This is a genomic window from Streptomyces sp. CA-249302, assembly GCF_050936785.1.
Taxonomy (GTDB): domain Bacteria; phylum Actinomycetota; class Actinomycetes; order Streptomycetales; family Streptomycetaceae; genus Streptomyces.
Genome location: NZ_JBNJMG010000001.1, coordinates 4,668,166 through 4,782,782, shown reverse-complemented (window position 1 = coordinate 4,782,782; position 114,617 = coordinate 4,668,166). Strand labels below are relative to the sequence as shown.

The window sequence follows — 114,617 nt, the reverse complement described above, 5'->3', positions numbered from 1 at the left end:
TGCCGCGCAGTACCGTCAGGGCGCTCTCCGCGTTGGCCGCGGCCTGTGCCGGGCGTCCGTCGGCCAGGTCGACCTCGGCCAGGCGGAACAGGGACATGCCCTCCCAGAGGCGTTGGCGGCTGTCCCGGAACACGGTCAGCGCCTCCTGGAGGCGGGCGGCGGCCTCCGGCAGCTCGCCGTGCTCGGTGAGCGCGAGGCCCAGCGCGTAACGGCCGTTGGCGCCCTTCAGCGCGTGGCCCATGGCGTCGTACATCTCCATGCCCTGCCGGGCCAGTGACACCGCGCTGTCGGTGCGCCCGGTGGCCAGGTGGATCCGGGAGAGGTTGCACAGCACGGCCGCCTCGCCCGCCCGGTCGTCGCAGGCGCGGAAGCCCTCGATGGCCCGGACGATGTGGGTCTCGCCGTCCTCGTTGCGGCTCTGGTAGAGCGCGATCACACCGAGGATGTTGGACGCCCAGCAGCCGGCCAGCGGATCCGGCGCGGCGCCGATCAGCTCGTGGGCCAGGGCTGCCTCCTCGTCCGCCAGGTCGAAGCGGCCCGTCACGCTGTGCGCGTACCCCAGCGTGATCAGCGCCCGCGCCTCCGCCCGGGCGTCCCCGGCCTCCCGCGCGGCCTCGCGCAGGGCCGAGGCGACCCCTTCGTACGCCTTGGAGTTGGTGCCCGACTCGGCGAGGTCCACGGCGGCCCACAGCAGGTCCACCGCGCGCCGCAGCGAGCCGGAGCCGGCGGACTGGCGGACGCAGGCCAGCAGGCAGACCGCCTCCGAGTACAGCCAGTCCTGCGCCTGGTGCCGGTCGGCGAAGACCAGCCCCGGGTGCTCCGGGGCGGCCAGGTGGTCGACCAGCCGGTCGCCGGGGCGCTCGATGAGGTAGACCCCGGCCGCCGTGGCCAGATAGAAGTCCAGCAGCCGGGACATCGCGGCGTCGCGGTCGCTCGGCGGCCACTCGTCCCGCTCCGCACACGCACGCGCGTAGAGCCGTACGAGATCGTGGTACCGGTAGCGCCCGGGTGCCGCCGATTCCAGCAGCGAGGTGTCGACGAGGGCCTCCAGCAGGTCCTCCGTCTCCTCCACGGTCAGATCGAGTACGGCCGCCGCCGCGGCCAGCGAGATGTCCGGGCCGTCCGCCAGCCCCAGCAGCCGGAACGCCCGTGCCTGCGCGGGCTCCAGCGCGCCGTAGCCCAGCTCGAAGGTGGCCTTGACCGCGAGGTCGCCCGCCTGGAGCTCGTCCAGGCGCCGCCGCTCGTCGGCCAGCTTGGCCGCGAGCACGGAGACCGTCCAGGTACGGCGGGCCGCCAGCCGGGAGGCCGCGATCCTGATCGCCAGCGGCAGGAAACCGCAGGCCGCGACCACGTCGAGGGCCGCCTCCCGCTCGGCCGCCACCCGCTCCTCGCCCACGATCCTGGTGAACAGCGCCAGTGCCTCGTCGGGGGACATCACGTCCAGGTCCACGAGGTGGGCCCCGGCGAGATCGACCATCCGCACCCGGGAGGTCACCAGGGCCGCGCAGCCCTCCGTGCCGGGCAGCAGCGGACGTATCTGCGCCGCGTCCCGGGCGTTGTCCAGCAGCACCAGGACCCGGCGGCCGTCGAGGACGGAGCGGTAAAGCGCGGCGCGCTCCTCCAGGGAGTCGGGGATGGCCGAGTCGGCCGTGCCGAGGGCGCGCAGGAAGGAGCCCAGGACCGTCTCCGGCTCGGCCGACCTGACGCCGGCGCCCTGGAGGTCGACGTACAACTGGCCGTCCGGGAAGGCGGCGCGGGCCTGGTGGGCGACGTGCACGGCGAGGGTGGTCTTGCCGACGCCGCCGATGCCCGCGACCGCCGAGACCGCCATCACCCGGCCCTCGGCGGTGGACAGCACCTCGCCGAGCTCCTTGACGAAGGCCTTGCGGCCGGTGAAGTCGGGGACGGTGGCCGGGAGTTGGGCCGGGCGGACGGGGGCCGGGGGCGGGGCGGTCTGCGGGGCGGAGGGCTCGGCGAGGCCCGGGTCGGCCCGCAGGATGCGCTGCTGCAGCTCGCGCAGGCCGGGGCGGGGGTCGACGCCGAGTTCGTCGGCGAGCAGGCGCCGGGTGTCCGCGTACACCGCGAGCGCCTCTGCCTGCCGGCCGCTGCGGTACAGCGCCAGCATCAGCAGCTCGCGCAGCCGCTCGCGCAGCGGATGGGCCGCCGTCAGCGCGGTCAGCTCGGAGACCGACTCTGCGTGGCAGCCCTGCTCCAGGTCCATGTCCAGGCGGGACTCGAGGAGTTGGAGCCGCCACTCCTCCAGGCGGACGCGCTGCGCCTCCGCGTACGGGCCCGGTACGCCGGCCAGCGTCTCGCCGTCCCACAGGTGCAGCGCGCGGTCCAGCACCTCGCGGGCGTGGCACAGGTCCCCGGCGCCGCGCGCCTTCTCCGCCTCGGCCGCCAGGTCCTGCGCCACCGCCAGGTCGAAGGCGCCCTCGGCAAGCCCGCGCACCGCGTACCCACCCGACTCGCTCACCAGGACCCCGGGGTCCAGCACCTTGCGCAGCCGGGAGGCGTACGTACGCACCGCGGCCAGCGCCTGCAAGGGCGGCTCCTCGCCCCACAGCGCGTCGATCAGCTCACCGGCGGTCGCCGTACGGCCCTCGCGCAGCAGCAGGGCGGCCAGCAGGGCGCGTTGCTGCGGGGAGCCGGTGTTGAGCTGCTCCTCGCCGCGCCGGGCACGCACGGGCCCGAGCACGGCGAAGCGCACGGCGTCCGGCTCCGCCCCCGCGGAGGATCCGGCCCGCCGCTGCTCCGGCACACGCGGCACACGGTCGACCATCGCCGTCCCCCTAGACACATCGAGCAACCCCGTCAGTCTGCCTTGTCCACGGCGGATGCGTCAGCTGTGGAGGGCACGGTCACAGCCAGACGCGCTGGATATCACAAACCCCTCACGCGCCCTCCGCACGGATGCGAAACGGATGCGAAACGGATGAGAAGCGGATCCGAACACGCTCGACCACGATCCGTTCCCGTCGCCTTCGTCCCGTCGCCTTCGTCCCCATCGTCTCCGTCCGCATAGCTGACGGACCGTCAGATCGGCGCTACCGTGGCCGCCATGGACACCGAAGCGACGTTTCCGCTGATCATCTCCGTCGACGACCACACCGTGGAGCCCGCCGATGTCTGGCAGAACCGGCTCCCGAAGAAGTACCTGGACGTCGGCCCCCGAATAGTCCGCGCCCCGCTGAAGGAGATGACCTTCCTCGGCGGCCGCTTCCGCCCCGTCATGGGTGAGCCGGGCGACGACGGCCCGCTCGGCGACTGGTGGGTCTACGAGGAGCTCAAGCGCCCCCTGACCCGCCTCGACACCGCTGTCGGCTACAGCAGGGACGAGATCAAGCTCGAGGTCATCACCTACGAGCAGATGCGACCGGGTTCCTTCGACGTCCCGCAGCGCCTCGCCGACATGGACGTCAACCACGTCCAGTCCGCCGTCTGCTTCCCGACCTTCCCGCGCTTCTGCGGCCAGACCTTCACCGAGGCCAAGGACCACGACCTGGGCCTGCTCTGCGTCCAGGCCTACAACGACTGGATGGTGGAGGAGTGGTGCGGCCCGGCCGCCCAGGGCCGCCTGATCCCCCTCACCCTCATCCCCCTCTGGGACGCCGAGCTCGCCGCCGCCGAGGTCCGCCGCAACGCCGCCCGCGGTGTCCGCGCCGTCGCCTTCTCCGAGATACCCCCCTACCTGGGCCTCCCGTCCGTCCACGGCGACGACTGGGACCCGCTGTTCCAGGCCTGCGACGAGACGGGCACGGTCATCGCGATGCACATCGGCTCCAGCAGCCGTATGCCCTCGACCTCCAAGGACGCACCCCCGGCCGTCGGTTCGACGATCACCTTCGCCAACTGCTGCTTCTCGATGGTCGACTGGCTGATGAGCGGCAAGTTCGAGCGCTTCCCCGACCTCAAGGTCATGTACGCGGAGGGCCAGATCGGCTGGATCCCGTACATCCTCGAACGCGCGGACGTGGTCTGGGAGGAGAACCGCGGCTGGGGCGGAGTGGCGGACAAGGTCCACCGGCCGCCGTCCGAACTCTTCGCCGAGCACGTCTACGGCTGCTTCTTCGACGACGCGTTCGGGCTCCGCAACCTCGACGCGATCGGTGTCGGCAACGTCCTCTACGAGACCGACTACCCGCACTCCGACTCCACTTGGCCGAAGTCGAGGGAGGTCGGGGAGGCGCAGATGGGGCATCTGGACGCCGAGATCGTGGAGCGGATCGTCCGGGGCAACGCCATCGAGCTGCTCGGGCTCACCCCCGAGGGGCTGTGGAGCCGTACATGAGGTACGGCATCCAACTCCCCGTCCAGTCCCAGAGCACCATCTACGCCGAGCCCTGGGAGGCCGACGCGGGCCCCGAGGACCTGGTGGCCGTCGCCCGCACCGCCGAGTCCGCCGGCTTCGAATACATCGCCGGCTGCGACCACGTGGCCATCCCGCGCCGCCTGGCGTCCGCGATGAGCACGGTCTGGTACGACCCCGTGGCCACCCTCGCCTTCCTGGCGGGCGTGACGGAGCGGATACGGCTGCTGAGCCATGTGGCGGTGGTGGGCCTGCGCCACCCCCTCCTCGCCGCCAAGCAGTACGCCACCCTCGACCACCTCAGCGCCGGCCGCCTGATCCTCGGGGTCGGGGCAGGTCACGTACAGGAGGAATTCGAAGCGCTGGGCGTCGACTTCGAGCACCGGGGCGCCGTACTCGACGAGTCGATCGACGCGCTGCGGGCCGCTCTCGGCCCGGACGAGTTCCCCGAACACCACGGCAAGCTCTACGACTTCGAGGGTCTGGGCCAGCGCCCGAGGCCCGCGCAGGAGCGGGTCCCGGTCTGGGTGGGCGGCTCCTCACCGGCCGCCGTGCGCCGGGCCGCGCTCAAGGCGGACGGCTGGCTGCCGCAGGGCGATCCGCGGGACCGGCTGCCGGCCCAGCTGGATCGGATACGGCGACTGCGTGAAGAGGCCGCCGTCCAGGGGCCGTTCACGATCGGGGCGATCACCGAGCCGCTGTACGTCGGCACCCCCGCCTGGGAGGTCGGCCGCCGCACGCTCACCGGCTCCCCGGACTCCCTCGCCGAGTCCCTCCGCGCCTACCCGGCGATGGGCGTGGACCAGATCCAGGTGCGGTTCCGCTGCCGGAGCCGCGGCGAACTCACCGACCAGATATCGGCCTTCGGCGCCGAAGTGGCCCCCCACCTCTAAGGAGTTACGGCATGGGCAAGCTGGACGGACGCGTCGTGATCGTCACCGGGGCGGCGCGCGGACAGGGGGAGCAGGAGGCCCGGCTGTTCAGAGCGGAGGGGGCCGAGGTCGTGGTCGCCGACGTCCTGGACGAGCAGGGCGAGGCCCTCGCGCGGGAGATCGGCGGCCGGTACGTCCACCTGGACGTGCGCGAGGAGGACGCCTGGCGGTCGGCCGTGAGCACCGTGAAGAACGCGTACGGCCGGATAGACGGCCTGGTCAACAATGCGGGCATCCTGCGCTTCAACGCCCTGGTGGACACGCCCCTCGACGAGTTCATGCAGGTCGTACGGGTCAACCAGGTCGGCTGCTTCCTGGGCATCAGGACGGTCGCGCCGGTGATGGAGGACGGCGGCACGATCGTCAACACCGCGTCCTACACGGCGGTCACGGGCATGGCGGCCGTGGGCACCTACGCCGCCACCAAGCACGCCATCCTCGGCCTCACCCGCGTCGCCGCCCTGGAGCTGGCCGACCGCCGTATCCGCGTCAACGCCATGTGCCCCGGCGCCATCGACACCGCGATGTCCAACCCGGCCCAGCTGGACCCGGAGGCGGACGCGGAGGAGACCGGGCGGGCCCTGGACGAGCTGTACCGCAAGCTCGTGCCGCTGGGGCGGATCGGCAGGCCGGACGAGGTGGCGCGGCTCGCGCTGTTCCTGACGTCGGACGACTCCTCGTACATCACGGGGCAGCCGTTCGTGATCGACGGCGGGTGGCTGGCGGGGGTCAGCATCATCTGACGGGCTGTCAGCTATTGACCTTTCTGACGGTACGTCAGAAAGTCGTAGGGCTCAGAAGTCGTAGGACTCACTTGGGACGGTGAACCGCCTTGGAATTCGGGCTCTTTGTACAGGGATACGTGGGTAAGCGCGCCGAGACCGACCCGCTGGCCGAGCACAAGGCGCTGATGGAGGAGACCGAGTACGTCATCCAGGCGGACAAGTCCGGCTTCAAGTACGCCTGGGCCTCCGAGCACCACTTCCTGGAGGAGTACTCGCACCTCTCCGCGAACGACGTGTTCCTCGGCTACCTGGCGCACGCGACCGACCGCATCCACCTCGGCTCCGGGATCTTCAACCCGCTCGCCCAGGTCAACCACCCGGTGAAGGTGGCCGAGAAGGTCGCCATGATGGACCACCTCAGCGAGGGACGCTTCGAGTTCGGGTCCGGCCGGGGCGCCGGCTCGCACGAGATCCTCGGCTTCCTCCCCGGGATCACCGACATGAACTACACGAAGGAGATCTGGGAGGAGACGATCGCCGAGTTCCCGAAGATGTGGATGCAGGACGAGTACGTCGGCTTCCAGGGCAAGCACTGGCAGCTGCCGCCGCGGAAGGTCCTGCCGAAGCCGTACGGGAAGTCGCATCCGGCGATGTGGTACGCGGCCGGCTCGCCGCCGTCGTACGCGATGGCCGCGCGCAAGGGGCTGGGCGTGCTCGGCTTCAGCATCCAGAAGGTCTCCGACATGGAGTGGGTGCTCGAGCAGTACAAGACGGCGATCGTGAACGCGGAGCCGGTCGGGGAGTTCGTCAACGACAACGTGATGGTGACGACGACGGCGATCTGCGCGCCGACGCACGACGAGGCGATACGGATCGCCACCAACGGCGGTCTGCACTACCTGCCGTCGCTGGTGTTCCGGTACCACGACACGTTCCCGCGGCCGGAGGGCTTCCCGGTGTGGCCGGAGACGCTGCCGGAGTACACGCCGGAGTTCGTCGAACTGCTCGTCGAGGAGGAGCTGTTGATCTGCGGCGACCCGGACGAGGTGCTCACGCAGTGCAAGCGGTGGGAGCAGGCGGGGGCGGACCAGCTGAGCTTCGGGCTGCCGGTGGGGGTGCCGAAGGAGGAGACGCTCCAGACGATCCGGCTGATCGGCGAGCACGTGATTCCGAAGATCGACACGGATCCTGTGCATCGGACTTCGCGGTTCCGGGCAGCCACGTGATCGCCGTCGGCGGGTGCGGGTGTGTGGGGGCCGGTCGCGCAGTTCCCCGCGCCCCTGGGTGGGCATGGCCGACGCGGTTCAAGGAGGCACCGCATGCTTGATCACGTCATCAAGGGCGCCACCGTCGTCGATGGGACCGGTGCGCCCGCCTTCACCGCCGACGTCGGTGTCCGTGACGGTCGTATCGCCGTCATCGGGACCGTCACCGAGTTGGCCCGGACCTCCGAGGACGCCTCCGGGCTCGTTCTCGCGCCCGGGTTCGTCGACCCGCACACCCACTACGACGCCCAGCTGTTCTGGGACCCGTACGCGACCCCGTCCCTGAACCACGGCGTCACCACCGTCGCCGCCGGCAACTGCGGTTTCACCCTCGCGCCGCTCAACCCCGCCCGCCCCGAGGACGCCGACTACACCCGCCGCATGATGTCCAAGGTCGAGGGCATGTCGCTGGTGGCCCTGGAGGAAGGGGCGCCGTGGAGTTGGAGTTCGTTCGGGGAGTATCTCGACGCGCTCGACGGGCGGATCGCGGTCAACGCCGGGTTCATGGTGGGGCATTGCGCCCTGCGGCGGTACGTGATGGGCCCGGACGCGGTCGGCGGGCAGCCCAGTGAGGAGCAACTGGCGGAGATCGTGCGGCTGTTGCACGAGGCCATGGACGCCGGGGCCTGGGGGTTCTCGACCACCCAGTCCCGTACCCACTCCGACGGCGACGGGCAGCCGGTCGCGTCCCGGCACGCCAAGCCCGCCGAGCTGCTCGCGCTGTCGCGGGCCGTCGGCGAGCACGAGGGCACCCAGATCGAGGCCATCGTCGCGGGGTGTCTGGACCAGTTCAGCGATGCCGAGATCGAGCTGTTCGTCGAGATGAGCGCGGCGGCCGGGCGGCCCCTGAACTGGAACGTGCTCACCGTCGACGCGTCCGTGCCCGAGCGGGTGCCCCGGCAGCTGCTGGCGAGCGAGCAGGCGCGGAAGGCGGGCGGCCGGATCGTCGCGCTGACGATGCCGATCCTCACGCCGATGAACATGTCCCTCGGCACCTTCTGCGCGCTGAACCTGATCCCGGGATGGGGGCCGGTCCTCGGCCTCCCGGTCCCCGAGCGCATCGCCCGGCTGCGGGACCCGGACGTACGGGCGGAGATGCTGGAGCGCGCCAACTCCAAGGAGGCCGGAGTCTTCCGGCGGCTCGCCAACTTCGGCCGTTACGTCATCGGTGACACCTACAGCGAGGCGAACGCCGGGCTGAGCGGGCGGGTCGTCCAGGACATCGCGGCGGAGCGCGGCCAGGACGCCTTCCACACGCTGGTCGAGATCTGCGCGGCCGACGAGCTGCGTACGGTCCTGTGGCCCATGCCGACCGACAACGACCCCGCCTCCTGGGCGCTGCGCGCCGAGACCTGGCAGCACGAGGACGTGCTGCTCGGCGGGTCGGACGCCGGGGCGCATCTGGACCGGATGTGCGGAGCCCCGTACACCACCCGCTTCCTCGGCGACTGTCTGCGCCGTCGCAGACTGGTCGGTCTCGAGCAGGCCGTGAAGATGCTGACCGACGACCCGGCTCGGCTCTTCGGCCTGCGCGAGCGCGGCCGGATCGAGGAGGGCTTCCATGCGGACCTCGTGCTCTTCGACCCGGAGCGGATCGACGCGGGCACGGCCACCCTGGTGCACGACCTGCCGGGTGACAGCCCGCGGCTGGACGCGAAGGCGATCGGCGTACGGGCCGTGTGGGTCAACGGCGTCGAGGCGATCCGGGACGACGTGGTGAGCGGTGCCGTACCCGGGAAGGTGCTGCGGTCCGGGCGGGACACGAGGACGGTGAGCACGCGTTGAACGCCGGGGACGCGTCGGACGCGGGGCGCGGATCGGGCGCCGAGCAGCGGCTGTTCGTCGGGGGCGAGTGGGTCGAGCCGGACGGCGGCCGCTACGCCGTCGTCGATCCGGCCACCGAGGAGACCATCGAGTGGGCTCCGGAGGCCTCGCGGGATCAGGTGCACGCGGCTTGTGCCGCGGCCCGCGAGGCCTTCGGGCCGTGGTCGGGTACGGCGCCGGAGGAGCGGGCCGCGATCCTCGCCCGGGCCTCCGACATCATCCGCTCCCGGCTCGTGCCGTACGCCGAACTCGCCCAGGCGGAGACCGGGGCGACCACGGGGACGGCCCGCGCCATGCAGGTCGGCGTCGCGGCCGCCCGCTTCCGGCGGTACGCGCAGGTCGAGCCCGCCGAGTGGGCGGTCCCGCCGCAGATCAACGAGGCCGGACCGATGGGGAAGGCCGCGGTGATGGGCGCGCTGGCGGTCCGGCAGCCCGTCGGGGTCGTCACCTGCGTCACCTCGTACAACAACCCCTGGGCGAACCCGGCCGGCAAGATCGCCCCGGCGCTGGCGATGGGCAACACGGTGGTCGTGAAGCCCGCCCCGCAGGACCCGCTGTCGGTCTACCGGATGGCGGAGGCGCTGGAGGCGGCGGGTGCGCCGGCGGGTGTCGTCAACGTGGTCACCGGGCAGTCGACCGCCGTCGGCGAGGCGGCGGTCGAGTCGGGTGACGTCGACATGGTCAGCTTCACGGGCTCCACGGCCGTCGGACAGCGCATCGGCGAGGTGTGCGGGCGGCACATGAAACGGCAGTTGATGGAACTGGGCGGCAAGGGGGCCGCGGTCGTCTTCGACGACGCGGACATCGGCTCGGCGGTGGCCGGCATCGGCACCACCTTCTCCTTCTACAGCGGCCAGATCTGCACGGCGCCGACGCGGGTGCTGGCCCAGCGGGGGGTGTACGACCGTCTCGTCGAGCAACTGGCGGGTTACGCGGGTCGGTTGAAGGTCGGGGACCCGCGGGAGCCGGACACGGTCGTCGGACCCGTCATCTCCGCGGCGCACCGGGATCGCGTGGAGTCGTACGTCGAACTGGGCCGCAAGGAGGGCGCGGTGGTGGTCACGGGCGGTGAACGGCCTTCGTACGACCGCGGGTTTTACGTCACCCCGACCCTCCTCGCCGACTGCACCAACGACATGCGGGTGGCCCGGGAGGAGATCTTCGGGCCGGTGGTCGTGGTCGTCCCCTTCGACGAGGAGGACGAGGGTGTCGAGCTGGCGAACGACAGCGACTACGGGCTCATCGACTACGTCTGGTCGGGGGACGTGGCGCGGGCCTTCCGGGTGGCGCGGCGGCTGCGGGCCGGGGGCGTGGGCGTGAACACGGTGGGCCGGAACATGGAGGCGCCGTTCGGGGGCTTCAAGAAGAGCGGGGTCGGGCGGGACTGCGGCGCGTACGCACTGCACGCCTACAGCGAGGTCCAGTCGATCGTCTGGCCGGGCTGAGGGGGGCTTCCGGACACGCCCGATCCCTCAACTTCCCCTGAATCCAAGGGAGATGCCCTAGAGTCCCGGAGCGGTGGGCGCCGACATCGATGTCGGCGTCCTGAAAAGCAGTCAAAAACCGTTCCGGAGAAGTGACTTGAAGCTCACCAAGCGTCTCGCCCTGACCACCGCGGCCGTCGCCGCAGCGACCGCCTGCCTGGGTACGGCCGCGGGCTACGCCGCCCCCTCGGACGCCGCCCCCAAGCCCGTGAAGGCCCCCGCCGCGCTCAAGGTGCCCGACGGCAACAAGCTGACCGCCGTCTACGCCGCCCGGGGCGTGCAGACCTACACCTGCACCGACGGCGCCTGGAAGCTCCTGGAGCCGGCCGCCACCCTGTCGGACAAGAGAGGCCGCACGGTCGCCCTGCACTCCCGCGGCCCCGTCTGGGTCTCCACGGTGGACGGCAGCGCGGTGAACGGCGCGGCGATCGCCACCTCCCCCAAGACCGGCACCATCCCCGAGCTCCTGCTCCAGGCCACCGCCACCCGGGGCGAGGGCACCTTCGCGGGCGTCTCCTACATACAGCGCCTCAACACCACGGGCGGCGTCGCTCCGGCCACCGCCTGCACCGGCACGGACCAGGTGAGCGTGGCGTACACCGCGACGTACGCCTTCTACAAGCCGGCGAAGTGACGCGTGTGACGCCTTGAGCGGTACGGCGGTGTCGCCGTCCGGCGCGAGCCGGGCGGCGCCCGTGCGGCCGGGGTGGGACCCTCGGTGCATGGAGACCATGGTGCACGTCGACGGCGGTGAGGTCTGGGCGGACGACACGGGCGGGGAAGGGATCCCGGTGGTGCTGCTGCACCCCGGCGTCGCCGACTCCAGGATCTGGGATCCGATCGCCCCGGCACTCGTCGACCGGCACCGGGTGATCCGCTACGACGCCCGCGGCTACGGCCGCTCACCCGCCCCCACCACCAGCTACTCCCTCGCCGCCGACCTGCGCACCGTCCTGGACCACTTCGGCGTCCGGCGCGCCGTCCTGGTCGGCACCAGCATGGGCGGGGGTACGGCGGTCAACTTCGCGCTGGACGAGCCGGACCGCGTCGCCGGACTCGCCCTCCTGGTCCCCGGCATCACCGGCTACCCGGACCTGGAGTCCCCCGAACTGACGGCCCGTATCGGCGAGTTGGCGCGAGCGGGGGACATGGACGGCCTGGTCACCCTCTCCCTGTCGTCCTGGGGCACGGCGGGCACCGCCCCCGACACCGAGGCCGCCGAACTGGTACGGGCGGCCGTTCCGGCCTGGTTCACGACGTACGGCCACCAGACCGAGGACCCGCCCGCCTTCCCCCGCCTCGGCGAACTGACCATGCCCTGCACGCTGTTGCTGGGCGAACAGGACATGCCGCGGACCGTCCGCTGCAACGAGGCGATGGCCGCGGCGATCCCCGGCTGCGTCCTCGTACGCCGCCCCGACTGCGACCATCTGCCGACGCTGCGGGCCCCGGAAGCGGCACGGGAGTTGGTGCTTGACCTGTATGCGAGGGCGACCGGCTGAAACCGCCGAGGCCGCTCCCGGCGGCGCTTGCGGTCGAGCGCACTCCAGGTCCTAGAGTGACGACTCTTCCCGAGCCCGCCACGGAGTACGGAGTACCGGTATGCGCTATCGAGCCCTCGGCAGGACCGGCATCGAGGTCAGCACCCACTGCCTCGGCACGATGATGTTCGGCGCCGCCGGAAACCCCGACCACGAGGACGGCGCGCGCGTCATCCACGCCGCGCTCGACGCCGGGATCAACTTCGTGGACACCGCCGACATGTACTCGAAGGGGGAGTCCGAGGAGATCGTCGGCAAGGCGCTCAAGGGCCGGCGTGACGACGTCGTACTCGCCACGAAGGTGCACTTCCCGATGGGCGAGGGCCGCAACCGCAGCGGGAACTCGCGGCGTTGGATCGTGCGGGCCGTCGAGGACAGCCTGCGACGCCTGGACACCGACTGGATCGACCTCTACCAGGTGCACCGCCCCGACCACACCACGGACATCGAGGAGACGCTGTCCGTCCTCACCGACCTGGTACGGGCGGGCAAGATCCGGACGTTCGGCTGCTCCACGTTCCCGGCGGAGGACCTGGTCGAGGCCCACCATGTGGCGGAGCGGCGGGGCCTGATGCGGATGCGTACGGAACAGCCGCCGTACTCCCTCCTCGCCCGCGGCATCGAACGCGCCGTACTGCCCACCGCCGAGCGCCTGGGCATGGGCGTGCTGACCTGGTCCCCGCTGGCCTCGGGCTTCCTCTCCGGTGCCTACCGCGAGGGCCGCCCGGTCGACCTCACCACCGGCCGCGCCAAGCTCACCCCGCACCGCTTCGACCCGGAGGCCCCGGGGAACCCGGCGAAGTACGCGGCCGTGGAACAACTCATCGCCCTCGCCGATGACTTGGGCTGCACCCTCCCCGAACTGGCCGTCGCCTTCCCCCTGGTGCACCCGGCGGTCACCTCGGTGATCATCGGCCCGCGCACCATGGACCAGCTGACCTCCCTGCTGGCCGGCGCGGACCTGGTGCTCGACGACGCGGCACTCGACCGCATCGACGAGATCGTGCCGCCGGGGACCGACCTCTACCGGGCCGACGGGGTCTGGCAGCCGCGGCCCCTCACCGAGCCGGCGCTGCGCAGGCGGCCGGCGGGGGAGCGGGCGGCGGCCGACGCCTGACGGGACCTCTCAGGCGTCCGGATCGCCCGACGGGTCCCCTCAGCCGTCCAGATCCACCCGCACGGTCAGCAGGGCCGCGCCTATCGCCCGCACGGCCACGCTGTTCAGTGACCGCAGGGTGCGCAGGCGGGCGATCGGGTCGTCGTCCGGGAGGAGGCGGGCGGTTCCGGCGTACCAGCGGCCGCGGATCCGGACCCGTACCCGGGGGTCGGCCTTGATGTTGCGGACGTACTGCGACCGCTCCCCGAACTCGGACACCAGCCAGAACGCGTCGCCGACCCGGCGCCCGCCGACCGGCGTGCGCCTCGGCAGCCCGGAGGCACGGCCCGTGGTCTCCAGCAGCGTCTGGGTCGGCAGCCGGCGCATCACGGCGTTGAGGCGCCGCTGGAAGGCGGTGACGGTCAGGTACTTGTCCTCGGCGCTGCGGGGCATGATTTCCGGTTCTCCTGTCTCGTGGCGGTGCTGATGCTCTTCAATGTCCCCCACGGGGGCTCGAACGAGCGATGGAACCTCGAACGGATTCTCCGTGACGGTTCCCCGGTGAGGGACGGTGGGCCCCATGCGAGTCGTGACCTGGAACCTGTGGTGGCGCTTCGGCCCGTGGGCGGAGCGCCAGAAGGCGATCCTCGCGGTCCTGCGGGAGCTGCGCCCGGACGTCGTGGGCCTGCAGGAGGTGTGGGCGACGGGCGGCGGCAACCTCGCGGGCTGGCTGGCCGGCGAACTGGGCCTGCACTGGACCTGGGCCGCCTCCGACGCCTCGGACCGCTGGCAGCGGCGGATCGGCGAACCGGGCGTCGAGATCGGCAACGCGGTACTGAGCCGGTGGCCGGTGGTGGATCGTTCCGTGCTACGACTCCCGGCCCCGGCGGAGATGAACGACGGCCGCCTGGCCCTGTACGCGCGCCTGGACGCCCCGGGAGCCCAGGTCCCGTTCTTCACGGCCCACTTGACGTCCCAGCTACACGCCTCCGCGATCCGCCGCGACCAGGTCACGGCCCTCGCCCACTTCGTCGCGACCCACCGCACGGGCACCGACTTCCCCCCGGTGGTCGTCGGCGACTTCAACGCCCCGCCGGACTCCGACGAGATCCGCCTGTTCGGCGGCACCCGGACGGCACCGGTGGTCCCGGGCCAGTCCTTCTTCGACGCCTGGGACTACGCGGACCCCACCGCCCCCGCCGCCACCTGGGACCACACCAACCCGTACGTCCACCCGGGCCTGGGCCCCGTCGCCCGCATCGACTACATCCACGTGGGCGCCCCGGCGGGCCCGGACGGACTCGGGACGGTACGGGCGGTACGGCGGGCCGGGGACGGGCCGGTGGGCGGGGTGTGGGCTTCGGATCACGCGGCGGTGGTGGCTGAGTTGGCGGGAGCCGGCGCCGACGGATGAGATCGGTTTCGACCACCGGGCCGAGACAGCCCTGTCATCCGGGGATGCGGGCGCGCAGGGCCTGGATGGACCAGTCGAGTACGGGGGCCAGGTTCTCCGGTCCCGGCCAGCCGTTGATCACCGCGAGCAGCTCCGAGTACCGCTGCCTGCGGGGGTCGTGCGCGGTCTCCAGCCGGGTCAGCAGACGGCGGCGGAGTCCGACGTCGTCGGGGAGGCCGACGATGCGCGAGTAGTGAGCGGTCAGCGCCGCGACCGTCGGATCGGCCGAGGGCGAGGCCGGTTCGATGCCGACGGCGAGGGCTGGACCGACCTGGTCGCGGACGGCGGCGACAGGGCCGCGGCGCGGGACCCCGGTGTCGCCTTCGGCGAGCTCGGCCGCATGGCTCTCGACCGTCCGCCGCACACCAGCACGGAAGTCCGGGTCCTGGGACAGTTCGGCCAACTCGATCCAGGCCCGGACCTGTTCGGCCTCGGGGTTGTCGGGCAGTTCGGGGGTCATCGAGCGCCTGGCCCCGGCGAAGCGGGCGTCGGCGCCCGGACCGCCGAAGACGGCGTCCAGGAAGTCGTCGACCAGACGTCGGCGTTCGTCCTCGGAGAGCTTGGCCAGTCCGTGCATGAGATCCGTCTCCTCAGGGGTGGCCCCGCGCTCGGCCACCGCGGTCAGCACCGCACGCCGCAGCCGCAGGGTGCGGATCTGCACGGCCAGCGCTTCGGCGTGCGCTGCCGCGACCTCGGCGAGCGAGAGCTCCTGGTCCACGACCTTCCGGATCGTGGGGAGGCCCAGTCCCAGGTCGCGCAACGTGCGCACGAAATCCAGCCGTACGACCGCCTCGATGCCGTAGCGGCGGTAGCCGGTCGGGGTGCGATCGGTCGGCGCCACGATTCCGCGATCGGAGTAGAACCGAATGGTCTTGACACTCAGCCCGGTCCGCCGAGCCAGTTCACCGATCGAGTAGAGCGCGTCACCGTCCATGCCCCCACCCTTACGTCTCCCCCTACTGGAGACTCAAGCTCCCTCGCTCGCCAGTCCTCGATCAGCGGATCTCCGCATGATCAGTGTCCTCACGGGTGAGTAACCGTACGCTGCGGGAATGGAGTTGGGGACTCTCGCAGTTGCGGTCGTCGGGGCGGTTTTCGGCGTCGCCACGACGCTCGTCACGGACCTCGTGCGGTCGCGCAGGGAGCAGGACCGGTACTGGAACGAGACGAAGCGGGTTGTGTATGCGCGTTTCCTGACGTCCCTGGCGCAGACGCACAGCCGCATGATCCGCGCCGCGTTCGGTGGGCAGCCAGACGATGCCCGGCGGGACGGGGTGCACGACGCCTTCCACAACGACCCCCAGGACAGCAACGCCAAAGCCCTGCTGCGGGAGTTGGGCATTGTTTCACCGGATCACGTCTATCAGGCCGCTCTGCCGGTCTACGGGCAGCTCCAGGTCATGCGGGATCTCCTCGCCGCGCACTCCCTCCGTCCGGAATCGACGGAGTACGACGAGGTGAGAGGGCCGTTCTTCCGAGACTTGGAGACTCTGCAGAAGGTCATGCGCGATGACCTGCAACCGAAGACCTCCCGTCGATCCAGGCTGGTTCGATCGCTCGACTGAGGCTCGGTCACCGACCTCTGGTCGTCAAGGTCACCTGAGCCAACGCGCGGCGGCGGATCAGGTTGATCACCTGTTCCAGGAGCTCGGCCTGGTCGTCCGAGTGCCGGCTCGGGATCCCACGGCCCGGGCACCCGGTACGGATCAAGCCCGATGACGAGGACACGGGGCGAAGCGGTGGCGTCCATGGCTGGACGATACGCGGCGGACACTCGTGGGTCAGCGACCCAGGAAGATCGGGTTGGTGAAGCCCGCCATCGCTCCCGGCAGGGGCCCCGCCGCCGTCTCGTGGCGCAGCTCAGCCCGTACGTACGCCGCGTAAGCCGGAGTCGTCCGCCACTCCACCACCCCCGCCCCCGACACCGGCAGCACCTCGCTCGTGAGCTGCACGCCCTGGTCCGTGACGATGCGGGCCGTGCAGCGCGGGGCGCCCGACACCTCCAGGCGGACCGTCACCCGGCTGTCCTCGGGCACCTCCAACCGCCCCCCGATCCCGGCGTGTTCGCCGCGCGCCCCCGTAGCCGTGAAAGTCATGGTCACGTTCTTCGACTCCGCGATGTACGAGCGCCCGGCCCGGATGCCGGCCCGGATCGCCTCCCGGGTCAGGTCGTCGGCCAGGACCACCGTCTGGGGCAGGCCGACCACGTCCGGGTCCCGGTGCGCGTCGCTGTTGCCCATCGCCGGGAGCCACCCGCGGTTGTCCCGGACCGCCGCCACCAGGGTGTTCTCCCACTCCGCCAGCGTCACCTCGTCGTCGGGCGTCCAGGGCCCGTTCCACACCTCCACCGCGTCCGCCTCGCCGAAGCCGAACTTCCAGCCGCAGCCGATGCAGGTGGCGTGCGGATGGGCGGGTACGACGAGACCGCCGGCGCGGTGGATCCGGCGGGCGTACTCGGTGAAGCGGTTGTCCCGGGCCCGGTAGCGCCAGTCGACGAAGGTCCCCGGGTCCGTGCCCAGGGCCACTACGTGGCCGTTCCTCGTCGTGACCTCCTCGCCCAGCAGGATCAGCAGGTCGTCGCCCGCCTCCGTGGCCCAATGGGGGTGCGAGGTGTGCGTGTTGTGGTCCGACGTGTTGATGAAGTCGAGGCCGGCCGCGCGGGCCAGGGCCGCGATCTCGGCCGGTGTGCGGTGGCCGTCCGAGTACCAGGAGTGGAGGTGGCAGTCGCCCCGGTACCAGGCGCGGCCCCTGCCCTTCGCGCGGGCCGGCGGATACACCGGCCTCGGCGTCTCGCCGGGCTCCCCGTACGTCAGCGTGATCGTGAGTTCGTACGACAGACCCTGCGGCGCCACCGTGTACGGGCCCAGCGCGACCGACCACGTGCCCTCCCGGACCGGTCCCGGCACATACCCCGGCGTCGCCTCGTCCGCGCGGACGAAGAACTCCGTGCGGGCGCCGCCCGACCAGCCCCGGAAGCCGCGGCCGCCCAGGTTGGTGCCGCGTTCGTCGAAGATGCCGATGTCGAGGGCGTTGCCCTGGGTGCCGGCCGGGACGGCCGGCCGGTCGTAGGTGTACGCGACCTTGATCTCGCGTACGCCCGAGGGGACTTCGACCGGTACGTACACGAAGTCCGGGGATCCCGCGGGCAGGGTGCCGCGTACCGTCCGCGTCTCCTGCTCCCGCTCCCGCTCCGGCTCATGGCCGTCCGCCGCCGCGAAGCTCACGCTTCCCAACGTAAGCGCCCCACCCCCGATGTGAAGCCTCCGGTGTGAATGTGATGCCGACCGGTCGGTATCGACATATGTATCCGCGACCGGTACAGATGGGGCATGCGAATCGCCGTCACGATCTTCCTCACCGACGAGACCATCGCCCCCGTCCGGCTCGCCCGCGAACTGGAGCAGCGGGGATTCGCCGGGCTGTACCTGCCCGAGCACACCCACATCCCGACGGAGCGCACCACCCCGTACCCGGCAGGTGGTGAGCTGCCGCCGGAATACGGCCGTACCCTCGACCCCTTCGTCGCGCTCGGCCAGGCCGCGGCCGTCACCGAGCGGCTCGGGCTCGGCACCGGCATCACGCTGGTCGCCCAGCACGACCCGATCGACCTCGCCAAGCAGATCGCGACCCTGGATCATCTCTCCGGCGGCCGTTTCACCCTCGGGCTCGGCTTCGGCTGGAATGTCGAAGAGGCCGCCGATCACGGCGTCGAGTGGCGGTCGAGGCGCGAGCTGGTGCGGGACCGGATGGCTCTCATGCGCGCGCTGTGGAGCGAGGAACCGACGGCCTACGAGGGGGAGTTCGGGAGTGTCCGGGCCTCCTCCGCCTATCCCAAGCCCGTACAGAAGCCGCGGGGACCGGTGGTCGGCCCGCGCACCCTCCTCGGCGGGGCCGCCGGGCCCAAGCTCTTCGCCCACATCAGCGAGTACGCCGACGGCTGGATGCCGATCGGCGGGCGCGGGCTCACGGAGTCGCTGCCGGTACTGCGCACCGCATGGGCCGACGCGGGCCGCGACCCCTCGGCCCTCCAGATCGTCCCGTACGCAGTCTTCCCCAGCCCCGGCAAGCTCGCGCACTACGCCGACCTCGGCATCGAGGAGGTCGTGGTCCAGCTGCCGCCGGCGGGGGAGGCGGAGGTCCTGCGGGTACTCGACGAGTACGGCCAGTTCCAGTGACACCGTGTAACGAGCGCCGTCCCGGTGGATGAGGCGGCACCTCTTTGGCCTGATCAAGCCGAACGTATGCTCAAAGAATGACGACTTCCGCGACCTCCGGAACCGGCTCCTCCGACGGCCCTCGTGGCACCGGCCCCACCGAGAACTCCATGCGTCGCGCCCTCAAACGCGCCCGTGACGGCGTCGCCCTCGACGTCTCCGAGGCCGCCGTCCTCCTCCAGGCCCGCGGCGAGGCCCTGACCGACCTCGCCGCGAGCGCCGCCCGGGTGCGTGACGCCGGCCTCGAGCAGTCGGGCCGCCCCGGCGTCATCACGTACTCGAAGAGCGTCTTCATACCCCTCACCCGGCTGTGCCGGGACAAGTGCCACTACTGCACCTTCGTCACCGTCCCCGGCAAGCTCCGCCGCGCCGGGCACGGGATGTTCATGTCGCCGGACGAGGTCCTGGACATCGCTCGCAAGGGTGCCGCCCTCGGTTGCAAGGAAGCCCTCATCACCCTCGGCGACAAGCCGGAGGAGCGCTGGCCGGAGGCGCGGGAGTGGCTCGACGCGCATGGTTACGACGACACGATCGCGTATGTCCGGGCCGTCTCCATCCGGATCCTGGAGGAGACGGGCCTGCTGCCCCACCTCAACCCGGGTGTGATGTCCTGGACGGACTTCCAGCGGCTGAAGCCCGTCGCCCCGAGCATGGGCATGATGCTGGAGACCACGGCGACGCGGCTGTGGTCCGAGCCGGGTGGTCCGCACTACGGCTCTCCCGACAAGGAGCCCGCCGTCCGCCTCCGCGTCCTCGAGGACGCCGGCCGCTCCTCCGTCCCCTTCACCTCCGGCCTTCTCATAGGCATCGGCGAGACCTACGAGGAGCGCGCCGAGTCGCTGTTCGCGCTCCGGAAGATCTCCCGGGCGTACCACGGCATCCAGGAACTGATCATCCAGAACTTCCGCGCCAAGCCGGACACCGCGATGCGCGGCATGCCCGACGCGGAACTGGACGAGCTGGTGGCCGCGGTGGCCGTGGCCCGGCTCATCATGGGGCCCGCCGCAAACATCCAGGCGCCGCCCAACCTCGTCGCCGGCGAGTACGAGCGGCTGATCGGCGCCGGTATCGACGACTGGGGCGGGGTCTCCCCGCTGACCATCGACCACGTCAACCCCGAACGCCCCTGGCCGCAGATCGAGGAGCTCACCGAGCGCTCCGCGGCGGCCGGGTTCGAGCTGCGGGAACGTCTCTGCGTGTACCCGGAGTTCGTGCGGCGCGGCGAGCCGTGGCTGGACCCGCGGCTGCTTCCGCACGTACGGGCGCTGGTGGATCCGGAGACCGGGCTCGCGCGTCCCGACGCGCCGGTCGAGGGGCACGCGTGGCAGGAGCCCGACGAGGTCTTCGTCGCCTCCGGGCGGACGGACCTGCACTCCGCCATCGACACCGAGGGGCGTACGTCCGACCGCCGCGACGACTTCGACGAGGTGTACGGCGACTGGGCCGAGCTGCGGGAGGCCGCCGCGCCCGGCATGGTCCCGGAGCGGATCGACACCGACGTGAGAGCGGCGCTCGCGACCGCGGCCGACGACCCGACGAAGCTCACGGACGCCGAGGCGCTGGCGCTGCTGCACGCCGACGGGCCCGCGCTGGACGCGCTGACGCGCATCGCCGACGACGTGCGCAGGGCGGCGGTCGGCGACGAGGTGACGTACATCGTCACCCGGAACATCAACTTCACCAACGTCTGCTACACCGGCTGCCGCTTCTGCGCCTTCGCGCAGCGGAGGACGGACGCAGACGCCTACACCCTCTCCCTGGACCAGGTCGCGGACCGGGCCCAGCAGGCCTGGGACGTCGGCGCGGTGGAGGTCTGCATGCAGGGCGGGATCCACCCCGATCTGCCGGGCACCGCCTACTTCGACATCGCGAAGGCGGTGAAGGAACGCGTCCCCGGGATGCACGTGCACGCCTTCTCGCCCATGGAGGTCGTCAACGGCGCGACCCGCACCGGCCTGTCGATCCGGGAGTGGCTGATCGCCGCCAAGGAGGCCGGCCTGGACTCCATCCCCGGCACCGCCGCCGAGATCCTCGACGACGAGGTCCGCTGGGTCCTCACCAAGGGCAAGCTGCCGACGGCGACCTGGATCGAGGTGATCACGACGGCGCACGAGGTCGGAATCCCGTCGACCTCGACGATGATGTACGGCCATGTCGACCAGCCCCGGCACTGGCTCGGCCATCTGCGCACCCTGGCCCGTATCCAGCGGCAGACCGGTGGCATCACCGAGTTCGTGACACTCCCCTTCATCCACACCAACGCACCGGTCTACCTCGCGGGCATCTCACGCCCCGGTCCCACGATGCGGGACAACCGCGCGGTCACCGCCATGGCCCGCCTCCTGCTCCACCCGCACATCCCCAACATCCAGACCAGCTGGGTCAAGCTCGGCACGGAGGGCGCGGCCGAGATGCTCCGCTCCGGCGCCAACGACCTCGGCGGCACGCTCATGGAGGAGACGATCTCCCGTATGGCGGGCTCCTCCTACGGCTCGTACAAGTCGGTCAAGGACCTGATCGCGGTCGCCGAGGCGGCCGGACGGCCCGCCAAGCCCCGCACCACTCTGTACGGAGAGGTCCCGGAGGAGCGGCAGCGCTCGGCCCGGGCCTCGGACGGGCATCTGCCCGAACTTCTGCCCGTGCTGGAGTGAGTACGATGATCGGACCCCCGTTCCGACGGGTGCCGGGGGTCCTGTAACCGAGGAGTTGCGAGCCGTGCCAGCCCCGAAGGTCTGGGTGACCGGTCTCACGGTGGGAGCGATCGCCGCTGTCGCCGTCCTGGCCGTGCAGGCCGACAAGGGAACCAAGCCGCACGTGGTCGCCGCCCGGGCGAGCGCCTCGGCGTCCGCGCAGCCGACGCCGACGAAGACGAAGGCGCCCGCCGCGGTGCCGGGAAACACCGGCAGCGGCCGCCGTATCGTCTACTCGGTCCCGCAGAAGACGGTGTGGCTGGTCGACGCGAGTGGCGCGGCCCGCCGCACCTTCGCCGTGTGGCCCGGGACGGTGAACCCGGTCCCCGGCTCCTACACGATCGGCGCGCGCACGCAGGGTCCGATCACCGGCTCGGACGGGGTGAAGGTCGAGCACATTGCGTACTTCGCCGTCCGGTCCGGCGTCAACATCGCCTTCTCCAACGCGGTCGACGGCTCCTCGCCGCCGCCCGCCTCCGGGACGTCCACCGGCGGTATCCGGATGAAGTCGGCGGACGGCTCGGCCCTGTGGACCTTCGGGTCGCAGGGCACGACGGTCGTGGTGGTCGGCTGATGGACCGCGAACTGGCCCTCGCCGTCGAGCTGGCCGACTGGGCCGCGGAGCGGATCCGCCGCCCGCGCGCCACGGAGGACACCAGCGACGTCCGGGAGAAGGCCGGCCCGGCCGACATCGTGACGGCCACGGACGAGGCGGTGGAGTCGTATGTCCGGGACGTGCTGCGGCGCGAGTTCCCGGAGTACGGAATCGAGGGCGAGGAGTACGGCGTTCACGAGGGCGCGGCCGGCGCCCCGCACTGGGTGATCGACCCGGTGGACGGTACGACGAACTACGCGCACGGCATCGGTTGGTGCTCGTTCTCGCTGGGCCTGGCGACCCCGGAGGGCAGGCCGCTGCTGGGTGTGGTGGCCGACCCGTGGCGCGGGGAGATCTTCAGCGCGGTCAAGGGCGGCGGCGCGCGTCTCGACGGCCGCCCGATCCGCGCGGCGGCCCACGACACGCTCACCGGCCACGCCTTCCTCACCGAGTGGGCCGCCCACGCCCACTGGCCCGGCCTGGACGACCTGCTGCGCGAACTCGCCGCCCGCCACTGCACGGTACGGGTCATGGGCTCCACGGCCCTGTCCCTTGTCCAGGTCGCGGCCGGCCGGGCGACGGCCGCGGCGATCGGCGAGTTCCACCCGGTGGACGCGCTCCCGCCGCTCCTGATCGCGACGGAGGCGGGAGCGGTGGCGATCCCCGAACTCCCGCCGTACGACACGCCGTTGCTGCTCGTCGCCCCCGGGGCCGCCGAAGAAGCGACGGCCCTCTGGAAGCGGACGGTCCTGCGCTAGTCGTCCGCGGGCTCGGTGCTGCGCCCGAAAGGCAGTTGGACCACCAGCAGCGAGACCCCGGCGAACACGAACACCCTGAGCGCGGCGTCCAGCCCGTTCCAGGTCTTCGACTGCCACATCGAGAACCACTCCCCGCCGATCGCGATGAACCCGGCGCCGAAGAGCAGCAGAAGCATGAGCAGGCCGTACGTGGAGACACTGCGCGCACGGGCGAGATCACGCCGGATCCAGAGCCAGGTGCCGTAGATCAGGACGAGGGCGGCGAGGGTCTCCCAGACGATGATGAGGACGTAAGCGGCGTTCTGCACACCGGTGTTGGTGATGGCCCGCCACATCAGGTCGTCGTCCTTGAACGTGGTGTCCATGGCCAGGACGTGCTGCACGAACGCCTGGTTGGTCCCGAAGTCGGTGATGTTGCCGAAGGCTACGAGGGCGATGTAGAGGGCCACGCTCGCGGTGAGGAGGGTGGCGGTGACATGGACGGCACGGGCATTGGGGGGTGTGTTGGTGGACATGACAGCAATCTTGCCCGGCTGATCAGCGTGGCTGGGCCGATTGAGCCAGATCGCAGACGGCCGGTCTCCTCTGCCAGACTTGAAAGACACCGGCTTACGGGGGTGGGCGGATGAGGCCGACGCGGCCCTCGATGCAGGAGCTGATCGGACGGCGGAAGCGTGCGGGCTTTGTCGGCCGACGCGCCGAGATCGACCGGTTCAGGGGGAACTTCGACGTTCCGCCGGAGGACGAGCGGCACAGTTTCGTCTTCCACGTCCACGGCACCGCTGGGGTCGGAAAGTCGTCTCTGCTAAGGGAGTTGGAGGCGATCGCGGCCGGGCGCGGGGCGATCACCGCGACGACGGACGAGGCCGTGAGCAGCGTGCCGGAGGCGATGGAGGCCATCAGCGCGCAGTTCGCTCGTCAGGGAGTGGAACTCAAGGCCCTGGACAAGCTGTTGGCCACGTATCGTCAGCGGCGCCATGAGGCGGAGACGGCGTCCGCCGCACCTGGGTCCGCGCCGGATACTCCCACCCCGACACCTGCCAGCCTGGTGATAACGCAGGCCGGCCTCGTCGGTCTCGGCATGGTGCCAGGGGTGGGGGCCTTCACGGGAGCGATGGATCCGGCCCAAGTGGCCCTCGGAGCAGACAAGATGCGGGCAGCGCTCACCGCGCGCTTCCGCAGTCACGAAGACGTGCAGCTGGTTCTCGAGCCGCTACGGGTCCTGACACCCGCGTTCGTCGAGGAGCTGAACCGGGTCGCCGAGCAGCGGCCGTGGATCACCCTGTTCTTCGACACTTACGAGCGCACGTCACCGTTCCTGGACGCCTGGCTGCTGGACGTGATCACGTCCGACCGGTACGGCACCCTCCCGGGGAACGTGGTCGTCGGCCTGGCCGGCCAGTACGGCCCCGACCCGGCCCGGTGGGGGGACTACGCGGGCTTCGTGAGGGAGTTCGCGCTCGAACCCTTCACCGAGTCCGAGGCCCGCCAACTCCTGGCCGCCAGAGGCGTGGTGGACGAGCGGCTGGTGCGCGATGTGCTGCGGCTGTCGGACTGCCTGCCGGTACTGGTCTCCACCCTCGCGGAGCACCCGGGTGACGAACCCGGCGCGATGGAGGACCCCGCTGCCACGGCCGTCGACCGCTTCCTGCGGTGGGAGCGGGATCCCGGGCGCCGCGAGGCGGCCATGGCGTGCTCGTTTCCGCGCCATCTCGACGAGGACGTGTTCCGCGCGGTGGTCGATGGTGATGTGCGGGACTCGTACGCGTGGCTGCGCGGGCTGCCGTTCGTCAGTGAACGGGCGGGGCGGGTCCGCTATCACGACGTGGTGCGGACCGCGATGCTCCGGCTGCAACGGAAGCGGTCGCCGCGGACGTGGGCGGAACGGCACGCGCGGCTCGCGGAAGCCTATGGGCGGTGGCGGGCGGAGGCGGAGCACGGACTGGTGCCGGACTCACTCTGGTACGACCAGACATGGCGGGAGCTGCGGGCGGAGGAGTCGTACCACGTGCTGTGTGCCGGGCCACGGGCCGGCCTGAAGCAGGTGCTCGGGGACGTCGTTGAGGCATGCCGGGCCGGCACGGTGGCGGCGCGGGCCTGTGCGCAGGCGCTGCACGACGCGGGGGAACACACGGATGCGGAGGAGGTGCGTACGTGGGGACGGGACCTTCTCGCGGTGCTCTCGGACGAGTCGGACACCGTTCTTCCGGCGCTCGGGCTGTTGCTCGACAAGGCGGGACTCGAGGCGCCCGCACGGGCTGAGGCGCACAGTGTGCGGGGTCGGGAGTTGAGGCAGGCGGGGGAGTTCGACCGTGCGTTGGTCGAATGCGAGCGGGCCGTCGCGCTGGACCCGACATCGGCGCGGGCGCACTACGGACGTGGGGTCACGCACGCCAAGTTGAGGGATCACGTGGCCGCCCTGGCTGATCTGGAACGTGCCGATGAACTGAGGCCCGACACCGTGTGGATCATCGCGGAGCGAGGTGAGGCGTTGCAGATGCTGGGACGGAACGAAGAAGCCCTTGCGCTTTTTGATCACGCCCTCTCCCTTGATCCGACGGACCGGACGGCATGGGCGAACCGGGCCTACAGCAGGCACGCCCTGGGGGATGAGAACGGAGCACTCGCCGACTTCGACCGGGCGCTGGAGATCGACGGCGGGTACCTGTGGGCGCTCGTCCACCGCGCTGAGGTGTACAGGAGCCTGGACAGGGGTGATGACTCCTTCGCCGACCTGGACCGGGCTGTGGAGCTCGCGCCGGACGTCGCCTGGGTCGCCTCCGAGCGAGGGGACGCGTACCGACTGGTGCGCCGCTACGAGGAGGCGGTCGAGGAACTCGGACGTGCCTGCACACTCGCCCCCGACTATGCGTCCGCGCATGCCGGCCGAGGGATGGCCCTGGTGCAGCTCAACCGTCTCGACGAAGCCGGTGCGGCCTTCGACCGGGCGATCGAGTTGGCGCCCGAATACACCTGGGCCCTGTTGCAGCGGGCTTCTCTGCGCGGTGAACTGGGCGACGAGGAGGGAATGTTCGCTGATCTGGACCGGGCGGTGGGGGGCGACGAAACAGGTTGGGGCGCCTTGGCGCAGCGGGGCATCGCCTATGCGGAAGCGGGCCGTGACGAAGAGGCACTGCTTGACTTCGACCGCGTCCTGGAACGCAGGCCCGGCTTCCGGGAGATCGTCATGTCCAAGATCCCGATCCTGCACTCACTCGGCAGGGCCGACGAGTTGCTCGCCCTGCTCGATCAGTTCCTGGACCCCGACTCCGAGGACACGCAACTTCTGGAGCTCAGGGGCCTCTCCCGGCTGGGTTCGGGCCGGTACCTCGACGCACTTCACGACTTCGACCGACTTCTGATCCTGGGGCCGGACGCAACTCCTTTCTTCTTGTCCAGAGCGGTGGCAGCCATTGCTCTGGGACGGCTCTCCCCAGCGCTCCAGGATCTGAGAGAGTGCGTCGAACGGGACGAGGAAGCAGCCCAGGCGACCGGGCTCATCGTGCAGATCCATCTCTGGCGCGGGCAGCTGGACGAGGCACGGCAGCTGTCGGAGGAACTGCGCGCGGAAGCGGAAGCCGACGCCGAATCCGGCTCTCTGCCCCTGTGCTGGCTCGTGGATGCTATGACCGGCCACTGGGAGCGAGCCGGTGAAATCGCCGATCGGGTGTATCGGAGCGATCCCGAACAGGGGGGACTGGCCCTGGCCTTGACCGTCGGGGTGACTGGGCGCCTGGACGAAGCCGAGCGGTTCTGGCGCGAGGTGCGGCAGGCAAGGACGGATGCGGATGCGGATGCGGAAAACAGGTTCGACCTCGTGCTGACCTACTGCGCGCTGGCCGACTGGTCCACGGCGGACGCGATGCTCGCCGAAGGTCTCGCGCTGGACCACCGCTGGGACGAGCTGGCCGATCTGGCAATGCTGCTCACACTCCTGGCCCGCTGCCCCGGCATCGACCAGAGCAGCCTCGCTCCGCGACTGGCCCGTGTCGTCGAGGCCCGGGACGCGATGCAGGCGCGCTACGCGGAATAGGCCCCCCTACGAAGGCCGCCCACGAAAGGTTCGTGAAGGCCAGTTGGGCGCCGTCCTTGTCCTTGGAGTCGCGGACGTGGACGGTGGGGGTCCGGTCGGCGGGGGATATGGCGACCTCGACGCATTCGGGGCCGTCATTGCTGCTGTAGCTGCTCTTGAACCACTCCAGGGCGGCGCTCATGTCTCTTCTTCTCCCAGGACTTTCTCGATGAAGGCCAGCGACTCGCGTGGCGTCAGGGCCTGCGACCGGATCATTCCATAGCGCATCTCCAGGATCTGAACTTCCCGGGGATCACTGATCACACGGCTGTGGAGTTGTCCCTCCGAGTGCCCTAGCGTCTTGCCGTCCCGGAGTTTCAACAGCTGCAGTGACCCGCCCATACCCGCGTGGTCCTCACAACTCGTAGGCATCACCTGGATCCTGACGTGCCTCAACGTGCCGATCTCCAACAGGTGTTCGAGCTGGTGTCGCAGCACCATTCTGCCCCCGAGGGGCCGCCGTAGCGTCACCTCTTCCTGGACGAAGGTGAGCAGCGGGGCGGGCAGCCGATCGAAGACGCGCTGTCGTGCCATGCGCGCGGAGACCTGGCGGTCGATCTCCTCCTCGGTGTAGGCGGGCTGCCGGATCGCGAACAGCGCTCGTGCGTACTCCGGGGTCTGGAGCAGGCCGTGCATGTTGTGGTTGGCGTAGGCCCCGAGCTCGACGGCCTCGTCCTCCAGCTTCGCCAGATCCCGCACCTTCTTGGGGTAACGGGCCTCCTCCAGGTCCTTCTTCATCGCGGAGATCTTCCCGCCCGCGCCGAGCGTCTCATCCGCCTTGTCGAGGAAGTCCGGCTTGGGACTCCGCCGCCCCCGCTCCACGGACGACACCATCTCCCCGCCGTACCCGATCGCCTCCCCCAGCTCGGGCTGGGTCATCCCGGCGGCCTCGCGCCACATCTTGATCTGCCGCCCGACCGTCTTGAGTACCGCCGCCGCTTCCTCGTCCTCCACCCTCTCCACCCTCCTCACGGACGAGCCGTACGGCTCCGCCCCGCACCCGGACAGTCCCGCTCCGTACCGGAGTCACTGCTGTTCAGGGTAGATACGAACGACCACGCTGGGTGACGTGAATCAGGAAACCGTCCCCCAGATCACCGCCCCCGCGCACTACTTCACGGTTCTGCTGGCCGCCGATCGAAGAGGTGCTCGACGGGCGCGCCAGCACACCGAGCGCCAACTCGCGGCCTGGGGCGTGCCCTTCGAAGCCGCCGCACAGATCGTCGCCGAGCTGGCGTCCAACGCCGTGCTCCACGGACGTGTCCCCGGCCGCGACTTCCGGCTGAGGCTCAAGGTCTACGCCGATCCCGGCACCCTCCGTATCGAGGTGACCGACGCCAGGGGCGACCGGATCCCGCAGGTCCACGCCCCAGTGAGCGACGAGGCCGAATCGGGACGCGGACTGCGCATCGTCGCGGCGTACGCGGACCGTTGGGGCGTGGAGGAGGCCCCGGCGGGCGGGAAGACGGTCTGGGCGGAGGTGGCACCGGATCGGGTGCCCCGGTGACCCGGCCGCGCCCGACGCCAAAGACAAAGAACCGGGGGAAAGAACCAAACCCGCCCCACCCGGCCCGTCACTCACCGCACCACTGATCACGCGCATCACTCGGTCGGGTGATCGCGATCGATCGCGCTGGCGCGTCGGTGAGTTGATCGGGCAGCGTTGGTTCCGACAGCGAACCGCAGACACGAAACGGCCCCCGCCGGGACTGCCATCCCGTACGAGGGCCTGATCACCCAGGAAGAAAAGGCCTTCCCGATGACTGAGCAGCACCTTAGCGCGCCCACGCACCCCCGACCCGACCGTTCCGGCCTGGGAGTTGCCCACGTGGACGAACACCACGATCAAGAGTTCACCGTCGTCGGAAACCATCTGGCGCAGCATGCCGAGCTGTCCCTGACGGCCATCGGCCTCGCCGTGCACATCCAGTCGCTCCCGACCGGAAGCCTCGTCGGCATCAAGGTCCTCGCCGCGAAGTTCCCCGAGGGCGAGACGCGTATCGCCTCCGCTCTGCGGGAGTTGGAGGCGTACGGCTATCTGTCCCGCACCAAGGAGCGCCTGCCTTCGGGACGGATCGTGACGCGCACGACGTCGTACAACAAGCCGCGGACGCGCATGGCCGGTGCGTCCGTCCATATGCTTCGCCGCGAACCGGCTCCGGACCCCAAGGAGCCGGAACAACCCGCCCCGGCGCCATCCGTACCGCTGCCCGCCCATCCCACCGCTCGCAACGTCCTGGCAGGTCTCCGGACCCGAGATCCGCGCCTACACCTGGCCGAACGCGACGTACACCGCCTGGCGCCCGCCGTGGTCGCATGGCTGGAGCGCGGAGTGGCGCCCGAGGACATTCAGCGAACTCACGGCCCTTTTGCCGCCACGCTTCGAGCCGGACCCCGAGCCCAGCCGCCCCGACCCGCTCCAGAACTGCGACGGCTGCGACCGGGCCTTCCGCTCGTCGCTGCCTGGCAGGTGCCGTGAATGCCGTCCATCCTGGCTGCCCGGTGCGGCGGCTTAGCGAACCCGGAAGTGAGCTCAGTGACAAGTGCTGCCAGGGCGCCGCGCCACCGACTGCGCCGATACCGTACGAGGACCGAGCCACCCGCACCGGAGGTCCCTGTGAGCGCCCAGACCGACGGCCCGTACGGACCGCTGATCCCCATGCCCGAAGCAACCCCGGACGCGCTACGGGCGGCCGTCATGCGGATCGCTCCCAGCCGGATCCCAGCCCTCACCCAGCACCTCTTCGAGGCCACCACGAACGCCCAGCAGACGCAGAGCCTCGCCCCCTTGCGAGCTTTCGTTCACTCGTGGGCCGTCTTCGTGTCGATCGAGCGGCATCCGGAACGCGCCGCCCGACTACGGGAGTTGGAGCGCATCGTGGACGCGGGGAAGCAGGATCCCGTGGAGGCCATCGCCGAGATCCGCGCCATCCGGGAGGCGGCCGAGGCAGAGGCGGGACTGTGACCGACTGGGCTTGGGACTACAACCCCAGCGCCGAGTACGTCACGGACGGCCTGCCCGTCGGAGTCGTGGCGGAGATGGAGCGACTCGCCACCGAGTCGGCCGCGTTGGGCCACGACTCCGTGAAGGTCGGCAGGCCCCTGGACAGAGAGGGTGGCCTGCGTGAATTCGACCTCCTCGGCGGACGGGGTTTCATCAGCTTTCCGGCCGTACCACGCCATGAATGCGTCTACGTCTGCAATGTCACCTGGTATGGCTCATAACCGGCTCTCGGGACCACTCCCCCCACACCCCGCATATCAGATCACCCCCTAAACCGACCGTTCCCGTTCGATTACAGTGCTGAGCTGTCGTGCGTCGCTCGGTGCCACTGGGGAGGTCTAGGTGAGTGTGACGACCGGGGCCGTCTGGGGCCGGGTGGAGCAGCAGGATTTTCGTAGTCGGGTGCGCGGGACCCTGCTCGGGGCGGCCGTCGGGGACGCGTTCGGGGCGCCCGTCGACGGGATGGACCTGGACGGGATCCGGGAGGCCTACGGCGCCGAGGGGATCGTCGATCTCGGGGTCGGGTACGGGCGCCGCGGGGCCGTCACGCATCTCACGCAGCTGACCCTGTTCACCGTCGACGGGCTGATACGGGCCCAGGTACGGCGGGACACCGGCGCCTGGCATCCGCCCACCGATCTGCACCGGGCCTATCTGCGCTGGGCGGCCACCCAGCGGGACTGGGGGCCCGACGAGCGGCGCAAGGACGACGGCTGGCTGGCCCGCGAGGAGTGGCTGTACGCCCGCCGGGATCCGGCGCGTGCGCTGCTGCTCGGGCTCGGCGACGAGACCATGGGGACGCTGGACCTGCCCAAGAACACCGGTGAGGTCGGTCCCGAGGCGGCCGCCCGTTCCGCGCCCTTCGGGCTGCTGGTGGGGTGGGAGCCGCAGCTGGTCGTACAGCTGGCGGTGGAATGCGCCGCGCAGACCCACGGGCATCCGATGGCCTACCTCTCGGCGGGCGCGTACGCCGTGATCGTGCACGGCCTTGCGCGCGGCGAGACCCTCGACGGCGCGGTGCAGCGGGCGCTGGGGCTGCTCGCCGCGCGGCCGGGGCACCAGTCGGTGTCGGACGCGCTCCAGCACGCGCTGGGCGCCGTACGGCAGGGGATGCCCACGCCGCTGCGGGTCGCCGAGCTGGCCGGTGACGGTACGGCGGAGGGTGTGCTGGCGGCGGCCGTGTACTGCGCGCTGGTGGGGGAGGACGTACGGCACGGCCTGTGTCTGGCCGTGAACCAGGACGGGCCCTCGGGGGCGACGGCCGCGCTGACCGGCGGGCTGCTCGGGGCGCTGCACGGGGAGACCGCCCTGCCGCCGGCCTGGCTCGCCGAGCTGGAGGGGCGGCCGACGGTGCTGGAACTGGCCGACGACTTCGCCATGGAGATGACACAGGGGCCGGCCCTGCACGGACCGGCGGGTTCGGCGCCCGGGTGGCTGGCCCGGTATCCGCGGGGATGACCGAAGCGCGTACGGGACAGGGGCGGCCCCGGCTGATGCCGGTGGCCGCCCCTGTCCCGTACGCGCTGCTGTGTCAGTCCTTCACCGGCGTCCTGCCCACGACGTCCTCCACGTCGCCCGCCGGGGTCGGCAGGGCGACCGCCGCGCTGTCGTCGTCGTCCGTGTTGATCCGCTCGATGACCGCGAGCCGCTCCGGGGTGTCCTCCGGCTTCAGGTAGCCGATGAGGATGTACAGGACGAGGGAGACGGCCAGCGGGATCGAGACCTGGTACTGGAGCGGGACGCCGCCGTCGACGCTCCAGTTGATCGGGTAGTTCACCAGCCAGAAGGCCAGCAGACCCATCGACCAGCTGGTCAGCGCCGCCGTCGGGCCGGAGCGGCGGAACGGGCGCAGCAGGCCCAGCATCATCGGGATGGCGATCGGGCCCATGAGGCCGGCGACCCACTTGATGACGACGGTGATGATGTCCTTGAAGGCGGGGGAGTTGACCTGGGTCGCCACCGCCATGGACAGGCCGAGGAAGACGACCGTGGTGACACGGGCCGCGATCAGGCCGGAGCGCTGGTTCCACTCCCGGGCCCGCCTGGAGAAGACCGGCGCCGCGTCGCGGGTGAAGACCGCCGCGATGGCGTTGGCGTCGGAGGAGCACATGGCCATCGTGTGCGAGAAGAAGCCGACGATGACCAGGCCCAACAGGCCGTGCGGCAGCAGCTGTTCGGTCATCAGGCCGTAGGAGTCGGAGCCGTCCGGCTTCTGCGCGTGCACCAGCAGCGGCGACATCCACATGGGGAAGAAGAGGATCACCGGCCAGACGAGCCACAGCGCCGCCGACAGGCGTGCCGAGCGCTCGGCGGCCCGCGGGCTGGTGGTGGCCATGTAGCGCTGGGCCTGGTTGAGCATGCCGCCGTTGTACTCGAAGAGCTTGATGAAGAGGAAGGCGAGCAGGAAGACCGTCCCGTACGGGCCGACCAGCGGTTTGCCGTGACCGTGCAGGGCGGGCTCGTCCCAGGCGCCGAAGAAGCCGATGCCCTTGTCGTTCAGCTTGAGTACGACCGCCACGAACATGGAGATGCCGGCCAGCAACTGGATGACGAACTGGCCGAGTTCGGTCAGCGCGTCCGCCCACAGGCCGCCGATCGTGCAGTAGACGGCCGTGATGGCGCCGGTGATGAGGATGCCCTGGTTGAGCGTGACGCCGGTGAAGACGGACAACAGGGTCGCGATCGCGGCCCACTTGGCGCCCACGTCGACGATCTTCAGCAGCATGCCGGACCAGGCCAGCGCCTGCTGGGTCTTCAGGTCGTACCGGTTCTTCAGGTACTCGAGCGGCGAGGCCACATGGAGCCGGGAGCGCAGCCGGTTGATGCGCGGCGCGAACAGCTTCGAGCCGATGGCGATGCCCAGGGCGATCGGGAAGGACCAGGTGACGAAGGACGTCACGCCGTACGTGTAGGCGATGCCCGCGTAACCCGTGAACATCACCGCGCTGTAGCCCGACATGTGGTGCGAGATGCCGGACAGCCACCAGGGCATCTTGCCGCCGGCGGTGAAGAAGTCGCTGACGTCGTCCACGCGTTTGTGCGACCACACGCCGATCGCGACCATGACGCCGAAATAGCCGATGAGCACGGCCCAGTCGAGACCGTTCATGTACGCCTCCCAGGGGTCGACCCGGCGCTCATCGTGTGCGTTGCTGCGTGAGCACGACAAGTGAGCGTAAGGTCAAGGGGAGGTAAAAGTATTCGAGTTGATGTATCCGGTTCATCTATATGAACTCATCGCATCAGCTCCCCAGCGTTGACCAGCAAGGACTGTCCCGTGATCGCCCGCGCCCGGTCCGAGGCCAGGAACACGGCGGCGTCGGCCACGTCCGCGTCCGTGGCGAGCTCCGGCAGCGCCATCCGATCCGTCAGCCGCTTCAGCACCTCCGGCTCCGGCACCCCCTCGGTGTGCGCCGTGAACTGCACGTACGCCTCCACCGGCGGCCCCCACATCCAGCCCGGCAGCACGGTGTTCACCCGGATCCGGTACGGCCCGAGCTCCCGCGCCAGCGAGTACATCGCGCTGGTCAGCGCCCCCTTCGAGGCCGCGTACGCCGCCTGTCGCACCTGCGAGGGCGCGGCCACCGCGGACTGCGTGCCGATGAAAACCACCGAACCGCCGCACTCCTTCAGCGCCGGCAGACAGGCCCGGGTCATCCGCAGCGAACCCAGCAGGTTCACGTCGATCACCGACTGCCAGGTCGCGAAGTCCGCGTCCTCCAGACCGCCGAAGTAGCTGTCCCAGGCGGCCACATGGACCACGGCGTCGATCCGGCCGAAACGCTCCCGGCCCGACTCCGCGAGTGCCACGCACTGTTGCTCGTCGGTGATGTCGGTCGCCCGGTACGCCGTGTGCGCCCCGTCCGGATCGATCTCGGCCGCGCTCTTGGCGAGGTTCGCCTCGGTGCGCGCCCCGAGCACCGCGTTCCCGCCGTCGCGCACGACCGCCGCCGCGACCTGGTGACCGAGCCCGGCGCCGACTCCCGAGACGACCACGGTCTTGCCCGTGAGCAGTGACATCCGAGCCTCCAGGGGTATGGCCAATTATCTGACGGGGCGTCAGAGTATGGGCCGTCGGAGGAGGAAGGAAGAGGCGGAGAGGAAGGGGAGCGCCCATGTCCGAGGAGACCCGCAGCGAGGTGTACGCCGAGCTGGCCGCCGTGGGACCGTACGGAGTCCGTCCCGGCCACGCGCTGATCACCATGGTGGAACCCCACCCCGGCCACGAGTACGCGTACAACCGCTGGTACGAGGACGACCACTACTACGCCGGCGCGATGGCCATGCCCTGGATGTACGCCGGGCGCCGCTGGGTCGCCACCCGCGATCTCCAACTCCTGCGCTACCCGGAGAAGTCGGCGATCGCCCAGCCCGTCACCGCCGGGTGCTACATCTCGACGTACTGGATCACCGACGGCCGCTACGACGACCACATGAGGTGGACCGTCGGTATCAACAAGCGGCTCAACCGGGACGCGCGGGTCTACCAGGATCGTACGCACGTCTTCACGGCTTTCCAGGACCACGAGGTGACCGTGTACCGGGACGGCGCGGCCGGGCCGCGCGACTTCCACGCCCTCGACCACCCCTACGCGGGGCTGGTGGTGGAGGTGATCGACGCCGAATCGGCCGGGCAGCGGGCGGAGTTGCTGGAGTGGCTGCGGGGGCGGCATCTGCCGAAGCGGGTCGCCGGGTCGCCCGCGGCCATGGTGACCGTGTTCCGGCCGACGCCGCTGCCCGGGGACCGGATGACCTATGTGAAGCAGGTGGAGGGCGTGGACACGCGGCTGACGCTGCTGTGGTTCCTGGAGGCGGACCCGCGGGAGTGCTGGGAGGCGTATTTCGCGGACCTGGCGGCGCCGGTGGCGGAGGCGGGGCTGGGGAGGGTGGAGCTGGTGGCGCCGTTCGTCCCGACCGTGCCGGGGACCGACCGGTACGTCGACCGGTTGCGGTAGGGCGCTTCATGGCGGATCCCGGCATCCTCCGCCTCCGGCGCCGGGCACGGCCGAGCCCCCTCGGCAAGGACGGCGGGCTGGTCGAGAGGGCTCTTCCTGTGCTGCTTGTGAAGTTGTGTTTGTTGTCGGTCAATTGGGCCGAGGATCAGGAAGATCCTCCCCCTTACGCCTTGATCGAGGCGACGAAGGTGTTCCACGCGTCGGCGGGGAAGGCGAGTACCGGGCCGTCGGTGACCTTGGAGTCCTTGACCGACAGATCCTCACCGGCCGGCGACTTGACCTCGACGCAGGCTCCGTTGCCGGTGGAGTACGAGGACTTGGTCCAGGTGTCCGTGGCGCCCTGACGAATTGCCATTTTTGCTCCGTAGTGCGAGAAGACGAGTTGCTGATTTGCGCCAACCTCTGGTGTGTGGTGGCGTGATCGACGCTACTCGCCAACCTCCGCGTACGAAGCGACTATTCACTCGACTGGATGGCATATTCCAGGTGGGTCTTCCACTCCGGCCCCGGGAAGGTGTACCTTACGGCGCTTCAGCGGGCGTACTCCTTCGCGATGTCCGCGATGAACTGCCGTGACTGGTCCGGATTGAGGGCCTGGGCCCGCAGGTGCTCGTACATCACGCTGTACTTCTGCACGTCGTTGGCCTTCTCCAGATACAGGTCACTGGTGACGCCCTCGATGTACACGACGCTGGAGTCGGCCGCGTCCGGGAACTCCAGGATCGCGTACTGGCCGTTGAGCCCCGGATGGGCGCCCATGTCGAAGGGGATGACCTGCACGGTGACGTGCGGCAGCTGGGACTGCTCGACGAGCTGCTCCAACTGGTCCCGCATCAGCGAGCGGTTGCCCACCACCCGCCGCAGGGCCGCCTCGTCCATCACGGTCCACAGCCGGAGCGGGTTCTCCGGGGCGGTGATTCGTTCCTGCCGACGCAGCCGCACCTGCACGCGCTTCTCGACATCGGCGGTGGCCGTCTCCGGCAACGCGCCCGCGATCAGCGCCTCCGCGTACTGCCGGGTCTGCAACAGGCCCGGCACGACCTGGGGATCGTAGACCCGCAGGCTCGCGGCGTCCGTCTCCAGCCCGATGTAGACGCTGTAGGGGATGTCCCCGAAGGAGTGCCACCACCCCTGCTGCCGCGAGTCCTTGGCCATCTGCATCAGAGAGTCGACGATCCGGTGGTCCTCCACCTCGTAGACCCCGCACAGGTCGCGGACGTCACGCTGGCTGATGCTGCGCCGCCCGTTCTCCAGGCGGCTGATCTTCGACTGCGAGACCAGCAGCCGCTCGGCGACCTCTTCGGCCGTCATGCCCTTGAGCTCGCGGAGCCGGCGCAGCTCCTGGCCCAGCCGGCGTCGCCGGACGGTGGGATTGACATTGGACGCCACGGGACGTGCACCTCCGGCTGCGGACCACTGGTTACCACTTTGCGTATCTGCTGTTGAGCAGACTGCCACCAAGGTGCTTACTACCGCTGGGAAACGGTGGATATGCGCTGGATACACGCCAGTTCGCGATCCGGGCGTGATCTGCGGGGCGGTCGCAGGGGTGACTCCGGGGCGGAGTCGGCGACGGCCGGCCCCGGAAAAAGGCCGCGCGGAGCAGCGGGACCGTTTCGCCATCCGCGACTGCGGACGACGTACGGACTCACTGCCCCGCGCGGCCGGCGGCTCCCGTACCGGGTCTCGGGACTGCTGTCGTCGTGGAACTGCGGCTCAGTGGGCCACGACGCGTGCCATGGAACCTCGACGCGGCTGCATCGGAACACCACGAGCCGGTTCCGGTGCTGGCCGGGTCGGCCCGGCGGGGGCCGGACGGCCGGCCGGTGCCGGGCTGCGGCGCGGCTGGGCCGCCACGCCGTTCTGGACGTCCATCACCGCGTGCGCGACGAGACCGCCCATGGGGTCGTGCCTGATCAGATCCCGCAACCGGGAGCGGGACGAACGTCCCTCGTTACCCGGATACAGGTGCTTGCCGAGGCCGACCGCGTGTGCCAGTGCGGCGAGCGCCGCGGTCCGCGGGTCCGGCGGAACGCCGGTGCGGATCGCGGAGTCCAGCCGGGCCCTGATCTCCCGGCTGATCTCGGTGTCCGTCGCCTGGTAGCGAGTCGTCGGCAGCACCCCGCACATCTGACCGGCCACGGCATGCACCATGCCGCACCGCTCCAGATGCGAGAGGTAGGTCTGGCGCAGCCCCAGTCGGGGTCCGCCAATCCAGTTCACCGCACGTACGGGAGCGCCACGCCTTCGCAGCAACTCCAACGCGCAGTCCAAAGTTGGATCTCCAGTCGGCCGTGGGGCTACCACGGCGATACGATCCCCGTCTGGGGCTATCCGTCCGGCCAGCGCCAGCTCCACTAGCTGCGCTCCGGCCAGACCGAGGTCGAGCGACTGCGGCTGTGCAGTGGTACCCGTGGCCGGGTCCAGTGCCAGCAGCAGAAGCTCCTCCGGAAGTGTTCTGCGGCTCCTGCCCATCCATGCCTCCCCGCGTGGATGAAAGACAGGGTGACCCCTCTCACATTGGTCTGTCGAGGGTGCGTGACCTGTTTGTGAGGGAACCGGTAGGTATGTCGTTCTCGTCTACCGCAGGGGTTAAGCCCGCACACAGGACACTGGTACATGGTTCGGACAGCGTGTCCTGCGGTGTCCCGGGCGGCGATTCACGGTTCGTTTGACGGTTCGGCAGTCGCGTGCGGGGCATGCGGCGGCACATGGAGGAGGCATCGGTGGCGGGCGAGTCCCCCGACAGGTCGAAGAAGCGCGAGTCGTCGGCAGAACCGACGTCGGGGAGCGCGGGTCCGGTTCCGGAGGCCAGGACGGAGAATTCCGCGGCCCGAGATCCCCGACTGGCGGTGGCCCGGGACGGAGAGGCGTCTTCGGGCACTTCGTCGTCGAGGTCGACCGCGTCGCGTGGCGGTGTGGATACGGCGACCCGGGTCTTCTCGGTACGGGACCTGACCCCCGGCGACTCGGACGCGGCGGGGCGCGCTGCGGATGCCGGGGAGTCCGGCGAGTCCGGGGGCGACGGCTCCGAGGGGGCCGCGGCTTCCGAGTCCGGGGAGTCCCGGAACGGCGGGTCGAGGGCCGGGGGCGCGAAGGACGCCGAGGCTTCGGCTCCGGGTGGCGGGGACTCGGAGGGTGGTTCGCGGGTCGGGGCCGGAGACTCGGAGGGTGGTTCGCAGGTCGGGGCCGGGGACTCGGACGCTGACGAGGATTCCGAGGGCGGCGCCGCGGACAGCGGTGACGTTTCCGCGGAGGGGGCGAACGCGTCCGATGGCGACGAGGTGACTGGCGGTGACCCGGGGGCTGTCCAGGGTGACGGCCTGGGCGACGCGCGGCTGCGGGCCGCTGTGGCGGCCTGGGTGCGGTCGGGCGACGGCACGGACTCCTCCGGGGACTCCGGGGACTCCGACGACTCCGAGGGTGCCACGGACGCCGGGGATGCCGCGGAGACGGCCGAGGAGGCCGCTGGGGCGGCTGTGACGGCCGTGGGGACGACGGAGGCCGCTGGCGCCGACGGGGCTGCGGGAGAGCCGGAGGCGGAGATTCCGGCGGCTGTGGAGGGCCGCGCGGAGGAGGCCGGGGGTCGTACCGAGGCCGAGTCGGGGACTGACGGGGCTGTCGACGGGGGCGACGCCGAGGGGGCGGATGCCTCCCAGGGTGCGGCTGATGCCGAGAGCGGCGGGACGGGGACTGCGGCGGAGGCCGGCAGGGTTGTCGACGAGGACGCCGTCGCTGGGGCTGACGGCCCTGAGGACGCGGCTGACGCGGCGACGGCCGACAGCGCCACGGAAGACACCACCGACACCACGACGGACGACACCACGGACGGCGAAGCCGAGGGTGCCGCGGACGAATCCGTGCCCGTCGACGGCGAAGCCGCAGATGCCGCAGATGCCGCAGATGCCGTTGATCGCGCCGCGCCCGCGGATGACGAACCCTCGGACGCCGCGCCCGCCGGCGGTGACGAACCGGCTGACGGCAAGCCCGCAGCCGCCGGCGGCGACTCCGCTCACGTCTCCGAAGAGCCCACCGCCGCTCCCGACGAGCCCGCAGCCGCCGACGGCGAGGACCCCCCGCAGGGGCCACCCGCACCCGGCGACGAAAGTGGCACGGGTGGGCGGGGTGGGCGTGGCGGGGTTGATCAGCCGACCGCCGTGTTCAAGCGGCCCAAGCCTCAGGTCGATCAGCCGACGACCATGCTGAAGCTCGGGGACGTGAAGGCCGATCCCGAGCGCACCAGTAAGTTCGTCGCGCTGAAGCCCCTCGACGAACCGGCGACCAAGAAGCCCAGGCCCGCCCCGGCGGAGGCGACCGCCGCCGTCCCCCAGGTCGGCCCGGAACGGACCACGCAGCAGCCGCTCCCGCCGAAGCCCCCGCTCGACCTCCTGGCCGAGCTCACGAACACCCCGCGCCCGCCTGAGACCCCGGTCCGCACGATCGTCCGCCGGGTCAAGATCTGGACGCCGCTCGTCCTGCTCCTCGCCGTCGTGTTTGCGATCGTGCAGGCCGTCCGCCCCCTGCCCACCCCCACCCTCGCCCTCACCGCCGAGGACTCGTACACCTTCGAGGGGAGCAGCACCGCGCTCCCGTGGCCGAGCGAGGGACAAGGCCGTCTCGACGTCAACGGCATCGGCACGATGGGTACTTTCGGGAAGCAGACCCCCGTCGCCATCGGCTCCGTGGCGAAAGCCATGACCGCTTACATCGTGCTCAAGGACCACCCCCTCAAGTCCGGCCAGGACGGCCCGAAGATCACGGTCGACGCCCTCGCCGAGAAGGAGGCCGGGTACTACAAGGACGGCGAGTCGACGCTGACGACCGTCAAGGAGGGCGACGTACTCACCGAGAAGGAGGCCCTCTCGGCGATCATGATCCCGTCCGCCAACAACATCGCCCGCCTGCTGGCGCGTTGGGACGCCGGTTCCGAGGCCGCGTTCATCAAGAAGATGAACGACACCGCCAAGGAACTCGGGATGACGGGGACGACGTACACCGATGCCTCGGGCCTGAAGGAGACCACCGTCTCCACCGCCTCCGACCAGGTGAAACTCGGCAACGAGCTGGTGAAGATCCCGGCGCTGATCGACATCACCAAACTGCCCAGCTGGGTCGACCCGTCCGGCAAGAAGTGGGACAACTACAACCGCCTCGTCCCGTACAACGGCGCCATCGGCATCAAGACGGGCACGACGACCAAGGCCGGCGGCAATCTCCTGTTCGCCGCCACCAAGGAGGTCGGCGGAGAGACCGTCACCGTCGTCGGCGCGATCCTCGGCCAGCACACCGCGCCGATCATCGACACCGTCAACGCGGTCAGCAAGACGGCGATGCTGGCGGCCCAGGACGCCCTGAAGTCGGCGAAGATCCTGAAGAAGGGCGAGGTCGTCGGATACGTGGACGACAAGCTCGGCGGCCACACCCCGATCGTCGTCACCAAGGACGTCGCCGCGGTCGGCTGGTCCGGCCTCAAGGTGAAGCTGTCCTTCGACGCCGACGACGTGCCGCACACCGCGAAGGCCGGCACCCAGGTGGGCACGCTCACCGTCGGCGACGGCAGCAGCGGCGCGGTCAAGGTCCCGGTGGCCCTGGAGAAGGACCTCACCGAGCCGGGCTTCACGGCCAAGCTGAAGCGCCTCGGCTGACCCGCTGTAACACCCCATCCATCGCACCCCGTCGGCGGGCCCACCTGGGAGCCTTCCGGCGGGGTGCGTGCTAGCGTCACGAAACGGGGTAGGCGCCGTTCGCGGGACACGGCCGGAGAACCCGACGGGACGCGGTCGTCAACGGACGGCCAACGGGACGCGTCCTAGAAGAGAAGACAGGACACCCACGGGGAGTGCCTTCAGGTGGCCACTGCGGAGCCGACACGCGCCGACGACGCCGATCCGGGCCCGGGAACCGGCCCGCGAATACGTGTGCCCGCACCGCGCGAGCAGCGGCGCGAGCCGGCCCCCGTCGCCGTGGACCGGCCGTCCCGGGCGACGCGCGCCTTCCATGCCCTGCGTGAGCGCCTCCTGCGCCACCCGGTGCTCTCCCTCACCGCCCTGTCCGGCGTCCTCCACATCGTCTGGTTCTTCACGTTCGCGAACAGTGGCGGCGACCTCGCGGCACAGGACGCCTGGGCCGAGTTCGTCGGCCGGCACCCCGACTCGGCGTACAACCTCGCCTGGTACGGCGGGATGCACCCGGTGTCGTACAGCATCGTGTCGCCGTATCTGATGTCCGTCCTCGGCGTCCGTACGACGATGATGCTCGCGGGCACCGTCTCGGCCGGGCTGCTGACGATGATCCTGCTGCGCAGCAGGTCCGTGAAGAACCCGCTGTGGGCCTCGCTCGCCGGCGTCTTCGCCTTCCTCTGCAACGCGGCCTCCGGGCGCGTGACCTTCGGGCTCGGCACGGTGTTCGCGCTGGGCGCGGTGGCCGTGGTGTTCTGCTGGCCGCACCGGTTGCGGTACAAGCGCTGGGCGAAGGCCCTGTGCGCGGCCCCGCTCGCCGCCCTCGCCACCATGGCGTCACCGGTCGCGGGCCTCTTCGTGGGGCTGGTCGCCGTGGCCCTGTTCCTGCAGAAGCGCCGCCCCGGCGCCTGGGCGCTCGGCATCGCCCCGGCCGTCGTCGTCGCGCTCTCGGCCTGGCTGTTCCCCTTCGCGGGCACCCAGCCGATGCGGTTCGCCTCGGTGATCCTGCCCTTCCTGTCCGCGGTCCTGGTCTTCGCCCTCGTCCCCAAGGAGTGGACGACGGTCCGCCTGACCTCCGCGGTCTACGGTCTCGGCGTGCTCGGCGTCTGGATCGTCAGCTCGCAGATCGGCTCGAACATCTCGCGCCTGGCGATGCTGTTCGCCGGGGTGGCGCTGGTCGCGGCGCTGCCGTTCCAGGTCCGGCGCTCGCGGCAGTGGTGGCTGGCCGTGGTGGCGATCGCCGGGTTCACCTTCTGGATCGGCTTCAAGTCGGTCGACGACGTCGTCCATACGACGCCCACCGCGTCCTGGGCGCGCGAGCTCGCACCGCTGGTCAACCAGCTCCAGCAGGTCGGCGCCGCCAAGGGCCGCGTCGAGGTCGTGCCCGCCGCCTCCCACCGCGAGGCCTCCGCCCTCGCCCCCTACGTCAACCTGGCCCGCGGCTGGAACCGCCAGGCCGACATGGAACGCAACCCCCTCTTCTACGACGACACCCTCAACTCGGCCAACTACCACGAGTGGCTCCAGCGCTGGGCCGTGCACTTCGTGGTGCTGCCCAAGGACGAGCCGGACGGCGACGGCGGCGAGCGGGAGCGGGAACTCGTCCAGCGCGGGATGCCGTATCTGAAGCAGATCTGGGGCGACGCCAACTGGCAGCTGTTCCAGGTCACCGACCCGGCCCCGCTCGCCGAGCCGAACGCCTCCGTCGACCGCGCCGAGCAGGGCGAGATGACCATGGAGGTCAAGAAGGCCGGGCGGATCCTCATCCGGATCCCGTACTCGCCGTGGCTGAGCATCGTCGACGCCGAGGGCAAGAAGCTCAAGCCGCCCCAGGAGACGAACGCCTCCAAGCACCGGGCCGACGGGGAGCCGAAGTCGTACGACAACGTCAACGGCTGCCTGATGGAGACGGAGAAGGACGCCGACGGGGACAAGTGGACGATGCTGATCGCTCCGCGGGCCGGCACGTATCGGCTGGCGGCGCCCTACACGCTGCCGCGGGGCACTCCGTGTCCGGACGAGCTCAAGAAGTGATCAGCTCGGGGAGGGCGGTCACCTGACCGGGAAGGCCACGTCGCAGACGTCGTCCTCCGGGCCCGCCGTGTCCCAGTCCGCGAAGTAGATCTCCCGGCAGGGGCCCGCCATCTCCAGGCCCTCCCGGGCCATCCAGTGCTCGACCGCCTCGAAGGCGGCGATGATCTGGGGGTGGGCCACCTGGGCCTTGGTGATGCGGGTGTAGGCGAGCCGCTGGGCCGCTTCGGTGCGGACCTTCGTCTCCCGGGGCCGCCCGTGCGCCTCGGCCCACGCCCGCGCCGCCGCCTCGTCCGCCACCGGCACGCAGGACTCCGCGGGGCCGTCGCTCTCCATCGACACCTCGGCGTGGTAAACGACGTACGGAGCCGCCGTCACGCCCCCGCACTCCTCGGCCGCCTTCTCCAGCCGGCCCAGCGAACCGCCGATCCACGCCGGCAGCTCGTCCGCCAGCGTGTGCCGGGTCTCGGTGATCACCACGCGTTCCGGCACGTCCACCGTCTCGACCACGAACTTCCCGTACATCTCGGAGCTCCTCCCCGACAGTCGTCCACGGAGGTACTCGGCGAGCGTCCGCTGCGCGGCGAACCGCGTCTCGACGTCCGTCCAGTACGCGGACAGCCGGTCGGCGGCCAGGGGGCCTTCCGCCTCGACCACCTCGGCGATCCTGGCGAGCGGCATGTCCAGCTGCCGCAGCAGCGCCACCAGCCGCGCCCGCTCGACCTGGGCCGCGCGGTAGTAGCGGTAGCCACTGGCCTCGTCGACATGGTCCGGTGCCAGCAGGCCGAGGCGGTCGTACAGCCGCAGCGCCTTGGCCGAGAGCCGCGCCCGGGCCGCGAACGCGCCGATGGTGAGCAGTTCGTCGTCCACGAGAGCCATCCTCCGTCACCGGACGGGTCCTTTCCGCCCGGTGACGAGGAGGCTCGGCCCTGCCCCAGGGGCAAGGTCAAACGGCCAGCTGAGCTTCCACGGCCGTCACGATCTCCGTCGCCTCCGGCTCGGTCTGCGGGGAGAAGCGGGCGGCGACCTTGCCGTCGCGGCCGATCAGGAACTTCTCGAAGTTCCAGCGGATGTCGCCGGTGTGGCCCTCGCCGTCGGCGAAGCCGACCAGGCCGTCGTAGAGGGCGTGCCGGTCGTCACCGTTCACGTCGACCTTCTCGGTCAGCGGGAAGGTCACGCCGTAGGTCGCCGAGCAGAACTCGGCGATCTCCTCGGCGCTGCCCGGCTCCTGCCCCATGAACTGGTTGCAGGGCACGCCGAGGACGGTGAAGCCCTGCTCGGCGTAGCGCTCGTGGAGCTTCTCCAGCCCGTTGTACTGCGGGGTCAGGCCGCACTTGGAAGCCACGTTCACGATGAGCACGACCTTGCCCGCGAACTGCGGGAGGTCGGCGGAGCCGCCGGTGAGGGCACCGATCTCGACGTCGAGGGGAGAGGAACTGGCATCTGTAGTCATAAGCGGATGCTAACTCCCCTTAGTGGACCGCCGGTTTCCGCTCCCGCTCACCGGCACGGATCCCGTCACCGGCACGGATCCCGACGCCTTTACGAGCACGTCCCCCGAGGACGTCCGCGTGTACAGCACCGAGCGGCCCGCCCGTCTCCGCTCCGCCAGGCCCGCGTCCAGCAGGACCTTCAGATGGCGGCCCACGGAGCCGAGGCCCTGGCCGGTCACCGCCGTCAGGTGGCTCGTGCTCATGGGGGAGGCGAGGAGGACCAGGACCGCGGCCCGGGCGGGGCCGAGCAGGGCGGCCAGGCTCGCGGGGGCGGGGCGGGCGGTGGGGTCGGCGAGGGCGCCCGCGCAGGCGTAGACGATGGCGTACCGCTCGGGCTCCTCCCACGCCACCCAGCCCGCCTTCGGCGTCACCGGCACGAAGACCAGCTCGGCGCCGGAGATCTCACGGGGCGGGTACTCGTGCAGGTTCACCTGGAGCCGGTTCTCGCCGAGCCACCTGGTCCGCCCCGGCCGCAGCTCGTCCAGTACGGCCGCCCAGCCGCCCTGGCTGACCTGCGCGGTGCGGGCGACGACATCGGCCTCCAGGACCCGTCGGCGGCGGTGCCAGGTCGGTCGTACCGTCTCCGTCCAGATGTGTTCCAGGAGCGCTGCCGCCCGCTCGGGGACGTCGTCGCCGTGCAGCTCGGCGGGGAGCCGGGCGCCGCGGCGGTGGTCGGTGGCCAGGGTGACGGCCAGCTGGGCGCGGGCGTCGGCCGCGGAGACCGCCCGGACGCGGGTGACGCCCTCTTCGAAGGTCTCGCCGTCGCGGGGGGTGGGCGTGAGGAAGTCGGCGTTCCAGCTCCGGCCCAGCCCGGTCCGGACGAGGGCCGCGGTGACCGGGTCGGCGGCCAGGAACGCCCGGTAGCCGGGCAGGTGCTGGTGCAGCCAGGCCCGCTCGCCGGGGTGTGTGCCCGTGCCCGTGTGCAGCAGCTTGAGGCAGGCGACGGTCTCGGCGACCGGGGAGATGACGAAACGGCTGCTCGCGAGGGTGTCCGCGTTCAGCTGCCACCAACCCATCGTTCCTGCCTTTCGCCGTCACGCGAAACATTACTGGCCGTCGGCGGGCCGCCCGAGACTCCACCGCATGCGCAGTTACCAGGATCTCTTCCGCACCCCGGAGTTCACGCCCCTCTTCCTCTCCTCGGCCCTGCAGAGCGCCGGGCAGACCGTCGGCGGCCTCGCGACCGGCACGCTCGTGTACGCGGCGACCGACTCGCCGCTGCTGTCCGCGGTCAGCATGTTCACCCCGCAGCTGGCGCAGGTGCTGGGCGCGACGACGCTGCTCTCGGCCGCCGACCGCGTGCCGCCGCGCGCCGCGCTGGCCGGCATCGCGCTCGCCTACGGGCTGGGCACGGCCGTGCTGGCGGTGCCCGGGCTCCCCGTCCGGGCGGTCTTCCCGGTGATCCTCCTGCTCGGTCTGATCGCCTCGCTGGGCGGCGGGGTGCGGTGGGGGCTGCTCAACGAGATCCTGGCCAACGACGGCTATCTGCTGGGGCGTTCGGTGTTCAACATGATGAGCGGGCTCATGCAGGTCACCGGGTTCGCGACGGGCGGTGTGCTGGTGGCCGTGCTGTCGCCGCGCGCCGCGCTGCTGCTCGCCGCGCTGCTGTACCTCCTCTCGGCCCTGGGCACGCGCCTCGGCCTCGCCGCCCGTCCGCCGCGCGCGAGCGGCCGGCCGTCGGTCGCGGTGACCTGGCGCACGAACGCCCTGCTGTGGTCCGACCGGGCCCGCCGCCTCACCTACCTCGGGCTGTGGCTTCCCAACGGTCTCGTCGTCGGCTGCGAATCCCTCTTCGTGGCGTACGACCCCGGGTCCGCGGGGACGCTGTTCGCGGCGGCGGCGTCGGGCATGCTCGTGGGGGACGTGACGGTCGGGCGACTGGTGTCGGTGGGGGTACGGCAGCGGCTGGCGACCCCGCTGCTTCTGCTGCTCGCCGGGCCCTATCTGCTCTTCGCCCTGAATCCGTCGACCCCGGTCGCCGCGGTCGCCGCAGCCCTCGCCTCCGTGGGGTTCGGGGCGAGCCTGGTTCAGCAGGAACGGCTGATGGCTCTCACGCCCGATGAGTTGTCCGGGCACGCTCTGGGGCTGCACTCCGCCGGGATGCTGACGATGCAGGGTGTGGCCGCGACGCTGGCGGGGTCGGTTGCTCAACTCACCTCGCCCGCAACGGCGATGGCGGTCATGGCGGGTGCGTCCGCGGCGCTGACCCTGACCCTGGCCGCGACCGCCCGACGACCGGTTCCCGAGCCGCAGCCGGCCCAGGCCGTGTCCGCGGCCCGTTCCCGGGAAGGATGGCGGCGAAGGGTTCGCACACCGGACTGAGCCGGACGGAGTCGGTGGATGCGTGTCGTCGTCGTGGGCGCCGGTTTTGGTGGGATCGCCGTCGCCGCCGAGCTGCTGCGGAACGGGATGGACGACGTCACCCTGCTGGAGGCCGCCCCGGAACCCGGCGGCACCTGGTTCCACAACCGCTACCCGGGCGCCGCCTGCGACGTCCCGAGCCACCTCTACTCGTACTCCTTCGCCCAACGTGCCTCCTGGACCCGCCTGTTCTCGCACCGCGACGAGATCCTGCGGTACGCCCGGGAGACCGCGGACGCGCTCGGCATCACCCCGCGGATCGTGACGGACACGACGGTGACCGCCTGTGTCTGGGACGACGCGACTCGGACCTGGACGGTGCGGAGCACGCGTGAGGGAGTGGCGGAGGAGCGGGTCGCGGATGCCGTGGTACTGGCCACGGGGCAGCTGGACAAGCCGGCGTTTCCGGAGGTGGCGGGGCTGGCCGAGTTCCGCGGGCGCAGTTTCCACTCCGCGCGCTGGGATCACGGCTACGACCTGCGGGGGAAGCGGGTCGCGGTCATCGGGACGGGGGCCAGCGCGGCCCAGCTGGTGCCGGAGATCGCGCCGACGGCCGGGCACTTGACGGTGTTCCAGCGGACCGGGAACTGGTTCCTGCCGCGCCGAGACCGGCCCGTGCCGGCCGCCCTGGACCGTGCCCTGCGGTGGCCGTGGGCGCGTCGGCTGTGGCGGCAACTGATCTACCACACCCTTGAGTTGATCACTCTGTGTGTACGTCACCCGCGTACCGTCGGCCGTGTCGGCGCCCTGCTCTCCGCCGCGCACATGCGCCGTCAGCTGCCCGACCCCGAGCTGCGTCGCAAGGCCTGGCCCGACTACCCCTTCGGGTGCAAGCGGGTGCTGCTCAGTTCCGACTTCCTGCCCGCGCTGCGGCGGCCGGACGTGGAGCTGGTGACGGAGCGGATCGTCCGTATGACGCCTGAGGGGCCGTTGACCGAGGACGGGCGGGTGCACGAGGTCGACTGTGTGATCCACGCGACCGGGTTCCGTACCAACACCTTCATGCTGCCGATGGAGGTGCGCGGCGCGCGGGGGCGGTCCATCGCGGACGTGTGGGCGGACGGGGCCCGGGCGCACCTCGGGATCATGGTGTCCGGGTTTCCGTCGCTGTTCCTGATGTACGGGCCGAACACGAACACCTCCGGCGGCTCGATCCTGTTCTTCCTGGAGGCCCAGGCCGCCTACGTCCGCCGGGCGCTGCAACTGGCGCGCCGCTCCGGAGCCGCGGCCCTGGACGTCCGGCCGGAGGTGGAGGAGGCGGGGCTCGACGCGGTGCGGGCGCGGTTCGAGGGCACGGCCTGGCAGTCCTGCTCGTCCTGGTACCGGGCGCGGGACGGCCGTAACGTCGCCAACTGGCCGGGATACATGGGGGAGTACGCGACACGTACGCGTCGCGTGGCGGCGGCCGACTTCAGGTTTCTTCGGGCACGGTGATCCTTGGGCGCCGTGCCGTGTTGAGGGGAGCCGGGTGGTGGCGGAGACTTGGAGGGACTGTACGCGGCACGGCAGGGAGGCCGGGACCATGGGTGAGTACGTGAAGCTTCCCGGCGTCGAGACCTGGTACGAGACCGACGGGAGCGAGGGCGCCGAACCGCTGCTCCTGCTGCACGGCGGCATGTGCACGAACGAGACCTGGGGCGCACAGCGGCCCGACCTCGCGGCGGCGTACCGGCTGTTCCTCCCGGAGCGCCGCGGGCACGGCCACACCCATGACGTCGAGGGTCCGCTCAGCTACCACGACATGGCCGACGACACCGTCGACTTCATCGAGACGGTCGTGGGCGGCCCCGCCCACCTCGTCGGCTGGAGCGACGGCGGGATCGTCGCGCTGCTGGTCGCCCTGGCCCGGCCCGATCTCGTGCGCAAGATCGTCGCCATCGGCGCCAACTTCCGGCCCGCGCCGGAGATCTCGGCGGGGCCGAACATGCTCGACGAACTGACGGCGGACGACCCGGGGTTGGCGCCCCTGCGGGACATGTACCAGGCCGTCACGCCGGACGGCGCCGACCACTGGGCGGTCGTCGTGGCCAAGCTGAAGGACATGTTCGCCCGCGAGCCGGACCTCACGCCCGAGGACCTGGCCCGGATCACCGCGCCCACGCTCGTCCTCACCGGGGACGACGACGTGATGACCCTGGAGCACACGGCCGCGCTGTACCGGGCGATCCCGGACGCCCAGCTCTCGGTGATCCCGGGCGCCTCCCACGCGGTCCCGCTGGAGAAGCCCGCCGAGGTCAACCGGATCGTTCTGGACTTCCTCACGAACGAACCGACCCCGACGATGCTCCCCGTCCGGCGGGCGCCCTCGCCGGCCGGTTGACCGGAATTTCATCGCGCGTGCAGCGCCTCCCGCGACGGTTGCCGAAGCAACCGAGAGCGGGAGGACGAGTGACGCGAGCAGAGCTGGTGGCGGCCGCGCTGGGCGCGGGGGCGCCGGACGGGCTGACGGACACCCGGCAGGGTCTCGTACGGGACCTGTACGTCGCCCTGCGCGAGTCCGTGCGGTGGCGGCTGACGGGGGACGGGGGATACGGCCGGCGCGTGCTGGACGCGCACGAGACGGATCCGGACGTGTGGCGGGGGCGGCTGGTCGAGGTGCTGGCCGGGTCCGGCGTGGAGAAGGACGAGGAGATCCTGGCGGCGGCACGGATTCTGCTGGGGGCGGGGCGGCGGGCCTGTCGGCTTGCGCTGGATGCGCGGGGGGTGGGGCAGTAGGTACGGGTCGGCGCGGTGGTCAGGCCTTGTGGCCGCGGCGGCTGCGGGCGTCGCGGGCGTCCTGGACAGCCTGGAACTGGTCGGCGGCCTCGCGGACGAAGCCGGCGGCCAGACAGGCCTGGCCGAGGCGGCCGCGGATGTCCATCTCCAGCCAGTCGTAGGTCGGGAAGGTCAGCGGGGAGAGCATCCCGAGCTGGAGGAGCGCCTGGTGGTGGAAGGCGATGGCCGCGCTCGGGTCTCCTCCGTCGCCGAGTTCCGCCGTGCCCAGTCGGGTCAGACTGCGCGCGCAGAGGAAGATGTCCCCGCCCTCCTCGACCAGCCCGACCGCCTGCCGCAGCAGGCGCTTGGCCTCGCCGTACTGGTCCAGGCGCAGATGGATGTCCGCCGCGCAGCTCAGAGCCCGGCCGAGCATGCGTGGCCGGCCGTCCTGCTCGGCGTGCGCCCGGGCCCCGGCGAAGCAGTTCAGCGCCTCCGCGTTCCGCCCCACGTACTGGTGGGCGAGACCCGCGATGACGAGTGCGATCCCGGCGAGCCAGTCGTCGCCCAGCCGCCGGGCCGTGTCCGTCGCCACCGTGACATGGCCGAGCGCCTCGTCGCTCTCGCCCATGCTCAGGGTGACGGATCCCAGCCCGGCGAGCGCCCGGGCCTCCTCGTGCGGGTCGCCGGCGCGTCGGCTGATCTCCAGTGCCTCGGCCAACAAGGCGCGTGACTGCGCGTACCGACGCTGGTGTACGGCGGTGTAGCCCAGGCACGTCCGCACCGCGGAGTCCATCCGCCGGTCCCCGGCCTCGGCCACGTGCGCGAGCGCGATCTCCAGAGCCGTCTGCGACTCGTGGTAGCGACCCTGCCGTACGAAGTAGTCGCACAGCGCCTCCGCGAGCCGGCACGCGTAGTCGAACTCCCCATGGGCCGCGGCGTTCCCGACCACGTCGACGAGCTCCCCGCCGGCCGCGTCCAGCCACGCCTCCGCGTCCCGCCAGTCCGTGAACGCCTCGCCGGACGGCCAGGGGCCGGTCGGGAACCCGGCGGGTCCCCAGTCGCTGGCCGTGCGCGCCGCATCCAGGAACAGCCGCAGCGCCGCCCGACGAGCCTCGGCCGCCTCCTCGGGCAACGTCTCCGCCACCCGCCGCGCATGCACCCGTACCAGATCGTGCAACCGGTACCGCCCCGGCCGATGCTCCTGCACCAGGCTCGTGTCGACGAGCCCCTCCAGCATCCCCTCGGTCTCCCGCACCGGCCGCCCCAGCATCGTCGCCGGCGTCAGCGCGTCGAACTCCACGGTCGGCGCCAGCCCCACCGCCCGGAACACCCGCTGCTGCTCGGGCGCCAGTTGGTCGTACGACATCCGGAACGCCGCCTCCACGCTGCGGTCCCCGACGCTCAGCTCGCCGAGCCGGTGCTCGTCGCCCGTCATACGGCCGACCAGGTACGACACGGTCCAGGCGCGGCGGTTCTGCAGCCGGGACCCCGCGATGCGCAGGGCCAGCGGGAGGCCGTCGCACAGGCCCACCAGCTCTTGGGCGGCCTCCGGTTCGCGGTCCGCCCGGTCCTCGCCGACGATGTGCCTGAGGAGCGCTATCGCGTCCCCGCCGGCCAGCGGCTCCAGGGCGACCCGCCGGTCGGCGTCCAGTTCGGCCAGCCGGCGTCGGCCCGCCACCAGCACGCGGCTTCCGGCCCCGGCGGGCAGCAGCGGACGTACCTGATCGGCGTCCAGGGCGTCGTCCAGGACCAGCAGGAGCCGTAGCGGACTGGTCGCCGCGCGCCAGGCCGCGGTGAGTTCCTCCAGGTCGCTCGGCAGCTCGCCGCCCGCCGCGCCGAGCGAGCGCAGCAGCCGCTGCAGGGCTTGCTCCGGGGACTGCCGGCGCCGGGTGCTGTGGGCGCGCAGGTCGACGAAGAGGCAGCCGTCCGGGTAGTCGGCGCTCAGCTCCCGGGCCGCCCGGACGACGAGCGCGGTCTTGCCGACGCCGGCCGTGCCATCCACGGTCATGAGGGATACCGCGCCAGGCGTGGACGGGGCGGTGAGCAGGGCCAGTTCGGTCTCGCGGCCGACCAACCTGCCCGCGTCTCCCGGGAGTTCGTTGACGTGACGGCGGGGGCTGCGGGCCGGTGCCGGGCCCAGGAGGCGTTCGTCGTCGCGGCGCAGGACCGCCTCGTGGACGCGGCGGAGTTCCTCGCCCGGGTCGACGCCGAGCTCCTCGCGCAGGAGCTCGCACATGTCCTGGTAGGCCTTGAGGGCCTCCGCTTGGCGGTCGCCGCCGTACAGGGCGCGCATGCGCAGGGCGACGAGCGACTCGTCGTACCGGTCGGGGACCGGTGCGGCGGCCAGGTCGTCCAGGGCGTCGGCGTGACGGCCCAGGAGGATCAGGCAGTCCAGGCGGTCCAGGTGGAGCGTGCGCCGGTGTTCCAGGAGCCGTTGGCGTTCGGTGTCGGCGAAGGGGCCGGACAGGCCGGCCAGGGGCTCGCCGCGGAACAGGGCGAGCGCGTCGGTGAACTGCTCGCCGGCGACGGCCAGTTGACCGGCGGCCATCGTGCGGCGCGCCTCGTCGGCCCGCTCGGTCAGGTCCGCCGTGTCGAGCCGGACGCCGTCGCCGACGAAGCGGTACCAGCCCTTGCCGCTGCGGATGAACGACTCGGTGTGCGGAGTGCCGGGCGGGTCGAGCGCGCGGCGCAGGGAGTTGACGTGCGTCGGCAGCACCCGGTGGCCGCCGGCCGGTGGTTCCTCGCCCCAGATCCGGTCGAGCAGCTGCTCGTGGCTCAGTTCGACGTCCGGGCGCAGCGCGAGCGCGGTGAGCACGGCCCGGCGTTTCACCGGGCCGAGGTCCACCGGTGTGCCGTTCCGCCAGGCCCGGACCGGGCCGAGTACCTCGATCCGGAGCCGTGGCGAACCTCCCCCGTCCACTACGAAGCCTCCGTCACCCGCGTCACCCGAACTCACCGGCATTGCAACCGCTTTCGCGATGATTGGCAAGTCGCCGACGCGGCGCCGTCGTTCGGGCGAGTCGTTCAGGCGACGACCGTGAACAGGCCGGACTTGTCGCCGAGCCTGCCGAGGGAGATCTTGCCGGGGATGCCGTCGGCCTCCGCGCCGGAGTAGCCGAGGTGGCGCTGCCACTTGGCGTACGCCGCGATCGTCGTCGTACCGAAGGAGCCGTCGCCCGCGTAGGTCTTGGCGAGGTAGCCCAGCTTGACCAGGGCCGCCTCGGTGAGGTTGGTGCCGGCCATGTAGCTGACGTGGCCCTGCTTGGCGGCGGGGTCGGTCTTCGCAGCGGCGACCAGGCGGGACAGGTCGACGCGGGGCTTGGACGCCTTGGTCGGCTTGGTCGGCTTGGTGGGGGCGGGGGAGGTCTTGGTGGCCGTCGTGGCGAGCTGCTTCTTCACGTCGGCCCGGAAGTCGTCCATGTCGAAGCTCGGGTCGACCTTGCCGGGTTGGACCTCCTTGTGCCCCGCGACCGACTTCTCGGACCAGCCGTGTGCGCGGCAGATGGCCGTGGCCCACAGGACGGCCTGGCGGTACTGCTCGTCGGGGTAGGGGTCCTTCCCGTTGCCCAGGTTCTCGATCTCCAGGCCGTACAGGCAGTCGTTGCCGTCGGCGTTGGCCTGGTTGTCCGTCGGGAGCGGGGACTGCTCCTCGCGCAGGGCGTCGAGGACGTCGAGGTCGACTGCGCCGGCGTGGTTGGCGCGGCCGTTGCCGATGGTCCACAGGCCGTCGGTCTTGCCGAGCCAGGCGTGGCAGAGCGGGCCGGGGAGGTCGGATCTGCCGTTGTAGCAGAGCTCCTTGTCGCCGTGTCCGGCGGTGTGGTGGATCAGTACGCCGATCACGGGGCCGAAGCTCTTGCCGGTCGCCGCGTCCCGGTTGTGGGTCGTCCAGCCGGTGTGCTCGTGGACGGTGAGGCCCTCGGCCTTCAGCGCGGCGAGCATCTGTGCTGCGGTCAGGGGTGTGGCCATGACTGCGGTCCTTTCGGGTAAATCCGGCAAGGTAACCGGGTTTCCTGTGAAGGGAGTTGACGCATGTGGCCGCGTGCGGGGCGGCAATCGCTTTCGTACCGGGTGCGGGGCACGGAAGCCACACGCCGCGCGGTGTTCCCACCAAACTCAGGAACCGACGGCTTCCCACGGCCACTTGGCGTCCCGCCCCGACTCCAGCAGCGGGATCAGCCGGAACGCGGCGTCGCCGAGCCCGCCGAAGGTGTGCCGGTGCGGGCCGGGCGCGCCATGCGCCTTGGAGTAACCGGCCAGGTTCCACGTGTAGACGGGGACGTGCGGCGGAACGACGGTGAACGGGTCGAACCACCTCGACCAGTGCGCCTGTTCGTCGGTTACGACGATCACGCGGTCGTGACCGTCGTAGTGCCGGGAGACCGCCCCGACGGTGTTGGTGCCGCCGAGGTCGTGGAACCGGTCCAGCACCCGCAGCACCGACTCGCCCGGCGTCCAGCGCACCACCCGGCTGCCGGTGCCGAACTCCACCAGGTCGGCCCGCTCGGCCCGCATCGCCAGCGCCGTGCCGAAGATCGCGGCGGAGTCGGCCCGGTTGAGCTGCGTCCGGGCCGTGGGCAGGTCGAACATCGAGCCCGACCGGTCCACCAGGACCAGCGTCCGGCCGTCCAGCGCGGGCACGTTGGCGAGGGAGTGCGCGAGAGCCGCCTCCAGAGCCTGCTCCCAGCGGCCGGAGGGGGCGTTGCGGTGGGCGGCGAGATAGCGGAACGGGAACTGCCGGGAGCGCCACACCTCCGCCGGGTCGGAGATCCGCCGGGCGACCTCGGCGGCCGTCCGGTCGCCGACGCCCGCGAGATCGAAGTTGCGCAGGTTCCGCACGAGCGCCATGGCACCCATGGCGGGGATGACGGCCTCCCAGACCGCCGCGTCCAACGGCCCCCGCAGCCAGCCCGCCAGTGCCTCCCAGGTCATCCCGGCCGCCGCGAGCCGCTCGGCCCCGCCGGCCGCGGTGACCAGCGCGTACCGCTCCTCGACCGGTACGGCCATGAGCGCGTGGTGCGCGACGAGCAGCGCCTCGCCGGTCGGCGGCATCGCGCGGTCGGTGCGGTGACGCCGGTCGAGGGCGTACCGGAACAGCGGGCCCTGCCAAGGCCGGTGGGGATCCGGTGACGGATGGGTGAGCTCGATGACGTCACCGAAGCGGAAACGGCGCGAGGCGGTGTCGTACTTGAGCAGCGCCCGCCCGGTGTAGAGCCGCCGTACCGCGTCCGCGACCCCGCGTTTGAGCGGCTGTGGGAGCGTGCGGCCGTACCGGGAGGTCCAGTACGCGAGCAACTCGCCCGGCTCGTCGGGGCGTTGGAGTACGGCGTCCACGGCCTGCCGCGCGAAGCCGACCCGCCCGGCCTCGCGCCGGGCCCGCACGAACTCGGCCGCGCCGACCACGGACGCCGAGCGCATGTGGGCCTCGGTGCGCAGCCAGCGCAGCAGTCCGAGGGTCCACTCCGGGTCACTGACGGCCAGTTCGTGGATCAGGCGGGCGTAACGATCGTCCCGGGACTGTGCGTTCTCGTAGAAGCTGCGTTGGCCGACCATGTTGGCCATGGCCAGCAGGAAGAGTTCGGCCTTGGGCTCGCGGACGTGTCCGGGGCCGCCCTCGTGGTTGGGCCGGACCGCTCCCGGCGCCGGGACGGTGAGCCATTGTCCGTGGGTGGAGAGCGAGGAAGTCGCTCCGCCGGCGGTCAGGCCCGGTATCTCGGCCAGGATCTCGTTCCTGGCCTCGGACTTGGCCCGCCCGCGGTTGAACCGGGTCATGCAGAGGTCCCCCTGAAGCAGGCGCGCCTTCCGAGATCAAGAGTGGGCACCGGTGTTGTCTCGACAGGAAGTAACCGGGGCGCGGCGCATCGGAAGGCGTCGGGGAAGGACGCTACGCGGGGAGCCGCGGGAGCGCATTCGATTTACCTGGCTGCTGGTTGGTCAGTTCTTCTGCAGGGTTCGGGTCATGCCCGCGATGACGGCCGTCGTGAGGATCCAGCCGAAGCCGATGAGGACGTAGGAGAGCGACTGGAGGGTGCCGTCGCGCCAGTACCAGGCGGTGCGTTGGCCGAGGCCGCCAATGGGGATCAGCAGGTCGAGGGTGTAGACGAGGGGCTGGAAGGGGGCGCCCGTGTCCTGCTCGGTCCGGGTGGGGGTGTGTGTACCGAACACCGTCGTGCCCAGGGCGGTGAGCAGGAGGAGCCAGACGCCGGCCAGCCAGGGGCGGTAGCCGTAGCCGACTGTGGCGTCCAGCAGGTGGCCCCAGACGCGGGCCGGCAGGGAGAGGGAGCGGCGCCGGTGGCGCTGTTTGGCCAGGAGCACGCGGCGGGCGTCGTCGTCGTGACCGGCCTTGCGGTAGCAGCTCGCCAACTGCTCGTACGGCTGCGGGCTGTAGCCGGGGCTGCGGCGTATCCACGCCACCCGCCGGGCCGCCGAGTCCGGCCCCGCCAGCGCCTCCCGGTGCCCGCCGGCCTCGGCCACTTTGACGGCGCCGTAGACGAAGCCGTCCAGCTCCACCACCTCCGGCCAACTCTGCTCGCTGTCGTGCAGCTGGGACACCTGCGCGCCGCGCAGATCCACGGTGCCGGACGGCGGGCGGGCGAGGGTCAGGTGGAAGTCGACGGCCTGCGTCAGCATGCAGACCAGGGCGGGGCCGTCGCCGTCGGGCGGCCCGTTCAGTACGGCCCCCTCGAAGGTCAGGTTGTCCGAGACGCGGGCGCCGCGCAGGCGTACGGTGCCGTTCGCCGTGAAACCGCCGGAGAAGTCGAGCGTGGTGCTCACGGCGTTGTCCAGGGCGAGCGCGACGCCGCGCGGGCCGGGGTGCTCAAGGCGCGCGCCCCGCATGAACAGGCCGCCCGACAACTGCGCGCCCAGCAGCCGCACTTCACCGTGCGCGACGAATCCGCCGCGGCAGAAGACACCACCGTCCGCGACCAACCCCCCGCCCGACAGGGCCCACCCCTCGGGGGCGTTCAGGACGGCGCCGTTGAGGAAGATGCCGCCGGTCACGTGCGCGTGAGGGATGGACAGCGCGCTGATCCTGTGGTGGAAGGAGGAGACGGTGTTGGCCTCCATGGTCGACCGGACCAGGTCCAGGCGCCCCTCGATACGGGTCGACCCGGCCTCAAGGCCCGGGATGCGGCTGCCGGTGATCGCGACGGTGCGGGTCTCGGCGCCGAAGAGGTCGACGCTCTCGTCGAACCAGCAGTCCTCGAACCACATCGGGCAACCGATCTGCGTACCGCCGAGGTTGAGCCGACCGGACACCCGGGCGCCGACCAGCCTCAGCGAGGCGACGGCACCGGCCTCCGCCCCGCGGGCGCCGAGCAGCAGGGCGGCGATCACCGCGGCCCGCACGGTCCGCTCGGGTCCCCATCCCTCTCCGCCCGCCACGCGGTCGTCTGCTTCGTCCCCCACGCGCAGGTCCACCCGACGCCCTTCGGGGAAGGCGTCCCACAACTCCCGCTCGGGATCGGTCAGTTCGTCGTACGACAGCACACGGGGAGCGTACCGACCGCTCGGGGATGTCGGCCGGGGCGCCTGTGGCGACGGCCGGCCGTCGCCACAGGCATGCCTTCAGGGAGCGACGGCGCGGCCCGTCGTCGGGGAGATCTGGCCCGCGCACAGGCCGCGGGCGGCCAGGCCCTGTGCGATGCGCGGCACCGCGGCGAGGGTGTTGGCGGCCCAGTCGTGCATGAGGATGATCTGGCCGCCCGTGAGCCGTCCGGCGGCGGCCACGATCGCGTCCGTACCGGCGCCGTTCCAGTCCTGCGAGTCCACGTCCCAGATGATCTGGGTCAGGCCGTACTTGGCGGCCACCGTCTTCACGGTCGCGTTGGTCTCGCCGTACGGCGGCCGGAACAGCTTCGGCGTACCGCCGCCCGCGGCCGCGACGGCCGACTGGGTCCGGGAGAGCTCCGAGTCGATCTGTGCCTGGGTGAGCTGGGTCAGGTGCGGGTGGGTGTAGCTGTGGTTGCCGACCCACATCCCGGCCGCGACCTGTGCCTTGACCTGGGCCGGGTAGGCGGCGGCGTACTGGCCCTCGTTGAACATCGTGGCCCGCAGACCGTTCTGCTTCAGCGCGTTGAGCAGGGCCGGGGTGTTGCCGGAGGGGCCGTCGTCGTAGGTGAGGCCGACGTAGCCGTTGCAGGTGGCGGCCCGGGCCGGGGTGGCGTGCAGGGTGAGGGTGCCGGTGGCGGCCAGCGCGACGGCGGCGAGGGCCGGTAACGTCCTGGCGCTCCTCATGCCGACACCGTGATGTTGGAGCTGCCGCTGCTCTGGTAACCCTCGGTCGCGAGGATCATGTAGTACTTGAAGCTGCCGAGGGGCATCCCGGCGCGGGCCCAGGCGTCGAAGTGGTTGCCGGTGGTGATGGTGCCGCCCGTGCGCTTCGACTGCCGCACGCTCCAGTACTGGTTGAAGGTCTTGGTGCCCTCGACGGACGGGGCGTTGTACCGCGTGGTGAGGTAGATGTCGTACGTGCCGCCGTCGCTGGTGACGGTGCCCTTGTACGTCCCCGTGGGCCGGTAGGTGCCCCAGTTGTCGACGATGTAGTACTCGACGAGCGGGCTGGACGTCCAGCCGTAGAGGGACAGGTAGCCGTTGCCGGAGGGGCTGAAGCTGCCCGAGTACGTGACATTGCGGCGGGCCCCGGTGCTCCAGCCCTTTCCGGCGACGAAGTTGCCGGTGTTCTTCCAGCTGGTGCTGTAGTTCCCGCCGGAGCCCAGGGTCATGGAGACCGTGCCCTGCGCGTCCGTCCAGAACGAGTAGTAGAAGCCGTTGTCGGTGCCGGTCTGGTTGGTGGTGATGACGGTGGCGGCACGAGCGGTACCGGGCAGCGCCAGCGCCGCGCTGCCGCCCAGCAGCAGTGCGCAGGCGCCCCTGCGGGTCATGGGATCCATGTCGGATGCCTCCTCGTCGTACGGGCGTCGGGGTCGGTGGGATTTGGTCCGACAGTGTTGGCCTGTCCCGGTCAAGCGTCAATGGTTTCGGCAACTGTTACGAAACATTCGGAGCTGGATAGTTCGAGCTGGGTGACTTTTGGCCATTCGGACGGAGGGAATTGAAGATCGATGTGGGCTGGATTGAGTTACGAACGTTTCGAATAAGTTCCGGTCGAATCCAGGGAGCCGAATCCAGGGAGTGGGGCACCCCCGTGACCAGCCGAATGTCACAACTCCCGGAGAAATCGGCACTGTTGTGGTGCCCACGGTGCGCGGGCGGTGTCAGAGAAGGCCATCCGGAAGGGGAACGAGCGGCATGGATCCTGTGATCGTCGGAGCGGTGGTGACCGTGACCGTGGCTGTCGTCAACGGCACGGTGAAGATCGCCCAGCGGCGGGCGAGCGCCGAGGTGGAGATAGCACGCATCACCGAGGCCGGACAGACGGACCGGATCCGCTGCACCACGGCGCGGCAGCCCCGCCCCGGCCGCCACCTCCGACCAGCCGCGGCCCGCCGGAACGGGGGTGGCCGTCGTGGAGGAGGCACTCAGCACTGACGTGGGCCTCGCCGAACACGTCGAGACCGGCACCGCGCCACTGCCCGGCATCGAACTCGCCGAGGCGCTCCACCACGAGCAGTACCCCGCGCTGATCAGGTTCCTGCTCTACCACGGAGCCTCCTGGACGGAGGCGCAGGACGCCGCGCAGGACGCGTTCACGCAGATGTGCGTGCCCGGGCTGTCGCTGACCCACCCCCGGGCCTGGCTGCGCCGGGTGGCCTGGCGGTGCTGGGTGAGCCAGCACGTGAAACCCGAGGAGGCCTGCGCCGAGATCCCCGAGCCGGAGACCAGCCTGCGCTGGCAGACCCCGGCGCACGCGGCGGAACTCGGCGAGGAGGAGCGCCGGGTGATCGCCCTGCTGCATCAGCTGCCGGCCAAGCAGCGGGCCGCCATGGCCTGGCACCTCGACGGGTTCACCACCGAGGAGAGCGCCCGCGCCATGGGGACCACACAGGCGGCCGTACGCCAGAACCTGACCCGGGCCAGAGCGGCGCTGCGGCAGGGCATGCGGCTCGAAGGCCGCTTCGACCATGAGAGGAGGACGACGTGACGGACCGCGACCCGCGTCCGCCGGAGGCGGCGGACGGCATCGACGACGGCCTGGACGCGCTGCTGCTGAGGGTCCACGAACAACTGGGTACCGCCGTCGGCGACCGCATCGCCGCGCAGGGCGGGCCCCCCGAGCTGCGCTGCCCCGATCTCGCCCTGGACCGCCTCCTCGCCGCGACCCACCGGTCCGTCGGGACCGCCGTCACCCGGCGCCGCTCCCGGGAGAGCCGCGCCGCCCTGGACCGGCGCGACCCCGGGCTCGAGGCACGGCTTGCACAGCGCGGCCCGCTCTCCGGCCGGCCGTCGCCGGTTCGGGTGAAATACCGTCAGCAGGCACTGCGGCTCGCCCACCGCTACTGGCCCACCGATCTGGCCCAGGGCATGCGGGCCGCCGTCCGCACCGTGCAGGACCTGAGCGACCTCCTGGAGGACCCCGCCCAGCCCCTCGCGCGCGTGGAGCCGGTGGTGGAGCAACTGCGCGGCCAGCTGCGGGAGATGGCCCGGCTGCCCAAGCCGCGGCCCATCCCGGTCACGCTCACCGGGCTGGACTATCTCGTCGCCGTCGAGTCGGCCCTCGCCGAGCCCGCCGAGCGGCTCCTGCACGAACTCCACCGCGTCCAGCAGCTGCTCGACGAGGTGCTGGGCCCGGCGATAGCCACCCTCGGCGCCTCCCCGCCCGGCTACCCGTGCGGCGTCGACGCCGTGGCACAGGACCTCGTCGACGACCTGACCCAGGGCTGCGACCAGGCGGATGCCCTGGCCAGGGCCGTCGCCGAGGTCGAGCGGGCCAGCACGGACTTCATCGGCGCGGATCTCGGCAACGCGAGACTGGACGGCGTACTCCTGGAAGGCATCCTGTGGGACGCGACGACCACCTGGCCGGGGGAGTGGGCGACCCTGATCCGGCGTGCCTCGCTGCCGTCCGGCGCGGAGCGCGGAGTCCTCGTCATCGCCGCCGAGCCGTGCGACCACGCGATCCACGCGGAGGCGTGACCTCCGCCACCCCGAGGAGGTCGAGCGTCGCCCGGGCCGCCGGGCTCGGGTCGAACGGGCGGCCCGCGGCCCCATTCCGATGCGGATTACGTCTACCTGAGTCCACCTGAGTCCACCGGTCCTGCTCGAACCGGGCGTACGGACCGGCCGCTGCCGGCGGACCGCCGACACCCTCCTCACCGGCGCGGACGGCAGATCCCGGACCGGCGCGGCGGGCCTGGCCGTCGCCGTGACCGACCAACCGGAGACCCCCGGCGACGACCGTCAGGTCATGGTCGTCCAGCGCTCCAGGCCGGGCGAACCCACCCACGTGTAGGGCTGGAGGCCGAACCGCCCGTACCCTCGTGGTGTCCACGGCGTCACATAGCGGGCGCCAAACACTGGAGGCAATACCTCGTGCTGATCGCTCAGCGTCCGTCCCTGACCGAAGAGGTCGTCGACGAGTTCCGCTCCCGGTTCGTGATCGAGCCGCTGGAGCCGGGCTTCGGCTACACCCTCGGCAACTCCCTGCGCCGTACTCTCCTGTCCTCGATCCCTGGTGCGGCGGTCACGTCCATCCGGATCGACGGCGTCCTGCACGAGTTCACCACCGTGCCGGGCGTCAAGGAGGACATCACCGACCTGATCCTCAACATCAAGCAGCTGGTCGTCTCGTCCGAGCAGGACGAGCCCGTTGTGATGTACCTGCGCAAGCAGGGTCCGGGTCTGGTCACTGCCGCCGACATCGCGCCCCCGGCCGGTGTCGAGGTGCACAACCCCGACCTCGTCCTCGCCACGCTCAACGGCAAGGGCAAGCTGGAGATGGAGCTGACCGTCGAGCGCGGTCGCGGCTATGTCTCCGCCGTGCAGAACAAGCAGCTGGGCCAGGAGATCGGCCGTATCCCGGTCGACTCCATCTACTCGCCTGTGCTCAAGGTCACGTACAAGGTCGAGGCCACGCGTGTCGAGCAGCGGACCGACTTCGACAAGCTGATCGTCGACGTCGAGACCAAGCAGGCCATGCGTCCGCGTGACGCCATGGCCTCGGCCGGCAAGACGCTGGTCGAGCTGTTCGGTCTCGCGCGTGAGCTGAACATCGACGCCGAGGGCATCGACATGGGCCCGTCCCCGACGGACGCCGCCCTCGCCGCCGACCTCGCGCTGCCGATCGAGGAGCTCGAGCTCACGGTCCGCTCGTACAACTGCCTCAAGCGCGAGGGCGTCCACTCCGTGGGCGAGCTCCTGGCCCGCTCCGAGGCCGACCTGCTGGACATCCGCAACTTCGGTGCGAAGTCCATCGACGAGGTCAAGGCGAAGCTGGCGGGCCTGGGCCTCGGCCTCAAGGACAGCCCGCCCGGATTCGACCCGACCGCCGCCGCCTTCGACGCGGACGACAACGCGGACGCGGGCTTCGTGGAGACCGAGCAGTACTGAGGGTCGCGCCAGGGTGCGGAAAGCCGGAGCTGTTCACCGGCCTTCCGCACCCGGCTCCCCGCTGTGGAGCCCGACGGCGACGACCTCGCACCCGCGTACGTTTCCGGCCATACGTGGGCGGCTCAGTATGGTCGACGAGTCTCAGGGGCACCGATGCCCTCGTGCAGACAACAGACGAGACGGCGGAATTCACCCTGCTGTCGCAGGAGTTGACCGGATTCGACGCGGTGGCCCTGCGGGGCACGGGACTCGCCGGGACCTACCTGGCCGTGGCCGCCGAGCAACTGGGCCGGGAACGATTAGACCGGCTGCTGGCGGTGGGCGGAGACCCGCTCGGCGAGCTGGACGACGACCTGCGCGCTGCCGCCCGCGCCCTCACTCACCTCTGGTACACGGGTAGTTGGCCGGAACCGTCCCCCTTCGTGGTGTCGGCGCGCGCCTACGCCGAGGGGCTGGTCTGGAAGGCCGCGGGACTCGCCGCTCCGGCCACCGCGCCGGGCGGATACGGCAGTTGGGCCGCCGCCCCGTCGTCTTCCCCCTCCAGGGCGGGCTCTTTGTGAGCCGCTTCGGCGTGTACGACGTGATCGTCGTCGGTGCCGGGATCGCGGGCTCGCTCGTGGCGAAGGAGCTGGGCCACCGGGGCCGCCGGGTCCTGGTCCTGGAGGCCGGGGAGCGTGTCACCGACCCCGCGCGGGGCCACCGTGAGGCCCTCGACCGGTACGCCACGGCATCCGCGAAGGTGCCGGGCTCCGCCCACCGGCCCAACCCCGCCGCCGACTGGCCCGAGGTCACCGACCTGACGGGCACGGACGGCGCCCCCGGCTTCCGCACGGCCGGCCACCTGCTGCAGGACGGCCCGCTCCCGTACGCCAGCGGCTATGTCCGGGCCAACGGCGGCACCGGCAACGTCTGGACCGGCCTCGCCCCGCGCATGCTGCCGGAGGACTTCGACACCGAGGCCTTCGGGTACGGGCGCCGCTGGCCCCTCACCTACGACGACCTGGAACCCCATTACCGGGCGGCGGAAGGGGAGTTGGGGGTGTCCGCCGACGCCGGCGAGCAGCGCGCGCACGTCGGACTCGGCTTCCCCGAGGACTACGCCTTCCCCATGCGGCCATTGCCCCTCAGCCACCTGGACCGCCTCCTCGCGGCGAGCCTCGACGGACGGCGCGTCAGGGACCCGGTGACGCTGAACGAGGTCGAACTGCGGGTGGTCGGCACCCCGCAGGCCCGTAACAGCGTGCCCGACCCGGACCACGACGGCGGGCGCGGCTACGTCCCACGCGGCGCCCAGGGCCGGCCCGACCCCACCAGCCGGTGCGTGGGCAACGCGACCTGCATCCCGCACTGCCCCTCGTACGCGAAGTACACCCCGCTCAAGACGCAGGGCCAGTGGGGGAGTTCGGTCACCCTTGTCGACCGGGCCGTGGTCAGCCGCGTGCTCGTCGACGGGAACGGCCGCGCCACGGGTGTGGAGCACCTCTCGTACGACGGCCAGGTCACCCAGGTCCACGCAGACGTCGTCGTACTCGCCGCACACGCCATCGAGAACGCCCGCCTGCTCCTTCTCTCCCGGCTCGCCACCCGCAGCGGCCAGGTCGGCCGCAACCTGATGGACCACCCGGTGCTGCTCACCTGGGGTCTCATGCCGGAACCGGTCGACCCCTACCGCGGCCCCGGTTCCACCTCGGGCTTCGAGGGCTTCCGCGCCGGACCCGAACGGCGTGCGCGGGCCCCCTTCCGGATCGAGGTCGGCAACTGGGGCTGGGTGTGGGCCAAGGGCCCGGTGGACGGCGACGTGGCCCAACTCATCCACGACAAAGGCCTGTTCGGGGCGGAGCTGCGGCGCGCCGTCGGGGACCGGGTGCGCCGCCAGTTCACGTTCCAGTTCGAGATGGAGCAGGGCGCCGACCCCGCCAACCGCGTCACCCTCCACCCGCACGCACGCGATCAACTCGGCCTGCCCCGCCCCCAGGTCACCTACGACCTGTCGGACCACGTCAAGGAGGGCATGGCCGCCGCCAAGGGCGCGTCCGACCAGATCTTCGCCCTGCTCGGCGCCGAGGACCACACCGACTACGAGCCCGCCGCGGCCTGGCCCGGCCGCTTCGAGCACAAGGGCCGCCACTACGGCTACCGCGGCGCCGGCCATGCCGCCGGCACCCACATCATGGGCGACTCCCCGGGCACCTCCGTGGTCGACCCGTGGCAGCGGTGCTGGGACCACCCCGGCCTGTACGCCGTGGGCTGCGGCAGCATGCCCTCCGTCGCCACCTCCAACCCGACCCTGACGATGGCGGCCCTGGCCCTGCGCAGCGCCGAGCGCATCGAGGCGGACCTGGCCGAACGGGACCGCCCCGCCACCCTCACCCCAGGAGTACCCGCATGAGCCCGCTGCCCCTCCCGCCCGTGGCCGAGCCCTTCCAACTCCCCTTCCACTACGGCGCGTTGCACCACATCGGCATCGACTGGCTCACCGAGGCGGAACCGGTCCGCGAGCTGCTCGCCAAGCACCACCCCGCTCTGACCGCCGCCACTTTCGACGGCGGCCGGGCCCTGGTCTCGTTCAACTACCAGCTCTACTTCGCGCAGTACGCGTTCGGCGGGGGCGTCACCCAGGAGATCGAGTACAACGTCATCGCCTTCCCCACGGACCAGGCGGACCAGATCCCCGAGCTGACCTACGCGCAGTACGCGCAGGGCTGGGACCAGACGAAACTCCTCGGCATCGCCCGCATCCACGTCGTCTGCGACAACCCGTACGCCATCACGGCCGGCCGCGAGCTGTACGCCGAGCCGAAGTACCCGGGCTGGTTCGAGGTCGACCTGCCGTCCCTGAACGGTCCGGCGGGCGAGACCTGGACCGTGCACTGCAAGGGGGCCGAGGTGGCGCAGGACAACACCCTGGTGCATGCGGACGTACAACTGGTCTCTCTGACCGCCGAGTTGGATGCCCTGACACCCGCCCCCGCCAACAACACGCCCATCACCGGCTATGGCACCGACGCCGACGGCCGGGCCCTCGCGGGCCCCATGAACGTCTACCAGCCCTACCGCTGGTTCGACCTGAGCGCCCCGCACCACACGGACCGCGTCCACCTGACCGTCCACGCCCCCGACAGCGACCTGGGCCGGGACATCCACCACCTCCTGGGCGACACCCCCGCCGCCGGCGCCTGGACCTACCAGTCACCCCCGGTGGCCGCCCACAACCGGCCGTACTACCTGGGCCCGCAGAGCATTCCCCGCACGCCCGAGGGAGCGCGCCCGGCCTGAGTGGACGGCGTCGCCCGGCGCCCCGTCAGTTCTTGGTGCCGTCCACGATGACCGGTGTGCCGCTCGAGCTGGTGCCGCACGGTACCGCGTAGACCGGGTTGGCCTTGGCGGCTTCCTTGTACGCCTCCAGGCACTGGTTGTACAGCACCTTGTCGCTCAGCGACTTCTCGATGATCTCGTTGGCGCGGGCGATGCCTTCCGCCTCGATCCGCTTGCGTTCCGCCTCGGCCTTGGCCGTCTTGGCCGCCTCCGTGGAACGCTCGGTGGCCTGTTCCTGCTGGATCTTCTTGTCGATCTGGTCCTGCAGCTTGTCCGACGGCTTCACGTTGCGCAGGTTGACAGCGGTGATGTCGATCCCGCGCGGGGCCAGGCGCTTCTTGATGAGCGCCTCGATCTCCGAGCCGATCTGCTCACGGGCGGAGGCATAGCCTTCCTCGCTGGTGTGCTTCGCGAAGACGTTGCGGATGATCTCGCGGCTGTCCGGGAGCACCAGCCGCTCCTGGACGGCCTCCTCGCTGCCGGCCAGCCGGTACAGCTCGACGGCCTTGCCCGGTATGACGGCCCACTTGATGGTGACGTCGGCGTAGAGCACACCGCCCTGCGACGAGCGGACCTCGACCACGTCCTTGCCGTTGAGATCGAGGTCCACCGGCCGGGTGGAGAAGGAAGTGACGTCGCCGAACGGCGACTTGAAGTTGATGCCGGAGCTCATCGGCGTGCCGATCTTGCCGAAGGTCACGGGCACGCCGACCTCGTAGGCGCTCACGACGTGGATGCAGGAGAAGACACCTGCCAGCACACCGGCGACGGCGCTGAGGGCCGCCCCGAGCTTCCACTGACCGGAGCTGCGGGCACGACCGACGAGAAAGAGTGCGACGGCCGCTATGAGCAGCAGGATGGCGAGTACGAACACGGAAATCCCCCCTCGGGACACGAAGTCGCGCCGCTACGGGCGCGATCCGGCGCATCGTAGCGATCTTGACCGTCGGGCCGCCGTGACTACAGATCTTCGGGAAGGAGGGCGTCGGTGCGGTAGGCGTCGGCGTAGCCTTCGGCGACCGCGATCGCCGCGCTCAGGCTCACGCACCATCCCCTTGAGGGTGTCCTCGATCTCGTTGGCGTCGAGGTCGGGCAGGCCCAGGTCGGGAAGGTCGAGGTCGCCCATGGCGTCTGTCGGGTTCGGGTAGGGGGCACCTCGGTGTCGTTTGTCGCGACGACCCTGGCGACGGGGGTGCCGTTCTTGGTGACGGTGACGGTCTCGCCTCGGGCTGCCGCAGTACATGTTGCTACGTGAGCGGGCGGCCAGGCGTTTCCCCCGACGCCCGAACATCGCCTGAGCGGTCCGAAAATCCCAGCGGCGCGATTGACGCAGGTTCCCATCGGGGACTAAAGCGCCTCCCCGCGACACTCGCTTTAGGAGCGAGGTGGGGCGACTTGTGCTGTGACCTGCGGGCTCCCCGCCCTGAGCAGAGTCTGGGGGCACGAGCCTCGGCGTACCCCGATTCCCCGCGATTCCCGGCCCGTTCTGGCACGGATGTGGCACGACCGCTCTTCGTCCTGGAGCGGCCGCGCCGTGATTCTCCGCTGGCTGCCTCCAAAGGGGCGCGCGGCGCGCGAACCCTTTGCCGTCCGGTCACCGTGGGTCGACACCCCATATCTTGATGGGCTCGTACGCTCCATCGCGGAAGTCGAAGATAGTCACATCAGTGTCGGATATGTGCCGGAAATGGCCTCCGTAGCCGGGCTGCGCGATGTGTGGGGCGAGCAGGTCCAACAGTCCCCGGAGGTAGAGCATGGAGTCGTCGATCCACTGGTTGCGTGCAAAAAGTTCCCATTCGTGCCTCTCCCCGGAACTCGTGAACTCTTGCACCTCGCGGCGCAGAGACACGACGTCTCCACCGGGCATCCGACGGTTCTCGTAATTGTCCGGGACGAGCAGTGGGTACAGATACTCGTCTTGGTCGTCGAGACCTTCGGGGAACTCGGCGTCCATGCCCAAGTGCCACCGCAGAGCGGCCATGACCCATTCGGGGGTGTCGTCGCGCAAGTAGCAGGAAAGGACGACCTCGTAGCGCTCACTCATGGACGGCATTGTGCACGGTAGGACTGACACCGCCACGACGGTCGGGCTTCCACGTGCCCCTCGATGCGAACTACGGGCGGGTAGGTCGCTGCGGTCATCCGTCCTGGTCACACGGATGCTAACGGTTGGAGAAGGTCACCTGAGGTCGACACGGTTGCTGTGCTCCTCTGCTGTACCGCAGTCGGATCGGCTTGCGCTGAGAATGATCAGTATGAAAGGAGGTTGCTGTGGTTCGACTCGCCGTAGCGATCAGTGCTTGCTCGCTGATCGTTAACATCCTCGCCCTGGTCACACGCTGACAGAGCGGGCTCATCGTTCTCTGGCCGGAGAATGATGGGCCGTCACGGATGATACTCGGCGGGTCAGTTCACACGCGATCAACGGAGCGACTTTGGCCGGGAGCTGCTTTGGGGGGAGTGATCATGGCCCCGTAAGCTTCCGGCGCGTCCGGCAGTCTGTTGACCTGCCCGTTAAAGCACGACGTTGGGGCCATGATCTTCGAGGCTCCCCCAAAGTGGCTGGCTAAAGTCGCGGAGTTGATCGCCCCAGCCACCCACGATCCCGCCCACCACGGCCCGCGTGATCCAACGAAGCCCAAGCCGTCGCGCACCTGCTTGTGGAGCACAAAGCGTCTGTTGGTCCGTGGCGGCACCGTGCGTGCGGGCCTGTGGGCAATGCCGTCTTCCCCCAGGGGCGGGCCTGGTGGCGTGGATCAAGGGGTGGGGAATCGGGATCGGTCCGGTGCATCGGCCCTCGGCGGGGATCGGAGTGTGAAGCGTGATCATCCCGGGGCATCGTGTGGCGCGGGGCCGGGGCCGGGGCGGCGCGGTGCCGAAGGCATGGAGCGAAGCCCCGAGCCCGCGCCGGCCCCGTGGGGGCCGGTGGGGTGTGATCAACGCAGCGACGGTCGGAAGCCGGAAGGGACAGCGCGACCGGATACCGAAGGCAAGAGACCCCCGACCCAAGAGCCATGGCGCCGTGGGACCGTGACCGCCGGGGACGGAGGCTGCCGCCCTGGGGGCATGTGAAGCATGGGAGAGCTGAGGTTCCCATGGGTGAGCTGTCGAGTCCTGTTATTCCAAGGTGCGCGACGGCTTGGGCTTCGTTGGATCATGGGGGCCGTGGTGGAACGGGGTCACCCCTCCCCCGCCGGAACGGCGGGGCTTGATGATCCGTAAGGAGCGTGGTGATGTGGCACCGTAGTGGCATTTCTGGCACGGGTGTGGCACGTCCGTGATCATGGCAAAGGGCCAGTTCGAAGGGATCATGCCCCTGAACTGGCCCTTAGTCGTGTGCCCCCGGCAGGATTCGAACCTGCGACACCCGCTTTAGGAGAGCGGTGCTCTATCCCCTGAGCTACGAAGGCCGGGGCTTGTAGAAAACCTTGGAGAAAACCCAGCGAGTGGATCTTCGGCCTCGGTGTACAAGCCCGCTGGTCAGTGGGGGTGCGCTGGTGCTCGCTTCGGTTTCCCGGGCAGGCATCCGGCGCGACCTGGCCGCTGACGTGAACAGCCTAGCGGATCGCGGCGGAGCGGAGGTGTGGAGTACGGGGGGTGCGGTGTTGTGAAGGTCTTGAGCTGCGGTTTTCTATGCAGGGGTGGCCAGTTTCTCGCTCACGCGGCATGGAAAGATCCCGATACAACAACTCGATCTCACAGAGGGGCAGTTGAAGCGAGCCGGACTGCGAGTCGTCGACTGGGGTGTCCCGAAGGGTGAGGTCGGAGGTCGGAGGCCGGCGGTCACGGAACGGACCGTGACCCTTCCAGCACCACCTTGACCAGCGCGAGATACCCCGGCCAAAGCCCTGGCGGGCCCCGGGTGGCTGACCCGGGAGCAAGATCCCCGACAGGGTCACGTTCGGGGATGGATCCTGATCCTTCGAGGGACGGTGCACAGTCGGCACTGCGGCCCCAGGCGGCGGCCGTCCGCCCTCGACAGGAGGCGACGGGCCGCCGAGCAACGGCATCCAACGCCGGCAACAGGCCGCATGTCGTCCCAGGTCACCGGAGCGCCGGTCCTGCGGTCGGCCTTCCACCGGAAGCTGCTCCTGCTCTACAGGGGATGAAGCCCGCGAGCCGCAGGGCGAAGAGTTTCCCCGTGTCCGTTGAAGGGGGCTGGCGGACGCGATATCCAGTTCCTTCGACACGCGAACGAGCTTGCGGGCCCTGCCGGGCAGCGACGACCTGCCGCAGAGCAACGGCGTGGACCCGCTCGAAAGCCCCGGCGGAAGGCATCGAACGCCGCTTGGGTGAGCCGGGCGCGTACGGCGGCTCGTGCGGCGGCCCGTGCGATGTCCCGCTTGCCCCAGTCCACGGCTGCCCCGACCGCCCGTGCACCCGCCGTTTCCCTTGGTGTTACTCATGCGTACGCATTCCTCAAGTGAGGCGTGTACACGCTTGCGGAGCATTGTCGTGCGTGTGAGACTCAGTCTCATGAGCGTGCACGTGCATCACATACAGGTTGAGGAGTAGGCCATGAGGGGACTGAAGGGCAAGCGCATCGTCGTCGCCGGTGGAGCCACCGGGATCGGGGCTGCGACGGTTGAGCGGCTGGTCGAGGAAGGTGCCTCGGTCGTCGTCGGTGACATCAACGTCGCGGGCGCGGAGGCAACAGCCAAACGGGCGTCGGAGAACGGCGGCGTGGCGATACCGGCCGCGTTCGATCTGTCCGACGAGGGGTCCATCCAGGCGCTGATCGACGGTGCCGTGTCCGAACTGGGCGGTGTCGACGGGCTGTTCAACGTCGGTGCCGACGTGTCCGACGCCAATCTCGGCCGTGACCTGGACCTTCTGGAGATGGATCTGGGGGTGTGGGAGCGCACGCTGGGGGTGAACCTGACGGGCTACGCCCTCGCCGCCAAGGCGGCCATCCCGCACATCCTGGAGGCGGGCGGCGGCGCGATCGTCAACACGTCCTCAGGCGCGGGCTGGAGCGGTGCGCGGGTACGGCCCGCGTACTCGGCGTCGAAGGCGGGCGTCAACGCGCTGACCCGGCACATCGCGACCCGCTGGGGCAAGGAGGGCATCCGCTGCAACGGGCTCGCGCCGGGCCTGGTCATGGGTGAGACTCAGATCCGGCAGGCCAACAAGGAGATGCAGGCCCAGGCCCTCGCCGCGGCCCTCAGCCCGCGCCTCGGCAGGACCGAGGACATGGCCGGCATCGCCGCCTTCCTCTTCTCCGACGACGGCGAGTGGATCAACGGCCAGGTCTGGTCGATCTGCGGCGGCATGCACCTGCGCGGCTGACCCGTTCAGAGAAAGAAGAGTCCCATGAAGTCCTTCCTCTCCTGGACGGTCCTGACCGTTCTGTTCCTGGCCGGGCTGTCCGCCACGCTGGCCCCCGGCCCTGTTCTCGGTGATCTCGAAGGTACGCAGAAGACCGCGGCCACCATCGGAGCGGCGGTTCTCTCCCTCGTGGCGGGCGTCACCCTGTTCCGGCGGGAGCCCCTGAAGTCGTTCCTCGGCTCGCCCCCGGTGCTGTGGTTCCTGTTCCTGTTCAACCTCGCCGTGGCCGCGATCGCGCCCTTCGCCATCGGAGGCGCCAAGGGGATCGGTATGGCGATCGGCATGGGAGTGGTCTCGCTGGGGGCGGGTGCCGGCCTGCTCCAGACGAGAGGCAAACGGCGTACCGAGCGGGCCTGACGCGCGCGCAGGGGGCAACAGGGGCCAACCGCGGGGCCGGAACACTCCGGCCCCGTTCCGCTTGATGGTTCTGGCTTCGCCCTTGGCCCGCAGCGCCGACAGCTGGTGTAGCGGGCTACACCATCGGCTCGGGAGCTCGCTACCTCGTGGCGCCGGGCGGGCGACGGAATCGTAGAGGACAGAGATTCCGAGAGCGCCGAGGCTCTCCGTCAGCTCCCCGTCCCGAAGGAAATCCCATGCCGTCGATGTCGCCCCTGGCCCGCGTGAAGTCGTTCATCTCCGATCTGTTCCTCTGGTCGTTCTTCGTGGTCGGCCTGGCCGCGAGCATGGGTGGGGCGGGTGCGGTCCTGGACGGGACGGCGAAGACCGTGGCGACGTTCGGCGGTATCGCCGTCTCGCTGTTCACGGGTTCGAAGATCACGAAGAAGCCGAAGATCAAGGCGTTCATGTCGTCGCGGCCGGTGCTCTGGTTCCTGTTCCTGTTCAACGCCGGTGTGGCCGCGATCTCCTACTTCACGATGGACGGCGCCAAGGGCATCGCGACCGCCGCCGGTATGGGCCTGGTGTCGCTGGGAGCGGCGGGCGGCCTCGTGTCGAACTACCGCAACGCAGGCCGGGCAACCCCCCAGGAGCCGGTGCACGAGGCTCCCTACCAGCAGTTCGGCCATGAGGCTGAGGCCCAGTATCCGCAGCCGGTCCATGCCGGCCCGTACCAGGAGCCCGCTTACCCGGGGCCGTACCGGCAGCCGGCCTACGGCGACCCCACCCAGTACCGGCAGCCGTACCGCGGGACCGCGAACCGGCCGGGGGACGACACCCACTGGGTGTGAACGGACAGCACCTGCCCCCCGGAGAACCAGCGAACGAGAGAAAGCGAACCCCTCCATGGCCACGATGAAGTCCCTCCGGACCAGCGGTGTAGACGAGGTCGAGGTGGTGGACGTCGAACGGCCCCTTCCCGGCCCCCATGACGCCCTGGTACGCATCCGAGCCTGCGGCATCTGCGGCACCGACGTGGGCTTCCTGCACGCGGGCGGCATGCCCGCCCGCGCGCACCTGGGCGGGGAGATCGTCCCGGTGCCCCTGGGGCACGAACCGGCCGGTGAGGTGGTCGAGGTCGGCGCCGAGGTCAAGGGACTGAAGGCCGGGGACCGTGTCGTGATCGACCCGACCGGCCACCCCTCCGGCCTCATCGGCTGCGGCGGCGCGCAGGGCGCCATGAGCGAGTACGTGCTCGTCGAGAACGCGGCGGTGGGCCGGAACCTGGCGGTCTTCCCCGACCATCTGCCCTTCGCGGTCGCCGCGCTGAACGAGCCGATGGCCGTGGCCCGGCACGCCGTCAACCGCTCCGCGGCGAAGCCCGGGGACAAGGTGGTCGTCTTCGGCGCCGGGCCCATCGGCCTGGGCGTGGCGATCTGGCTGAAGCTGCGCGGGGTCCGGCACGTCGTCGTCGCGGACGTCATCCCGTCCCGGCTGAAGAAGGCGTTGGCCGTGGGGGCGGACGCGGTCGTCAACTCGGCCGAGGAGGACGTGGTCGCCCGGCTGACCGAACTGCACGGCCAGGCCGCCAACGCGCTGGGTCAGCCCCGCCCCGGCACCGACATCTACATCGACGCCGCCGGTGTTCCGGCGGTCTTCAACACCGTGATCGCGGGCGCCAAATGGCATGCCAAGCTGGTCATGGTCGCCGTACAGAAGAAGGGCGCCGACATCGACCTCGGCGGAGTCCTGCGCAGTGAGCTGACCCTTGTCGCCTCCCAGGGCTATCCCACCGAGATCTTCGAGGTCACCCCCGAACTCGCCGAGCACCACGAGCGGTTCGAGAAGCTGATCAGCCATCGTGTCCCGTTCGACGAGGCCAAGCACGCTTTCAAGCTGGCGCTCGCCCCGGGGGCCGCCGAGAAGGTCGTCGTCACCTTCGACGACTAGGCGAGCAGCGTACGGCCCCGGGGAAACGCCCGCGGGCCCTGGTGCCGACCGCAGGTCCGCACGCTCGCGGTCCCCCTGCCGCACAGAAACCCACGCCATGATCGACAACCTGAACCGCTTTCTGCTACGTCACCCCCGCATCGTCGACACGACGCTCGTCACCCTTCTCCTCGCCTGCTCCTATCCCGCCGGCACCATCACGTTCCAGGGACACGACCCCACCGTCCCCTGGTGGCTGGGCCTCCTACTGTCCGGCGTCTCCTGCGTCGCCCTGCTGTCACGCCGTGCCCGCCCCCGTACGGCGGCGGCCGTGGCCCTCGGCTGCGCCATCGCCGCGGTCGCGCTCGGCTACCTCGTCACACCCCTCCTGCTGGGGCCCCTGATGGTCGCGTTCTACGCGCTGGCCGTCCGCACCGGCCGAAGGACCGCGAACGCCTTCGCGTTCACCGGCGTTGTGCTGCTGACCTACACGGCGCTGATCGTCGGCCCGGTCGGCTTCCCCGATGTCCTGGAACTGCTCAGTCCTGCCTTCTGGCTGCTGCTGCCCACCTCCCTCGGCACCACCAACCGATTGCACCGGGCCTGTGTGCAAGCGGTGCGGGCCCGTGCCGAGCATGCCGAACGCACCCGTGAGGAGGAGGCGCGCAACCGGGTCACCGAGGAGCGTCTGCGCGTCGCCCGGGATCTGCACGACGTGGTGGCCCACCACCTGGTCCTGGCCAAGATCCAGGCTGATGCCGTCGCCCGTTTTCTGCACACCCGGCCCGACGAGGCCGAGCGGTTGGTGGCCGAACTCACGGGCACCACCGCGGCGGCGCTGCGCGAGCTCAAGGCCACCGTGGGACTGCTGCGCGAGTCGGACGGTCCGGAGGCGGAGGTACGCGAGGCGGCCATCCCGGGAGTCGCCCGCCTCCCCGACCTGGCCGCTTCCTTCGCGGGGGCCGGACTCGCGGTCCTGGTCACGGAGGAGGGACCGTCGCGGCCGCTCACCGCCGGCGCCGATCTGGCCGCGTACCGCATCGTGCAGGAGGCGCTCACGAACGTCACCAAGCACGGCTCCGGCCGTCGTGCCGAGGTCCGGCTCGCCTATGCCCACGACCTGCTGACCATCAGTGTCACCAACGACCGAAGCAGGCCTCGTCCCAACTCCCCTGGCCGGAACGGTGGTTTCGGCATCATCGGCATGCGGGAGCGGGCCCGCTCCGTCGAGGGCAGTCTCCACGCGGGCCCCCGGCCGCAGGGCGGGTTCGAGGTTGTCGCGGAGCTGCCCCTGTTGTCGGAGGCTATTGGCATGCCCATGGAGAAGTGAACGACCTCCTTGCCCACGGTGGAGCCCGCTACACCCTCACTCGGGGAGTGCGCGTCCTCGTGCCGGCGAGCGTGCGGCGAGATCGTTGGAACCAGCCGATCACTCAGGTCCGCAGTTCTCCCGCCGGAAGGAACCCGCCATGACACCGCCGCTCTCCTCCAAGCCGGGAACGGAACTCGCGGCGCGGGGCACGGAGCGGCGGGAGACCGGGGCGGACACGCGTCAGCAGCCGACCGCTCCTGGGCCGTTCGCCTCCTTCGTCAGGTTCGTGGGGTGCGGCGGTGGCGTCGGACTCGCCTGTGGCCCGGCCGTGACGGCGCTCGCGCTGCTGATGCCCTGGGTGGTGGCGAACGCGGTGATCACCGTCGTATCGACCCTGCTGTGCACGGAGTTGCACGCGCGCTTCACTTTCGGGACGGGACAGCGGGCCGGACGGCGGCAGCACTGGCAGTCCGCCGGATCGGCGACGGCCGCCTACGCGATGACCTGCGCCGCGATGCTCGTGCTGCATGCCGTGCAGCCGTCCCCCGGGGTGATGTGGCAGCAGGTCGTCTACCTCGGCGCCTCCGGGCTGGCCGGGATCGGGCGCTTTCTCGTACTGCGCCTGTTCGTCTTCGCCGACCGCGGGTATGCCGGTGGGCGGCGCACCATGACCGGCCGATCCCGCGGGGCCGTTGTCCCGGCGCTGTCGTACGCCGGAAGCCCGGTCGGCCGGGCCACCTCGCCATCACCGGTTTCGACCACTGCACCCGCACCGGCCGGTTCGTGGCGCGTTCTGCCGGCCGGGATCTGACGAACCGTCAATGCCGGACACGGCAAAGGGAAAGGAAGCACGGCTGACATGAGCGGCAACGAGTTCGAGGGGCGCGGCGTGATTGTCACGGGGGCGGGCTCCGGCGTCGGGCGGGCCGCGGCGCTGCAGTTCGCGGAGGAGGGAGCGAAAGTCCTGGTCGCCGATCGGAGGCAGGAGTCCGTCCGGCACGTGGTGAAGACGATCGAGTACGCGGGTGGGACCGTCCGTGCCGTCGTGGGTGATCTCGGTGATCCGAACGTGGTGGACGAGATCGTCGGCACCGCGGTGGGCGCGTTCGGCGGGTCTGGACGTCCTCGCGCACTGCGAGCAGGTCAGGGACGGATGGGAGGCCCCGGCCGACACCGGCGACCCCGAGTGGCGACGTGTCCTTGACACCGGTCCGACCGCGCCCTTCGTGCTGACCCGGGCCGCGCTGCCGCACATGATCGCGAGGGAGGGCGGCGCGATCGTCTTCACCGGTTCCGCGGCCGGCCTCGGCGGCGGCGCGGCAGGTGCCGCTCTTACCGCCGCGGCGCATGGCGTCGTCGGGCTGGTGCGGTCACTCGCCGTGATGCACAGCGGCCACGGCATCCGCACGAACGCCGTCATCACGGGCGCCGCCGAGGCCGCTGTCCCGGTCCGCACCGGCGCCGTATCCCCGCGTGTGAGTCCTCCGTATGCCCACGCCCGCAACGGCTGCTCGATCCCCAGGCCCGACGACCAGGCCGCCGCCGTCGTCTTCCCGGTGACGGCCGCTCCCCGGCTGAGGTTGGGAACCGAGGAGAGGGTCCCGCACGCTCCATCTCGTTCGGCGGGACGCCCGGCGCGGCGCACGGAGCCGTGGGGCGGGGCCCGTCGGGCCGTCGTGGTCAGTCCTCGCGCAATGCCGCGAACGCGGCGGTCAGGAGGTCGTCCAGGTTGGCGTCGCCGTCGGATCGTGCCCACTGGGCGACCGCGATGTTCATGCACTCGATCGCGGCGGCGGCGCGGACCAGTGCGGGCAGCGGCGTCTCCTCGGCCGCGGACCCGCCCGCCCGCCGAGTCAGGGCGCGGGCCAGCGCGTCGCGCCAGAGGACCTGCTTCTCGCGGCGGCCGGCCGTGAGCGCGGGCGTGTTCTCGATCAGCCGGGCCAGGGGCAGGAACTCGCGCTGGTCCCGGCGGAAGGGCTCGAGGGTCGTGGACATGGCCTGCTGCAGGGCTGTCCAGTCGTCCTGGTCCGCGGGACACGCCAGCAGGGCCTGTTCCGCAAGCTCGTCCTGTGCGTCGAAGGAGCTGAGGATCGCGTCCTCCTTGGACGTGAAGTAGCGCAGGAACGTGCTGCGTGACACTCCGGCCGCAGCGGAGACCTCGATGACGGTGACCTTGTCGAAACCTTCGCGGCGGAAGAGGTCGAACGCGACCTCGGCGAGCCGGGCCCGTACGGCGGCCCGCGCGATGTCCCGCGTGGTCGTCATCCCAGGGGCCGTCCGCGAGGTGCCCGTCGGGCGCGGCCCCGCAGTGTTCGACGACGTGTGCGCTGCTTCACTCATCCAGCAATTGTACTCATACGCGTAATCGAATCATGGGAGCGTATGCGGATCACTGCCACGTATATGAGACTTGGTTTCATAGACGTGTACGTGCATCATGATGGGGTGCGACACACCGTGAAGGGAGCGGGCTGGATGCCTGCCCGTAGCAGAACTGCCGGCGGGACCGGCCTGTGGATGTCGGTGCAGCGTGCGGCGTGGGCCACGGTCCACCTCGTCGTGTCCGCGGCGATGGCGTTCGGGATGTGGATCTTCATCACCGTGCTGGAGATCACCGCGATCGGCGTGGTGGCGGTCGTGGGCGTCTGGCTGCTGCCCGAGACGGTGCTGATCATCCGGCGCATCGCGGGGGCCAAGCGGAGCCTGACCGCCCGGTGGACCGGTGTGAAGATCCCCGAGGCCTATCAGCCCATCACCGGGACCATGCGGCAGCGGATCGTCACGGCCGTACGCGATCCCGGCACGCTCGTCGACATGCGCTGGATGGTCGCCTACTGGTTCTACGGCGCCCTGCTCGGCCTCGCCCTGCCGCTGTGGCCCGTTGGACTGGTCGTGGACGGCGTGCGGTGCGGGCTGCTGCGCCGGGGGCCGGTCGTCCTGCCGCTGATCGTGCGCATCGCGGATCTGGAGGCCGACTGGTCGACCGCGCTGCTCAAGCCGTCACCCAAGGCCCAACTCGCCGCCCGGGTCGAGGAGTTGGCCGCGACCCGCGCCGACGCGATCTCCGCGCACGGCGCCGAACTGCGCCGTATCGAACGGGACCTGCATGACGGCGCGCAGGCGCAGCTGGTGGCGCTGTCCATGCGGATCGGGCTCGCCAAGCGCGCCTACGGACGTGATCACGACACCGCTCTCAGGCTTCTCGACGAGGCCCAGGAGCAGGCCGAGAAGGCGCTGACGGAGTTGCGCCAGGTCGTGCGCGGCATCCATCCGCCGATCCTGAGCGACCGCGGGCTGGTCGGTGCCGTGCGGGCGCTTGCCGCGAGCAGCGGGCTGGGGGTGACGGTCGAGGACGACGGTCTGGAGGATGGTGTGCGCGCGCCCGCGGCGGTGGAGACGGCCGCCTATTTCGTGGTGGCCGAAGCGCTGACCAACGTCGCCAAGTACAGCGGGGTCTCCCGTGCCGAGGTGCGGCTCGTCAGGTTCCGGCGCGGGCTGCGGATACGGGTCCGGGACGAGGGCCTCGGTGGCGCCGACGAGGCGGGCGGCTCGGGGCTGCTCGGCATGCGGCGGCGGGTCGCCGCGCTCGACGGGTCCATGGAGGTGTCGAGTCCCGTCGGGGGGCCGACCGTGATCGAGGCGGAGCTGCCGTGCGTGTGGTGATCGCCGAGGACAACGTCCTCCTGCGCGAGGGCCTGGTCCTGCTGCTGACGTCGGCCGGGCACGAAGTCGTCGCGGTCGCCGGCACCGGCCCGGAGACCCTGCCGGCACTGCTGGAGCACCGGCCCGACATCGCCGTACTCGATGTACGCATGCCACCGGACTTCCGGGACGAGGGGCTGCGGGCGGCGCTGGAGGCGCGCAGGGAGATCCCCGGGCTTCCGGTGCTGGTGCTCTCGCAGTACGTCGAGGAGTCGTACGCCGCCGAACTGCTCGGCGGTGGCAGCAGCGGGGTCGGCTATCTGCTCAAGGACCGGGTGGGGCGGGTCGACGAGTTCCTCGACGCGCTGGAGCGGGTCGCCTCCGGGGGCACGGCGCTGGACCCCGAGGTCGTCACCGAACTCCTCACCCGCCGCAAGGACTCACCCCTCGACTCGCTCACCCCGCGCGAGCGCGAGGTCCTGAAGCTCATGGCCGAGGGGCATGACAACGCGACCATCGCGGGGACCCTGGTCGTCACCGAACGCGCCGTCCACAAACACATCGGCAACGTCTTCCTGAAGCTGGGCCTGCCGCCGAGCGACAGCGGGCACCGGCGAGTCCTCGCCGTGCTGGCCCAGCTGACCCACGCGCCCCAGGACTGAGCGTCTACGACGACGTCCGCAGCGCGTGCAGCACGGCGGTGGACATGCCGCGTTCCCCGCGCTCGTTCGGGTGGACCGGGGCCGCCGGGCTGCTGGGGATCAGCGGTTCGATCCAGCGGGTCTCCTCCGCCGAGCAGGCGTTCCGGCCCTCGGACGACGTGTACGTGTCGACGTAGTTCATGCCGGCGGCCTCGGCGCGCTGCCGCAGCATCGCGTTGAGCCGCTGTTCCTGTTTCCGCAGGAAGGTCACGTCACCGGGTGCGAGCGACATCTCCCGGCCGCACTCGGCGCTCTCCGACGGCAGGATCGCCGGGTAGCCGACGACGTACACCCGTGCCTCGGGAGCGCGCCGTTCGATCTCGTCGAGCGTCTTGGCGAGCTTCCTGCCCGCGGCCTCGGTCTTCTCCTCTATTCCGGCGCCGTACTTCCGGGCGCAGGGCGCGTCCTCGGGCGCGAACGAGCTCGTGAGGTCGTACAGCATCCCCATGCCCACGCATTTCTTGATCATCGAGGCGAAGCCGATGTCGTTGCCGCCGATCCCGACCGTGACCAGGCGGGTGTCGTGGGACAGCGCGGCGAGCTGGGCCGGGTTGGTGCCGTCGTCGGTGGACTGCCGCCCGGTCAGGTCGGCGAGGGTGGCTCCGGAGCAGCTGACGTCCTTGAAGTCCCCTGCCTTCAGGCCGAGTCCGGCGGCGACGAGGGAGGGGTAGTTGCGGTCGGAGCGGTCGCAGCCCGCGGGTTCGTTGTTCTGGTCGGGGATCTTCGGGCCGGCGGTGTAGGAGTCGCCGAGCGCCACGTACGGCCCCTTGAGCGCGGTGGTCGAGGCGGCCGGGTCGCTGTCGTCGTGGCGTGCCACGCCGACCGTGACGGCCAACGCGCCGCAGGCGAGCACGAGTCCGGTCGTGAGAGTCCGCAGGTGAGTCGTCATCGAGGTGTCCTGTCCTCATCGAAGTGGCTGTGCGGCAGGGCGAGCGGCGCGGGGAGTCCGGGGAGCGGCAAAGCGGGAGGGGCCGCCTTGAGCGGGCGGCCCCTCCGGTGGCTCAGTGGGCCGCGGCGGGCTCCGCGGTGTGCGGCTCGTCGACCACCGTCAACTGGGCCGGGGCGGGCACCTTCTGACTGAGCTTCTCGCCCTCGACGTCGATGTTCGGCAGGATCCGGTTCAGCCAGCGCGGCAGGTACCAGGCCTTGTGGCCGAGCAGGGAGAGGATCGCCGGGACGATCGCCATGCGCACGATGAAGGCGTCGAAGAAGACGGCGATCGCGAGTCCGAAGCCGATCATCTTGATCATCGAATCGCCCGCGCTGATAAAGCCGGAGAACACCGCCATCATGATCAGCGCGGCGGCCACGACCACCCGGGCGCTGTGCCGGAACCCGGAGACCACGGCCTGCTTCGGCTCCTCTCCGTGGACGTAGGCCTCCCGCATCCGCGAGACCAGGAAGACCTCGTAGTCCATGGCCAGTCCGAAGACGATGCCCACCAGGAAGATCGGCATCAGGCTCATGATCGGGCCGGTGGTGTTCACACCCAGCAGTTCGGCGCCGTGGCCCTGCTGGAAGACCGCGACGACCGCGCCGAGCGCCGCGAGCACGGAGAGCAGGAAGCCGAAGGCCGCCTTCAGGGGCACGAGCAGCGAGCGGAAGACCAGCAGCAGGAGCACGATGGCCAGGCCGACCACCACCGCGAGGTAGGGGATCAGCGAGTCCTGGACCTTCTGGGCGACGTCGATGTCCAGGGCGGTCTTGCCCGTCACCTCGAAGGAGGCGCCGTCCGCCTTGGCCTCGATGCCGGGCCGTTCGTCCCGGATGGTCTTGACCAGGTCCTTCGTCTTCTCGTCGGTGGGCGCGGTGGTGGGTGTGACGGACAGTACGGCGGTGTCCTGGGCCTGGTTGAAACCGGCGGGCGAGACGGAGACCACCCCGTCGGTGGCGGCCAGCTCCTTGGAGACCGTCGCTACCGCGGCCTTCGCGTCCGTCGATCCCTTGGCGTCCACCACGACGGTCAGCGGCCCGTTGAAGCCGGGACCGAAGCCCTCGGCGAGGGCGTCGTAGGCGCGCCGCTCGGTGGTGGAGGTGGACTTGGCCTCGTCGCCCGGCATGCCGAGTTGGAGGTCCATGGCCGGGACCGCGACCGCGCCCAGGCCGACCACGCCGAGCAGGAGGACGGGCAGTGGGTGGCGTACGACGACACGGGCCCAGCGGGAGCCGCCGTTCTCGGGGTTCCGCTGCTTCTTGAGGTACCGCGGGGAGTTCTTGCGGGCGCCGCGGGAGAGCACCGCGTTCGGCCAGAAGCCCAGGATCGCCGGGACCAGGGTGAGGGAGAGGAGGACGGCGACGAGCACCGCGGCCGCGGCGGCCAGTCCCATCTTGGTGAGCATCGGGATGCCGACGATCCACAGACCGGCCAGTGCGATGACGACGGTGAGGCCGGCGAAGACGACCGCCGAGCCGGCGGTACCGACGGCGAGACCGGCCGCTTCTCTCGGCGCGTGGCCCTTGGCGCGCTCCTCGCGGTAGCGGGAGACGACGAACAGGGCGTAGTCGATGCCGCAGGCCAGGCCGAGCATGGTGGCGAGGGTGCCGGTGTTCTCCGACAGGCCGAGGGTCTCGGACAGGGCCAGCACTCCGGTCATGCTCACGCCCACGCCGATGATCGCGGCGATCAGCGGCAGTCCGGCGGCGGCCAGCGAGCCGAAGGTGATCAGCAGGACGACCGCGGCGACCGCGATGCCGATGGCCTCGCCCGCCCCGCCGGCCGCCGGCTGGGCCGCCAGTGCGTCCCCGCCGACCTCTACCGTCAGACCGGCCTTCCGGGCCTGGTCGATGGCCTTCTCAAGATGCGTCTTGCTCGCGTCGGTCAGATCGTCGGCCTTCGCCTTGAACGAGACGACCGCGTACGCGGTCCTGCCGTCCTTGCTGACGGCCTTCGCCTGGAAGGGATCGGCGACAGTCGCGACCTGGGAGCCGTCGGTGGCCTCGTCGACGAGCGTCTCGACGGTCTTCTTGTTCTCGGCGGCCGTGACCTTCTCGCCGCTCGGGGCGATGAACACGATCCGGGCGCTCGCCCCGTCCGCCGCGGCCCCCGGGAAGCGCTGCTCCAGCAGGTCGAAGGCCTTCTGGGACTCGATGCCGGGCATGGTGAAGCCCTCGTCGGCCGGCGTGGGCGCCTTGGAGGCGGCGAATCCGACGGTGCCCAGTATCGCCACCCACAGCAGGGCGACGAACCAGCGCCATCGGAACGCCACACGGCCCAGGTGATAAAGGACGGTTGCCATGGCTGGGAAGCCTCCACATCAGCGGTTCAGCAAACTCAGGGAGAAAGGAAGGGGGTAGACGAGGAACCGCCTCTGTGGGGGAAGTCCTTGCTGCTCAGAGCGGCTCGGAGAGGCGTTTGTCTGCACCCCTCACGATTCCGCGAGCTGCCTGTGTGGCACGAGGGAGCACTCACCCGGACCCATGGTGTAGCCCGCTACACCATGGGGCGAACAGGACACATGCGCGTAACTTGGAAGACGAACGCGGGAAGGCCATGGGCGTCGGCGGCGCCACCGGCGTTCACGGTTCGAAGCCCGGAGGCGGGGCGGGGCTCGGTCTGTTCCGGCGGTCCTGTGGACCCCGTGGCCTCGGTTGCCCAGCCGTTTGCTGCCGCGCGTGTGCGATGGCCTCCGCCTTCAGCTCGGCAGCCGCCGGACGGCGGCGGTGACCTCGTCGGCCGAGGTGACGGTCGCCAGTGGCGGCAGGATGTGGGTGAGTTGGAAGTCGTGGATCTCGGCGTCCGGCCTCAGCGCGGTGGTGGCTCCTCCCATACAGGAGATACAGGGTAATCAATTGAAACAGCCCGGTTCCACATGGGGTATCTGCCTGCTACGGTCGATCGAAGCGAGTAATTGAATGCACTTTATTCCGGGATCGAGGAGTACCTGTGCGTTTCACCGCCGAACACCCCGTCGGGCAGCGCGGCTGCGCCCCGGAACTCCTCGGGGGTGAGGGGATGGCGGCGTTCGCGCGCGCCGCCGAGGAGGCGGGGTTCGACGCCGTCGCGTTCACCGAGCATCCGGCCCCGTCTCGCAAGTGGCTCGGGAGCGGCGGCCATGCCAGCCTCGACCCCCTGGCCGCGCTCGCCTTCTGCGCCGCGGCCACGACCAGGATCCGGCTGCTGACCTACCTCCTGGTCCTGCCGTACCGCAATCCGCTCCTGATGGCCAAGGCGGTCGCCACGGTGGACCGGCTCTCCGGCGGCCGGCTCACGATCGGGGCGGGCGGCGGCTATCTGCGCTCGGAGTTCGGCGCACTCGGTGTCGACTTCGAGGAGCGCGGGGCGCTGCTCGACGAGGCGCTGGACGTGCTGCGCGGACTGTGGGCCGGGGACGCCTTCGAGCTGGCGGGACGGCATTTCACGGCCCGCGGCCAGGAGAGTGTCCCGGGCCCGGTCCAACTCCCGCACCCGCCGGTGTGGCTGGGCGGCAACGGCCGAAACTCGCGCCGCCGGGTCGCGCGTGCGGGGCAGGGGTGGGCGCCGCTGCTCATGGGGGAGGAGTCGGCCCGGACCGCGCGCACCACCGCTCTGACGACCCCCAAGGAACTGGCGGTCGCCGTCACTGAACTGCGGCAGATGCTCAGGGACGCCGGCCGGGCCCCGGACGAGGTCGACATCCAGGTGCACTCGCCGCAGACCGACCTGGACGTCCGGAGCCAGGCGTCGAACGACGAACACTGGCGCCATCTGGACGAGTTGACCGACGCGGGCGCCACCTGGTTCGTCGTCCGGACCTCCGGCCGCGGCGTCGCCGAGGCGTGCGAGGTCCTGGCGGCGTACGGCAGAGACGTGATCGCCCGCGCCCGCTGAGCGGCGAGCGGGCAGCGGAACGAAATAGAGGATACTCAATAATCGGCTGACGTCGCAGGAACACGGAGCAGCGAATGGATCTGGGTCTGCAGGGCAAGGTCGTCCTCGTCTGTGGGGCGTCGGGGGATGTCGGCGCGGCGACCGCGGAGCTGCTGGCGGAGGAGGGCGCGGCGCTCGCGTTGACTTCCCGGTCCCCGGCGCAGCTCGATCAGCTCGTCGGCAAGCTGCGCGATCGCGGGGTGCGGGCCGCCGGTTTCGTGGCGGATCTCGCCGAGTCCGGGCAGGTCGCCGGGCTGGTCGAGGAGGTCGAGTCGGGTTTCGGCCCGATTCACGGGCTGGTGAACACGGTGGGGCCCAACATCGACCGGCCGCAGTTGTACGAGGACGACGAGGTCTGGCGTTTCCACTTCGAGAACGTGCTGATGCCCGCGGTCCGGCTGGGGCGCGAGGTGCTGCCCCGGATGAAGGCCCGGGGTGCCGGTTCGGTGGTCAATCTGGTCGCCACCTCGGCCTGCTACTACTACACGCGGCTGGCGTCCTATGCGGCGATGAAGGCGGCGGTCGCGCACGTCTCCAAGGCGTTCGCCAAGGACGTGGCGGACAGCGGGGTGCGGGTGAACACCGTGCATCCCGGCTGGATCTACAAGGAGAGCACCCGGCGGGCGGTGCACGAACAGGCCGTCGCCGAGGGCGTAGGCCCTGCTCGTCAACGGCGGCGAGGCACTGCACTGACGTGGAAGCCGGTGCCGCCCGGCATCCGCGTTCAGCGGTCCGGAGTGATCAGCTGCTGGACGGCAGGACCGTAGAGTCGCACCAGGCGGGTTCGCCCGTCACCCGTGGACGATTCGCGCTCGATGGCGTCCCACGCCTGGACCAGGCCCATCAGCTGCGCGGAGACGAGCCACGCGCGAGTCATGGCATCGGCACCCTCAAGGCGTGCGCCGAGCTCTTCCACCATGAGCCTCGACATCGCCCGGCCGAGTTCCTGCCGGATGGCCTCATGGTCCACGGCGCGCAGGAGGACCGTGAACGTCCGTCGCATCTCCGCGTGGTCAGGGGCCAGGAGATATTCGACGAGCCGCTCGCCCAGGGTTTCGAGTGGACCGTCGAGCCGCGGCGTGAAGTGGGAGTCGAACCCGATCACCCTTGCGAACAGCTCCGCCTTCGAGTGGAAGTGCCGCATGACGATCGACGGGTCGACGGCCGCGGCCGAAGCGATGTCACGGATCGACGCGCCCGAGTAGCCGCGTTCGTGGAACAGGCGGTGCGCCTGCTCCGCGATGGCGCGCTGGGTGGGTGTCACCGCTTCTCGGGCGGTGATCGACATGGCTGAGGAGGCATCCGGCACATCCGCAGCCAACACTGTTGACAAGCGCTCTGTCAACGGTGTTGGCTCCGGCTGCCAACAGTGTTGGCAGCGGTCCCGTAGCCGCCAGCCACCAACACCTTTGATCTGAGAGGAACGGACACATGAGTGGACGTCTTGACGGCCGGGTAGCGATCGTCACCGGTGCCGCCGGCGGTATCGGAGGAGGGGCCGCGCGACGATTCGCCGACGAGGGCGCTTCGCTGGTGCTCTCCGACATCAACGGCGAGGCGGTCGAGGCCGTGGCCCAGGAGATCCGCGACAAGGGTGGCCGTGCGATCGCCGTGCAGTGCGACATCAGTGTCCCGGAGCAGATCGAGGCCGTCGTCGAAGCCACGATCCAGGAGTACGGCACCGTCGACATCCTCGCGAACATCGCGCAGGGCGGTCTCAACGAACACGCCCTGCTGGAGGCGGCGACCGAGGACGAGGCCCTGACCGCGTACCGCACCGGCCCGCTGCAGAGCATGCTCTTCATGCAGAAGTGCCTGCCGTACATGAAGGAGCGGGGCTACGGCCGGGTGATCAACACGGCGTCCGGCGCCGCGGTCAGCCCCCGACCCGGATTCTCGACCTACGCGATGGCCAAGGGCGCCGTCATGGCCCTCACCCGAGTCGCCTCGCAGGAGTGGGGTCAGTACGGCATCACCACCAACACGTTTCTCCCGGTCGGCCGCAGTGACGCCTTCAACCTCACCGAACAGGGGCGCCAGGCGGCCGCGATGATCGAGTCGCACAGCCCGATGCGCCGCTTCGGCACGCCGTACGACGACGTGGCGCCGCTGCTGGTGTTCCTCGCCAGCGAGGAGTCCGGCTACATCAACGGCCAGGCGATCGGAGCGGACGGCGGAATCACCTTCATCGCCTGACCCTCTCGCGCCCCGGCGTCTGATCGCGCGGTGGAGAAGACCGCGTCGAGGATGGTGCGCAGGCGGTCGACGGGATCGGCGAACCGACCCCTGAAGCAGTCCTCCAGCCAGACCCGGAACGCGGCGACCGTGCAGGCGACGAGCAGTCGGCGGGACCACTCGTCCGGATCGGCGCCGGGGTGCCGGCCGACGAGCAGGCCTGCGATCTCCTGCTCGTGCTCGGGGCGGCCCAGGTAGGCGGCGAGGATGTGGTGAGAGCGCTCGGCGACCGGACGGAGCGCGACGAGCGGATCCCGGTTGTCGATGGTGAGGCGAGCGAGAGCCGTCATGGCGCCGTACAGCACTTCGACGTCGGACTCGCCGGGCGCCGAGGCGCCGATGTGGTCGGCGACGACCTTCGCCATCCGGGGCAGCGGCTCCGCAAGGAGGACGTGGTCGCGGAGCCGATGCGGCGCATGGCACGGCTGATCGCCGATCACGTCATCGGTGCGCCGCCCGGGAAGCAGGACGTCGAGGTGCTGCGGACGGCGATCCTGGCACCCGGCCGGCTCGTCGTCGAGCACAGAGACGCGGTCCCGGGTGCTCTCGGAGGTCGTCCGCCACGCCGTGCGGTTGAGGACGAAACCGGCCGTGGCCCGGGCCACCCCGGCCTCCCGGGCGACGTCCACGGCCGTCGCCCGCCGCGTCGCGTCCGTCCCGATCGCCACTCCGCCGAGGGCCCGCCGGCACCGCGGCCGCACGGCCACATGCTGATCCGCACGCTTGCGGTGCCCGATCCCGAGCAGGACCCGGGGCCCGTACGCCCCCAGGCTCAGTCGGACATCCCGGCCCCGATTCCCGCGTCCCGGGTGTTGGTCAGGAAGCGCGTGCCGGGCAGGCTGCCGTCCCGGTGGCGGGCGGCCGTCGTGTCCGCGGCGTCGGTGAGGCGGAGTGCCGAGGTCGTCCAGCCCTGCTGGTCCCAGGAGTTGCCGGTGTGCCGTGCCGTGTCGCCCAGCCACGAGTCGGGGTGGTTGGCCAGCGCGAGGTCGCGCTCGAGGGTCGCGGGGGAGTGGACGAAGGCGAAGCCCGCCGCGCCGTTGCGGTAGGCCGTGTCGTCGGTCAGCCGTGGGGCGCCCGTGGCGCCGTACTCGGTGAAGCCGAAGCCGGCGTTGTCCCAGGCCGCGCTGTCCGTGACGAGCTGCGTGGCCTGCGCTGTCGTACCGCCGCCGAGTTTGAAGCCGCTGCCGCCGGCCGAGAAGTTCGCGGTGCCCCAGCGGTTGACGCCGTTGCCGAAGGACCAGGTGTGGTCGATGGTGACGGCACCGAGGAACGTGCTGATGTCCATGCCGTCGCCGGAGTTGTCGTAACTCCGGCATCCCCGGATCGAGTTGCCCGTGCCGGAGCCCTCCCCGAACAGAAGGCCGTCGGCGCGGCCGCCGGTGGAACCGGTCTCGTGGTTGTCGTGGAAGTCGCTGTCGAGGATCTGGTTGTCCCGCGTTCCGGCGCCGCTCAGCAGCAGTCCGATACGGCCGTTGTCGTGGACGTCCAGCCGGGTGAAGGCGTCGTCGTGGCAGGACTCGCAGGCGTACGCGACATCGGGGGCGTGGACGATCTCCAGGCCCCGGACCGTCGTGTACGCACCGCGCTGGGTGAGGAACCAGGCGCCGGACGGGAGCCGGGAGCCGTCGAACACGGGCCGTTCGTCACGGTAGTTGCTCACCGTGACGCGCCGGGCCGCCGTACCGGACGTCTTGAGGGCGACCGTGCCGGTCGGGCGGTAGGTGCCGCCGCGGACGGCGACCGTCTGGCCGGGCCGGGCCGCGGCCGCCGCCCGGGTCAGGGTGGCGAACGGGCGGGCCAGGGTGCCGGGAGCGTCGTCGTTCCCGTCGGGGGCGACGTAGTAGTCGGCGGTCGCGACGCCGGAGTAGGCGCGGGCGGCCGGCTTCGGGGTGGCGGACGGCGCCGGCCGGGAGGCCGCGGGGTGCACGGCGCTCGCCGCCGGGGTGGGGCCGGGTGCTGCCGGAGCGGCGTGCGGCTGGGGGACGTACTGGTAGATCGCGAGGCCGGCCACGGCGGTCAGGGAGACCGTGGCGGCGGCGATCGCGGCGGACTTGGCCGGGAACAGCCGGTGGACGGTGTGCCACAGCGAGGACAGCAGGCCGTGGGCCGTGCCGTGCCGGGCGACCAGGGCCGGGACGCCGGTCGCCAGCCCGACCGGGACCGCGAGGCCGCCGAGCCGGATCGGCAGGTCGTCGACCGAACCCCAGGAGCTGACGGCGGCCTGGCAGCGCGGGCAGTCGGCCACGTGGCGGCCGAGCCGCGTCAGCACCCGCGCTCCGGGCGCGTCCGGCAGAGCGGCCAGCTCGGGGCAGCGCGGCCGGGCCCGCCACGCGCCGAGCACACCGACGGCGAGCTGGAGCTTCGCCTTCATCCGCTGGATGCGTACGGCGGTGTGCGCGACGCTCAGGTCCAGCGCGTCGGCGACCTCCTGGCGGCTCAGCTGCCCCGCGGCCTCCTGCCACCACAGGGCCATCGTCCGGCGCTGGTCGTCGCTGAGCCAGCGGCCGGCCTCCAGCAGATCGCTGCCCGCCCGGGCCAACGTCTGCCGGTCCACGGCGAGTTCGGCGAAGTCGGCGGACGTGTCGGGGACGTCGTCCGTTTCGGTCAGGGCCCGGTGGTGGACCTGGGCGGCCTTCTGCCGGCGGCCGTGGTCGTGCATCTGCCGGACGGCGATGGCCACGAGCCAGGACCGGAACCGCTCGGGTTCCCGCAGCCGGGGGAGCGCCCGCAGCGCGCGCAGCATGGTCTCCTGCACGACGTCGTCGACGTCCGGGTGGCCGTGCAGCCCGCGCCCGATCACGTTGTAGACCAGGGGCAGGTACTCGTCGAACAGGGCGGCCTGCGCGCGGGTGTCGCCGGACCGGGCGGCCTCGACCAGCCCGGTTCCCGACGGCCGCGCGGCCGGTCCGGCCGCCGGGGGCGGTGCCGAAGCCTTGCGCAAGGCATCCTCACAGAGTCATCACGAAGTCGTCGCTCGGTGGCGGCGGTCATGATGGCACGCATGGTCGAAAGGGTGTGAACCGGCCCTGGTCCGGGGTGGCTTCGGGAATTCGTGTGACGGAACCGGTTATGGGTTGTGGAGGTGGGCCGTCTCCGTGATGTCAGCGGAGAAAGGAAACCGAACGGCATGTACCTCAGACGCGGCAAGCGGGCCCGGAGCAAGCGGCCCCGGTGGCGTATCGCGGCTCCCGCGGGAGTGGCGGCCCTCGTCGTCCTGGGCGGGGTCGCCGCGGCGGCCACCGTCGCGACGAACTCGGGCGACCAGGCGGCCGGCGTCAAGGCGGGCACGTACACGCTCAAGGTCGCCAGGAGCGGCCAGTGCATGGATCTCACCGGGGGCAGCGCGTCTCCCGGGACGCTGATCCAGCAGTGGGGCTGCACCCCGCAGCAGAGCCACCAGCAGTGGACGCTGGTCGACCGGGGCTCGGGCAGGTTCAACATCAAGTCCGCGGCCACCGGGCAGTGCCTCGACGTCACGGGCGGCTCCACGACTTCCGGGACCCGCCTCCAGCAGTGGGGCTGCGGGACCGATCAGGCCAACCAGCTGTGGACGCTGAAGGCGGCCAAGGGCGACGCGTACCAGATCGTCAACGCCGGCAGCGGTCTGTGCGTGAGCGACGCGGGGGCGAGCACCGCGCCCGGCGCGCCGATCATCGAGGAGACCTGCTCCGTCAACAGCAACAAGCTCTGGTCGCTGACCGCGGTCGGCACCACCACGACCACCCCGGCCCCGTCCACGACCTCCTCCGGTACGACCATCACGGTGGCGGCCGACGGCAGCGGTGACGTCACCACGGTCCAGGCGGCCATCGACAAGGTCCCGGCGAACAACACGAAGCCGGTGACGATCGCCGTCAGGAAGGGCACCTACCGGGGCGTCTTCACGATCCCGGCCAACAAGCCCTACGTGACGCTCAAGGGGCTCGGGTCCACCGCCTCCGACGTCGTGCTCGTGGAGAACCACGCGTCCGGGGTGAAGAAGCCGGACGGCACGACGTACGGCACCGGCGACAGTGCCACCGCCTTCGTGAACGGCCACGACTTCTCGGCGTCGAACCTGACCATCTCCAACGACCACGACACCGGCACCGCGAGCACCGCCCAGGCGCTCGCGCTGAGCCTCTCCGCCGACCGGGCGGTCCTCACCAACGTGCGGATCCTCGGCCACCAGGACACCCTGCTGCTCAACGACTCCGCGCGGGCCTACTTCCTGAAGTCCTACGTGGCCGGCACCGTCGACTTCATCTTCGGTGGCGGGATCGGGGTCTTCGACCAGTCCGAGATCCACGAGCTGGGCAGCGGCGGCTATCTGACCGCCGCCAGCACCGCGGCGACCCGCACCTACGGGTACCTCTTCTACAAGTCGTCCATCACCGGCGCCGGGACCACGGGCGGCACCTACCTCGGCCGCCCGTGGCGGCAGAACGCGCAGGTGCTCTACCGCGAGTCCACCATCGGCTCGTTCATCAAGACCGCCCAGCCGTGGACCGACATGTCCGGCTCGACCTGGCAGGCCGCCCGCTTCAGCGAGTACGCCAACACCGGCGCCGGCGCCACGGTCAACGCCAACCGGCCGCAGCTGACCGCCGCCCAGGCGGCGAACTACACCCCGCAGAAGTACCTGGCCGGCTCGGACGGCTGGAACCCCCTCGCCACAGCCACGGCCGCCTCCACGACGACCACGACGGCCGCCCCGACCGGCACGGTCTGCAAGCCCACCGCGTACGGGGCGAAGGCGGACGGCACCACGAAGGACACGGCCGCCCTGCAGAAGGCCATCAACGCCTGCGCGGGCAAGGGCACGGTGGAGCTCACCAGCGGGAAGTACCTCTCGGGTCCCCTGACCCTGGCCGGTGACCTCACGTTCCAGCTCGACTCGGGAGCGACCCTGCTCGCCTCGCAGGACACCGCGGACTACCCCGTCACGGGAGGGAAGCTCGCCCCGCTGCTGTCCGCGTCCGACGCGAAGAACCTCACCATCACCGGCGCGGGCACGATCGACGGCCAGGGCGCTCCGTGGTGGGCGGTGATCAAGGCGGAGAAGGCCGCGGGCAAGACGCTGTCGGCCCGGCCCGCCCTGGTCAACGTCAACAAGGCCTCCAACGTGAAGATCACCGGCATCACGCTGAAGAACGCCCCCAACGTGCACATCGTGCTGAAGCAGGTCACCACCGCCGCGATCGACAAGATCACCATCTCGTCGCCGTCGGACTCGCCCAACACCGACGGCATCGACGTCTGGTCCTCGTCCGGCGTCGCGGTCACCAACAGCACCATCGACGACGGTGACGACAACATCGCCATCGACTCCTCGCCGTCGGGCGGCGCCGCCCACGACATCTCGCTGAGCAACTGCACGATCCTGCACGGCCACGGGCTGTCCATCGGCAGCTACACCGCGGGTGACGTCTACGACATCAATATCCACGACAACACTCTCACCGGCACCACCGCGGGCGTCCGCCTCAAGACCGCGCGCGACCGCGGCGGCGAGGTCCACGACATCACGTACAAGAACCTCAGGATGACCGACGTGAAGACCCCGATCCAGATCGTCGGCTACTACCCCTCGATCCCCGCGGACGGCGACCCCGCCCAGGCGATCACCGGCACGACGCCCGACTTCCACGACATCACGGTCTCCGGCATCACCGCGACCGGCGCCACCACGGCCGGCCAGATCATCGGCGTCCCCGAACGGCCCGTCACCGGGCTCACGTTGACCTCGGTCACCATCGGCGCCAAGACCGGCCTGACGGTCCGCAACGCCACGGTGCGCACGAGCTCCACGACCATCAAGCCCGCCTCGGGCCAGGCGTACATCGTCCAGAGCAAGGCCACCGTCCAGTGACCCTGTGACACCCCACCCCGGGCCGGCCGGTTCACTTCGGGGCCGGCCGGCCCGGTCAGGACAGGGGAACGCGGGTGAAGCGGCCCGCCACCCGCAGGTCGGCCTCGATGTGGTCCGCCGTCGTGCGCAGCTCGGGGAGGATCTCGCGTACGCACTCCTCGACCGTGTGCCGCGCCGCGTGCATCGCCACGTTCAGGGCGGCCACCACCCGGCCCGTGCGGTCGCGGACGGGGACGGCGACGGACCGCAGGCCCTCCTCCAACTCCTCGTCGACCAGGGCGTAGCCCTGTGCGTGGACCGAGGAGAGCACGGCGGTCAGGGCCGCCGGGTCCGTGACGGTCCGGGCGGTGATGGGGCGCAGGGGGCCCAACTGCCTTTCCCGTTCCGGGATGTCGGCCAGCATCACCCGCCCCATCGAGGTCGCGTACGCCGGCAGCCGCGTCCCCACCGTGATGTTGACGCTCATGATGCGGCTCGTGGCGACCCGGGCCGTGTACTGGATGTCCGTCCCGGAGAGGACGGACAGGGACGTCGACTCGTGGACGGCGTGGGCGAGTTCGGCCATGTGCGGGGCCGCGATCTCGGCGACCGAGGTGCGGGAGAGCGGCGGGAAGCCCAGGGACAGGACGCGCGGGGTCGGCTCGAAGACGCGGTCCCGCGCCCGCACCAGGCCCAGGTGCTCGTAGGTGATCAGCGCGCGGCGCGCGGTCGCGCGGGCCAGCCCCGTCGCCTGGGCGACCTCCGTCAGGGTGAGCGCGGCCCGGCCCTCGCCGAAGGCGGTGAGGACGGTCAGCCCGCGGGCCAGGGACTCGACGAACTCCCTTCCCAGGGCCTGCTTGGACGCTCCGGTCCAGGTCGCGAGCCCCGAGGGCGTGACGGCCGGCTGCGTGAGCGGCGCCTCGCGCAGGTCGTCCTCCATCCTCCGCACCGCCGCCCGCAGCCGGGGGAGCAGCGTGTCCCGCAGGTCCGCCGCGGTGTGCCGGCTCGTATGGCTCACCACACTCGCCGCGCACGCGACCCGTCCGGTACGGGGGTCCCGTACCGGAACCGACACGGCCACCAGCCCCGGCTCGATCAACTGGTCGTCCAACGCCCACCCGTCGGCCCCGGCCGCCCTCGCCCGCCGCTCGAACTCCTCGTCCGCATACGGGTGTTGGCGCGGCGGTACGGCGGGAAAGCCGAGGTCCTCCGGATCCGCCGCCCGGCGCTCCCGCCACGCCCGCCACTCCTCCTCCCCCCACTCCGCCGCGAACAGCGGCCCTGGCGCGGTGCGTTCGGCCGGCAGCAGGTCGCCGATGCGGAAGCTGAGGGACATCGCCCGGCGGCGGGTGGCCTGGTGGATGAAGCGGATGCCGTCGCGGTCGCCGACGGCGAGGGACACCGACTCGTCGAGTTCGTCGGCGAGGGCGTCGGCGCGCGCGTCGAGCAGCGCGGGCAGACGCAGGGCGGCCAGATAGGCGTTGCCCAGTTCCATCAGACGGGGGGCGAGCACGGCGTCGCGGCCGTCGAGGCGGACGTATCCCATGCGGGCGAGCGTGGCGGTGATGCGGTCGACCGTGGAGCGCGCGAGCCCGGTGGCCCGCTCCAGTGCGCTCAGGCTGAGCGTCCCGCCCGCCTCGGTGAGCCGGTGCAGCACGGCGACCCCCCGGATGAGCGGCGCGACCGCCTCGCCCGGCACGCCGGCGGAATCGACCGACCCGGCGTCGGCGGCGGGATCGGCGTCGTCGGCCGTCGTGGACTTCACGGACATCGGCTTCTCGGCTTCTCCGGTGCGGCGATCAGGGCACGGTCACCGTAATCCCTCGCGCCGTCCTCTCACCGCCGAGTGACCAGCACCCGGTAGTTCCCCGCCAGGTCCGCGCCCGCCACCGTGATCCGGATGCCCCGCTTCGGGTCCTTGAAGGTCTCGCCCGGGGTGAAGGGGGCGTCCGAGAGTTCGGCGTGGACGTTGGGGCTGCGGGTGCAGCCGCCGCTGTCCCGGTGGGAGTCGTACACCGTCACCGGTCCCATGCCCGTGTCCACGTCCGCGTCGACCTTGTAGATGAGGACGCCCGGGCGGCAGACCGCCTCGTCGTTGCCCTCGTGGGTGCGCAGTTCGACGGCGTAACCGGTGCCGCCGGAGAGCGGGACGAAGATCAGCTTCGGGCCGCCGGCGCGGGCCAGCGGGGTCAGGGTGTACTCGGCCGTGCCGTGCGTCGTCGCGCAGCCGACCTGGGAGGCGTCCAGCCAGCCGAGCTTCCACTTGTGCCAGCCGAGCAGGTCGTTGTTGGCGCCCCAGTCCTCGCTCATGATGTCCCAGTGGCCGACCGAGCCGCCGCCCTCCTGGGTGTACAGGTCGGGCAGGCCGAAGACATGGCCGTTCTCGTGCGGGAGCACCCGGTAGCCGGTCCGGTCGTAGGAGCCGGAGCCGTCGTCCTGGCGGGAGTAGACGAAGGACGCGTTGGCGACCGGGACGCCGTCCGCCACCGGCGCCTCGGTGTTGCCGGCGAAGGTCACCGAAAGGACCGTGTCCAGGGCGGAGGGGCCCGCGTTCGGGGTCATCAGCACGTTCAGGAAGTCGTAGTCCCGGAAGTCGACCTTGGGGTCGGCCGCGCTCACGATGTCCTGGACCAGGTCGCGGTAGCCGGGGTCGAAGGGGGCGCCGCGCTCTATGCCGTACGCCTTGAAGGCCTTCGGCATGCGCAGCCAGTGCGGGACCGGGGTCTCGGGGCGGTAGTCGAGACGGCCGTAGGAGGCGGTGCGGAACCACTGCTGGGTCTGCGGGAAGAACTCGTGGAAGCGGTCGAGCGCGTTGCCGGGGCCCGGCGCGTCGGGGAAGTCGACCATCAGGGTCAGGGCGCGGACCGTGCCCGTGGAGCGGGAGTAGCCGGTGGCGGTCGGCACGCCCTCGGACATCTGGACGGCGCGGCGGCCGCTGATCATGCAGGGGCCGGACGCCGAGCCGCGGGCCATCGCGATCGGACCCGCCCCGGCCGCCGTGCTGCCCGCGGTCGGGTGCCCCCCGGTGCCGGCGGAGGTGCTGACCCCCAGGACCAGGGCGGTCACGGACGCGAGGGCGGCCACGCGGCGCGGGCGTATCCGACGGCTGAGCTGCATGCACGGGCCCTTCGTCGATGGCAGCCGCCGGTCCCGGACTGCACCCTTTCGATCACCCTCGGTCGCGGGGTGACCGGGCGCGCGCTGGAAGAGCCGAACGTGGGTTTCGGCGAAGAAGGGGTGTGACTCAGGTCACATCAAATGTTCCCCTCAACCTGAAATAACCGGGGAGCGTCTCCCCGTTTAGTCAGGTGTCCGAGCGAAACGGGGACTGGCTCCCCGGATCGCGGAAGCAAGACCACCGACCCGAGGAGTACGCCGTGACCGCCACGACGACCGCACAGCGCAAGGTGCCCCGGCCGCGCGCCGACGCCCTGCGCAACCGGGAGCGGATCGTCAGCGCGGCCCGGGAGATGTTCACCGAGTACGGCCCGGATGTGCCGCTCGACGACATCGCCCGCCGGGCCGGCGTCGGCAACGCCACGGTGTACCGCAACTTCCCCGACCGGGACGCGCTCGTCCGCGAGGTCGTCTGCTCGGTCATGGACCGGATGTCGGAGGCGGCGGAGCGGGCGACCACCGAGACCGGCGACGCCTTCGCGGCCCTCGAGCACTTCGTGCACACGTCCGCCGACGAGCGGATCAGCGCGCTGTGCCCGATGGTCCAGAGCACCTTCGACAAGAACCACCCCGATCTCGAAGCGGCCCGCGAGCGCTGCGAGGAGCTCGTGACGGAACTGATGGACCGCGCCAAGCAGGCCGGCCAGCTCCGTCCCGACGTCGGCGTCGGCGACCTGATGGTCGTCGTGGCCCAGCTCAGCCGGCCCCCGGCCGGCACCGACTGCCTCCGCAACGACCGCTTCGTGCACCGCCATCTACAGCTGTTCCTGGACGGACTGCGGGCCCCGGCCCGATCCGTGCTGCCGGGTGCGGCCGTGACCATGGAGGACATGCGCCAGGCCTGACCGATTAGTTCAGCGCTCCACACCAGTCCCTAGTGCGGGGCCGCGCAGCCGGCCCCTGACTACTTCAGCGATTCCTCTTTCCGTCCCGAAGTCCCGAAGTGGGTACCCCCATGTCTGAAACAGCCTCAAAGGCTCTCGGCGTCAGCGATACCAGCGCTCACGCCAACCGCTGGAAGGCGCTCGTCTTCATCGCGCTCGCCCAGCTGATGGTCGTCCTCGACGCCACCATCGTGAACATCGCGCTCCCGTCCGCCCAGACCGACCTGGGCATCTCCGACGGCAACCGGCAGTGGGTCGTCACGGCCTACGCGCTGGCCTTCGGCGGTCTCCTCCTGTTCGGCGGCCGGATCGCCGACCTGTGGGGCCGCAAGCGGGCCTTCGTCGTCGGCCTCATCGGCTTCGCCGCCGCCTCCGCGCTCGGCGGAGCGGCCACCACCGGCGCCATGATGTTCGGCGCCCGTGCCCTCCAGGGCGCCTTCGGTGCCCTGCTCGCGCCCGCCGCGCTCTCCCTGCTCGCCGTGATGTTCACGGACCCCAAGGAGCGCGCCAAGGCCTTCGGCATCTACGGTGCGATCGCCGGTGGCGGCGGCGCCGTCGGCTTCATCCTCGGTGGCGTGCTGACCGAGTACATGGACTGGCGCTGGACGTTCTTCGTCAACATCCCGTTCGCGATCATCGCCGCGCTCGGCGCGTACTTCGTCATCCGTGAGCCGGAGGGCGGCCGCAACCGCAACCCGCTCGACATCCCCGGCGTGCTGCTGTCCACCCTCGGTCTGATCTCGCTGGTGTACGGCTTCACCCGCGCCGAGTCCGACGGCTGGGGCGACTCGACGACGATCGGCCTGTTCGTCGCGTCGGCCGTGCTGCTGGTCTCCTTCGTCCTCACCGAGGCGAAGGTCAAGGCCCCGCTGCTGCCGCTGCGCGTGATCACCGACCGCAACCGCGGCGGTATCTACCTCTCGCTCGGCATCGCGATCATCGCGATGTTCGGCACGTTCCTCTTCCTGACCTACTACCTCCAGGTCATCAAGGGCTTCTCGCCGATCAAGACCGGCTTCGCCTTCCTGCCGATGATCGCGGGCATGATGGTCGGCTCCACCCAGATCGGCACCCGGCTGATGACCCGGGTCCCGGCCCGGATGCTGATGGGCCCCGGCTTCCTGGTCGCGGCGAGCGGCATGCTGGTCATGACCCAGATGGAGATCGGCTCCTCGTACGCCTCGATCATCCTGCCGGCGATGCTCCTGCTCGGTCTCGGCATGGGTACGGCGTTCATGCCGGCCATGTCCCTGGCCACCCTGGGCGTCGAGCCCCGGGACGCCGGTGTCGCCTCCGCGATGGTCAACACCTCGCAGCAGGTGGGCGGCGCGATCGGTACGGCCCTGCTGAACACGATCGCCGCCTCCGCGACGACCTCCTACATCAAGGACCACATCGCCGGCGCGACCTCCAAGTCGCAGGCCCAGCTGGTCCAGATGCAGGGCGCGGTGCACGGCTACACCAACGCCATCTGGTTCGCCGTCGGCATGCTGGTGCTGGCCGCGGTGATCGTCGTGACCCTGGTCAACGCCGGCACCCCCGGCTCGACCACGGTGACCGGCTCCGAGGAGGGCGTCGAGGACGAGTTCGCCGTCCCGGTGGTCGCCCACTGACGGCGCCCGTCCGGCCGTACCCCTTCGGAACCACCTGTACGTAGGAGGAAGGGGACGCCTCCTACGTACGACCCCAGGACCTGCCCTAGCGGAGCCAGGGCAGGTCCGCACCCGCATCGCTCGGCTGAAGTCCCTCGGCGACGATCTGCATGATGTCGCCGAGGGACTTCTGCTGTTCCGGGGTGAGCCGCTCGAACACCGCCTGCCGTACGGCGCTCACATGGCCGGGCGCGGTGCGCTGGAGCACCTCGTATCCCGCGTCGGTCAGCACCGCGAACTGGCCCCGCTTGTCGGAGGGGCAGTCCTCGCGGCGCACCCAGCCGTTCTTCTCCAGGCGCGCGATCGCGTGCGAGAGCCGGGAGCGGGTGATCTTCGCCTTCATGGCCAGCTCGGTCATCCGCAGCCGCCGCCGGGGCGCCTCGCCGAGGCCGACGAGCAGGCCGTAGTAGATGTGCGGCATGCCCGCGTCCCGCTGGAGCTGGCGGTCGAGATGGTCCTCCAGGAGGGTGGAGGCGTGCACGTAGGAGCGCCAGATGCGCTGCTCGTCGTCGGTCAGCCAGCGGGTGTCTTCGGTCGCGGGTGCGTTCATGCTCATGCACTCCACTCTACGAGAGTCCTCCTTGAAGTTTAAACAATTGGAGCGTACAGTTTTCCTTGGAGATTGAGACTTAAAGTAATTCGAAGTAATCGCGAGGGAGTCACCGCCATGTCAGCCGCCGCACCGGAGCGCATGCCCGCCCTCTACCTCAGCCACGGCGCCCCGCCGCTCGCGGACGACCCCGTCTGGCCCGGCGAACTCGCCGCCTGGTCCGCCGACCTGCCCCGCCCCAAGGCGATCCTCATGGTCTCCGCCCACTGGGAGGAGGCCCCGCTGGCCCTCGGCGCGGTCGACCCCGTCCCCCTCGTCTACGACTTCTGGGGCTTCCCCGAGCACTACTACCAGGTGAAGTACGGGGCTCCCGGCGCCCCCGAACTCGCCGAGTCCGTACGGAAGCTGCTGCGCGCCCCGGGCACGCCGGTGCAGGACATCCCGGACCGGGGCCTCGACCACGGCGCCTACGTCCCGCTCGTCGAGATGTTCCCGGCCGCCGACATCCCGGTGCTGCAGATCTCGATGCCGACCCTCGACCCGCGCCGCCTGATGGAGATCGGCCGCAGGCTCGCGCCACTGCGCGACGAGGGCGTGCTGATCGTCGGCTCCGGCTTCTTCACCCACAACCTGGCCGCGCTGCGGCACCTGGGCGCGGGGGTGCCGACCTGGTCCTCGGAGTTCGACGACTGGGGCCACAAGGCGCTGGAGTCCCGCGACTGGGACGGCCTGCTGGACTTCCTCGACAAGGCCCCGGCCGGCCGTTACGCCCATCCGCGCACCGAGCACTTCGCCCCGCTCTTCGTCACCATGGGCGCGGCCGAGGCGGGCGGCGAGCTGGACTCGCAGCGGTCGGTGATCGACGGCTTCTGGATGGGGATGGCGAAGCGGTCGGTGCAGTTCGGCTGACCTGCCGGTCTATCCGTGCAGGTCCTTCTCGTACCAGGCGACGTCCCAGTAGCGGCCGAACTTCCGGCCCACCTCGCGGTACGTGCCGACGTGCCGGAACCCGAAGCGTTCATGCAGCCGCGTGGACGCTTCGTTGGGCTGTGCGATGCCCGCGTAGGCGCGGTGCAGATCCTCGTCCGCGAGGGCCTCGAAGAGGGCTTTGTAGAGGAGCGTGCCGATGCCGCGGCCGCCCGCGTGGGGGGCCAGGTAGATCGTCGTCTCGACCGAGGTCTCGTAGGCGGCCTTGGCGCGATAAGGGCTTGATGTGGTGTAGCCCAGAATTTCCTGTGTGTCCCCGTCTGTGGCAACCATCAGGCGGTGCGGGCCGTCTTCAGGGTGGGAGAGCAGCCAAGGGCGCCGCTCCCGAGGAGCGAAGACGACGGTGTCGAATGTGATGGGCGTCTCACGTACGTAGTGGTTGTAGATGTCGGTGAGGGCTTCGAGGTCCCGCTCGACTCCCGGCCTGACCTGCACCTCTGTACGTTCCGACGGCATCGGACCTCCTCATGTGGCGGCACAGGGTACTGCATGATCAGAAAAATCGGGGGTCGGGTTGGGAATTCTGTCCGGATTCCAGTCGTTGTTTCCAACAGATGCCGGGCACCCGACCAAGGTGCTGAGAGGTACTCGAGGGCGAGCGCCTGGCATCTGAAGGACCACCCGCCAGCCCACCATTTGCAAGGGAGCACGCATGGCAACCCGTGCCGTCGCCCGTCGTCAGTCCGCCTCCGGCGGGACCGTCGACAAGGCCCGCAGTGTTCGCGCACATGGCGGCGAGATCGCAGACCGCGACCTGGTCGGCATGTACCTCGACGAGATAGCGCGCACACCGCTGCTCGACGCCGCCAAGGAGGTCGAGCTGTCCCAGATCATCGAGGCGGGTGTGTTCGCGCGGCAGGTTCTCGACGGGTACGAGGATTCCAAGGCCGAAGCCTCCCGCGAGGAGCTGGAGGCCCTGGTGGCCGACGGCGAGCGCGCGAAGGACGTCTTCATCCGCTCCAACCTCCGTCTGGTCGTGGCCGTGGCCCGCCGCTACCCCCGTAGCGGACTGCCCCTGCTCGACCTGATCCAGGAGGGCAACGCCGGCCTGGTGCGCGCGGTCGAGAAGTTCGACTACGCCAAGGGCTTCAAGTTCTCGACGTACGCGACCTGGTGGATCCGTCAGGCCATCACCCGCTCCATCGCCGACCAGTCCCGCACCATCCGCCTCCCCGTCCACCTGGTGGAGGAGCTGGGCCGGATCCGCCGGGTGCAGCGCGAGTTCAACCGCGAGCACGGCCGCGACCCGGAGCCCGCGGAGATCGCCGCCGAGCTCGGCTCGAACGCGGACCGCGTGATCGACGTCCTGGACTGGGCCCGCGACCCGGTCTCGCTGAACATGTCGGTGGACGACGACGGCGACACCCAGTTCGGCGACCTCCTGGAGGACACGTCGGCGGTCTCGCCCGAGCAGTCGGTCCTGACCCTCCTGCGCAGCGAGGAACTCGACGACCTCATCGGCCGCCTGGACCCGCGCACGGCCTCCATCATCAAGATGCGTTACGGCATCGAGGACGGCCGCGAGCGCACGCTGACCGAGGTCGGCAAGGAGCACGGCCTGACCCGCGAGCGCATCCGCCAGATCGAGAAGCACGCGCTGCTGGAACTGAAGAAGCTGGCCCGCGACACCGGCTTCGAGGCGGCCGCGTAGGCGCCACGGCTCCAGGACAGGTATCGGTGGCCGAGGGCGTGCGCGCGGGGGCGCGTGTGGCTCGGCGGCCGCCGGGTGGCGTACGGCGCCCGTGGACCGCGTACCTGGCGTACGACGGCCGTGGACCGCGTACGCCGGGTGGCGGAAGACCGCGCAAACAATGGCGGTGTTACGCCGCTTCAACCCACGGGGGCCTGGGAAAAAGACTTCAGGGCACAGGAGTTCGGGCCTCGCGGCCCAGGAACCCATCGAAGCTCAGGAGTCCCAGAAGCCCAGGAACCCCCAACAGAGCCAAGTCCCGACGCACACCCCCCCGGCGCCGGGACTCTCCCTGAGCCGGGCTCCGGCGCCCCTCCCCCCGGGCGCTGGGGCCCGGCTCTCTCTTGCTTTCGTGCTGGTCCCCGTACTGGGGCATGCTGGATGGCGGGGCACCCCGGACCTGAACCCCGGGGTGGCCCGCCGAATGGCAGATTGTGCCACATGGGCATAGCCTGCCGAGTGTGAGCAGCTCCACCCCAGCACCCGGAACCCGTACCGCCTCTCCTGCGTCGCCCGGCTCGCTCACCGAGCGGCGCAAGGCCGAGACCCGGATGGACATCGCCCGCGCCGCGGCCGGGCTCTTCGTGAGACAGGGCCTGCGCGCCACCCGCGCCGAGGACATCGCCCAGGCGGCGGGCATCGCCCCCCGCACGTTCTACCGCTACTTCGCCACGAAGGAGGAGGCCGTCGCGCCCCTCTACGCGGCCGGCGCCCAGCGCTGGGCGGAAGCGGTCGCGGCGGCCCCCGCCCACCTCACCGTCCCCGAGGCCCTGGAACACGCGGTCCAGTACACCCTCACCCCGGGCGCGGGCGTCTCGGCGGCCTCCTGGGAGCTGGTCCGCACCCTGATCCGCCTGACCGACAGCAGCCCGGCACTGGGGAAGGTGTGGGCGGAGGTCTGCCATGAGTCGGAGGGACGGTTGGGGGAGGTTTTGGTGGGGCGGGTGTACGGGGGGTTGGGGGCCGGGGGCGGCGGTGACGGCGTCGAAAGTGACGGTGTCGGCCGTTCGGCCGGCGGTGACAACGTTGCTGTGAGCTCCGACCTCGCCCCGTCCCTGTGCTTCGCCGCCGCCGTGGCCGGGGCCGCGGTGCGGGTGGCTGTCGAGCGGTGGGCGTCCGGCGACGCCCCGGCCCGGGGGCCCGAGGGGCCCGCGGCGCTGGCCCTGCGGAATCTCGCGGCGCTGAGGAGCTTTCCGTGGGACGAGGTGTTCAGTTCGCCGGCGTAGGCGCCCCCGCCGCCCGCGTCAGTCGCCCACCCAACTCCCGTACGGATTCCACGAGTTCGGCAGGCTCCCGGACCGTGAACTCGAAGCCGAGCAGCGCCAGCCGGACCGCCGTCCACTCCACCGCGTCGCCGACTGTGGCACGCAGCCGGCACGACTCCGCGTCCAGCGGCTCCGGCGCGCCCAGCCACTTGGGGAGCCGCGCGGCGACGTTCTGCGCCGGGGCGGCGAAGACGACCTCGAAGTCGTAGGACTCCTGGTGCCGTTGCATGGACCGGCGCAGATACTCGGCCGCGCTCCCCGTCGGCAGCTCGCGCGGCGCGAACCGCGCGCCGGTCGCGAACGGCTCGCTCACCCGGTCGACCCGGAAGGTCCGCCAGTCGGCCCGGTCGAGGTCGTACGCGACGAGGTACCAGCGACGTCCGGTAGAGACGAGCCGGTACGGCTCCGTCACGCGCCGCGACTCGGTCCCGTCCCCGGCGCGGTAGGCGAACCGCAGCCGCTCCCGCCCCGCCACCGTCGAGGCCATCACGGTCAGCGTCTCGGGCGCGATGCTCGCCCCGTCCCCGCTGGTCAGCGGCGTGGTCGCGGCCTGGAGGGTGGAGACGCGGTGGCGGAGTCGCGACGGCAGCACCTGTTCGAGCTTGGCGAGGGCCCGTACGGACGCCTCGTCCACGCCTTCGAGCGCGTGCCCGGCGCCGGCCCGCAGGCCGACCGCGATCGCCACGGCCTCCTCGTCGTCGAGCACGAGCGGCGGCATCGCCTTGCCGGCGACCAGCCGGTAGCCGCCGTCCGCGCCGAGGGTGGCCTGCACGGGATAGCCCAGCTCACGCAGCCGGTCGATGTCCCGCCGCACCGTGCGCCGCGAGACCCCGAGCCGCTCGGCGAGCTCGCCGCCGGGCCATTCGCGGGGCGTCTGGAGCAGGGAGAGGAGCGTCAGGAGCCGTGCCGGGGTGTCCGTCGTCATGAGTTCGAGGATGCCGTACAACTAGGACACGATCTGACCTACTGGGGTCGTAACTTCAGGACATGACCTCACCTTCTGCCGAAACATCTGACCTCGATACGGCCGCTGTCGCCGACCGGCGTCGCTGGTTCGCCCTCGCGATCGTGATGACCGCGGCCTTCATGGACCTCGTCGACGTCACGATCGTCAACATCGCGATCCCGTCGATCCGGCAGGACGCGGGCGCCTCCTTCAGTCAGATCCAGTGGATAACGGCGGGGTACGCGCTCGCCTTCGCCGCCGGCCTGATCACGGGTGGCCGCCTGGGCGACATCCACGGCCGCAAACGTCTCTTCCTCGTCGGCATCGGCGGCTTCACGATCGCGTCGGCGCTGTGCGGGCTCGCCGCGAACCCGGAGATGCTGGTCGCCTCCCGGATCCTCCAGGGCGGCATGGCGGCGATGATGGTGCCGCAGGTCCTGGCCATCGTGCACGCGACCTTCCCGGCACACGAACGCGGCAAGGTGTTCGGCATGTTCGGTGCGGTCGTCGGCCTGGGCGCGGTCACGGGCCCGCTGCTCGGCGCCCTGCTGACGGAGTGGAACCTGTTCGGCCTGGAATGGCGTCCGATCTTCCTCATCAACCTCCCGGTGGGCATCGCGGGCCTTCTCCTGGGCAGCCGCTTCATCACCGAGTCCAAGGCGCCGCGCGCCCTGAAGCTGGACCTGGTGGGCGTCGCCCTGGTCACGCTGGGTCTGCTGATGCTGCTGTACCCGCTCACGCGCGGCCGTGAGCTGGGCTGGCCGCTGTGGGGACACCTGTCGATGGCGGGTGCGGTGGTGGTCTTCGGAGCGCTGGTGGCATACGAGAAACGGAAGGCCGCGCGGGACGGTTCCCCACTGATCGAACTGTCCCTCTTCCGCGTGAAGAGCTTCGCGGCAGGCATCGCCGTACAGACCGTCTTCGGCGTGGCGCTCGGCGTCTTCTTCCTGGTCTGGACCCTGTACATGCAGATCGGCCTGGGCTGGACCCCGCTCCGCGCGGGCCTGACGGGCGTCCCCTTCTCGATCGCGGTCTCCACGGCGGCGGGCCTGTCCGTCCAGCAACTGGTCCCGCGCTTCGGCCGCAAGGTCCTCCAGACGGGCGCCCTGCTGATGGCGGCGGGCGTACTCCTCTACATCTGGGAGTCCGACCGCTACGGCCTCGGCATCACGTCCTGGCAGATGTCACTGCCGCTGGTGGTGATGGGCGTCGGCATGGGCCTGATCGTCGCCCCACTGACGGACGCGGTGCTCTCCGATGTACCCAAGGAGCACGCGGGCTCGGCGTCGGGACTCATCAACACGGTGCAGCAGATGGGGAATGCGCTGGGGCTGGGGCTGGTGTCGGTGGTGTTCTTCGGGACGATCGGGGACCGGCTGACGGCGACTCAGGTCGGTCCCGCTTTCGTGGACGGATTCCAGCACGCGCTCGTGTGGGTGGCCGGGGTGATGGGGGTGATCTTCCTGCTGATGTTCGCTCTGCCGGGGCGGGCGGCGGAGCAGTCGGAGGGGGCCGGTGCCGAGCGCCCTGGACAGGCGGGCGAAGCCTCATCGCGTGTGGAGGAGAGGGTTCCCGCCCACTGAAACGGCGCCCCTCGCTCCGCCGACACAACTGGCCCTCTGCCCCGATCCCGTATCGGGACAGAGGGTTGTGTTATCGGTCACATTCATGTATCCTCGCGCGGGCGACCGGTTCGTGTCGTATCAGCCGGAAGCAACGGGGCGTCATGTCATCGATCAATCAAGCCACTTCATCCGACGTGGCGGCCTCGGACACGGCTTGGTCGAGCTGGCTTCCCGACCTCTCGGGGATCTCTCTGGGGGAACTCACCGCCCTCGACGGCGCGGTCCTGGAGTCCTCGGTGAAGCAGTTGAGACGGTGTGTCAACCAACCACTTTCCACTATCGGTGGCAGCCAGGGAAGCTGATTCCCATCAGAACCGGCCGGGCACACTCCGTGCTCGGTAAGACCGATTAAGGTGCACGGCACGTCACTCCCGGCCGGGAACGAGGAAATCGTGCCGATGCACCGCCACCAGCTCTCCGCCTCCGTCCTGCGGGCCCTGACGGCCACCACCGAGGACGAGGTGGCCGTCACTGCGCTCCTCGATGTCGAGTGCAGCCGTCGCCTTCTCCTCCTGCGCGGGATCCTGGACGCCTGCTCCGAGATGCCCGATGCGGCCGAAGCCGAAGTCCGGGAAGCGTGGCAGCTGCTGGAGACCGCCCAGAGACGCGCCCCCGGCGCCTTCCGGACCGTCCTGCTCGACCCTCAGGTCGGCCTGTGGGCGGCCGCTCTCTTCCGTCGGCTGTCCCCGGCTGAGCGGGTCGCCGCGGAGGAAGGGGTGCCGCTCCGGGTGGATCTCGGCTTTCTGCGTCAGTTCGCGGCATCCGTGGCCATCTTGGCGGGCGTCTCCTTCCGGGCACAGGTGGTGACGCGGCACGGGACCGTTTTTCTCCCCTGTTTGGGGCGTGCGCGCCTGGGCACCGCCGAGGCCTGGGACGCCGCCGAGATCCGCGGGGAAGGCGGCGTGGTGACAGTCATGGGGCGCGGCACGACGGTCACGCTGCCCGCAGACCCCGAACAGGACGCCGAGGGCTGGGAAGGGTTGCGCCGAGTCCGCGCCTCGGCAGAGGGGCTGTCCCTCACCTTCGCCGTCGACGACCTCGGCCCCTACCCCGCGGTCGGCGGGCTCGCGGCCTCCCGGCGGCTCTCACCTGCGGGACTGGCCGACTGGCAGCGCTGGATCTCGGCCATGTGGCCACTGCTGGTGGCCGACCACCGGGCAGATGCCCGCGCGCTCTCGGCCGGGCTGCTGTCCCTGGTCCCCCTGCCCCGCAGAGAACGCCTGCGCAGCCGCACGGCCTCGTCGAGCGATGCCTTCGGCTGCGTCCTGCTGTCCGAGCCGGATCAGGACATGGAGGTGCTGCCTGCCCAGCTCGGCGTGGCCCTGGTCCACGAGTTCCGGCACACGCTGCTAAACGGCCTTATCTTCCTCGCGCCGCTGTTCGAGGACTGTGGCGACCTGTTCTACGCACCCTGGCGGGACGATCCGCGCCCGCTCGGCGGGCTGGTGCACGGGGCGTACGCCTTCTCCGGGGTCGCCCGCTTCTGGCGGGCACGCGGCCAGGAGGAGCTCGCGCGCTTCGAGTTCGCGCTGTGGCGCGACGCTCTGGACCAGGTGCTCACCACCCTGCGCGACCACCCTCTGCTGACCTCGATGGGGCGCAGGCTCTGCGAGGCGCTCGCGGAACAGACCGCGCCGTGGCGCGACGAGCCGGTGGGGGAGCGCGAGTTGTCCCTCGCCCGCCTGGCCTCCCTCCACCATCGCGCGACCTGGCGTGCCCACCACCTGCACACACCCGCTCCGTACGCGCTGGCCCTGGCTGGGGCCTGGGAGCACGGCCGGTCCGCAGACGACGGTCCGCACACCGTGTTTCCCGACGGGGCACCCGAGCCCGAACTGCGCCCGGACCCCGAGGCATGTCGGCTCGACACCCTCGCCCTGCTGGCCCGCCTCAACATCATTGCCCCTGCGGAGTTCGACGAGTTGCTCGACGAAGAGGACCTCGCCTCCCGCGTTCCTGGATCCGGCAGCGCCGATCTGGCGCTGGTTGCCGGGGACGCGGAGACAGCCGTGAAGCTGTACGCCGAGGAGCTGGCCGTCGCGGGCGCCAGACCCGGGGCCTGGGCCGGTCTCGGGCTGGCGCTGATCGCGACCGGGCAGCGGGAGGCCGGGTTCGCCTTGATCAACCGCCCCGAACTCGCCGTTGGCGTCAGCCGATCGCTGCCTGAGCCGCCGGACCCCGTGGCTCTGGCGCACTGGCTGGCCCGTTAGCCCCGCTCGATTCCCGCTGCTACAGCGGCATGGGGTCTATGTCACAGTCGGCTCGGTGCTCCCAGTCAGCGGCTTGGGCCACCGCCGGGTGACTGCTGCCCAGTTTGCGGCCGAGGCGTTCCCTGGTGTCGGTGTGGAGGGTGTCGGCCTCGTCCGTCTGGCCCAGGGCGCGCAGGTCCATGGCCAGATTGGCGGCGCAGGCGAGGGTGGACGGATGGTCCTCGTCAAAGACCTCCCGGGAGCGACGGAGCGTTTCGACGTCGAGCGCCCGGGCCGCGCCGGCATCGCCGAGGGCGTAGTGGTCGCTGGCCAGGTTGGTGCGGCACACCAGTGTGGACGGATGCGTCTCGCCCAAGGACGCCGCGAACTCCTCCAGCACCAGCGAGTTGATGTACTGGGCGGCCGCGGGGTTGCCCAGCAGCCGATAGGTGATGGCCAGGTTCAACGCGGCCGACAGGGCGTGCGGGTGGTGCTTGCCGTATGTCGTCTCGTACTGATCGCAGATGTCGGTACCCAGGCGTAGCGACTCCGGAAGGTCGCCGCTGTGCCGCAGATGCACCGTCAACTCCAGTGTGGCGGCCATGGATTCCGGATTGTGGGTGCCGTACCGGTGGACGATGTCGGTGCGCGCCTGCTCCGCCGTCGTGATCGCCTCCCGGTGTTCGCCTGCTTTGCGGAGCGCCACGGCGAGATGCCTGAAGCAGGAGAGGCTGAGCGGATTGTCGCTGCCGAGCAGAGAGTTGGACCGCTCGACAATCTCCCGGTGATAGGTCAGGGCCACTCCGTACTCGCCGAGTTCCCGGACATCGAGGATGTGACCGAGCCATGCGTTCAGTGTGGAGACGTGGTCTTGTCCGTAGATCTCGGTGTAGCCGCTCCATGTCTGCTGGTCGAGGTCGCGGGCGCGGGCGAAGTCGCCGATCAGGCGCAGGCTCACGCCCAGGTTGTGGGCGGCGCGCAGGGTCTCGGGGTCGTCGGGTCCCAGCAGACGCAGGTACTGCTGGTGGACGGACTCGGAGAGAGCGAGGGCCTCGCCGAAGGCGCCCCGAACACGGTGGTCGATGGCGACGTTGCCGAGTGCGTCGATGGTGTCCTGGGCATCGGGGCCGATGGAGCGCCGGTAGGCCTCCAGCACGGCCGAGTTGAGGTCGGCGGCCTCCGGGTACTTGCCCATGGTGAACAGCAGGAACCCCAGCCAGCGGCCCACCTGCAGGGTCTGCGGGTGGTCCTCGCCCAGGCTCTGCGACCAGGTCTCGTGTGCCGTACGAGCGAGTTCGAGTCCGGACTCGTAGTCACCCCAGCGCAGCATGTAGATGACCTCGTTGACGACGAGGTTGCGCACCCAGCCCACATCGGACTCGGCGGCGTCCGATACCAGGACGTGCGGGTAGAGGGATCCGTAGCGCTCCCAGCGCAGGATGTTGTTGGGGTCGTTGGGGTCGCTCGCGGCCAGCAGCAGATGTGCGCCCCGCCGCATGGCGTTGCGGTCCTCCTCGGTCATCCGGTACAGCAGCGCGGCCTGCACCAGTCGGTGCATCTGCAGTGAGTTGTTGCGGTGGTTGAAACGGGCCAGCGAGTAGCGGCCGATCTCGCGGATCACCTGGCCCAGGCGGATCGGGTCCTCCAGCGCCAAGTCCAGTTCGGGTGCGATGGAACCGCGCGGCATGCGGGCGAACAGGGTGCGGGCGATCGGCTCGGGTGCGTAGAACGAGCAGACCTGGAGCAGCTGGTAGGCAGCCGGGTTCTTGGTTTCGAGCTGGTCCAAGGAGATGTTCCAGGCGGCGATCACGGGGTGCTGGTTGTCCAGGGGCGCGGTGCCGCGCAGCAGGTCTACGCGTTTCTCGTTCAGCAACCGCAGATACTCGTCGACAAGCATGCCGGTCTCGGCGTGCCAGGCGGCCGCCTGCTCGATGGCCAGCGGCAGGTCGCCGAGGGCCTCCGCCAGCCGGTCGGCGTCCTCGTCGCTGATTTCCGGTCCGCGCACCCTCAGGAGTTGCTTGCTCTCCTCCCGCATGAAGACGTCGACCTCCAACGGCCGTGCGATGGAGGCCCATTGGGGGTTGCGTGAGGTGATGAGGATGTTGCCCGGGCCGCCGGCCGGGAAGAACAGTTGGACGGCCTCCGGGCTTTCGGCGTTGTCGAAGACCAGCAGCCAGTTGGCGTACGGTTTCCCGATCCGCAGCGACTCCAGGACCGCGGCGACCGTCGAGGAGGCGTCACTGCCGGGCGTGAGGCCCAGGCGCGGAGCGAGCTCGACGAGGGAGAGGGAGATCTGCGCGCTGCGCTCCGCGGAGATCCACCACACGACGTCGTACTCGGTCATCCTCCGGTACAGGTACTCGACCGCGAGCAGGCTCTTGCCCACGCCGCCCATCCCGTGCAGGGCGTGCGGCAGCACCGCCGTCGCCTTCTCTCGCAGCAGCCGCTGGTGCAGCTTCTCGAGGAGCTCCTCGCGACCGGTGAAGTTCGGGTTCCTGGGCGGGATGTTCCCCCAGACCGTGGGCGTGTTGCGGGTGCGTTCGGTTCCCACGGTGCCCGCCGGGGCCTGCTGCGGCATCGCCAGCCTCCAATTCCCCTGATACGTCGGGCGGTCGGCGTCGCCCGGATCGCGGGTGACGGCTTGGCTGAGTGTCGGGAGTGCGGTGGTTTCCTTGCGTGCTGCTGCTCGTCCCGGGGCGTGATGGGCGGAGATCACCGCGTCCACCTCGCGCGCCGGTTTCAGGAGCGGTCCGGACAGGGCGTGGAGCACGGCGCTCTCCGCCATGAGCCACGGCCCGGACTCCTCCGTGACCGGCGGGAGCCGGGGGACGGCGACCCCACTGAGCAGCCGGGGCAGTCGCCACAAGTGTTCCCCGTCGGATCCCCGGCGATCCCCCACCAGTTCGACAACTCGTATCAGATCGGTACGGCGGCCGGCGGCCAGCAGTTCCTCGCGTACGCCGGGCTCGAACTCGTACGCCTCACGCGTGCCGTCGGCAGGGCGGACCAGGCCGTGGACCAGCAGCTGGGCGAACTCGGCGAGCGAGCAGCCGGGCATCAGGCGGTCCAGTACCCGGCGGACCAGCGGTGGGGTCAGCGGGATGACGGCGAGCTGGGTGGCGAGGGTGAACACGTCCTTGGCGACCGACGAGCGGAAGCCCGCAACCCGGGCCGCGGCGCCCTGCGGCGGGCCGGGGTCCCCGCGTTCGGGCACCCCGGCCCGCGGGAAGATCACGGTCAGCGGCAACCAGACCGGCGGCCCGGCCCCGAGCAGCCCTGACCAGGCCTCCAGCCAGCGTGGGGACAGCTCCAGTACCGGAATCGGTACGTCGGGACCGTGGCCCGAGGGCCGTTCGCGCACATCGGGACCGAGGCCGCGGGCCTCCCAGCGGAGTCGGTGGTTGGGCACGCAGGGGCCGGGAGAGCGCAGCAGCACCTGCCAGCCACGCAGGCCGGTCGCCGGCCACACCGGATGCGGCAGCAGATGGATCAGCGCGACCGGGCCGGCCTGGCCCCAGCGCCGCAGCAGCGGCTCGACGGAGTGCGTACGCCAGCGGGGTCCGGCCCCGTCGGTGAGCAGCAGCGTCAGTCGGCCGTCGGCGCCGCGACGGGGCAGCGTGGCCGGATCCGTGCTGCGCCCGTGCGGCAGCCGGTGCACTGTGATCCGCCCGAAGCCGCCGACGCGGCGCAGCAGTCCGGTGAACTCCCGCACCGTTTCCTGCCACACCTTCATCGTCGGCCCGGAGTCGACGACCACCGCCACGTCCAGGGTCCGCCGGCCGCGCCCCGCCCGCAGCACGGTCCCGGCCCGCCGGAGGGACTCGGGGAGCCCGTCGTGGAGCTCGGGCCAGAAGCCGGTCACGGCTCCTCCGGCGCCGTCCACGCCCACAGGGTGTCGACCGCCGACCGGAACCCGTCGCCATCGGCCAGCGACCGCAGGACACCGGTGGCGGACAGCTGGAGCGCGTCCAGGAGACGCTCCACGACCGGGCCTTCGGTGTCGGCGGCCCGGTCGAGGAAGGCCTGCACCACATCGGCCGCAGGGCTGCCGGGGGTGTCCGGTGGGAAGCGGGCCGCGGCCATGGCACGCAGTGCCCCGGCGTCCGGCCGGTCCATCCGCAGGCGCACACAGCGGCGGACCAGATCGAAGGGCAGATCCCGTGTTCCCGTGCTGGTGACGACCATGATCGGGAAGGCGTGGCAGCGCACCTCCCCGCCGCGTAGCGACACCGTGGCCGCCGGGTCGTCGTCCGTCGCCACCCGCTCGGCACCGCCCGGCACGGTGAACCCGCCCGCCGTCAGCACGGTGCACAGGTCCTCCGGCAAGGCGATCTCGGCCCGGTCCAGCTGGTCGATCAGCAGCACCCGGGGAGCGCGGTGCGGCAGGAAGGCGGTGCCCAGCGGACCGAGCCGGCCCTCGTCGGCGTACAGGCCCTCGCGCAGTGTGCTGAGGCTCGTGACATGCCAGCGCAGGACGCGCCCGAGGCCGAGTTCCCGGGCGATGCGGTGGGCCAGCGTCGACTTTCCGGTACCGGGCCCGCCGGTCACCAGGAGCGGGCGCCTCAGATACAGGGCGGCGTTGACCCGGGCCACCTCGTCCGGCGCGGGAGGCAGCGGTTCGGCTCCGTCGCCCAGGACCACGGAGGCGTACGGGTCCTCGGCCGGCGGCGGGGGCAGGTCCGGGCCGCCGCCGAAACTGCGCCAGCCGGGCGGCTCGGGCCAGGCGGGCGGGGTGGAACGGGGGCGGCCGGTGCCTGTGTAGATGCCCCAACTCCCCGGATCCCGCGGAGACTCCGGCGGTGTCTCGCTGTTCGACGGCATGAACCGCGTCCTTCCGTATCCATGGCATGAACGGCGTTCACGGCCACTACATGTCCGGTAGTACGGGCTTGTGGTCCGGGTCGTCCCACAGGACCGTGAGATGACGCGCGGGGTGCCATTCGTCCTGTCCGTCGGGGTCCTGGACCGCTGTCCTTCGGCGGTACGCGGTGACGTTCGCGGGGAAGCGCCGCAGGCCGTCGGCGAGCAGTCCGTCGACCACGCCCAGGAACTCCTCGGTCGTGCGGTCGGCCCGGTGCCAGATCACCACGGGCAGTCCGCTGCGCAGCGCGGCCTCCAGCTCCCTGCTGCCGTGTCCATCGGCCCGCGGGGGTTCGCTCAGCACGGTGGCCACGATGCGCTGGTCGCCGTCCAAGCGATCCTTGAGACCACGCAGATGGCCGCCGCCCCTGCGGGCCACGTTGACGTGGACCGACTGCGACGGGTGCTCGCCGATCGACAGTTGCAGCCAGCGGTGTTGCCAGAACTCGTGCCAGGCGGTGTTCCGCAGCCGGTCCAGGCTTCGGATGACCACGGGGTAGTGCCTGGCGAGCGGCACGTGCGGCACCTTGCCGGGGTCCAGGGGCCACCAGTCGACAGGGAGGTTGAGCAGCTCGAAGGGCAGCACGAACTCCAGCCACAGATGCTCGGGCCGCTCCCCGGCGGCCTCCTCGGTCCTGCGCACTATCCCGCTCACCGCCCGTACCAGGTCGCCGCCGCTCACCTGCGGCAGCGCTGCGCCCCGCTCCCAGTACGGACCCCGCGCCGGCGACATGAACGAGTGCGAGACGGTGTAGCGTCCGCTCTCCAGTGGGTCCGGTGTGATGTGGATCGCCAGGTACTCCAGCTGCCGCCGCACCGGCGCCGTCGGGGAGTTCACCCGGTCCCGCCGGTCCCGGTCGAGCAGCTCCGCCAGCCCACAGCGCAACGCCCACTGCCGGTTGCGGGCCAGTACCTCGAAGGCGACGCGGTAGTCCATGAAGTCGGTGCTGCGGTCGAGATAGAGCATCCAAGGCGGCAGCCCGTCGCGGGGCGCCCCCTGCCCGGCCATGTGCAGGAAGTCGTGCCAGGGGTTCTCGGCATACGGCGGTGGCGCGGAGGCGCGCCCCGCCGTGGCCGTGTGCACCAGGGCGGTCCGTATCGAGGACGCCACCGGCAGGACGCTCAGCATCCCGGCGAGGAACTCCCACGAGTCGGTGACCTCGGGCAGGCCCGTCAGCGAGCCGACGGCCGTCCACTCGTCGGCGAGCCGGTGCACGAGCGGCGTCTGCGAGCAGTCGGTCTCCAGCCCGAGCAACTGGTGGGCGAGCGCCGTGAGACCGCCCGGACGGTGGGCGCAGAATCGGAACAGCTCGACCAACTGCAGCCGTGCGGTGGCCTGTTCGCGTAGTGCGGCGGGGTGGCCGAGCGCTTCGCCGACCAGCTCGACCAGCCGGGCCCGCGCCCGCGGGTCGTCCAGGGCGCGGACCGCGAGCAACGCCATCAGCGTCTCCTCGCCGATCCGCTGCCGTATCCGTAACGCCGAGCCCCCGCGGCCCTCGCCGCCCTCGGATGTCAACGCAGCCCCACTCAGCCGGGGAACCGTGGCGGCAGGGCGGGCTTGGAGCGTCCGGTGCGGGCGGCGCGGACACCGGTGAGGAGCCGCTCGGCGGCCGCCTGCGGGGACAGCCCCACCAGGTCGACGTAGACCAGGGCGGACAGCATCCCGTCCGGTTCGCACGGGGCCACCCGCACCGGGAGCAGCCTCCGGGTGAGGCCGAGGGGGTCTGCCCGCTGCACGGCCTGCCACTCCTGCCGTCCGTAGACGGACTCCATGTAGGCCGGGGACAGCACGGCGATGGTGCGCTCGCACTCGGTCACCCCCTTCTCCATACCGACCGGCCAGTTGCTCCCGGGCACGAAGTCCCACGCCTGCACCAGCACCCCGTATCCGGCCTCCTCCAATTGCCACGCGATCCAGGCGGCCCAGGCCCGGTCGGCGGCGGTGTAGGAGACGAAGAAGTCGAGGGGGTGGGGCGTGGGCGGGGTGCCCGGGGGCGCCTCGTGGGCGGTCGTCCGTGGTGTTTCGGGCACCTGGGCCGTTTCGATGTGCTCCCGGACCAGCGCGCTCACGGCGTCGGACGTCCGGCTGTGGCCCTCGATCAGGGAGACCGCGGAGGCCAGGGCCGGCAGTCCGCTCTCCTCACGCTCGCAGAAGTGCACGAGCTCGATCAGTTGCAGGGTCGTGGCGGCCTGCTCGCGCAGCGGGACGGGACGTCCGAGTGCCTCCCCCACCAGATCGATGAGCAGCGCACGCGCGTGCCAGTCACTCATTACCGGCGAGTCCTGCAGTGCCAAGACCATCCGCCGCAGCCACTCGTCGTCGGGCCGGGCGGGGCGGCTCGGGTCGTCCGTGTCCACAACACCCCCGAAAGCTGTGTCCCGACCCCAGGATACGAACATGGTGACGCTGCGTCAGGACCTCGTCGGGTAGTTGTGCGTTGGCGGGGGCGAGTGGTGTATGCGGTCATGGATCCGCGGCCATGGATCCGGCTCACCACGACCGCGGGTCACAGCGGCATGGGGTCGATGTCGCAGTCGGTGCGATGTACCCGGTCGGCCACGTGGGTGACCATGGGGTGTGCGCTGCCCAGAGCGCGGCCGAGTCGGTCGAGGGCGAGGGCGTGCAGGGTGTCCGCCTCCTCGGTGCGGCTCAGGGCCCGCAGGTCCATCGCGAGGTTGGCGGCGCAGGCGAGGGCGGACGGGTGGTGCTCGCCGAAGACCTCGCGGGAGCGGCGCAGGGTCTCGGTGTCGAGGTCGAGGGCCGTTGCGGCGTCGCCGAGGGCGTAGTGGTCGCTCGCCAGGTTGGCGCGGCAGGCCAGGGTGGAGGGGTGTCGCTCGCCGAGGGCGGAGGTGAACTCCTTGAGGGCGAGGGCGCCGATGTGCCGGGCGGCCGGGGCGTTGCCCAGCCGGCGATAGGTGATGGCGAGGTTGGTGGCGGCGGCGAGGGCGTGGGGGTGGCGGCGGCCGTAGGTCTGCTCGTAGCGGTGCCAGGTCTCGGTGCCGAGCGAGAGGGCTGCGGCCGGGTTGCCCTGCTGACGCAGTTGGGTGCTTAACTCCAGGGCCGCGGACATGGATTCGGGGTTGTCCTCGCCATAGCGGCGCACGAGTTCGGCGTGGGCCTGTTGGGCGGTCTGCAGGGCTTCCTCGGGTTCGCCGGCCTTGCGGAGTGCGATGGCGAGGTGACGAAAGGAGGACAGGGCGAGCGAGTTGTCGGTGCCGAGCAGCGAAGCGATCCGTTCGGCGATCTCCCGGTGGTACGTCAACGCGAGCGAGCAGTCACCGAGTTCCCTGATATCGACACACAGCCCGAGCCAGGTGAGGAGCGTGCCCACGTAGTCCTGCCCGTACATCAGGGTCCAGCTCTGCCAGGTCTGCTGGTCGAGGTCGCGGGCGCGGGCGAAGTCGCCGACCAGACGCAGGCTGACGGCGAGGTTGTGGGCGGCGCGCAGGGTCTCGGGGTCGTCGGGGCCGAGCAGACGGAGGTACTGCTGGTGGACCGATTCGGACAGTTCGAGTGCCTTTCCGAACGCTCCCTGCACCCGACGGTCGATGGCGACGTTGCCCAGCGCGTCCGTGGTGTCCTGGGCCTCGGGGCCCATCGTGCGCCGATAGGCCTCCAGTACGGCCGAGTTGAGCGCCGCGGCCTCCGGGTACCTGCCCACCGTGAACAGCAGGAATCCGAGCCCGCGGGCGACCT

Annotated in this window: 94 protein-coding genes, 1 tRNA gene and 2 pseudogenes (2 of these 97 only partly in view); 56 read left to right on the top strand and 41 right to left on the bottom strand. The window is 70.9% G+C overall.

Features of this window, described 5'->3' with window-relative positions:
* Positions 1 to 2,782: the 5' portion of a BTAD domain-containing putative transcriptional regulator gene (locus ACQEWB_RS21270; RefSeq protein ID WP_432833302.1), read on the bottom strand. Its footprint begins 179 nt before the window's first position; only the first 2,782 of its 2,961 coding nucleotides appear in the window; it begins with the start codon at positions 2,780 to 2,782; the stop codon falls past the left edge of the window.
* Between the two features lie 279 nt (positions 2,783 to 3,061).
* Between ACQEWB_RS21270 and ACQEWB_RS21265 the strand changes: the two genes are divergently transcribed.
* From ACQEWB_RS21265 to ACQEWB_RS21225, 9 genes are all read left to right on the top strand, one after another.
* Positions 3,062 to 4,291 carry an amidohydrolase family protein gene (locus ACQEWB_RS21265; RefSeq protein WP_432833300.1) on the top strand — a complete coding sequence of 410 codons (1,230 nt, stop codon included), beginning with the start codon at positions 3,062 to 3,064 and terminating at the stop codon, positions 4,289 to 4,291.
* The gene (locus tag ACQEWB_RS21260; RefSeq protein ID WP_432833298.1) at positions 4,288 to 5,202 is read left to right on the top strand and encodes an LLM class F420-dependent oxidoreductase; all 915 of its coding nucleotides are present in this window, start codon (positions 4,288 to 4,290) and stop codon (positions 5,200 to 5,202) included. Before ACQEWB_RS21265 ends, ACQEWB_RS21260 begins: the two co-directional genes overlap by 4 nt.
* A gap of 11 nt (positions 5,203 to 5,213) precedes the next feature.
* On the top strand, positions 5,214 to 5,984 hold the full coding sequence (locus ACQEWB_RS21255) for an SDR family NAD(P)-dependent oxidoreductase (protein ID WP_432833296.1): 771 nt from the start codon (positions 5,214 to 5,216) through the stop codon (positions 5,982 to 5,984).
* Positions 5,985 to 6,073: 89 nt separating this feature from the next.
* Complete coding sequence (locus ACQEWB_RS21250; RefSeq protein ID WP_432833294.1) at positions 6,074 to 7,192, top strand: LLM class flavin-dependent oxidoreductase; 1,119 nt, start codon at positions 6,074 to 6,076, stop codon at positions 7,190 to 7,192.
* 54 nt (positions 7,193 to 7,246) lie between these two features.
* Positions 7,247 to 9,016: an N-acyl-D-amino-acid deacylase family protein gene (locus ACQEWB_RS21245; RefSeq protein ID WP_432843925.1), complete on the top strand. Its 1,770-nt coding sequence runs from the start codon at positions 7,247 to 7,249 to the stop codon at positions 9,014 to 9,016.
* Positions 9,017 to 9,066: 50 nt separating this feature from the next.
* Entirely contained in the window at positions 9,067 to 10,500 is a 1,434-nt protein-coding gene (locus ACQEWB_RS21240) for an aldehyde dehydrogenase family protein (RefSeq protein WP_432843923.1), read from the top strand.
* A gap of 136 nt (positions 10,501 to 10,636) precedes the next feature.
* Positions 10,637 to 11,173 carry a DUF3455 domain-containing protein gene (locus ACQEWB_RS21235; RefSeq protein WP_432833292.1) on the top strand — a complete coding sequence of 179 codons (537 nt, stop codon included), beginning with the start codon at positions 10,637 to 10,639 and terminating at the stop codon, positions 11,171 to 11,173.
* 88 nt (positions 11,174 to 11,261) lie between these two features.
* On the top strand, positions 11,262 to 12,041 hold the full coding sequence (locus tag ACQEWB_RS21230; protein ID WP_432833290.1) for an alpha/beta fold hydrolase: 780 nt from the start codon (positions 11,262 to 11,264) through the stop codon (positions 12,039 to 12,041).
* 100 nt (positions 12,042 to 12,141) lie between these two features.
* On the top strand, positions 12,142 to 13,197 hold the full coding sequence (locus ACQEWB_RS21225) for an aldo/keto reductase (protein ID WP_432833288.1): 1,056 nt from the start codon (positions 12,142 to 12,144) through the stop codon (positions 13,195 to 13,197).
* A gap of 39 nt (positions 13,198 to 13,236) precedes the next feature.
* Here ACQEWB_RS21225 and ACQEWB_RS21220 read toward each other — a convergent pair whose 3' ends face one another.
* Positions 13,237 to 13,629 carry a nitroreductase/quinone reductase family protein gene (locus tag ACQEWB_RS21220; protein WP_432833286.1) on the bottom strand — a complete coding sequence of 131 codons (393 nt, stop codon included), beginning with the start codon at positions 13,627 to 13,629 and terminating at the stop codon, positions 13,237 to 13,239.
* Positions 13,630 to 13,756: 127 nt separating this feature from the next.
* On the opposite strand from ACQEWB_RS21220, the gene ACQEWB_RS21215 reads away from it, so the two are divergent.
* Complete coding sequence (locus ACQEWB_RS21215; protein WP_432833284.1) at positions 13,757 to 14,590, top strand: endonuclease/exonuclease/phosphatase family protein; 834 nt, start codon at positions 13,757 to 13,759, stop codon at positions 14,588 to 14,590.
* 34 nt (positions 14,591 to 14,624) lie between these two features.
* On the opposite strand, the gene ACQEWB_RS21210 is transcribed toward ACQEWB_RS21215, so the two are convergent.
* Positions 14,625 to 15,563 carry a MerR family transcriptional regulator gene (locus tag ACQEWB_RS21210; protein ID WP_432833282.1) on the bottom strand — a complete coding sequence of 313 codons (939 nt, stop codon included), beginning with the start codon at positions 15,561 to 15,563 and terminating at the stop codon, positions 14,625 to 14,627.
* 118 nt (positions 15,564 to 15,681) lie between these two features.
* Here ACQEWB_RS21210 and ACQEWB_RS21205 point away from each other — a divergent pair, with 118 nt between their 5' ends.
* Positions 15,682 to 16,194 (top strand): hypothetical protein, encoded by a 513-nt coding sequence (locus ACQEWB_RS21205; protein ID WP_432833280.1) that lies wholly within the window; start codon positions 15,682 to 15,684, stop codon positions 16,192 to 16,194.
* Positions 16,195 to 16,410: 216 nt separating this feature from the next.
* On the opposite strand, the gene ACQEWB_RS21200 is transcribed toward ACQEWB_RS21205, so the two are convergent.
* The gene (locus ACQEWB_RS21200) at positions 16,411 to 17,883 is read right to left on the bottom strand and encodes a CehA/McbA family metallohydrolase (protein WP_432843921.1); all 1,473 of its coding nucleotides are present in this window, start codon (positions 17,881 to 17,883) and stop codon (positions 16,411 to 16,413) included.
* Between the two features lie 75 nt (positions 17,884 to 17,958).
* On the opposite strand from ACQEWB_RS21200, the gene ACQEWB_RS21195 reads away from it, so the two are divergent.
* The 4 genes from ACQEWB_RS21195 to ACQEWB_RS21180 all read left to right on the top strand — a co-directional run bounded on the left by ACQEWB_RS21195 (position 17,959) and on the right by ACQEWB_RS21180 (position 22,886).
* Positions 17,959 to 18,804, top strand: a complete 846-nt coding sequence (locus ACQEWB_RS21195) for an LLM class F420-dependent oxidoreductase (protein ID WP_432833278.1) — start codon at positions 17,959 to 17,961, stop codon at positions 18,802 to 18,804.
* 77 nt (positions 18,805 to 18,881) lie between these two features.
* Positions 18,882 to 21,494, top strand: a complete 2,613-nt coding sequence (locus tag ACQEWB_RS21190) for a bifunctional FO biosynthesis protein CofGH (protein ID WP_432833276.1) — start codon at positions 18,882 to 18,884, stop codon at positions 21,492 to 21,494.
* Between the two features lie 64 nt (positions 21,495 to 21,558).
* Entirely contained in the window at positions 21,559 to 22,107 is a 549-nt protein-coding gene (locus ACQEWB_RS21185; RefSeq protein WP_432833274.1) for a hypothetical protein, read from the top strand.
* Positions 22,107 to 22,886 carry an inositol monophosphatase family protein gene (locus ACQEWB_RS21180; protein WP_432833272.1) on the top strand — a complete coding sequence of 260 codons (780 nt, stop codon included), beginning with the start codon at positions 22,107 to 22,109 and terminating at the stop codon, positions 22,884 to 22,886. The genes ACQEWB_RS21185 and ACQEWB_RS21180 overlap by 1 nt, the downstream gene beginning before the upstream one ends.
* Here the strand turns inward: ACQEWB_RS21180 and ACQEWB_RS21175 are convergent.
* Positions 22,883 to 23,401 (bottom strand): DUF2165 domain-containing protein, encoded by a 519-nt coding sequence (locus ACQEWB_RS21175; RefSeq protein ID WP_432833270.1) that lies wholly within the window; start codon positions 23,399 to 23,401, stop codon positions 22,883 to 22,885. The genes ACQEWB_RS21180 and ACQEWB_RS21175 overlap by 4 nt on opposite strands.
* Positions 23,402 to 23,511: 110 nt before the next feature.
* On the opposite strand from ACQEWB_RS21175, the gene ACQEWB_RS21170 reads away from it, so the two are divergent.
* A complete protein-coding gene (locus tag ACQEWB_RS21170; protein WP_432833268.1) occupies positions 23,512 to 26,919 on the top strand; it encodes a tetratricopeptide repeat protein in 3,408 nt (1,135 codons plus the stop codon).
* A 7-nt stretch (positions 26,920 to 26,926) separates the two neighbouring features.
* On the opposite strand, the pseudogene ACQEWB_RS21165 reads toward ACQEWB_RS21170, so the two are convergent.
* Positions 26,927 to 27,100, bottom strand: a pseudogene (locus ACQEWB_RS21165) (DUF397 domain-containing protein); the annotation flags it as partial.
* Positions 27,097 to 27,912 carry a helix-turn-helix domain-containing protein gene (locus tag ACQEWB_RS21160; protein WP_432833266.1) on the bottom strand — a complete coding sequence of 272 codons (816 nt, stop codon included), beginning with the start codon at positions 27,910 to 27,912 and terminating at the stop codon, positions 27,097 to 27,099. The gene ACQEWB_RS21160 and the pseudogene ACQEWB_RS21165, both read right to left, overlap by 4 nt.
* Positions 27,913 to 28,027: 115 nt before the next feature.
* Here ACQEWB_RS21160 and ACQEWB_RS21155 point away from each other — a divergent pair, with 115 nt between their 5' ends.
* The 5 genes from ACQEWB_RS21155 (at position 28,028) to ACQEWB_RS21135 (ending at position 31,420) form a co-directional block, all read left to right on the top strand.
* The gene (locus ACQEWB_RS21155; protein ID WP_432833264.1) at positions 28,028 to 28,465 is read left to right on the top strand and encodes an ATP-binding protein; all 438 of its coding nucleotides are present in this window, start codon (positions 28,028 to 28,030) and stop codon (positions 28,463 to 28,465) included.
* Between the two features lie 321 nt (positions 28,466 to 28,786).
* Complete coding sequence (locus tag ACQEWB_RS21150) at positions 28,787 to 29,437, top strand: helix-turn-helix domain-containing protein (protein WP_432833262.1); 651 nt, start codon at positions 28,787 to 28,789, stop codon at positions 29,435 to 29,437.
* Between the two features lie 138 nt (positions 29,438 to 29,575).
* Positions 29,576 to 29,923, top strand: coding sequence for a DUF6247 family protein (locus ACQEWB_RS21145; RefSeq protein WP_432833260.1), 348 nt, complete (start codon positions 29,576 to 29,578; stop codon positions 29,921 to 29,923).
* Positions 29,920 to 30,183, top strand: coding sequence for a hypothetical protein (locus tag ACQEWB_RS21140; protein ID WP_432833258.1), 264 nt, complete (start codon positions 29,920 to 29,922; stop codon positions 30,181 to 30,183). The genes ACQEWB_RS21145 and ACQEWB_RS21140 overlap by 4 nt, the downstream gene beginning before the upstream one ends.
* 121 nt (positions 30,184 to 30,304) lie before the next feature.
* Complete coding sequence (locus ACQEWB_RS21135; protein ID WP_432833256.1) at positions 30,305 to 31,420, top strand: ADP-ribosylglycohydrolase family protein; 1,116 nt, start codon at positions 30,305 to 30,307, stop codon at positions 31,418 to 31,420.
* 73 nt (positions 31,421 to 31,493) lie between these two features.
* On the opposite strand, the gene ACQEWB_RS21130 is transcribed toward ACQEWB_RS21135, so the two are convergent.
* Complete coding sequence (locus ACQEWB_RS21130) at positions 31,494 to 33,071, bottom strand: sodium:solute symporter family protein (RefSeq protein WP_432833254.1); 1,578 nt, start codon at positions 33,069 to 33,071, stop codon at positions 31,494 to 31,496.
* Between the two features lie 125 nt (positions 33,072 to 33,196).
* Positions 33,197 to 33,982 carry an SDR family oxidoreductase gene (locus tag ACQEWB_RS21125; RefSeq protein ID WP_432833252.1) on the bottom strand — a complete coding sequence of 262 codons (786 nt, stop codon included), beginning with the start codon at positions 33,980 to 33,982 and terminating at the stop codon, positions 33,197 to 33,199.
* A 95-nt stretch (positions 33,983 to 34,077) separates the two neighbouring features.
* On the opposite strand from ACQEWB_RS21125, the gene ACQEWB_RS21120 reads away from it, so the two are divergent.
* Positions 34,078 to 34,917, top strand: coding sequence for a hypothetical protein (locus ACQEWB_RS21120; protein WP_432833250.1), 840 nt, complete (start codon positions 34,078 to 34,080; stop codon positions 34,915 to 34,917).
* A 163-nt stretch (positions 34,918 to 35,080) separates the two neighbouring features.
* On the opposite strand, the gene ACQEWB_RS21115 is transcribed toward ACQEWB_RS21120, so the two are convergent.
* The 3 genes from ACQEWB_RS21115 to ACQEWB_RS21105 form a co-directional block, all read right to left on the bottom strand.
* Positions 35,081 to 35,272 (bottom strand): DUF397 domain-containing protein, encoded by a 192-nt coding sequence (locus ACQEWB_RS21115; RefSeq protein WP_432833248.1) that lies wholly within the window; start codon positions 35,270 to 35,272, stop codon positions 35,081 to 35,083.
* Between the two features lie 176 nt (positions 35,273 to 35,448).
* Positions 35,449 to 36,306, bottom strand: coding sequence for a helix-turn-helix domain-containing protein (locus ACQEWB_RS21110; protein WP_432833246.1), 858 nt, complete (start codon positions 36,304 to 36,306; stop codon positions 35,449 to 35,451).
* Positions 36,307 to 36,633: 327 nt separating this feature from the next.
* Positions 36,634 to 37,392, bottom strand: a complete 759-nt coding sequence (locus ACQEWB_RS21105; RefSeq protein WP_432833244.1) for a GOLPH3/VPS74 family protein — start codon at positions 37,390 to 37,392, stop codon at positions 36,634 to 36,636.
* A gap of 443 nt (positions 37,393 to 37,835) precedes the next feature.
* On the opposite strand from ACQEWB_RS21105, the gene ACQEWB_RS21100 reads away from it, so the two are divergent.
* Both ACQEWB_RS21100 and ACQEWB_RS21095 read left to right on the top strand, forming a co-directional pair.
* Positions 37,836 to 40,562, top strand: a complete 2,727-nt coding sequence (locus ACQEWB_RS21100) for a D-alanyl-D-alanine carboxypeptidase (protein WP_432833242.1) — start codon at positions 37,836 to 37,838, stop codon at positions 40,560 to 40,562.
* A 204-nt stretch (positions 40,563 to 40,766) separates the two neighbouring features.
* Positions 40,767 to 42,629 (top strand): MFS transporter, encoded by a 1,863-nt coding sequence (locus ACQEWB_RS21095; protein ID WP_432833240.1) that lies wholly within the window; start codon positions 40,767 to 40,769, stop codon positions 42,627 to 42,629.
* An 18-nt stretch (positions 42,630 to 42,647) separates the two neighbouring features.
* Here ACQEWB_RS21095 and ACQEWB_RS21090 read toward each other — a convergent pair whose 3' ends face one another.
* From ACQEWB_RS21090 to ACQEWB_RS21080, 3 genes are all read right to left on the bottom strand, one after another.
* A complete protein-coding gene (locus ACQEWB_RS21090; RefSeq protein WP_432833238.1) occupies positions 42,648 to 43,505 on the bottom strand; it encodes a MerR family transcriptional regulator in 858 nt (285 codons plus the stop codon).
* A gap of 67 nt (positions 43,506 to 43,572) precedes the next feature.
* Complete coding sequence (locus ACQEWB_RS21085; RefSeq protein ID WP_432833235.1) at positions 43,573 to 44,079, bottom strand: glutathione peroxidase; 507 nt, start codon at positions 44,077 to 44,079, stop codon at positions 43,573 to 43,575.
* A gap of 9 nt (positions 44,080 to 44,088) precedes the next feature.
* Entirely contained in the window at positions 44,089 to 45,135 is a 1,047-nt protein-coding gene (locus ACQEWB_RS21080; protein WP_432833233.1) for an ArsR/SmtB family transcription factor, read from the bottom strand.
* Positions 45,136 to 45,202: 67 nt separating this feature from the next.
* On the opposite strand from ACQEWB_RS21080, the gene ACQEWB_RS21075 reads away from it, so the two are divergent.
* The 4 genes from ACQEWB_RS21075 to ACQEWB_RS21060 all read left to right on the top strand — a co-directional run bounded on the left by ACQEWB_RS21075 (position 45,203) and on the right by ACQEWB_RS21060 (position 49,195).
* Positions 45,203 to 46,441: an MFS transporter gene (locus tag ACQEWB_RS21075; protein WP_432833231.1), complete on the top strand. Its 1,239-nt coding sequence runs from the start codon at positions 45,203 to 45,205 to the stop codon at positions 46,439 to 46,441.
* 18 nt (positions 46,442 to 46,459) lie between these two features.
* Positions 46,460 to 47,914, top strand: a complete 1,455-nt coding sequence (locus ACQEWB_RS21070; RefSeq protein WP_432833229.1) for a flavin-containing monooxygenase — start codon at positions 46,460 to 46,462, stop codon at positions 47,912 to 47,914.
* An 88-nt stretch (positions 47,915 to 48,002) separates the two neighbouring features.
* Entirely contained in the window at positions 48,003 to 48,800 is a 798-nt protein-coding gene (locus tag ACQEWB_RS21065; RefSeq protein WP_432833227.1) for an alpha/beta fold hydrolase, read from the top strand.
* A gap of 68 nt (positions 48,801 to 48,868) precedes the next feature.
* Positions 48,869 to 49,195 carry a hypothetical protein gene (locus ACQEWB_RS21060; RefSeq protein WP_432833225.1) on the top strand — a complete coding sequence of 109 codons (327 nt, stop codon included), beginning with the start codon at positions 48,869 to 48,871 and terminating at the stop codon, positions 49,193 to 49,195.
* 19 nt (positions 49,196 to 49,214) lie between these two features.
* Here the strand turns inward: ACQEWB_RS21060 and ACQEWB_RS21055 are convergent, their stop codons facing one another.
* From ACQEWB_RS21055 to ACQEWB_RS21030, 6 genes are all read right to left on the bottom strand, one after another.
* Complete coding sequence (locus tag ACQEWB_RS21055) at positions 49,215 to 52,094, bottom strand: BTAD domain-containing putative transcriptional regulator (protein ID WP_432833223.1); 2,880 nt, start codon at positions 52,092 to 52,094, stop codon at positions 49,215 to 49,217.
* A gap of 104 nt (positions 52,095 to 52,198) precedes the next feature.
* Positions 52,199 to 53,140, bottom strand: coding sequence for an N-acetylmuramoyl-L-alanine amidase (locus ACQEWB_RS21050; protein ID WP_432833221.1), 942 nt, complete (start codon positions 53,138 to 53,140; stop codon positions 52,199 to 52,201).
* Between the two features lie 147 nt (positions 53,141 to 53,287).
* Entirely contained in the window at positions 53,288 to 54,943 is a 1,656-nt protein-coding gene (locus tag ACQEWB_RS21045) for a TROVE domain-containing protein (protein ID WP_432833219.1), read from the bottom strand.
* 162 nt (positions 54,944 to 55,105) lie between these two features.
* On the bottom strand, positions 55,106 to 56,662 hold the full coding sequence (locus tag ACQEWB_RS21040) for an oxidoreductase (protein ID WP_432833217.1): 1,557 nt from the start codon (positions 56,660 to 56,662) through the stop codon (positions 55,106 to 55,108).
* A gap of 78 nt (positions 56,663 to 56,740) precedes the next feature.
* A complete protein-coding gene (locus tag ACQEWB_RS21035; RefSeq protein WP_432833215.1) occupies positions 56,741 to 57,409 on the bottom strand; it encodes a polysaccharide deacetylase family protein in 669 nt (222 codons plus the stop codon).
* Complete coding sequence (locus tag ACQEWB_RS21030) at positions 57,406 to 58,065, bottom strand: glycoside hydrolase family 11 protein (protein WP_432833213.1); 660 nt, start codon at positions 58,063 to 58,065, stop codon at positions 57,406 to 57,408. Before ACQEWB_RS21030 ends, ACQEWB_RS21035 begins: the two co-directional genes overlap by 4 nt.
* 358 nt (positions 58,066 to 58,423) lie before the next feature.
* Between ACQEWB_RS21030 and ACQEWB_RS21025 the strand changes: the two genes are divergently transcribed.
* The 7 genes from ACQEWB_RS21025 (at position 58,424) to ACQEWB_RS20995 (ending at position 64,897) form a co-directional block, all read left to right on the top strand.
* Entirely contained in the window at positions 58,424 to 58,663 is a 240-nt protein-coding gene (locus ACQEWB_RS21025) for a hypothetical protein (RefSeq protein ID WP_432833211.1), read from the top strand.
* Positions 58,641 to 59,216, top strand: a complete 576-nt coding sequence (locus ACQEWB_RS21020; protein ID WP_432833209.1) for an RNA polymerase sigma factor — start codon at positions 58,641 to 58,643, stop codon at positions 59,214 to 59,216. Before ACQEWB_RS21025 ends, ACQEWB_RS21020 begins: the two co-directional genes overlap by 23 nt.
* Positions 59,213 to 60,208: a hypothetical protein gene (locus ACQEWB_RS21015; protein WP_432833207.1), complete on the top strand. Its 996-nt coding sequence runs from the start codon at positions 59,213 to 59,215 to the stop codon at positions 60,206 to 60,208. Before ACQEWB_RS21020 ends, ACQEWB_RS21015 begins: the two co-directional genes overlap by 4 nt.
* 396 nt (positions 60,209 to 60,604) lie before the next feature.
* Positions 60,605 to 61,621, top strand: a complete 1,017-nt coding sequence (locus ACQEWB_RS21010; RefSeq protein WP_432833205.1) for a DNA-directed RNA polymerase subunit alpha — start codon at positions 60,605 to 60,607, stop codon at positions 61,619 to 61,621.
* A 161-nt stretch (positions 61,622 to 61,782) separates the two neighbouring features.
* On the top strand, positions 61,783 to 62,181 hold the full coding sequence (locus ACQEWB_RS21005) for a hypothetical protein (protein ID WP_432833203.1): 399 nt from the start codon (positions 61,783 to 61,785) through the stop codon (positions 62,179 to 62,181).
* Positions 62,178 to 64,010 carry a GMC family oxidoreductase gene (locus tag ACQEWB_RS21000; RefSeq protein WP_432833201.1) on the top strand — a complete coding sequence of 611 codons (1,833 nt, stop codon included), beginning with the start codon at positions 62,178 to 62,180 and terminating at the stop codon, positions 64,008 to 64,010. The genes ACQEWB_RS21005 and ACQEWB_RS21000 overlap by 4 nt, the downstream gene beginning before the upstream one ends.
* The gene (locus ACQEWB_RS20995; protein WP_432833199.1) at positions 64,007 to 64,897 is read left to right on the top strand and encodes a hypothetical protein; all 891 of its coding nucleotides are present in this window, start codon (positions 64,007 to 64,009) and stop codon (positions 64,895 to 64,897) included. The genes ACQEWB_RS21000 and ACQEWB_RS20995 overlap by 4 nt, the downstream gene beginning before the upstream one ends.
* 25 nt (positions 64,898 to 64,922) lie before the next feature.
* Here the strand turns inward: ACQEWB_RS20995 and ACQEWB_RS20990 are convergent, their stop codons facing one another.
* The 3 genes from ACQEWB_RS20990 to ACQEWB_RS20980 all read right to left on the bottom strand — a co-directional run bounded on the left by ACQEWB_RS20990 (position 64,923) and on the right by ACQEWB_RS20980 (position 68,346).
* Complete coding sequence (locus ACQEWB_RS20990) at positions 64,923 to 65,810, bottom strand: prohibitin family protein (protein WP_432833197.1); 888 nt, start codon at positions 65,808 to 65,810, stop codon at positions 64,923 to 64,925.
* Between the two features lie 720 nt (positions 65,811 to 66,530).
* Positions 66,531 to 66,980, bottom strand: a complete 450-nt coding sequence (locus ACQEWB_RS20985; RefSeq protein WP_432833195.1) for a hypothetical protein — start codon at positions 66,978 to 66,980, stop codon at positions 66,531 to 66,533.
* Positions 66,981 to 68,273: 1,293 nt separating this feature from the next.
* Positions 68,274 to 68,346 (bottom strand) — tRNA-Arg (locus ACQEWB_RS20980).
* 1,108 nt (positions 68,347 to 69,454) lie between these two features.
* Between ACQEWB_RS20980 and ACQEWB_RS20975 the strand changes: the two genes are divergently transcribed.
* The 8 genes and pseudogenes from ACQEWB_RS20975 to ACQEWB_RS20940 form a co-directional block, all read left to right on the top strand.
* Positions 69,455 to 70,225 (top strand): SDR family NAD(P)-dependent oxidoreductase, encoded by a 771-nt coding sequence (locus tag ACQEWB_RS20975; RefSeq protein ID WP_432833193.1) that lies wholly within the window; start codon positions 69,455 to 69,457, stop codon positions 70,223 to 70,225.
* Positions 70,226 to 70,249: 24 nt separating this feature from the next.
* Positions 70,250 to 70,621, top strand: coding sequence for a hypothetical protein (locus ACQEWB_RS20970; RefSeq protein WP_432833191.1), 372 nt, complete (start codon positions 70,250 to 70,252; stop codon positions 70,619 to 70,621).
* Between the two features lie 236 nt (positions 70,622 to 70,857).
* Entirely contained in the window at positions 70,858 to 71,451 is a 594-nt protein-coding gene (locus ACQEWB_RS20965) for a hypothetical protein (protein WP_432833189.1), read from the top strand.
* Positions 71,452 to 71,506: 55 nt separating this feature from the next.
* Complete coding sequence (locus ACQEWB_RS20960; protein WP_432833187.1) at positions 71,507 to 72,550, top strand: zinc-dependent alcohol dehydrogenase; 1,044 nt, start codon at positions 71,507 to 71,509, stop codon at positions 72,548 to 72,550.
* Between the two features lie 97 nt (positions 72,551 to 72,647).
* A complete protein-coding gene (locus ACQEWB_RS20955) occupies positions 72,648 to 73,859 on the top strand; it encodes a sensor histidine kinase (protein WP_432833185.1) in 1,212 nt (403 codons plus the stop codon).
* Between the two features lie 139 nt (positions 73,860 to 73,998).
* Positions 73,999 to 74,652 carry a GtrA family protein gene (locus ACQEWB_RS20950; protein ID WP_432833183.1) on the top strand — a complete coding sequence of 218 codons (654 nt, stop codon included), beginning with the start codon at positions 73,999 to 74,001 and terminating at the stop codon, positions 74,650 to 74,652.
* Between the two features lie 48 nt (positions 74,653 to 74,700).
* Complete coding sequence (locus ACQEWB_RS20945; RefSeq protein ID WP_432833181.1) at positions 74,701 to 75,045, top strand: SDR family NAD(P)-dependent oxidoreductase; 345 nt, start codon at positions 74,701 to 74,703, stop codon at positions 75,043 to 75,045.
* Positions 74,957 to 75,223 (top strand): annotated as a pseudogene (locus ACQEWB_RS20940) (SDR family NAD(P)-dependent oxidoreductase); the annotation flags it as partial. The gene ACQEWB_RS20945 and the pseudogene ACQEWB_RS20940, both read left to right, overlap by 89 nt.
* A 298-nt stretch (positions 75,224 to 75,521) precedes the next feature.
* On the opposite strand, the gene ACQEWB_RS20935 reads toward ACQEWB_RS20940, so the two are convergent.
* Positions 75,522 to 76,181 (bottom strand): TetR family transcriptional regulator, encoded by a 660-nt coding sequence (locus tag ACQEWB_RS20935; RefSeq protein WP_432833179.1) that lies wholly within the window; start codon positions 76,179 to 76,181, stop codon positions 75,522 to 75,524.
* A 135-nt stretch (positions 76,182 to 76,316) separates the two neighbouring features.
* On the opposite strand from ACQEWB_RS20935, the gene ACQEWB_RS20930 reads away from it, so the two are divergent.
* Positions 76,317 to 77,504 (top strand): sensor histidine kinase, encoded by a 1,188-nt coding sequence (locus tag ACQEWB_RS20930; protein ID WP_432833177.1) that lies wholly within the window; start codon positions 76,317 to 76,319, stop codon positions 77,502 to 77,504.
* A complete protein-coding gene (locus tag ACQEWB_RS20925) occupies positions 77,492 to 78,145 on the top strand; it encodes a response regulator (RefSeq protein ID WP_432833175.1) in 654 nt (217 codons plus the stop codon). Before ACQEWB_RS20930 ends, ACQEWB_RS20925 begins: the two co-directional genes overlap by 13 nt.
* Before the next feature lie 4 nt (positions 78,146 to 78,149).
* On the opposite strand, the gene ACQEWB_RS20920 is transcribed toward ACQEWB_RS20925, so the two are convergent.
* From ACQEWB_RS20920 to ACQEWB_RS20910, 3 genes are all read right to left on the bottom strand, one after another.
* Positions 78,150 to 79,073 carry an SGNH/GDSL hydrolase family protein gene (locus ACQEWB_RS20920; RefSeq protein ID WP_432833173.1) on the bottom strand — a complete coding sequence of 308 codons (924 nt, stop codon included), beginning with the start codon at positions 79,071 to 79,073 and terminating at the stop codon, positions 78,150 to 78,152.
* Positions 79,074 to 79,185: 112 nt separating this feature from the next.
* Positions 79,186 to 81,420, bottom strand: a complete 2,235-nt coding sequence (locus ACQEWB_RS20915; protein WP_432833171.1) for an MMPL family transporter — start codon at positions 81,418 to 81,420, stop codon at positions 79,186 to 79,188.
* 396 nt (positions 81,421 to 81,816) lie between these two features.
* Positions 81,817 to 81,951 carry a hypothetical protein gene (locus ACQEWB_RS20910; RefSeq protein ID WP_432833169.1) on the bottom strand — a complete coding sequence of 45 codons (135 nt, stop codon included), beginning with the start codon at positions 81,949 to 81,951 and terminating at the stop codon, positions 81,817 to 81,819.
* Positions 81,952 to 82,067: 116 nt separating this feature from the next.
* Between ACQEWB_RS20910 and ACQEWB_RS20905 the strand changes: the two genes are divergently transcribed.
* Both ACQEWB_RS20905 and ACQEWB_RS20900 read left to right on the top strand, forming a co-directional pair.
* The gene (locus ACQEWB_RS20905; protein ID WP_432833167.1) at positions 82,068 to 82,991 is read left to right on the top strand and encodes an LLM class F420-dependent oxidoreductase; all 924 of its coding nucleotides are present in this window, start codon (positions 82,068 to 82,070) and stop codon (positions 82,989 to 82,991) included.
* Between the two features lie 74 nt (positions 82,992 to 83,065).
* Positions 83,066 to 83,797, top strand: a complete 732-nt coding sequence (locus ACQEWB_RS20900; RefSeq protein ID WP_432833165.1) for an SDR family NAD(P)-dependent oxidoreductase — start codon at positions 83,066 to 83,068, stop codon at positions 83,795 to 83,797.
* On the opposite strand, the gene ACQEWB_RS20895 is transcribed toward ACQEWB_RS20900, so the two are convergent.
* Positions 83,755 to 84,375 (bottom strand): TetR family transcriptional regulator, encoded by a 621-nt coding sequence (locus ACQEWB_RS20895; protein ID WP_432833163.1) that lies wholly within the window; start codon positions 84,373 to 84,375, stop codon positions 83,755 to 83,757. The genes ACQEWB_RS20900 and ACQEWB_RS20895 overlap by 43 nt on opposite strands.
* Positions 84,376 to 84,461: 86 nt before the next feature.
* Here ACQEWB_RS20895 and ACQEWB_RS20890 point away from each other — a divergent pair, with 86 nt between their 5' ends.
* Positions 84,462 to 85,226, top strand: coding sequence for an SDR family NAD(P)-dependent oxidoreductase (locus ACQEWB_RS20890; RefSeq protein WP_432833161.1), 765 nt, complete (start codon positions 84,462 to 84,464; stop codon positions 85,224 to 85,226).
* Here ACQEWB_RS20890 and ACQEWB_RS20885 read toward each other — a convergent pair.
* Together ACQEWB_RS20885 and ACQEWB_RS20880 are read right to left on the bottom strand one after the other, a co-directional pair.
* Positions 85,172 to 85,966 carry a hypothetical protein gene (locus ACQEWB_RS20885; protein ID WP_432833159.1) on the bottom strand — a complete coding sequence of 265 codons (795 nt, stop codon included), beginning with the start codon at positions 85,964 to 85,966 and terminating at the stop codon, positions 85,172 to 85,174. The two genes, ACQEWB_RS20890 and ACQEWB_RS20885, sit on opposite strands and share 55 nt — an antisense overlap.
* Before the next feature lie 71 nt (positions 85,967 to 86,037).
* Positions 86,038 to 88,206 (bottom strand): sigma-70 family RNA polymerase sigma factor, encoded by a 2,169-nt coding sequence (locus ACQEWB_RS20880; RefSeq protein WP_432833157.1) that lies wholly within the window; start codon positions 88,204 to 88,206, stop codon positions 86,038 to 86,040.
* A 186-nt stretch (positions 88,207 to 88,392) separates the two neighbouring features.
* Between ACQEWB_RS20880 and ACQEWB_RS20875 the strand changes: the two genes are divergently transcribed.
* Positions 88,393 to 91,116 carry a pectinesterase family protein gene (locus ACQEWB_RS20875; protein ID WP_432833155.1) on the top strand — a complete coding sequence of 908 codons (2,724 nt, stop codon included), beginning with the start codon at positions 88,393 to 88,395 and terminating at the stop codon, positions 91,114 to 91,116.
* 55 nt (positions 91,117 to 91,171) lie between these two features.
* Here ACQEWB_RS20875 and ACQEWB_RS20870 read toward each other — a convergent pair whose 3' ends face one another.
* Together ACQEWB_RS20870 and ACQEWB_RS20865 are read right to left on the bottom strand one after the other, a co-directional pair.
* On the bottom strand, positions 91,172 to 92,866 hold the full coding sequence (locus tag ACQEWB_RS20870) for an IclR family transcriptional regulator domain-containing protein (protein ID WP_432833153.1): 1,695 nt from the start codon (positions 92,864 to 92,866) through the stop codon (positions 91,172 to 91,174).
* Between the two features lie 65 nt (positions 92,867 to 92,931).
* Positions 92,932 to 94,212 carry a M6 family metalloprotease domain-containing protein gene (locus ACQEWB_RS20865; protein WP_432833151.1) on the bottom strand — a complete coding sequence of 427 codons (1,281 nt, stop codon included), beginning with the start codon at positions 94,210 to 94,212 and terminating at the stop codon, positions 92,932 to 92,934.
* Between the two features lie 260 nt (positions 94,213 to 94,472).
* Between ACQEWB_RS20865 and ACQEWB_RS20860 the strand changes: the two genes are divergently transcribed.
* On the top strand, positions 94,473 to 95,117 hold the full coding sequence (locus tag ACQEWB_RS20860) for a TetR/AcrR family transcriptional regulator (protein WP_432833149.1): 645 nt from the start codon (positions 94,473 to 94,475) through the stop codon (positions 95,115 to 95,117).
* Positions 95,118 to 95,227: 110 nt separating this feature from the next.
* The gene (locus tag ACQEWB_RS20855; protein ID WP_432833147.1) at positions 95,228 to 96,769 is read left to right on the top strand and encodes an MFS transporter; all 1,542 of its coding nucleotides are present in this window, start codon (positions 95,228 to 95,230) and stop codon (positions 96,767 to 96,769) included.
* An 85-nt stretch (positions 96,770 to 96,854) separates the two neighbouring features.
* Here the strand turns inward: ACQEWB_RS20855 and ACQEWB_RS20850 are convergent, their stop codons facing one another.
* Entirely contained in the window at positions 96,855 to 97,364 is a 510-nt protein-coding gene (locus ACQEWB_RS20850; protein ID WP_432833145.1) for a MarR family winged helix-turn-helix transcriptional regulator, read from the bottom strand.
* Between the two features lie 111 nt (positions 97,365 to 97,475).
* Between ACQEWB_RS20850 and ACQEWB_RS20845 the strand changes: the two genes are divergently transcribed.
* On the top strand, positions 97,476 to 98,267 hold the full coding sequence (locus tag ACQEWB_RS20845; protein ID WP_432833143.1) for a dioxygenase family protein: 792 nt from the start codon (positions 97,476 to 97,478) through the stop codon (positions 98,265 to 98,267).
* 9 nt (positions 98,268 to 98,276) lie between these two features.
* Here ACQEWB_RS20845 and ACQEWB_RS20840 read toward each other — a convergent pair whose 3' ends face one another.
* Positions 98,277 to 98,801, bottom strand: a complete 525-nt coding sequence (locus ACQEWB_RS20840) for an N-acetyltransferase family protein (RefSeq protein ID WP_432833141.1) — start codon at positions 98,799 to 98,801, stop codon at positions 98,277 to 98,279.
* 196 nt (positions 98,802 to 98,997) lie between these two features.
* Between ACQEWB_RS20840 and ACQEWB_RS20835 the strand changes: the two genes are divergently transcribed.
* On the top strand, positions 98,998 to 99,996 hold the full coding sequence (locus tag ACQEWB_RS20835) for a sigma-70 family RNA polymerase sigma factor (RefSeq protein WP_432833139.1): 999 nt from the start codon (positions 98,998 to 99,000) through the stop codon (positions 99,994 to 99,996).
* Positions 99,997 to 100,496: 500 nt separating this feature from the next.
* Positions 100,497 to 101,261 (top strand): TetR/AcrR family transcriptional regulator, encoded by a 765-nt coding sequence (locus ACQEWB_RS20830; RefSeq protein ID WP_432833137.1) that lies wholly within the window; start codon positions 100,497 to 100,499, stop codon positions 101,259 to 101,261.
* Here the strand turns inward: ACQEWB_RS20830 and ACQEWB_RS20825 are convergent.
* A complete protein-coding gene (locus ACQEWB_RS20825; RefSeq protein ID WP_432833135.1) occupies positions 101,245 to 102,225 on the bottom strand; it encodes a helix-turn-helix transcriptional regulator in 981 nt (326 codons plus the stop codon). The two genes, ACQEWB_RS20830 and ACQEWB_RS20825, sit on opposite strands and share 17 nt — an antisense overlap.
* Positions 102,226 to 102,287: 62 nt before the next feature.
* On the opposite strand from ACQEWB_RS20825, the gene ACQEWB_RS20820 reads away from it, so the two are divergent.
* Both ACQEWB_RS20820 and ACQEWB_RS20815 read left to right on the top strand, forming a co-directional pair.
* The gene (locus tag ACQEWB_RS20820) at positions 102,288 to 103,829 is read left to right on the top strand and encodes an MFS transporter (protein WP_432833133.1); all 1,542 of its coding nucleotides are present in this window, start codon (positions 102,288 to 102,290) and stop codon (positions 103,827 to 103,829) included.
* Positions 103,830 to 104,269: 440 nt separating this feature from the next.
* A complete protein-coding gene (locus ACQEWB_RS20815) occupies positions 104,270 to 106,081 on the top strand; it encodes an HEXXH motif domain-containing protein (protein ID WP_432833131.1) in 1,812 nt (603 codons plus the stop codon).
* Between the two features lie 19 nt (positions 106,082 to 106,100).
* Here the strand turns inward: ACQEWB_RS20815 and fxsT (ACQEWB_RS20810) are convergent, their stop codons facing one another.
* The 5 genes from fxsT (ACQEWB_RS20810) to fxsT (ACQEWB_RS20790) all read right to left on the bottom strand — a co-directional run.
* Entirely contained in the window at positions 106,101 to 109,943 is a 3,843-nt protein-coding gene (gene fxsT / locus ACQEWB_RS20810; RefSeq protein WP_432833129.1) for an FxSxx-COOH system tetratricopeptide repeat protein, read from the bottom strand.
* Positions 109,919 to 110,881 carry an AAA family ATPase gene (locus ACQEWB_RS20805; RefSeq protein ID WP_432833126.1) on the bottom strand — a complete coding sequence of 321 codons (963 nt, stop codon included), beginning with the start codon at positions 110,879 to 110,881 and terminating at the stop codon, positions 109,919 to 109,921. The genes fxsT (ACQEWB_RS20810) and ACQEWB_RS20805 overlap by 25 nt, the downstream gene beginning before the upstream one ends.
* A 46-nt stretch (positions 110,882 to 110,927) precedes the next feature.
* Positions 110,928 to 112,436 carry an effector-associated domain 2-containing protein gene (locus ACQEWB_RS20800; protein WP_432833124.1) on the bottom strand — a complete coding sequence of 503 codons (1,509 nt, stop codon included), beginning with the start codon at positions 112,434 to 112,436 and terminating at the stop codon, positions 110,928 to 110,930.
* 11 nt (positions 112,437 to 112,447) lie between these two features.
* Positions 112,448 to 113,221, bottom strand: a complete 774-nt coding sequence (locus ACQEWB_RS20795) for a toll/interleukin-1 receptor domain-containing protein (protein ID WP_432843919.1) — start codon at positions 113,219 to 113,221, stop codon at positions 112,448 to 112,450.
* 206 nt (positions 113,222 to 113,427) lie between these two features.
* On the bottom strand, positions 113,428 to 114,617 hold the 3' end of the coding sequence (fxsT, locus tag ACQEWB_RS20790) for an FxSxx-COOH system tetratricopeptide repeat protein (RefSeq protein WP_432833122.1). The gene runs 1,342 nt beyond the window's last position; 1,190 of the gene's 2,532 nt are visible here — the last part of the coding sequence; its start codon lies off the right edge, out of view — the gene reads right to left on this strand; its stop codon occupies positions 113,428 to 113,430.

What these genes read in the sequence shown, in the direction of transcription:
- ACQEWB_RS21105 (WP_432833244.1), bottom strand. Translation starts at nt 37,392, where the DNA reads ATGGGCAGGAGCCGCAGAACACTTCCGGAGGAGCTTCTGCTGCTGGCA.
- ACQEWB_RS20930 (WP_432833177.1), top strand. Translation starts at nt 76,317, where the DNA reads ATGCCTGCCCGTAGCAGAACTGCCGGCGGGACCGGCCTGTGGATGTCG.
- ACQEWB_RS20945 (WP_432833181.1), top strand. Translation starts at nt 74,701, where the DNA reads ATGAGCGGCAACGAGTTCGAGGGGCGCGGCGTGATTGTCACGGGGGCG.
- ACQEWB_RS20820 (WP_432833133.1), top strand. Translation starts at nt 102,288, where the DNA reads ATGACCTCACCTTCTGCCGAAACATCTGACCTCGATACGGCCGCTGTC.
- ACQEWB_RS20870 (WP_432833153.1), bottom strand. Translation starts at nt 92,866, where the DNA reads ATGTCCGTGAAGTCCACGACGGCCGACGACGCCGATCCCGCCGCCGAC.
- ACQEWB_RS21045 (WP_432833219.1), bottom strand. Translation starts at nt 54,943, where the DNA reads ATGACCCGGTTCAACCGCGGGCGGGCCAAGTCCGAGGCCAGGAACGAG.
- ACQEWB_RS21025 (WP_432833211.1), top strand. Translation starts at nt 58,424, where the DNA reads ATGGATCCTGTGATCGTCGGAGCGGTGGTGACCGTGACCGTGGCTGTC.
- ACQEWB_RS21075 (WP_432833231.1), top strand. Translation starts at nt 45,203, where the DNA reads ATGCGCAGTTACCAGGATCTCTTCCGCACCCCGGAGTTCACGCCCCTC.
- ACQEWB_RS21195 (WP_432833278.1), top strand. Translation starts at nt 17,959, where the DNA reads ATGCGAATCGCCGTCACGATCTTCCTCACCGACGAGACCATCGCCCCC.
- ACQEWB_RS21230 (WP_432833290.1), top strand. Translation starts at nt 11,262, where the DNA reads ATGGAGACCATGGTGCACGTCGACGGCGGTGAGGTCTGGGCGGACGAC.
- ACQEWB_RS20900 (WP_432833165.1), top strand. Translation starts at nt 83,066, where the DNA reads ATGGATCTGGGTCTGCAGGGCAAGGTCGTCCTCGTCTGTGGGGCGTCG.
- ACQEWB_RS20875 (WP_432833155.1), top strand. Translation starts at nt 88,393, where the DNA reads ATGTACCTCAGACGCGGCAAGCGGGCCCGGAGCAAGCGGCCCCGGTGG.
- ACQEWB_RS20955 (WP_432833185.1), top strand. Translation starts at nt 72,648, where the DNA reads ATGATCGACAACCTGAACCGCTTTCTGCTACGTCACCCCCGCATCGTC.
- ACQEWB_RS21215 (WP_432833284.1), top strand. Translation starts at nt 13,757, where the DNA reads ATGCGAGTCGTGACCTGGAACCTGTGGTGGCGCTTCGGCCCGTGGGCG.
- ACQEWB_RS21205 (WP_432833280.1), top strand. Translation starts at nt 15,682, where the DNA reads ATGGAGTTGGGGACTCTCGCAGTTGCGGTCGTCGGGGCGGTTTTCGGC.
- ACQEWB_RS20865 (WP_432833151.1), bottom strand. Translation starts at nt 94,212, where the DNA reads ATGCAGCTCAGCCGTCGGATACGCCCGCGCCGCGTGGCCGCCCTCGCG.
- ACQEWB_RS20890 (WP_432833161.1), top strand. Translation starts at nt 84,462, where the DNA reads ATGAGTGGACGTCTTGACGGCCGGGTAGCGATCGTCACCGGTGCCGCC.
- ACQEWB_RS20910 (WP_432833169.1), bottom strand. Translation starts at nt 81,951, where the DNA reads ATGGGAGGAGCCACCACCGCGCTGAGGCCGGACGCCGAGATCCACGAC.
- ACQEWB_RS20985 (WP_432833195.1), bottom strand. Translation starts at nt 66,980, where the DNA reads ATGAGTGAGCGCTACGAGGTCGTCCTTTCCTGCTACTTGCGCGACGAC.
- ACQEWB_RS20935 (WP_432833179.1), bottom strand. Translation starts at nt 76,181, where the DNA reads ATGAGTGAAGCAGCGCACACGTCGTCGAACACTGCGGGGCCGCGCCCG.
- ACQEWB_RS21190 (WP_432833276.1), top strand. Translation starts at nt 18,882, where the DNA reads ATGACGACTTCCGCGACCTCCGGAACCGGCTCCTCCGACGGCCCTCGT.
- ACQEWB_RS20915 (WP_432833171.1), bottom strand. Translation starts at nt 81,420, where the DNA reads ATGGCAACCGTCCTTTATCACCTGGGCCGTGTGGCGTTCCGATGGCGC.
- ACQEWB_RS20995 (WP_432833199.1), top strand. Translation starts at nt 64,007, where the DNA reads ATGAGCCCGCTGCCCCTCCCGCCCGTGGCCGAGCCCTTCCAACTCCCC.
- ACQEWB_RS20975 (WP_432833193.1), top strand. Translation starts at nt 69,455, where the DNA reads ATGAGGGGACTGAAGGGCAAGCGCATCGTCGTCGCCGGTGGAGCCACC.
- ACQEWB_RS21090 (WP_432833238.1), bottom strand. Translation starts at nt 43,505, where the DNA reads ATGGCTCTCGTGGACGACGAACTGCTCACCATCGGCGCGTTCGCGGCC.
- ACQEWB_RS21180 (WP_432833272.1), top strand. Translation starts at nt 22,107, where the DNA reads ATGGACCGCGAACTGGCCCTCGCCGTCGAGCTGGCCGACTGGGCCGCG.
- ACQEWB_RS21030 (WP_432833213.1), bottom strand. Translation starts at nt 58,065, where the DNA reads ATGGATCCCATGACCCGCAGGGGCGCCTGCGCACTGCTGCTGGGCGGC.
- ACQEWB_RS21210 (WP_432833282.1), bottom strand. Translation starts at nt 15,563, where the DNA reads ATGGACGGTGACGCGCTCTACTCGATCGGTGAACTGGCTCGGCGGACC.
- ACQEWB_RS21065 (WP_432833227.1), top strand. Translation starts at nt 48,003, where the DNA reads ATGGGTGAGTACGTGAAGCTTCCCGGCGTCGAGACCTGGTACGAGACC.
- ACQEWB_RS21170 (WP_432833268.1), top strand. Translation starts at nt 23,512, where the DNA reads ATGAGGCCGACGCGGCCCTCGATGCAGGAGCTGATCGGACGGCGGAAG.
- ACQEWB_RS20805 (WP_432833126.1), bottom strand. Translation starts at nt 110,881, where the DNA reads ATGCCGTCGAACAGCGAGACACCGCCGGAGTCTCCGCGGGATCCGGGG.
- ACQEWB_RS20965 (WP_432833189.1), top strand. Translation starts at nt 70,858, where the DNA reads ATGCCGTCGATGTCGCCCCTGGCCCGCGTGAAGTCGTTCATCTCCGAT.
- ACQEWB_RS20855 (WP_432833147.1), top strand. Translation starts at nt 95,228, where the DNA reads ATGTCTGAAACAGCCTCAAAGGCTCTCGGCGTCAGCGATACCAGCGCT.
- ACQEWB_RS20970 (WP_432833191.1), top strand. Translation starts at nt 70,250, where the DNA reads ATGAAGTCCTTCCTCTCCTGGACGGTCCTGACCGTTCTGTTCCTGGCC.
- ACQEWB_RS20795 (WP_432843919.1), bottom strand. Translation starts at nt 113,221, where the DNA reads ATGGTCTTGGCACTGCAGGACTCGCCGGTAATGAGTGACTGGCACGCG.
- ACQEWB_RS21035 (WP_432833215.1), bottom strand. Translation starts at nt 57,409, where the DNA reads ATGAGGAGCGCCAGGACGTTACCGGCCCTCGCCGCCGTCGCGCTGGCC.
- ACQEWB_RS20960 (WP_432833187.1), top strand. Translation starts at nt 71,507, where the DNA reads ATGGCCACGATGAAGTCCCTCCGGACCAGCGGTGTAGACGAGGTCGAG.
- ACQEWB_RS20835 (WP_432833139.1), top strand. Translation starts at nt 98,998, where the DNA reads ATGGCAACCCGTGCCGTCGCCCGTCGTCAGTCCGCCTCCGGCGGGACC.
- ACQEWB_RS21050 (WP_432833221.1), bottom strand. Translation starts at nt 53,140, where the DNA reads ATGGCCACACCCCTGACCGCAGCACAGATGCTCGCCGCGCTGAAGGCC.
- ACQEWB_RS21260 (WP_432833298.1), top strand. Translation starts at nt 4,288, where the DNA reads ATGAGGTACGGCATCCAACTCCCCGTCCAGTCCCAGAGCACCATCTAC.
- ACQEWB_RS21115 (WP_432833248.1), bottom strand. Translation starts at nt 35,272, where the DNA reads ATGGCAATTCGTCAGGGCGCCACGGACACCTGGACCAAGTCCTCGTAC.
- ACQEWB_RS21225 (WP_432833288.1), top strand. Translation starts at nt 12,142, where the DNA reads ATGCGCTATCGAGCCCTCGGCAGGACCGGCATCGAGGTCAGCACCCAC.
- ACQEWB_RS21265 (WP_432833300.1), top strand. Translation starts at nt 3,062, where the DNA reads ATGGACACCGAAGCGACGTTTCCGCTGATCATCTCCGTCGACGACCAC.
- ACQEWB_RS20825 (WP_432833135.1), bottom strand. Translation starts at nt 102,225, where the DNA reads ATGACGACGGACACCCCGGCACGGCTCCTGACGCTCCTCTCCCTGCTC.
- ACQEWB_RS20845 (WP_432833143.1), top strand. Translation starts at nt 97,476, where the DNA reads ATGTCAGCCGCCGCACCGGAGCGCATGCCCGCCCTCTACCTCAGCCAC.
- ACQEWB_RS21080 (WP_432833233.1), bottom strand. Translation starts at nt 45,135, where the DNA reads ATGGGTTGGTGGCAGCTGAACGCGGACACCCTCGCGAGCAGCCGTTTC.
- ACQEWB_RS20920 (WP_432833173.1), bottom strand. Translation starts at nt 79,073, where the DNA reads ATGACGACTCACCTGCGGACTCTCACGACCGGACTCGTGCTCGCCTGC.
- ACQEWB_RS21175 (WP_432833270.1), bottom strand. Translation starts at nt 23,401, where the DNA reads ATGTCCACCAACACACCCCCCAATGCCCGTGCCGTCCATGTCACCGCC.
- ACQEWB_RS20850 (WP_432833145.1), bottom strand. Translation starts at nt 97,364, where the DNA reads ATGAGCATGAACGCACCCGCGACCGAAGACACCCGCTGGCTGACCGAC.
- ACQEWB_RS20815 (WP_432833131.1), top strand. Translation starts at nt 104,270, where the DNA reads ATGCACCGCCACCAGCTCTCCGCCTCCGTCCTGCGGGCCCTGACGGCC.
- ACQEWB_RS21130 (WP_432833254.1), bottom strand. Translation starts at nt 33,071, where the DNA reads ATGAACGGTCTCGACTGGGCCGTGCTCATCGGCTATTTCGGCGTCATG.
- ACQEWB_RS20950 (WP_432833183.1), top strand. Translation starts at nt 73,999, where the DNA reads ATGACACCGCCGCTCTCCTCCAAGCCGGGAACGGAACTCGCGGCGCGG.
- ACQEWB_RS21070 (WP_432833229.1), top strand. Translation starts at nt 46,460, where the DNA reads ATGCGTGTCGTCGTCGTGGGCGCCGGTTTTGGTGGGATCGCCGTCGCC.
- ACQEWB_RS21125 (WP_432833252.1), bottom strand. Translation starts at nt 33,982, where the DNA reads ATGTCACTGCTCACGGGCAAGACCGTGGTCGTCTCGGGAGTCGGCGCC.
- ACQEWB_RS21220 (WP_432833286.1), bottom strand. Translation starts at nt 13,629, where the DNA reads ATGCCCCGCAGCGCCGAGGACAAGTACCTGACCGTCACCGCCTTCCAG.
- ACQEWB_RS21120 (WP_432833250.1), top strand. Translation starts at nt 34,078, where the DNA reads ATGTCCGAGGAGACCCGCAGCGAGGTGTACGCCGAGCTGGCCGCCGTG.
- ACQEWB_RS21255 (WP_432833296.1), top strand. Translation starts at nt 5,214, where the DNA reads ATGGGCAAGCTGGACGGACGCGTCGTGATCGTCACCGGGGCGGCGCGC.
- ACQEWB_RS21085 (WP_432833235.1), bottom strand. Translation starts at nt 44,079, where the DNA reads ATGACTACAGATGCCAGTTCCTCTCCCCTCGACGTCGAGATCGGTGCC.
- ACQEWB_RS20840 (WP_432833141.1), bottom strand. Translation starts at nt 98,801, where the DNA reads ATGCCGTCGGAACGTACAGAGGTGCAGGTCAGGCCGGGAGTCGAGCGG.